Below are 115,343 nucleotides of genomic sequence, written 5' to 3'. Positions count from 1 at the left end.
AATAGGGATTGCGTGTAATTGCAAAATTAATTCGTAAACGTTTCTTTGCGTAACCGAGCTTCAGCAGGAATGATGTGGTCATCATAATGTTCCAATTTGTATTCCAATCGTTCTACCGCTTCTGTCATGGTTGCAATTCGTTCATGCAATGCTGCGATTTGCTCTGCTAGCAATTGTTTTCTTTGAGGAACTGTCTGACTCCCTTCACGAAATAACGCCAAATAGGTTGACAAAGCCTCAATCGAAAGTCCTGCTTTTCTCATCTTACTGGTAAACTCGATCCACTTGAGATCTTCTTCATCAAAGACTCGAACACCATGAGCATTGCGTTTGACTGGTGGTAGAAGGGCAATCTTTTCATAGTAGCGGATCGTATCTGCAGAAAGACCGCTAAGTTCACTTATTTTTTTGATATTCACATAGATTCCTCCTGCTATTCCTACGATATTTCTCTAGTAAAATCAATCGGCGCCTACAACCGCATGCGGAAGATAAGGTTCTTCTAAGTAAGCAACTTCTTCTGTGGATAGCTTCAACTCAATGGCTGGCAAAGCATCCAGTAAATGACTTTCTTTTGTCGCCCCAATGATTGGTGCCACGACTGATTCTTTTTGCAATAGCCATGCCAAGGCCACTTGTGCTCGTTTGACTTGACGTGTCTCAGCAATCTCTGCCACACGGCGAACGATCAATTGATCTTGTTCTTTGGTCTGATCATATTTTGATTGTGCTGTTTTATCTGTCGCAAAACGTTTCGTTTGTGCATCCCAATCACGAGTCAAACGACCGGCAGCTAATGGACTGTAGGGTGTGACCGCAATTTTTTGATCATCACAAAGGGGGAGCATTTCCCGCTCTTCTTCTCGATACAATAAATTCAAATGATTTTGCATGGAAACAAATTTGGTCCAGCCATGTTTATCCGCAACCGCCTGTGCTTTGGCAAATTGCCAAGCGTACATTGCTGAGGCACCGATATAGCGAACTTTCCCTGTTTTCACTAAATCGTGAAGTGCTTCCATCGTTTCTTCGATCGGTGTTGTATAATCCCAGCGATGAATAATGTAGAGGTCTACATAGTCCATTTGTAATCGTTCTAAACTTTGTTCAATTTCAAAAAAGATCGCTTTGCGTGAAAGCCCACCGCTATTGGGGGCTTTTTTCATTTTAGAATAGAGCTTGGTTGCGACGACGATTTCATCTCGTGGGGCAAAATCATTCAACGCTTTTCCCAATATTTCTTCGCTGGCACCATAGGAATAGATATTCGCTGTGTCAAAAAAATTGATTCCTAGATCAAGGGCTTTTTTGATGACTTCTCGACTTTCCGTTTCTTCCAATACCCATTCATGAAAGCCGCTTTTCGGATCACCAAAGCCCATTGCCCCTAAACAAAGGGGGGAGACTTCTAATCCAGTATGTCCAAATTTTACATAATCCATTGTCGTTCCTCCTTAAGATTGATACTTCTAGCATACGCCTTCGAGTGAACTCCAAGTCAACCCCTTTTTAATAATTAAAAAAATTCAGATTGATCGTCAGCTCACGATAATTCGTATCTTGATAATTTTCCCGCCAATTCTTGGCCCGCTTCTCAAAATAGTGTTCGGTTTCCTTCTGATAAAAAATTCTCGCTAAAGAAATTGCTTGGTCAAAGCATCCATTGCCCTGTTCTGGTTGTTTTTCCAGATAAAAAAGAATTCCTTGGTTAAAAATATAGGTGATTCTGGGGCGCAATAAAATTGTGCGTTCGTCCAGACTCTGCCGATACAGTTTCTGGATCTTTCTGGCTGCTGGAAGATTGCGGTGAAACACATATTTAGAAAAAAAGTTCTCCAACAGATCATAATAAAGGGCATTGGTTTGCGGAACACTTTGGTACAGCTTGGCTTTTTTCAAAATGCTTTTCAGCAATAGATCCATCTGTTCTGTGTCCAATGCAAAGGTAAAAATACTGATCAAACGCAACTCCATCTCACCCCAATTATTGACTTGCTGGAGATAGCTGAGTACTTTTTGAGAATGAATGAATGGACGATTATTTCCTGCATTGAGTACATCTTCAATGAAACAGCCTAAAAACTGCGGCCAATCATACGGACTCTGACTTTCAGCAAAGAAACGTTGTGCCAACGAACGAGCCGCCTCTTCTTGATTCGTATTAAGATACTCCTGCATCTGCTCGATAGACTTTTCAAAACGGTCTTTAAAAGTCTGTTTCCCAACAAATTGAAACTCCTCGATCGTCACATTGATATTTTGCAAGCATGTAAAAAACTGATCGACCGTCAACATTGATTTTCCATTTTCAAAACGTGAAAGTTGTGCACTTGATATCCCTTGCTGACATGCTTCCTTCAAAGTAATCCCTTTTTCTAAACGCAGTTTCTTAAATGTCGCTCCATAGTCCATTCACAGCACCTCTTTACATATATGTAATTATTCCTTCGCTTTTACTTTACCCTTTTACAATAAAGGTATCAAGAAAGGTAATAAGAAAGGAGAAAAAAATAATGAAAAAGGTGTTATTGGTACATTGGAAAAATCAGGGGGTCGTCCTGCTTTTAATGGCAGGAGTCGCACTTTCACAAACGATAGCCAGCTTGCAAAATGTGCAGGTTCTAAACAGTCTCATCCAATTCGATCAAAAAGGATTTATCCAAGGTGTTGTAGGGATGGTCTTAGCCTATAGTTGTTTTCTGATGTTTATTTATCTGCAAATCCGTTATACAGCCTATACATCTCAGAAGATGTCCCTTTATTTGCGAGATCAATTATTGACTCGGCTACGATACAGTGATTATCAGACATTCCACAAAGTTACCGTAGGCAACTATGCATCAAAATTGAGTAACGATATAACCATGATCGAAACAGATGGCTTCGCCAATATCTATCAGGTCATGCAAGGTGTATTGTCTTCACTATTTGCCGTTATCGCATTAGCCCAATTTCATTGGTCATTGATCGTGCTCACCTTAGGTCAGTCCTGTTTGTTGCTTTTGTTGCCGAAAATCTTCCAAAAAAAGATGAAACAATCTGCTGTCGCTACTGCTCAGGCAAATGAAGCTTTTTTGAGTAAAACCAACGAACTGTTAGCTGGATTTGATACTTTCCTAAATTTCCAGCGTCTTGATTTTCTTAAAAATAAACTCTTGGGTTCCGCACAAAGAATCCAGTCCGCAAAGCTAAAACAAGCACAAGTGATGGCTGCTGTCTCTGTAACTGGCGGAATTGGCAATGTGACTGGTCAATTGAGTGTCTTAGGTTTTACTGGCTACTTGGCTTTTCTGCAAATCGTTCCCATCGGAGCGATTACAGCAACAGGAAATCTTGCTTCGACAATCTTTAATACATTAGGAAATATCAGTTCCTATCTGTCAAAAATACAAGGCACATTCCCTTTATTCGATGCATTTGCTTATGAGAAGCCAGCGCATGAGATTTCGCTACCCAGCAAAAAAACAAACGATGCAAAAGATCTTGTGTTGGCACAAGCTTCTTATTGTTATCAAACGACCGATGGAAAACCGCAACGAATGTTGTTCAATCTCTCAACCACTTTTAAAGCTGGACAAAAGTATGCCATCGTGGGGGAAAGCGGCTCAGGCAAGTCAACATTATTCAGTTTGTTGACTGGACGGCGCAAAGACTATAGCGGATCGATCCGCTTGGGAGAAACGGAAATAAAAGAATTCCCTTTAGAAGAATTGCAAGACAATGTGACAGTTATTGATCAACGTCCCTTTGTCTATCAAGCATCGATTCGCGAGAATCTGACATTAGGACAATTTTTTCCCGATGAAGAAATCGAGCAAGCGCTAAAAAAAGCGGAACTCTTTGCAGTTATTGAACAACTACCTGAGCAGTTAGACACAGTTCTTACCGAAACAGGTGGTAATCTTTCAGGGGGACAATTGCAGCGTCTTGCACTAGCTAGAGGCTTCCTATGGAAAAAACCTATTTTGTTAGTTGATGAAGGAACCTCTAATCTTGATCAAGAAAATGCTAAAAAGATCGAGAAATTACTGTTGCAACAACCGCAAACCGTCCTGTTTATTACCCACCACCTTCGAGACGAAATCGTCCAAAAGTTAGATGGTGTTCTCTCACTTACCCCCTCCTAGCAAATTGATCGCGATGACTCTTTTATCAATAGGTCCTATTTGCTAAACTGAAAGTAGCTGATTCAACAAAAATCAATGCTTTGATTCTTAATAAAGCATTGACTTTTGTTGTGATGACTTTTTGTCTGCTAAACAAGAAATGAGCCAATGGAGGTTTTTGATGGTCAACCCACAGCTAATGCATTATTTAGAAACAACAATCATTCCACAATACAAGCAATTAGACACAAGTCACTCCCCTGAGCACGTCTATCAAGTGCTCGAAAACAGTATAGAAATCGCTGCCCCATTATCGGTTGACTTAGACATTGTCTCTACTGTTGCTGTCTTTCATGATCTTGGTCTATTAAAAGGACGAAAAAATCATGAACGCGCTTCAAGATCTATGGTAGAATCAGATGCTTTTTTGGCGGATTACTTTACCAAAGAACAGCGTAAAATAATCGGAGAAGCCGTCGAAGATCATCGTGCTTCCCTCTCCTATGAGCCACGATCCATCTATGGCAAAATCATTTCAGAAGCTGATCGTGATCTTGATTTTTATCGGATTCTCGAACGCACGATTTACTTTGCCATCGAAAAAAAGAGTCTTTCTGATCCTGATAATCTTTGCCAAGAGGCATTTGAATACATTCAGCAAAAATACGGTCCCCACCATCACTTGACCTTTTGGCTCGGCTATTCAAAAAATATCGCAGGCTTAGCAGAGATCCATGAAATGCTCACAGATCCGATCAAATTTAACAGCGCTTTTTCTGATTGCTATGAACAACGAATGAAAAAAGCCGACTTCTTGAGCTAAGACGTCAAGATCCGGCTTTGTTTCATTTTTCTAGTCGTTCGATCATTTCTTTCATCTTTTCAATTTCTTCTTTTTGAGTTTGGATAATATCATCCGCTAGTTCTTTGACCTCAGGATCTTTGATGGCAGCATTGGTACTGGTTAAAATGGCAATCGAATGATGAGGAATCATTGCTTTCATCCATTTCACATCATCAACAGCCGTTTGGGAGCGCACCATGAAAAGTGAACCACAGAATACGAGTACACTGACAGCTAAAATCGCTAGATTCCATTTCTTATTTTCGTACATTTTCCACATAAATAAGAGCATGATCATCGCCATCACGGCCCCCATCATCAACGCCATAAATAATCGAGTCTGACTATAAAAGATATGATCCCATTGAAAAACATTCAGGTACATCATCCCAAACATCACGACCGTCGATACTAAAATCATCACACCAAAACGCACATACTGTTTCATTTCTATCTCCTCTTTCCATAAAAATATCCACTATTAGTCTATCAGGATTGATTGTTCCTACTCAAACGAAACGCTTAATTGTGATTAGGAGACGAAGCATTGTTCACTCTTGCAAGTTTTTTCCTGTTTCCTCTATGGATTGCCAGGTATCAGGATTTTTGTTCTATCGCTTTTCCTAGGCTTTTTTTCAGCTTTTCTGTCAGATCTTTGCAGGAAGGAAGAATCCATGCCAAAGCAATAAATTTTGCAGCTGAATAAGAATGTGGTAACTTGATTTTATCACCTGATAAAATTTCTAGGAGGAAGTTGTATGTTTTTAGCAATAAATGAAATCCGCCATTCTAAATTGCGGTATGCACTGGTTACCGGTGTCATGTTTTTGATCGCTTACTTAGTTTTTTTCTTGACGGGGCTAGCCTATGGTCTTGCCCAAGAAAACCGAACTGCTGTCGATAAATGGTCGGCATCAGAGATTTTATTAGCCGAGGAAGCGAATAACAATTTGAATATGTCCATGATCCCTCGTAATCTCTATGATGAAGTCAAAGCAGATGAGAAAGCTGTATTGGCTCAAACTGCGGGTGTGATCACCAAGGATTCCGGTGGTGAAAAAGTTGATGTCAGCTTTTTTGGGATCGAACCAGATCAATTCTTGGCTCCTAAACTCACGGAAGGCGAACTTTTCGCGAACGACGATGAGGCAGTTGCTGACAGCAGTTTGAAAGAGGAATACGACATTAAGATCGGCGATACCGTCAAATTAGCCGGCAATGAAAAGAAACTGAAGATCGTCGGCTTTACAGAAAATGCTCGCTTCAATGTCGCACCTGTTCTCTACACGACGATTGGTGCCTATCAAGAAATTCGCTTTGAAACAAAAGATACCAGCGATAAAGCCCGCATCAATGCCATCGTTACGCGAGGAACAGTTGAAGAAGTACCGGATGAATTAACAGCAACCAAAATTAGTGATTTCATCAATGAATTGCCTGGTTATAGTGCTCAAGTGCTAACCTTTGGGTTTATGATCGGCTTCTTGATCGTCATTGCTGCCATCGTTATTGGGATCTTTATTTATGTCTTGACTATGCAGAAATCTGATATTTTTGGTGTCATGAAGGCACAAGGAATTTCTAGTCGTTACATCGCATTTTCTGTCATCGCACAAACTTTCCTTTTAGCAACGGTGGGCGTATTGGTAGGATTAGCGGCGACGATCGGAACGGCGTTGGTCTTGCCGCAAGCTGTGCCCTTTCAAGTAAACAGCCTCTTTTTTGCAGGTATTAGTGTGTTGATGATTTTGATTGCGATTGTCGGTGCTTTCTTCTCAGTAAGAACGATTGTTAAAATTGACCCATTGAAAGCTATTGGATAGGAGGATAAAAATGAGTGCCATTGAATTTAAAGATGTGAAGAAAACCTTCAAAGATGGAGATACGATGATTGAGGCTTTGAAAGAGACAAACTTTTCCGTTGAAAAAGGAGAATTTGTCGCCATCATTGGACCCTCTGGTTCAGGTAAAAGTACTTTTTTAACTATTGCGGGAGGATTGCAAGCACCTACAGCTGGTGAAGTTTTGATCAACGATCAGCCTTTTAGTGACCAGAAAGAAAAAAATCGGGCCAAATTACGATTCAAAGAGATCGGTTTTATTCTTCAAGCTTCCAATCTTGTCCCATTCTTGACCGTTAAAAAGCAACTGAAACTAGTCGACAAAGTCAGCAAAAAGAATAAAACCCAATCTGCCCAAGATTTATTTACCCAATTAGGAATCGATAAATTGCAAAACAAATACCCCGAAGATCTCTCCGGTGGTGAACGTCAACGGGTGGCGATCGCTAGAGCTTTGTATCATGACCCAACAATTATTTTGGCGGATGAACCAACAGCCAGTCTGGATTCCGAAAAAGCCTATGAAGTAGTCAAAATTCTTGCGCAAGAAACAAAGGAAAAAAATAAAGCGACGATTATGGTGACCCATGATACCCGACTAACTGATTATTGTGATCGGGTGCTTGTAATGGAAGACGGTGTCTTAAAGGAAAAAGAACACACAAAAACACAACACGATTAATCTGAAGCCAAGAAATATTTGATAAGGAGTTCTCATGAAAAAAATTATCGTTGTCGGCGGCGGTGTCGCAGGACTATCCGCCGCTGTCAGATTGCAACAAGCAGGTTATGCGGTCACACTATACGAAAAAGAAAGCCAGCCCGGTGGCAAAATGAACCAAATCAAGCAAGCTGGTTTTACATTTGATGTCGGCCCGACCATTGTTATGATGCCGGAGATTTATCGCGAGATTTTTGAACTATGCGGTGTCGATCCAGATGACTATATCCCGATGGAAAAGGTTGATCCTATGCTGCAGCTCTACTTTGCTGATGAAGCACCTCTCACCTTTTCCAATGATCTGATTGAATTCACTAAAACATTAGAAGGGATTTCTGAAGAAGATGCCCAAGGTTATTTCGCCTTTCTGGCAGATATTTATAAACGCTACGTGATTGCAAAAGAAGCTTTCATCACTAAATCGTTTCGAGGATTCTGGGATTTTTATAATCCTCAATCCCTTTGGGCAGGAATGAAATTGAAAACATTCAACGATGCCTACACTTCGATCTCAAAGTTTGTTAAAGATGACCGCTTGCGCAAGTCGCTAGCCTTTCAAACATTGTATATCGGGGTTTCTCCCTATCAAGGGCCCTCTCTTTATACGATCATCCCTATGATCGAGTTGTTCTATGGCGTCTATTTCATCAAAGGCGGTATGTATACATTAGCGACTTCGCTGGCTCGCTTATTTGAAGAATTAGGCGGCGTGATTCATTATGACTCACCGATCGAAGAACTGATCATTGAAAACAAGCGAGCAACAGGGATTCGTCTAAATGGGCACATCCATTCAGCAGATGCGATTGTCTGTGCGGCTGATTTTCCTTATGCGATGCAAGAATTGATTCCTAATGAAAAAAATCGGGGCAAATACACCAATAAAAAAATCAGCCGAATGGCCTATTCTTGTTCATGTTTTCTCTTGTACCTAGGGCTGGATAAAAAATATGAAGCCAATGGCTTGCATAGCATCTACTTTGCCGAAGACTTCAAAAAAAATGTCGATGACCTTTTTGAGACTGGTGTTTTGCCAGAAGATCCTTCCTTTTATCTCTATCGTCCCACATTGAAAGATGCCTCACTAGCACCCGAGGGTCACGAAGGCTTGTATGTGTTGGTGCCAGTTCCCGAGCTGTCCAAGTTTAATGATTGGCAACCTAATACAATCACGAATTACCGCAACAAAATTATCCACACGCTAAAAGAAAAAACGATTTTCAACGATATCGATGAGCATATCGTTTTTGAAACCTACTATACACCACAAGATTTCAAAGACCACTACAACGCTTATAACGGGGCGACTTTCGGATTGAAACCGACATTATCTCAAAGCAATTACTATCGTCCTCATAATAAGTTTGCTTACGCAGAAGGTTTGTATTTTTGTGGCAGCAGCACTCACCCAGGAGCCGGTGTCCCAATCGTGATGCAAAGTGCAAAGCTTGCCGTAGAGGAGTTACTAAAAGATGATCAATAAGGAAAGCACGCTTTTTGAACGATATAAGGAAGACTTTGCTTATTGCGAGCAAATCATCAAAAAACATTCGAAAAGTTTCTACAGTGCTTTTTCGCAATTACCCTCAGAAAAAGCACGTTCCGTATTTGCCGTCTATGCCTTTTGTCGGCAAGCAGACGATGCCATCGATCGTTATCAAGACATCGTTAAATTAAATGAACTAGAACACGGGTTACGACAAATGGCTTGCGGAAAGGTCCTGGATGCCCCTTTATGGCGGGCTCTTTCTGTTGTCTTTGCGAAATATGATTTACAGTTCCAGCCATTTTATGATATGCTCGCAGGACAGAGGATGGATCTAAATTTTCAGCCACCTGAAACGGAGGCTGATTTGAGTAGCTACAGCTACTTTGTTGCTGGAAGTGTCGGGTTGATGTTGCTGCCGATTTTATCTAGTCAGGCAGGCAAGATCCAAGAACCGGCCAAGAAGCTAGGGGAAGCTATGCAGCGAACGAATATTCTCCGGGATATTGGGGAAGATCTTGCGATGAATCGAATTTATTTACCAAAAGAAACGATGCAGCGGTTTGAGATTACCATTCAACACCTCAGACAAAAAAAGGTCACTGAATCCTTTATCCAGCTTTGGGAGTTTGAAGCTCTGCTAGCAGAAAAACTGTACGATGAAGCCTTGTCCATGATGCCTCAGATCGATGAAGACTGCCAGGAAGCGCTTATGGCTGCTTTATTGATCTATCGCGAACTATTGACGGTCATTCGTGAGAAAAATTACCAGGTTTTTCTCAAAAAAAATGCTGTCTCTATCCAAAGAAAAGCTTTTTTATTACGTTCTGTAAAACAGCAGATAAAAACCAACCGGAGTGAAAATAATGCAAGATGAGATTTTAGACGTGGCTGAACAGTTGTTCATGCAACAAGGGTATAAAGGAACTTCAACAAGACAAATCGCGGAGTTGTTAGGCATTACTCAGCCTAATTTGTATTATCATTTCAAAAGAAAAGAAGATATTTATTACGGTGTTCTTGCGCGGTTAGCGATAGATGTATCTGAAAACTTATATCAGATCGTTAATGATCCCAATGACTCCTTAGCAGAGAAACTGCAACGGATGGCTCGATTTCTGCAAAAACGTCACCCTTTCAATTTCTACTTAATGATGGATGATATCAAACATACCGTCTCTGAAGAAACCGCCAGAAAACTCTACTTGATTTGGAAAGAAAACTATCAGCAACCATTTATTCGCCTTTTTCAAACAAGTGAACTACGATTACGAAACGAACTTTCCTATCAGTTTATTGTCAGCCAAATGTTTATTCTCATTGCTTCATACTTAGATTCAGCAGAGAAAGAAACTGAACTCTATCAGGCCATTGATTTATTTTTATATGGTGTTTTAGATAAAGAGTCTAACTAGACAAACGCATCCACTCATTCTTGATTACTAAATAAGGAGGAAGAATATGCCAGAATATACTGACTTGACTGCGTCTGCTGCTATCGTCAACGCCTTTATCACAAAATACAATCAGCTCAAATCAATTTATCCAGAAGCGGTGATTGAACTTTGTGACGACCAAGGGCATCAAATCACTGAGGTCAAAAAAATCAACAGCGAATTGATCGAATTGATCATCGACGATAGCCAAGGACCAAAATTTCGTTACATCCACCCTTCTCAATTTGATTTGACATTCACTGTCAAACAATAATCCATTAGGACGATGAAATAAGATACTGCTAATGCTTCTCGCAATGAGAAGTTTCAGACACAAAGGCATACTCACCGTTGCCTTTTGAGTTAGCTTTGATCTTATATCACTGTCCTTTTTTTATTGCAATTCTCTTTGATAGACGAATCGTATCTATTGACGTAAACTAACACTGATTTACTATTCTGAAAGGAGCATGTTATGTCAAAGAACCGAATCGAGGCCTTTACAGATGCAGTGATTGCTATCGTGATGACTTTGCTGGTCTTAGAACTTCACCAACCAAAAAACGATACCTTTCAAGCGTTTCTAGGCATCGAACATCAGTTTATCATTTATTTGATCAGTTTTGTGATGCTGGCCATTTATTGGAACAATCATCATCATCTCTTTCAAGTTGCTGAACATATTGATGGATGGACATTATGGCCCAATCATTTGCTGATACTCTCGTTGTCGCTTTTTCCTTTTGTTACTTCGTGGGTCAGTCAATACCCGCTGTCCCTCGCTCCTCAAATGCTCTATGGTGCTGTGATTTTCTTGACTGATTTTAGCTATTATTTGTTAGGACGAGCATTAAGCCGGGAAAGCCAAAATAATCCAACCATTAGGAAACTATTTCAACGCTATCAGAAATTAACCTTTACTCTTTTTGTCAACATTGTGGCATTGCTCCTTGGCTGGTTGATTCATCCGCTTTTTGTGATCAGTCTCGATAGTCTCGTTCTACTTCTTTGGGTGATTCCCGAAAAGAAAGCCGAACGCTACCTGAATCAATAATCAATGAAAACGACTGCTTGATATCCCCCTCGACAATCCATTCACTTGTTGTTCGTCTTCTTACCTGTCGAATAAAACAAAAATCATCCAACAAAGAGCCCTTTTGACGGCAGTCACTGATTCGCCATCAAACGCTCTTTGTTGGATGATTTATTATTGTTTACGCGTGCTTTGTATATCCTAGCGAATAATACTCAACGAAATAAATCTACCCCAGGATTCTTTAGCACTTGCTCTACTTGTTCCCGTGTAATCAAGGGAACATCTCCTAACATCGTATGGGCCAATACAGCATTGGTGATAGCAAAATCCGCGGTTTTTTTTAGTGGCCATTTCTCGGCATATCCTAAAAGAATACCTGCTGCATATGCATCCCCTGCACCGATTCGATCTAGCACTTGTAACAATTGAGGTGCAGTTTCAACAGTTTCTTCTTTAGTGTAGATCATCCCGCTGATAAACTGTTTGTCTTCACTGGCTATCCGTCTGGTTCCTGTAAACCATTCAATCCCGTACTGCGCCATAAAGGCCTGAACGATTTGCTGTTCCTCTAGTCCATCAATAGGCAGCTGCTCACCAAATCCCAAAAGACCGTGCAAATCTCGTACAGACCCAAATACCAAATCACAATAAGGCAGAATCGCTTCGTAACGTTTTTTTAAGATTTCTCGCTGTCCTTCTTCCAAATTCAGACTGGGACGAAAATTAAAATCGAAGCAAACTTTGATGTTCTTCAAAGTAGCTTGTTTTGCCAATGTTATCGCGGTTTGCCACGTTTCTTCGGTCAAGCTCAACGAAATACCACAAATATGCAAAAGATCGATCGTTTCTAAATATTCAGCGATGGGATAAGTTGCAGGTCCGGAAACCCCAAATGAACTACCGCGGCGGTTCTGATACGTCACATAGGTGGGGCGAGCGCCAAAACCAACTTCAGCAAAATAACTGCCGATATGATTGTGTGCCTGACCAATAAATTCTGTCTTGATACCATAAGTTTGCAAATTCGCTTTGGCCGCATCACCCAAACGGTTTTTTGGTACTTTCGTCAATAAGGATGCTGAAAGATTGAAGTGCGCCAGATTTCCTAAAATATTTACGCCCGTTCCTGTAAAATCCATCCGCAGCGAATGGGTTTGTTCTAATGTCCGATATTCAGGCGGTGTCAAGCGCAGCATGACTTCACCGTATGCACCGATTCGCATCACAATTCCTCCTTCACTCTTACTTCAATGAATCTTTCATCATCTTCAGTAATCGTCTCACATCTTCCGGACGGGTATCGCCCGTCTCTGGATCAATGATCGAGCTATACACGTGAGGAATGATTTTCTTGACTCCTGCATCCACAGCAATCTGCAAGATTTCTGCAAAGTTATCCAAATCAATCCCACCGGTCGGTTCAAGATAAAAGTCATGAGCTGCACAAGCTTTTGCCACCGCTTGATATTCTTCTTTGTGCGCCAATCCTTTCATAGGGAAATATTTGATTGAACTAGCGCCCATATCCTTGAGTAATGCAATCGCCGTTTCAAGAGGAACCTCAGTGGGTTCTTCCTGTGAACTTAACGGGCCAGTGGCAATATTGACAAAGCCGACTTTGCCTGTCGGAGAAACTAATGCATTAACAATAGTTTCTTCTTGTCCTAACAACGCCCGAGATGTTGCAGCTCCCGTGAATACTTGATTGACATGTTGCGGCTGCAACACAGCAGAAATTCGAGAGACCATCTCGCTCTGATTCGGATCACCGGCACCGAGACCAACTGATAATGCATTTTCTATTTCTGCTTGGTATTTTTTCATGTCTTCAATCGCTGCTTCATCCGTGGAATAATTTTTGGAAAGAACGCCTAATAAGATTTTCCCTTCGGCTGCTTCAAAACATTCTTTGGCGTTTTCCACTGAGTTAGCTAAAACGTTTAAACAAATTCGATCTTCTAAATAAGTCGGGGATTTTTTCATTCTTTTGGTTCCTCCGGATTCATGATTTCTTTTAATCGATTGACAATCACATGCATTTCAGTTTCTGTGACTGCCCGAATATCAAATTCAATAATGCCGTGATTTGCTTGATATTCTCTCGTGTAGATGGCTGGTTCTTCTACTTTTAATTTCTGGATCACTTCCATCGCCGATGGCCCATTTTGGACCCGAACCCGGGCGCGATAAATGTCTCGCCCTGCACCATCTTGGACGATATCTGCAGACAAGCCAGTAATTTGATTGAGCGCTGCGATGAAGGGTTCCAAACGATGCTTCATGGAAGCGCCAGACTCACTTCCTTCAGCCAGATACTCTTCTACTGCTTGCGTAAGCCCCATCATATTTTCTTTACCGATCTTCATGGAACGCCCGATGCCTTTAAATTGCAGTCTCACCCATTCTATTAGTTCTTTACGACCGATCACTAAACCAGCACTTGGCCCAGACAAAGCCTTGGCTCCGGAGTAGATCACTAAATCGGCACCCTCCTGAATGTACCTGAAAAGATCCTCTTCCGCTGCCGCATCCACGATCAAAGGGATGCCCGACTGTTTTGCGACTTGAGCAGTTTCCTTTACTGAAAGCATACTTTTTTGTACTGTATGATGACTTTTGATATAGAGAATCGCAGCTGTCTGGGGACTGATCATCTGAGCAATATGGTCAACAGAGCACATATTGGCATAGCCTGCCTCAACAACTTGGCCTCCACCTTGTTGAACCATCACTTCAACAGGTGTGCCATAATCCACATTGTGTCCCTTCGGCAAGATGATCTCTCGACGCTGAATCTTTTCTGAATAAGGATGGTAAAGATGGAATGATGAGCCTTGTCCAATGACTGCTGCCACAGATTGAGCAATTCCAGCAGAAGCTGAAGAGACGATTTGAGCATCTTCAACTTGAAGTAGTTTGGCCAAATAGGCCCCTGTTTTGACTGCTAACTCGCTCATCTCAAAAAAATGTTCCCCACCAAAGCGTTGGGCTGTTAAGACACCTTCGCTCACTTTAGAAACACCGAGAATCGTCATTTTACCAGAAGCATTGATGACTTGCTTCAAGCCAAGTTTAGTCAGATTCAATGTCATATACTTGTCCTCCAATTATAGTCTTTAGCGGAATGATCTGTCGATCAATACTTCGCTTGTTCCCATTTGAATCAATCAGTACTTTGGCTGCTTCTTTGAATTCAAAGATCGTGAAATCAGCATCCATTTCTTCTTCGATGGCACCTTTTCCTTTTAGTTGAAACTGACGAGCTGGTGCCAATGTTACTTTCTCGATGATTTCTTGCCAACTATACCCGACAACGGCTAATTTCTCCATAGTAGTAGCCAAATCATATACCGGACCCTTCATACGGTTACGTATATAAATATCGGTGCTGATAGAAGCAGCTTTCAAATTGGCGGCATAGGCTTTTTCTGCCACCGAAAAATTGAAACTATCTGTACCATGACCAATATCAAAAGCAACACCTTTGCCATAAGCATCAAAAACAAACGATTTGATGGTATTTGACTGACGATCTAAAATACCATTTTCCTTGCCATTGAAACAGTGGGTCAGAACGTCACCTTTCTCTAAACAAGACAAAATGTCAGCCAAATCTGGTGGTGCTGAACCAATATGAACCATCAATGGTAGGCCTGGGTGTTCTTTTTGGATGTTTTTGGCTAATTTCAATGGAGTGATGCCATTTTCGCCAATCACCGTCCTGCTCATTCTCGCTTTTAACCCCACGATGAAGTCAGGAAATTCATTTAGGGCCTTTGTGATCAGATCCCCCTTGATCTTAGAAAGATCGGCTAATTCATCTTGTTCGACGATGCCCCATTTTGAAATATTGACAAGCGCAAAGACATTCGTTTTGGCTGCTTGTGCAAATTCGTAGAAACGATGAATATTTTCGGCGCCAGTAGTCCCCGCATCGATTACTGTCGTTACACCTTTTGCCACACCGATCTGATCGGGATAATCATAGTACAAGCTCATTTCTTCAAAACAATGGACATGATCATCAATCCAGCCTGCCGAAAGATACTGATTCGGAAGAAGTGTCCACTCCTTTTGTGCGGATTCTTCGATCGTTTTTGCGATCTGGCAAATTTTCCCTTGCTGGATCCCGATATCGAAAATCTCTTCATTGAGTGTACGTGCCTGGCGGATAATCATATCCAACATGTTAATCATTCCTCTCGGTAAATTTAAATTTGGTCCACGGATGAATATACGACAACAACAGCCGTTCTTCTGCGACAATTGATCCAACTTTATTTTTTCGCGGATCGCAATGAGGGGTCAACACCACCTGTAATTCGTTTTTGTACTTGCCAAAATCATCGTTGCCGATCACAATATCTCCAGGTTGGAATTCCTCCAGATTATCGTGGGCTGGGTTATCAAATTGCTTGTATTTTTTTCGGACTTCTGTTGATCGAATCATCCGATCAGTAATGTCCCCTCGACGGTAATGCTGCTCTTTCAGAACGATCTTTCGTTCGCATGAAGTGCTCTCCGGTGTAAAAGTCACCGAAAATTCTGTTTGGTAACGATTGATTGCGCCAAGTGCTGCAAGTTCTGCTTCTGAGGCATAGGCATTCCCAATGATTACATCATCGATCAATCCTGTTGCAAAGAGATGTTTTGCTGCGATCTCTACAGGTAAATGCCGATGCATCTCTAATGTCGGTAATCCGTCATTGATATCCCATGGACCGATCGTTCCAGACTGTGAAGTGATAAAAGCGGCAGTTCGAATTCCTTTGGTTTTAAAACGCTGGCTGCATTTTTCGAAGAACTCATACGGTAATGCGGTGCCTTCCTGAGGATAAAAATTGTGACAGCCATATAAGAAAGGCAAGTTTGCTTGATACGTCAAAATATTGTCTAAATAAGCGACGTCGTTGCTCATATTTAGCTCGATCGCCAATCCAAACGGATTATAAGTCAGCATTGCTTCTTTGCTGCCGTCAAAACCTAAATCCAAGCGGATGCCATCCGCACCCAATTCGTGGAAAAACGTCAAATCATCATAAGAAATTTCCAGCTCTTCAAAAATTGCCGGTGCAACATCCAAAATCGTTTCGTAGCCAAGTGATTTGGCAAATCTTAATAATTCTGAGAATTTCTTGCGAACAATTTCTTTGCCTTCTGTCACTTCTAACATGCTCATAAAAATTCGACTAAATCCATAGCGTTGAGCCAATTCTAAATAAGCTTTGTCTTCGTCATTACTGCTGTGGTCTGGATAAATAGAGATTCCTAGTTGTCTTTTCATTTTGTCCACTCCTTCTGCGCACCAATTTGAGAAAATTTTGTGATCAGCAACGTACTGCAACCAACAGTCAGTGTTGTCAAGATCACCGGGGCAATCGTTGTCCTGCCAAATAGCATAACGGCAATGACTAATACTAATAAGGATCCGGCTATCAGTGTGCGGAAGCGAATCTGCTGGATAAATGCTCCATGTCTGGTTAGCCAAATTTGTAATCCGATAAATAATAAACATGCATACATCAGCATCATTTTATGCACTTAGTCTCCTTTCGATCATCAAACGAGGATCCTCGCGCATGAACCACTGTTTAAGCAACAAATGAACCCTAATTGCTTCACTCAAAAGAACCATCTAGAAAGCACTCTGGGATTGAGGTGTTTACTGGGATGATCCCGTAGAATTGTTTCTGTTCACCTAGAAGAACTCGGTATTTCCCAGAGAGCTCATTTGGTTGTCATTTATGGATCGTTCTTTGCTCCTATCCCATCGTCTCGTTTGACTTCTTGATAAAGAGACCCTTCATTCTTGAGTCGCTTGTTCTTCTTCACGTTCTAATTGCTGTTTTTCAAAGACTTTAAAGAATGGGTAATAGATCGCCAATGTGATCAAAAAGTTCACCACAACTAAGATTCCAGCGGCAACACTCCAATTTGTACTCATCCAAGCAGCAATGGGTGCTGGAATGGCAAATCCTAGACGGGCAGCCATCATTGGAACGATCCCTGTCGTCGTAGCAAAGTACGAAATTGTCGTTGTAATCAAAGGTGCTACAAGAAACGGAATCCCAAGAATCGGATTCATCACAATCGGAGCTCCAAAGATGACCGGTTCATTGATATTGAAAATACCTGGCAAAATCGAAAGACGTCCTAATTGTTTCAAATAGTTTGATTTTGAGAATAAAAACAAGACAACCAGCGCAAGCGTCGTTCCTGCCCCACCAATCCAAACAAACCATTGCAGAAATTGTTCTGTAAAGATGTTTGGTAATTCATGCGCATTGCCGGATGATTGAAAAACTTCCATATTTTCTGCAATCGAGATATCCCAGAAAGGACGGATCACCGGACCCATGATTGCTGGTCCATGAATTCCAAGAACCCAAAAGAAACAAATCAAGAAAACTGTCAATAAGCCGCCAAACAAACTGTTTCCTGCTAAAACATCTTTCAGCGGCATCAAAAGGTTACTTAAGAAGCCATTGATATCAAAACCGATGATATGACGAATGACCCAAAACAAAACAAGAATCGCTCCCCCGGGAATCAATGCCATGAAGGAATTGGTCACTTCAGGGGGTACACCATCAGGCATTTTGATCGTGATATTTTTGACAATAAAGAAGCGATAGATTTCCACTGACAAAATAGCTGTGACAATTGCACCAAATAGTGATCCAGAACCAAGGTTAGCAACATTGATGAAACGTCCAGCATCGATCACACCTTCTACCGATTCAAGAACCCGAATTGGTGGTGCTGCCGTGATCAAAAAGGACATTGTTGCCAAAATACCTGCTGTCAATGAGTCTAGTTTGTAACTTTTTGCCAATGAAGATGCGATACCAAAGGTCGCATAAAGTGCAAGCAGACCAACAGTATAGCGAAACGGAATGTCTAGAACTTCACGATATGGTTCAATAAATGCTGCAACTGACTCAATAGGAAAATTCAATAATATCGTGAAAAAGGAACCGACGATCGTCAATGGTAATGTGGCAATGATTCCTTTACGTATGGCCACCATATGTCGCTGCATACCTACCTTATTTGCCACTGGCATTAACTTTTGTTCAATAAACCCTACAAATCCATTCATTTTAGCCCTCCTAATTATAACATTATAATCTTTACAAGGACAATATAACACAGTTAAAAAGGTGTGTAAACGTTTTTTTAATAGGAAATAAGCTTTCTTCCTACAAACTGAGCGATGGAAAAAAGCTTATGTCTTTCATTGTTTGAATGTTTTTTCGTAGATATAGTCATCCATTACAAAACCTTGACCGATATCAACCTTTCGTTCCCCGACCCGGACAAAACCCCGGTGTTCGTAGACGGCAATCGCTTGTTGATTGCCTTTATTGACGTTCAAAAAGAGTGTTTTGCCAGCGGCTAAAGATTCAACCCAATCAAATACTTTGCTGGAGACGCCTTTTCCTCGCATAGCAGGTGTTAAATAAAGTTTACTCAAATACAGACGGTCTGCCTCTTCTTCGTAAGCTGTGTAGCCAATAATCTCATCTTCTAATCGAAGAATAAAATAAGCGGCGCCTTCTTTGATTTCTTGTTGGATCGTTTCTGGAGATTGATAAGTTTCTAGCATATAGCTGACTTGAGCAGACCCGATGATAGGTGTAAAGACTTCTGACCAAATCTCCTTAACGACAAGCTCTAATTCTTGAATCTCCTCTAAAGATCGGACTGGTTGAAATGTAATTTTCATGGTGGACTCCTTTCAAAGATGTATCCCTACATATCTTTATTATATCGGAATGTTTTTTAAATAAATAGAAAAGTCTTTCTTTGTCTTAACTATTGATAATGTTGTCTATCCGCAATTGAAAGAAAGATTTAGCACCATCAGAAAGTTCTGCTGATCGCATCAAGTTTGTTAGGAAAAATTAGATGCGATGACGAGAAACAGGACCAGCTCATTTTCTGGAACAGTTTCTCTTTCTTTCAATTTTTATCCGAAAGTGCTACCCCTCATTTTTTCGATAAGTTTTTTTCATTCCCCAAAAAAATCCGAGTGTGCTATACTGGTTACAAGAAAATAGAGACTGCCACCGGGTAGTTAAAAGAGGACGATCATTCCAGTAGGTCTTAGAAGGAATGGTCTTCCTCTTTTTGTTTTCTAAATAATCAAAAAGGAGGGAAATAGAATGGCTTGGCTCGAACTATTATTAGCTGGCGTACTAGAAGTATTCTGGTCCACAACGATGAAATGGAGTGAAGGATTTACAAAAATCAATTTTACGATTTACACCATTATTGGTATGATCGCCAGTTTTTTCTTTTTGTCGCAAGCAATCAAACAACTGCCAATGAGTTTATCCTACCCTATCTGGACTGGGATCGGTGCGGTGGGTTCAGTCATCATTGGTGTGGTATTGTTCCATGACAAGATAAACCCAGCCACTTGGCTTTTTGTTGGATTATTATTGATCAGTATTGTAGGCATTAAAATGACTAGCGGTCACTAACTTCAAAAAGTTTTTTTGAAGTCTTTTAAAAGACTTTTATAAAAATCGAATCACTTCTTTCTACCGAAATCTTTCTTATTTCTACTTTTGCTTTCCTCTAGGATATCATCAGACTACTGATCTTCTCTGACAAAAGAAAAGTTGGATTACCTTCATTCTTTCTTTTCTCAAAGGCTAAAAAAGCAGCAGCTTGATCATTGATGGATCAAACTGCTGCTTTTCTTTTTGTACTTGACTAAAACGAGTTGAATCTCAAACGAGTTCAGCTTTTTTTTCTGTAATTTGTTTCTGAAGAAGAGCTAATATCTGTCTATCTTCTACTGATAAAATATAATTTTTACAAATTTCTAAAAGGACAGGTTGTCCCACTTCATTAATTTTCTTTGCTTGAAGGTCAGTGATATTTATCATCTCCATACGATCCCTACTTTCTTTTTCTGATAAGAATAGTTTGCCATTCTTTCAATAAAAAAAGAAGCAACGGGATGTTTACATGCTAGAAACGTGGTGTTTACACTGTTTTTTTTAACTTACACAACACAAAATGACCCTTAAAAATAAATCGGCAATTAATCTGGTTCAATATGAATATCTGTATCATAGACATTGAAACGATCAGACAGCAATGCTTCTATGGCATCAGCTACTGCATGACTTTTTTCAACTGTCAAATATTTGTCCATCGTAATAACAATATCAAGAAACACATTTGCGCCATACATTCTGCCGCGAATACTCTTGACAGATTTTACTTCCGGAAAATCGGCTACGACTTGTTCGTACTCGTTGACCAATGTTTGATCAAAACCATCTGACAATGAGAAGGCACTTTCTTTAAAAATATCAATGGCCGTTTTTAGGATCAGAACAGCGACAACGATCGCTGTTAGACTATCAAGCCACCCCCAGCCAAAAGAAGCGGCAAAAATGGCAATGGCGGTTCCGATGCTGGTCCAAGCATCGCTGCGATTGTCTTTGGCAGCAGCAAGCAGTGCGGAACTTTTTACTTGTGCAGCCAATCTTCGATTGAAGGTATACACACCATACATGAGAATAGCTGAGACCACACCTATAATTGCCGCAAGCATATCAGGACTTTCTGTCTCCCCTTGAATCAAGGACCAGACAGAGGAATAAAGTACTTGCAGCCCTACAGCAAGCATGATCAATGACGTAATCAAACTTGCTACATTCTCTGCTTTCCAATGTCCATACTTATGTTCTTCATCAGCCGGTTTTTGAGCTAAGCGTAGACCTATCAAAACAGCCACTGAAGCGATTATATCGGTGGCATTATTTAAACCATCTGCCCATAAAGCTTCCGATCCAGCTATTTTACCGATCAATAATTTAACGAATGAAATCAATAGATAGGCAATGATACTAAGCAGAGCGCCCTTTTCTGCTCGCTTCAATTCTTCATATCTAGTCTCTCTCATTTATTTCCCTCCAGCATCAAGATAACAACTTGAAAATAATAACTGAATTCCTGAAACTTTGCAGTAATTATTGGAGAGATATAATCTTTTAGGAATAACAAACATTTGCTTTCTGCGCCACGAATGCATCTTGCAGGTCAAACTGAATGAAAAAAATTCAGAAGGCACCTTGTTGATTTCCTTTTGACATGTTAAACAAGCTTTAAATCATTCATTGTTCCCCCGTTTAATGAAAACCATTGTCACTGAATGGGAGACACTATGGGGTATCCTTGCTGCTTTGCGTAGTTCTCTTCTATAGTTCTCTTCTATGGTTTTCTTCTATGGTTTTCTTCTATAGTTCTCTTCTATAGTTTCCTTCTAAAAAATAAGAGGGAAAAATACGGGGGAAAATGTGAAAATTTTCTATTTTGGCAAAGTTTTCTGTTCCATTTCGAAGTGATCTCCTAAGATATGGCTAGAAATGAATCTAAAGAGCAGCATCTGTCTGATTTCTTAATATAATAAGATAGCAGTTTTCTAAGACAAAAATGAATAAACGATGATTATTTCTAGTGAAAAATCACCATTTGATTTTATCAATCGCGGGCTTCAAGGTATACTCAAAGAAAGTAGGTGAAAAAATGGAATCTGAAAAGTGTTATGCCAAAATGCAAGATGGCTCGGTCCTTTACTATGAGAAAATTGGAAAAGGCAAGCCATTATTCTTATTGCATGGCAATGGCGGGAGCAGTGCTTACTTTGCTAATCAGATAGCTGAATTAAGTCAGAAACATCAGCTGTACTTGATAGACAGCCGTGGGCATGGCAAATCAACGAATACCCGCAAAAAAATTGATTTTTTCTTGATGGCTGATGACTTGTATGCCATTATTCAAAAAGAACACCTGTCAAAGGTAGCTCTTCTAGGATTTAGTGATGGCGCAAATTTAGCTATGGTGTTTTGTTTTAAATATCCGGAATTAGTGAGTTGTCTGATTTTAAATTCCGGCAATACGGATCCTAAAGGGGTTCGGCTGTTTGCACGGATCGGCAGTCTGATCCAATATGCAGTCGTTTGGCTTTGCGCGCCTTTCGATAAAGGCATGCGTGGTTTTTTACCGATTCTTGCACTACTCTTTCGTAACATCGGTTTATCAGCCACCGATTTAAAAAAAATTACTGTCCCAACACTGATTTTGGTAGGAAAAAGAGATTCAATCAAATTGTCTCATTCATTTTATCTAGCCAATCATATTCCGAATGCCAATTTCATGGTAGTAAAGGGACAAGGACATAGTTTTGCTCGCAAAAATCCAAATATATTCAATCAGAAAGTTCTTTCTTTCTTAGATAAGGTGGGACAATAAAATGAAACTTTTTACATGGATTCGTAACCATCTCTCCTTGTTCAAAGGACTCTTTTTGATCGCTGTAGCAGTGATCGTTTTAGGTGAATTGCTTTCCTTAAGCAAGACGATTTCCGTCGATCAATTGACGACACTGTTTTCCGAATTAGCGGTTTGGCGTGTTGCATTGATGCTTTTGATTAGTTTGCTTTGTATTGCGCCAATGATTGGTTATGACATTATCTTAAATCGGCTCTTAGGACAAAAGCTTTCTGCCCGTTATTTAAGTGAAACAAGCTGGATCATCAATACCATGAATAATCTTGTAGGATTCGGCGGTTTTATCAGCATTGGTCTTCGCTCCGAATTCTATGGCAAAGAAAAAAATGGCAAAGATGTTGCTCAAGCAATTTCGAAAATTTTTATTTATCTGATGTCTGGGTTATCGCTTTTATCATTACTGGCATTAGGGTTCGTCGTCTTTGGGCCAACAACTGATTATCTGCAGCAATATTGGATTTGGCTATTGGGAGGAAGTTTGTACTTTCCAGTGGTCTATGTCTTAAGTTTGTCGAAGAAGAATGGCTATTTAGGCGGTCTGACCCCTTCTGACCGCGGTCAACTGATTTTGGTTTCATTATTGGAATGGGTAGGGGTATTTACGGCCTTTATCACCACCGGTATGCTGATGGGGATCTCTGTGGATATTTTTCAAATACTGCCATTATTTATTGCTGCATCTGTGATAGGGATCGTATCAATGATTCCCGGAGAATTAGGAACCTTTGATGTCATGATGATCATGGGAATGGGTTCATTGAATATTCCCCGAGAAAGCGTCGTAGCGTGGCTTCTGCTATTCCGGCTATTCTATTACATCATTCCGTTTTTGATTGGGGTGCTTTTGTTCTCTAAAAATGTCAGTGTAACGCTCAACACACGCTTTTCTGGTATTCCTAAAGGATTGCTTTTAGAAGTATTCCATAAGATTGAAGTACTGTTGCTCTATTTGACTGGTACGATGCTGGTTTTGTCAGCAACGATTCCGGAAGCATTTGACCACATTCAATGGTTAGCCCATCTTAATCCGATACGGTTGAATTTTGTCATGCAATACCCAAGTATTTTCTTAGGCTATCTTTTCATCATTGCTGGTCGTGGGGTTTCAGCTCGTGTTTCGCGCGCTTATTTTCCAACATTGCTGTTGATTGCAGCAACGATCGGCTATGCGGTCTTAGCCGGTTTCCGCTTTTCAACCATGTGTTTCTTGCTCTTCTTATTGGCGATTATGGTCCTTTCCAAAAGTGAACTATTTCGTAAGCAACTGGTTTATTCTTGGGAATGGCTGACGATCGATGGCCTTTTGATGGGATCTTTGACTGTCCTTTATGTGATTATTGGGGTCTATAACATGCCCCATTTAAATCGTCATCCCGCCCATCGTTCCATTGATTTTCTTTTGTTTCCTTCTGAAAAGTTATGGTTGCAAGGCTTTCTGGCTATCATGATCGTCGCTATCGCGGTCTTGCTTTTCTCACGCTATTTAATGGGACCCAAACATCAAATTGGACAGAGACCTGAGAATGAAAAAATCTTGACTCTTTTAGAGACCTACGGTGGGACTAGTGATAGCCATCTTGTCTTTTTGAAAGATAAAGAAGTCTATTTCTATCCGAACGAGACCGATCCTACCGTCTTTTTCCAGTTTACGACCTATAACAATAAATGTTTGGTCATGGGGGACCCAGCTGGTAAGCAAGAGGATTTTGCTGCTGCACTAGAAGCCTTTATCACAGAAATGGATCAGTGGAATTATTTGCCTGTCTTCTATGAAAGCAGTGAAGAAATGGTCATGCTGCTTCATGAATTCGGCTATGACTTCATCAAATTTGGTGAGAAAGCCTTCGTGGACCTACAGAATTTCACCTTGTCTGGCAAAAAAATGAAGGGTCAACGGGCATTAAACAACAAAATCAATAAAGAAGGCTTTACTTTCGATGTCCTACAACCACCGTACAATGCGGAAACATTTGCCAAGCTACGAGATATTTCTGATCGCTGGCTAGATGGTCGCAAAGAGAAAGGTTTCTCATTAGGATTTTTCTCTGAAGATTACTTGAGCACCGTCCCAATCGCTGTCGTCAAGAACCAACAGCAAGAAATTGTGGCATTTGCTTCTTTTATGCCTACTTATCAGACAGGTTGTGGGTCAATCGACTTAATGCGTCATGATCCTGAAAAAGCACCTAATGGCACAATGGACTTTTTGTTCATCAATCTCTTCGATTATTTTAAAAACCAAGGATTCGAACAGTTCGACTTAGGGATGGCCCCGCTGGCGAATGTAGGGACGTTCAGAAGCAGTTTCATTCAAGAACGGATCGCCTATTTGATCTATAACTTTGGTTCTCACTTTTATTCCTTTGAGGGATTGCGGGAGTACAAGAGCAAGTATGCAGCTTATTGGTCTCCTCGTTATATTCTCTATTCCAGAGATAGTTGGATCGGTTATGTGATGATCGCATTGTTGATAGTAGACAATCGAACTATTACTACGTCTTCTCTTTAGGATAAACAAAGACTACGCCACAAGTACCAATAAGACAACAACTATCCAGTAATCAATCTATTGTTCAACAAATCAAAAACGAGCTCCAGCCATGTTTATCAAACAATGGGTGGAGCTCATTTATGTTGGTTGATTCAGTTAGTTTGTTATTCGCTGGTTTTGTCTGTTTGTTCCCAGAGTTGTTTCACAACTGGAATATTGCCTAATTCTGTCATGTTTGATGGTAGAATGACTGTATTCGTCTTACTGTTGACAATATCTTTAAAGGCTTCAATGCCCAAGTAAGAGAGTGAACGTTCGTCTAATTGACTTTCTTTGATTGCTTCATTGATGGCTAAGATCCGTTTACGTTCTGCTTCAGTAATTTTAGCAATTCGTTCTGCTTCGGCGTCTGCATCGATCCGTACACGTTTAGCACGAGCTTCCGCATCAATCTGAGTTTGTTCCGCTCTGGCTTGGGCATCGATCGTCATTTGAGAAGCTTTGGCTTCCGCACTTAAGACAGCAGAAGATTTCTCCCCTTGTGCCCGCGTGATCATGGATTCTTTATCCCGTGAAGCAGTGATCAGTTTGTTCATTGATTCAATGATTTCTTGCGAAACTTTGATCTCACCAATATTGATTCGGTCGATCGCCAACCCATACCCCGCTGTGATATCTTTAATGGAAGTAAACAACGCCACGTTGATTTCTTCTGTTCCGTTGAGAACTTCATTTAGATCCATTTTCCCAATGATTCCTCGCAAATTGGATTGCGCATCTTGGATCATAGAAACGACCGAGTTTTCATTATCATAAACAAACGCCCGGACATCTGTGACATGGTATTTGATGGCTTCATCAATTTGAACGATAACATTATCCTTCGTGATAGCACTTTGCGGTTCAATTTCTAAAGGAATCTGTTTAAGTGATACTCGTTCTCTGACTGTATATAAAATAGGGACTAAAAAGTGTAGACCTGGTTCAAGTGTCTTAACATACTTCCCAAAACTCTCAACTACTTTTACTTCACCTTGTCGAACGATAACAGCAGTGCTTGCCAACAGCCAAATCACGATCGCTATGACAAGAACGATTAAGATAATTTGTACGATAATCATTGAATATACCCTCTTCCATTTTCAAATAATGTATTGTTCACTTGTGTCAGCAAGATCCCATTTTCAACGCCGATGATCTCCAGCATCACATTCTCTGCTGGAATACCGGCAACAACCCGATATTCAGTATACGTACCAAAGATTCGAATGAATCCGGCATAATGATCTGTCGCGGAACGAAAATATTTCCCGACTGCGCGGTTTTCCATATATTCTACGATTTTAGTCACCCTCTTCACTAACCAACTATCCTTAGATTCTGTGCTATCATCATATCATGTTTTGCCTTGCTACACAGTAATTATTTAAACTTTTACTTTCAATTTAATGTAAAAACAAGTAAAAATATAAAAACCTGCTTTTGCAAGCAACTTAATTGCTTTCCACAATTAAATTGCGTGCAATCTAATTGTACAAAATCAAAAAACAGGAGTGAAGTTAGATGAAAAAAATGTATTCTACAAAGATGATCAACACAGGTGGCCGTTCAGGAGAAGTTCATAGTCCTGATCATTCCTTCGAATTATCCATCGCAGCACCTGGTAAACGGGTCGAAAATGCCACTAACCCAGAACAACTTTTTGCCGCTGGTTTTAGTGCTTGTTTCAACAGTGCTCTTGAACTTGTAAAGCAAAGTAAAGGAATTGATGGCGCATCAACCGTAAGTGCACAAGTTTCACTTTATGCCGAAAATGAAAGTAGTTTTGTTCTAGGAGTAGAGATTGAAGGATTTGTAGAAGGTCTTTCATTAGATGAAACACAAGAATTACTAGAAATTGCTCATACCGTATGTCCTTATTCAAAAGCAACAGCCGGCAATATTGAAGTAACCGTCAAAGCTGTTAGTGAGTAGACTTTCCGATACAAAAAAGCTATGATAAGAAGCGTCAGTATAAAAAGGAGTGAGGACATGAATGACTTAGCACTTGAAAACCAACTATGTTTTCCTCTATACGCCGCTTCGAAAGAAATTATCAAGCATTATAAAGGATTACTGGACCCACTGGACTTGACCTATACGCAATATCTCGTGATGCTCGTCTTATGGGAGCAAGGAACATTGACAGTAAAAGAATTGGGCGATTCTCTGTGTCTGGACTCTGGAACTTTGACTCCGGTTTTAAAGAAACTCGAAATGAAAGGCTATCTTTCAAGAACTCGCAATCAAGAGGACGAACGTTCTTTAAATGTGTCATTGACAGGAAAAGGGCAGCTGCTCCATGATTCTGCGGTGAATATTCCCAGTAAAGTCAAAGACTTCCTGCCATTGTCTCCTACAGAACTAGCTGATTTACATCGCTTGACGACAAAAATGCTGCATCAGTTTCAGAAAACTAGCTAAAAAAGATCCGACTTACCGGATTGCTCGAAACGTTAGCCGAAAAACTAACTTCTTAAGCGCAGTCCATAAGTCAGATCTTTTTTTGTTGGCTCTCTTTGGACAAGCAAGATCACTGATGGTCTTTTGGCATTGAAAGCTCTTGTTTTTTAGCAGTAATTTTGTCCATTAACATCGCTAACTGCTTTTCTTCGAGACGACCAATCGCCACCTGAAGCATAGCAAAAATCTGATCTTGGTTAAGAATCGACTGCAGTACTTCTAATTCAGTCACTTTGGGTTGAAAACGACGTGTTAAAACCGAACCGCTCATTTTGATGCTCGCAACTTCCAGTATGCCTTTATTGACTAATTTTCTGATGACTGATAACGAAGTGTTGCGATTCAAGTTAAAACGCTCACTAAAATCACTGCAACATAGTGGTTCCTGAGCATTCCAAAAACAAATCAGAATCTCCCACTCTTTTTTTGAAAAATTCAAATAATCCATATATGCCCCTTTCTCTTTGCTCATTCCATGAACAATGTTATATAGCTAATTTCCTGAATCCAGTCTAACTGTAACGCTGAATTGAAAAGACTTTTCAGTTATTCTTCATTCATATATCAATAATAATCTATATTTACCATTTTTTCAAAATATTTTTAAGATTATTGAATAAACAATGCGTAAATTTAAACAAATAAACAGCCGACCACTGATGCTGGTCGGCTGCTCCTTGCGATTTTAGGAAATCATTTATTTGATATTGAAGATAAGGCTTTCATGTTCCTGATCTTTCAAAGAATAACCGCAAGATTCTTTATTTAAATGAGTATAATCGGTTTCGATCATTTGGATGATTTCTTCTTCTGTCAAGAATTCATCTCTTACTAGAATCAATGAGTTCAATAAAACAAACCGTGAATCATACCCAAGTATTTCTGGAAAAAGTTCCCAAAAATTTGAACCATCTATTTGTTGGACAGCACATTTGAAAGAATCAATCAATTGGTGGATGTAAGTATATACCTTAGGGTACTCTACTTCCACAAGGTCAAGCACCTCTTTATCGATCACTTTCTCCAAATAGTCGGCTGTTTCTTTATAGAGCATTAAATCAATCACGCGAATTATCAATCCTTTCATGCGGACAGTTCACAGTCAATCTACTGAAACTTCCTACGTATATATATATCATAAAATCGGCTAAAATTATTCTCATTTTGAGGGAATAACGAAGAAAAAAATGAGAATAACATCACAAAGTATGAGTGAAGCTGAGTTATACTCAACAAAACAATGATTTTAGCTAAGAAAAATTTGTTATATATAACGGTAGTATTATTAAAAAAAAGGAGGATTTTTACGGACCTGCTTTAAGAATCAAAAAGGCCCGTAACTTATAAGGCAAACATAGCCAGATAATCTAAGTGTCTTGCATCTGCTATCACAAAAATCACAGTTATCAGGTTTGTTTGCTCTTAGTCACGGACCTGCACCTATTAATGTGCCTGATGATTGACTGAAAGAGATGATGCTGTGCTAGTAGAATGATCATTCTTAGCACGAAGTGCAGATAGAATGGATACTGTATCGATCACTTCTTGTAACAAAGCGCCAAACAACGCTGGGATCACACCCGTGCTGGCAATCAACATTAAAACGATACAAATGAAGATTCCTAGCAACACGGATTGGCGGGCGATTCTCATCGTGTCTTGAGAAATCTGTACGGCTTGAGAGACCTTGCTGAGATCATCTTGTAGTATTACCGCATCTGCTGCTTCCGTTGCAGCACTAGTACCATGGGCTCCCATAGCAATGCCTATATCAGCTGCTGCTAAAGCTGGGGCATCATTGACCCCATCCCCCACCATGATGATCGGGCGTTCAGCTGGTTCTGTTTCTTTTATAACGGCAATTTTTTTTGCCGGCAAGCAGTCTGCTAGAACGGTTTCGATCCCTGCTTCAGCTGCGATCTTCCGAGCAACGAATGCTTGGTCACCTGTCAACATGATCGTCTTTTTCAATCCTTGATGACGCAACTGCTCAACCGTTTGTTTGGCTTCCTTGCGTAATGTATCTTCAAAAAAGATCGTTCCTATCCATTGGTCATCTTTACCAACACAAACATTGGTTTTAGCTTCATCTACACCAACTGCTCCAACAAAATCAGGTTTACCGATTTTGATCTTGTGTCCAGCAACTGTTGCTTCGATCCCTTGCCCTACCACTTCTTTCAAGTTGGTGACTGGCAGCAAAGTCAGCTTTCGTTCCATAGCAGAAGCAACCAGAGAGCGGGCGAGAATATGAGTGGAATCCTGCTCAGCACTAGCCGCAATGCGCAAAAGCTCTTCGACCGATAGTTGATCAGCAGTCACAGTTATTTTTTCAACGTGCAACTTTCCCTCTGTCAATGTGCCTGTTTTGTCAAAAGCGATCGTTTTTGCTTTGGCTAATTTTTCGATCGTGGTGCCGTTTTTCATGACAATCCCATTGCGGCTTGAGCGACTCATGCCTGCTACTAAAGCCACTGGTGCTGCCAAGATTAATGGACAAGGTGACGCCACTACTAGGACTTCCGCAAAGCGGACAGGATCTTTTGATACAAACCAAGCAATCCCCGCAATCACATAGGCTGCCAACGTAAATGGTACAGCATACTGATCCGCTAAACGAACAAAGCGCGCAGGTTTTGCTTCAGATTCTTTGACTAAACGAACAAGAATTTGATATTGGCTATCTGCTGCTTTTTTCGTCACTTCAAAAGTAATCGCAGTTTCCCCATTGACTGAGCCAGACATCAATTCATCACCGGGATTTTTCTCTACAGGTCGTGACTCACCAGTCAAGGATGATTCATCGACAAGGGTATTTCCTTCAGTGACACAGCCGTCTACGGGAACGATTTCTCCCGGGCGGACGATGACCAGATCACCAATAGCTAGTTCTTCAACCGGAACATCTTTTTTATCATTCAGCCGATGGGCGGTCTGTGGAGAACGTTGCAACAGTTGCCGAAGTTCTCGGCTGGCTTGTTTGCTGGCGTATTCTTCCAAACTATCGCCGCCTGTCAGCATGATCAAAACCATCAAACTGGCCCAATATTCGCCAACAGCAAGTGTAGCAACAATGGCTGTGATCGCTAACAGATCCACGCCATATTTTCCTGAACGCAATGTTTGGATCATGTCGATCAACATCGTCAACGCTGTCAACCCGCCGATGATCGCGATCAAACCAAAAGCAATGGGAGGTCGATCAAAGCCAAATTCAGCGATCAACGCCGCAGCTCCTACGCCGATGGCAATCAAAAATTTACTTAAACGATTCATTTTATCCACCTCACCTTTCACCAAAAGCGTACCACTTGCAGGAATGAAATGAAACAAAAAACCGTTAAATGAGAAAGAGAATCGTTAACGTAGCAGGCTTTCAAGCCATTTTCAAAGTTCATCCGCCTCATTGTAGATAAACCTATTGCTGGTGTTTTAAGGTAGCACGTCAAATCTCCCGAATCATTCATACCCAAGAAAATAGGCTATCCGCGGTCACTGATTGCTTTGAGAGGAGAACAGCGTTATCTCGGACATAAACCCGTTGTCCATGTATAATTGATAGTAAGAGATTGATGAAACATCGATAAAATTGTAAAGGAGACGGATCAAATGAAAAAACACTGTAGGTGCGGAAAAAAACTAGATGGCGCTGAAACGAAATGTGCTGCTTGCAAACAAAGCAAAAAACAAAAAATCGAGTCACTTGAGAAATTTGTCAAGTATGGCAGTTTTGCCTTGGCTGCCCTTTCTTTAGTACTAAAAGTAGTCAAAGATCGGGAAAGCTGAGTTCTTATCCTTAGACAGACAAAAAAACGCCGAAATGGCGTTTTTTTGTCTGTCTTTCTGACCAACGTGCATTAGTCTGTGATCGTGCTGTCTAACTGCCAATTGACTTTTCCTTGATAGGTTCCTGGGGAAAGGGTCTCTATCTTAGGGGCAAACCGTAAATAACAATTATACTGACTTAAATCGAGAGAAAGATCTTTATCGCTAGGCGTCTGCTCAAAAAGTACTTTTTTATCTGAAGTAATGGTGCAAAACAATGAATTATCAGTAGAATCGTATAGAACTAGTTGGACTTCATCAGCCAATGAGGCGCCACTATTCATAAATGGGGTGGTTTGTCCCGATAATTTCCATGTACCTTCACTCGTATTGCTGATTGCGAGAGGCTTGCTGGTTGTTGCAATTGGAACTTTTATTGATACCAAGCCATTAGAATCCATTGCTCGAGCCAACTCGTTGATTGTGACTGTTGTTCCTTTGAAAGATTCTGGGACTGATTTTAATTCGACGATTCCTCGAAAATCAATGGCAAAGTAATGGATTGCTGATGAATTGCCTTCTGTGTCAACGATATATGTTGCAAAATAATAGGTAGTCCCTGGGGAAAGATCACTCGTCTCTGACTCTAAAGTGTAGTGAAAGGGATCTGACAAATCTGTTCGTTCAAGAACTGTTTTTAGAGTAAAGTCTTCTTCCTGTAATTCCTTCTCTTGTGAAAATAAATCACTTATAAATAATTGCGCCTGCGTAGAATTACTATCTTCCACAGAGATGTCAGTATAGGCATTTCGATTTTGTCGAAGGATCGGCGCAGTTTTCTGCGCTTCTGACATTGTGGCTTGTCCGCTGGTCAATGTTGGTGGGAGTTTGCCTTTTACCGTATAAAAATGGGTAGTGGCTCCTCCTGAAGTAAAACTGGATATAAAAGCATTTCCACTAAAGGTAGTCTCAACTGGTATTACTTCATCAATATTCGCATCTATAGGGGTCCCACTATACTTGACCCTAAAATGAACAATATAGGCATTCCCTTTTTCCAATTTCGGCAATACTACACTTATTTGTCCTGTCTCTCTTATATATTCGATTGGGGCCCCCCCATCAGGAAAACCGTTGATCATGGTATCTTCTGGTTTACCAAAATAGACAGTATCTTTCACAGATACATTATCTGGAAGTGTGAGTTTGAGTTTAATCCCTGGATTCAAACTTGATAGATCGCTTGTTTGTTTAAAATCAATATAGGTTGCATAAGTAATCTCTTTACTTGCATCCACTTCAATTGGTTTATCCATTACTGTTCCCGTGTCCAGCATAAACTGATCTGGCTCTCTTTGGAAGACGCCCGTCCGCATATCAATTTCGACTAGACCTTGAACATCCACGAAAGCGACTGCTTTGTTTTGGGCAAATCCGCCATTGGCACCGGTAAAACCAAAATAAACTGGCGCCGAATTTGTTAAATTAAGATTGCTTTTAAAAGTATCATCGACAGGAATCGATACATCTACATTAAAATCTGGAATAGCATAATGAAACTGTTGGGTAGATTCATTGTAATCCACGATAAAGGTATGCCAATTTCCATCGGAAATGTCCGTAACGCCAACCGTGTTATAGTGATTTAAGACTTTATCCACCATCAGCCAGCCGTCTGTCGTATAAGAAGCATCGGAACCAGGGTAAGACCAAGCAATATGGTGTCCCTTTGTTGTCACATCACGATCCATCATCCGATCAGTAGCAAGGATACCGCCATTATTGTTGTAATATGTATCAAATTCAATTGCGATACTATTTGCGATTGCACCTTGACTAAGTGGGTCTGTTCCAGAAATATTCGACCAAACTCCAATTGTTGATCCAGCTTCTGAAGCTAGTGCTTGAGGCCCGCTACTTTGCATCACAAAAGCCAGTCCATCGCTATCATTAGCCGTATTCTCAATATAGAAAGCCATTTCCAAATGGAAATCTCGTGTGAAAGAAATCGGATTGTTGAACCAAACTGCCCCGCTAGAATTTATGGTTGTGTCATTGATTTGAACGTAGTTATGCCCTTCTACACCTTGCAATGAACCTGCTTTACCTGCAGTAGAGATCATTACTTGATTAATTGGTAAAGTAGCAAAGTCCGGCGCAGTGACCGCCGCAAAGACTGTTTGCTGTCCTTGCAACAGCCAAAAAGTTCCTATAAAAAGAAGCGATAAACAAAAAGATTTTAGCATTTTTTTCATTCTTCTCACTCACTTTCATCGGAGTTTTTACGCCGCTTCACTAACAAGAAAAGGATGATTGCAATCAATAGAATGATTATAGCAATCAATAGATAGAACAGAAAATTTCTTTGAGCGATAGCCGCTGCATTTATCGTAGTTCGGTTGACAGCTTTTGCTGCTTGACGATCGATAACGACCTTATCATCAAAAACCCATGTGCCTCGCTGAGAGGATAATTCGATGCGAATCGTATAAGTGCCCGGTTTGAGTTCTTCTTGTTCAAATTCACTATAGAGATCTAAGACAGAGTTTTGTGCGAATTGAAAATTTTCTGACTTAAAGCCACCGACAATAGCTTGATTCTTATCACGTATCGTCGTATTCACAGAAATATTCCCAAATGCGACGGGACGAATATTACTGATACTGCTTTTTAAAGTTGGCTTGCCATTTTTTTCGACTGCTTTAGTTTCAACTAGTTTTAAATCTGGCTTTGGCAGCTCTTGTAGACTTTGACGCATTCGTACCCCTAACTGCAACTGATAGTTTGATTCCAAACTTGCATCAGCTTCGTGAGCAGTTTCTTGAGGTTTGACTTCTTCGAACAAAAAAGCCCCTAAGATTTCTCCGTCAAACACTGTTTCCTTTAAATCAAGTGTAAAAATCACCTTTCGTTCCTCACCAGATTTTAGGCGTACTTCTTGAATGGGGTTTGAAACAAAGCTAGTAAAAGACTTACCTCCATAGTCTTCGGCCGTTTTCTTTCGTTGATAACTGATGATTCCAGTGGAAGCAGAATAACTATTCAGTGCATCAGCGGTGATCGTTATCTCTTCGGAACTCGTATTGTGTACGGCGATAATCAATTCCTGAACAGTCTCTTTATTTACCAGCAAATCGAAATAAGTTGCTTCACTTGCTTGATTTTGGGGAAGTTCTGGTATAACAGTAAATCTGGTGGTCTCAGCATAACCACGAGTCACAGGAAAATAAACAAAGCTGATAAATAAAAAGATCCATACTGCATTCTGAAGAAGTCTTCTCATTGTCATCCATCCTATTACTGTGCTTGATAAGAATTAGATAATGTCCACGTAATCGTTCCTGTATAGTCACCACCATAAACATTTTGTTGGGGAACGGTCAACGTTGTGGTCGAAAAATCAAAGGTATTGATTGCTAACCCAGTTGCGCCATCTGCGGTTGCTACTGAAGTAGGATCGGTAGCTCCAGCAACCAATTCAGCATTTGCTGATAAAGCTGCATCTCCTGCTGTTTCGGTACCTTTTAGTGTAATCTTTGCATTTGCTAATTCTTTTTGATCGGCATTCGAGATTTTTGATAATTTTGCTGTTAATTGCCAACCAACTGTGTTTGGACCACGAAAATCAGAAACAGATGACGTTTCATTTGATACCGTGGTGATCACTTTCTCTTGTTGAGCGAAATCTGCGATATTCCCAGTACCAAAATCAAAATTTGAAACACTATCAAGGGACAAAATCCCTGGATTGATGGTTAGTGATGCTTCACTGGTCATTGAAGTAGATGGATTTGCTTCCGCAGCTAAACCAGTCACTGGGACCCCTAAACTACTTATTCCTAAAATACCTAATGCCAACACCATTTTTTTCATAAGTCATTCCTTCTTTTTTGTTTATTAAACAAGATGCCAATTTTCTGGCAATACTTTCATTTTTTCAACCACAAAAAAATGATTGTTTCTTCATCGCCTCACATTGACTTCTCATTTGTACTTAGTATAATCAAAAGTACCAAAAAAACAGATCACAAAACCTTACAAATAGGCTTCATATTTTGCGTAAAAATGGAGCAAAAAAGGAGAATACTGATGTACCGAGAGTTCATTTCTCCCGCAGAGGAAAAAAAGCTTGATATATTCAAAGCAGTATGTAACACCAATGGAATCAGCTTATTAAAATTATCAAGAGTATTGAAAATCCCCATCAAAAGCTTGCAAAAACATATCTACTTTTTGAATGAAGACTTGAAATATCTGTCCGTCAACCTTTGTCTCGCCAAAAATTCCTACAACCAATATTGTATCGAAAGAAATGGAGATAGTGCCGAACCTTCTTATTCACAGCTGGTCTATCATTACTTGCTCAGTTCTCCACAATATCAACTGGTTCAGTACCTTATTGGGCATACAGATTCTTCAATGTCCCAGTTATGTTCGGATCTTCACGTTAGCCAATCTCACATGTATCGTCTGATAAAAAAAGTCAGTCTAATATTAAAGAAATTTCACCTCTCAATCTATTCCAATGAAGAAAATATTGTCGAACTTGCTGGAAGAGAGTTGGATATCCGCATCTTTATTTATAGTTTTCTTACGCAAAGTGCACCAACCGAGTTTCAGCTTTTATCTGATCAATATATAACAGAATTCGAGCGATTCAACAGCTTTTTTGATGCTACTCTCTTAGATCAGTTGACTAAAAATAAATTGTTTGCCTTTTGGAAAACAATTACCATCCGACTTTCTCAAAAGAAATATTTGCCTGAAATCGAGAAAAAAGCTCAAGCACTCTTGAACTTTTACTCCTTTTTGCCGATGGAAGTTCTCGATTCGTTCTTTTTCTCCAAAACTAATTTAGATAAACGGATCGCTCAAGCCGAATACTTGTATTTAAATTTCTTTTTGCATATTTTCCTTCCTGCAGTTGTTGATCGCCAAAAGATTCAAGAGAGTATTGCGCTGGTTTACCAATCAAAAAAGCCTCTCGTTCATTTTTTTATTGATATGATCGAAGATTGGCGACAAAAATTTGTGCCGACTATGAAGCAAGATTCATTTGACCAACTTCTAAACAGTTGTCTCTTATTTTTTAATCTATCGATTTTTATCGATGTTGATTTGCTGAAAGTTTGGAATTTAGACTATAACTTGCCCGATGAAAGTTCGATTGACAACAATAGTCAAACTTATGCAGCAATTGCTCACTTGTTAACAGAACATGTCAATACCTTTCCAAACAATGATTTAGACAAAGAATTCTTTCACCGTAAACAATTGCGCTATCTTGCCCAACTACTCTATCTGGAAACCACCATGCATGAAAGTCCAACTATTCGGATTTACATTCGAACAACGATTCAATATCGAACCAAAATGCTGATAGAAGCCCGTATCCGATCCATCTACTCAGAGAAGTCGGTCTCATTCACTAAAGATATCGAAGGGGCGGACTTGATTATTACCGACAATTACGAAGAAGTAGCGATAACGGAAAAGCTTCTGCTACTCTCAGATATACTTAATATGTATGAATGGGAATCTTTGTTTGCAAAAATCAATCAAGTAATTACCAAAAAAATGTTTGCCCTCACCTGCAAATCCTCTTGTTGAAACAAATTTTTTATCATGATTCCATAAAAAAAGCGAAGCTGAAATATCAGATGGGTTCCTTGCTAAAGCAATGCAAGGCCTCTGTATTTCTTACTTCGCATTTTTTATTGTCGTAAGCGTTTTTTAACAACGGGTTTTAAGCAAAGAAGCTTCCGCCTGTTACACTATAGACTTGTCCTGTGACATAGCTGGCTTCATCTGACGCTAAGAAAACATAAACTGGCGCTAATTCAACGGGTTGGCCAGCCCGTTTTAATAATTCTTTTTGTCCAAACTCAGGGATCGCTGATTGTGGTTGTCCTCCTGAAATTTGTAGTGGTGTCCAGATTGGTCCTGGTGCTACAGTATTCACGCGAATACCTTTTGAACTCAATTGTGCTGCCAATCCTTTACTAAATGAAGTGATCGCTCCTTTGGTTGCTGCATAGTCTAACAGATGAGCACTAGGTTCTGCACTTTGGATGGAAGTAGTGGTAATGATACTGCCGCCAGCCGGTAAATAATCCAGGGCTTCTTGAACTGTCCAATACATGGAGATGATATTCGTTGTAAATGTGTCCGTGATTTGTTGGGTGGTCAAATCTTTAATATCTTTGACCGCTTGTTGCATACCTGCATTCAAGACCAAAATATCTAAACCATCCAACGCTTTCGCTGCATCATGAACCAACTGACGCGCAAAAGATTCGTCTTTCAAATCGCCAGGAATCAATACAGCTTTTTGACCTGCTTCTTCGATGATAGTCTTCACTTCTTGGGCATCTTCTTCTTCAAAAGGCAAGTAGTTGATAGCCACATCCGCGCCTTCTTTAGCAAAGGCAATGGCTGCTGCACGACCGATGCCTGAATCCCCGCCTGTGACTAATGCTTTGCGGCCTGCTAATCGTCCTGAACCATTGTAGCTAGTTTCACCACAATCTGGTACTGGCTGCATTTTTCCTTGGACCGCTGGTGCTTCCTGTTCCTGCTTTTCAAATGTGCCGTTATAGTACTTCGTTAATGGATCATTGATTTTTTTTGACATGTTCATTTCCTCCTTATTTTTTTCATGCTCGTCATGTAGAACCATGACCTTACTTAAAAGTGTAGAGGAATGTTCATGAAATGAAAAACGAAACGCTCACTTCATGGAAAAATGCGTTTTTCTTGCAATTTTTGAAAAAAAGGACCACGAATCCTTAAGGATTCGCGGTCCTTTGATTTATTTTGCGATTATTGTTAATAGCGCGTCACGAAGAGCCTCATAATCAGATGCTGTTTGTAGGAACAGATCTGGCTGACTTTGGTGACTATCTACCATCCATTCTTGACTATTGGGATTTGTCAAAAAAGTATCCAGTAAGTCTGCTGTCTGTTCTGGCTGCTGTCTTTCAGCTTGTTTGACTAGATAGAAATCTTCGATTCCCCGCTGTAACTGTTTGTAGCGTAGCGACAGTGCCAAATGTCCAGAGTAAGCTGGATAGATCAAGCACATATCGCCGATCGGCAGCGAACTCGTATTGTAGCGAATATCTTCCCGCGCGTTTTCCGGCCAACAATTATAAGCCCAGCGTAAAAGCCCATCGGTTTTAAAATGGTGGGCCAAGATCCCTTGAACGCGAGTTTCAAGTAATGGACTATGGAGGAATGTATTCGGCTTGTCTGGGTAATTGCAGACATAATACTGGGTTTTTCCTGAATGACTTTGACTCAACTCTTGGTAATGATTGCAGGTACAGTAATAAGAAGTCACTGGATAATCAACCAATGGCAAAAGTTCCGTCAAGACATCCTCTTTGTCAAAAGCGACTTTGACTTGCAGCGTCTCATCGATTGCTTTTAATTCAGCAAGCGACTCTTTGAACAGGTTGATCTGATGTTTTTTTGGTTCATCGGAAACGATCCGGACTTTTTTCCAGACACCCAGCTCTTTAAAGTGGGCAAAAACTTGTCTAATGTAGTTTTGCAAATCTGCTTTCTGCTGAATAAACATCATTTTGCCAGTCGCTTCATCTAAGTAACGAACCACTAATGCCTCCGGATAATCAATAGGCACTATCGGGAAGAAAGGCGGCTGCCAAACACCTAACAGACCAAAAACATCGATCTCTTGATCAATCCCTGCTTGAAAGAAACAATTCAAATACCGATCCAAGACAGAAAAATCACAGGTGATAGCCCCTGATTCTGTCTTATTGACGTTGATCATTGAATACTCATAGAGATTCGCAGGATAGTCTTTGACGATATAATTAAACCAACCTTTCCAGGGAATTTCACCGGCAATCACAGTAATCGCCTTTTGACCGATTTTGGCCAAACTTGCTGCCATTTCCTCTAACAGACAGAAGTGTTGTTCACTCCATAGCGGTACATCATAAGTTCGCGCAAGAATCGATGGCTGTTGCCAAACATCTAAGTTAAAGCCATCGCGGTAATCTGCCGGAAATTCAAATGCGGAAACTTCCACCGTGATTTTTTTGCTTAAAACAAGTGAATCAGCGCCGGCCAATTGGGCGCGGTAAATAGCGATCTCCACTGGATAGCTGCCTGCTGCAATGGACTGATCCAATGGGAATTCTAAATAAACTGTAGCCATCCGATCTCCTGGATAGGTTTTGGCTGTTTGATCCAGCAATTTATCTGCAAAATCGATTTCCTGCTGTCCAGTATAATAGCCGACAAATTGACTCGTAACCGGCAATTCGCTAGTAATTTCGATCCGGTACATAGGGATCTCGATTTCGTCAGGGATCGCAAATTCACGTCCTAAAACAAAGTGGTTTCGCTTGCCATCATGCAGTAACAGTTGACAAGCGGCAAAACTATTTTTGCACCCTTTCACCGTTGATAGTTCAGCTGGCACCTCAGCAAAAGGTGTCGTGGCTGCTTTATAACTTTCATGAACGAGCCAGGCTTTCATTCTATTTCTCCTCTCCTTGGATCCACCAGCTGTGCAACTAACTGATCACATTGTGCTTGTGGGAAGCGTTCCGGAATGATGGCAGTCAACTGTTGCAAACTGAAGTTTTTTACGATTTTGAAGGTACTCTTCTCTTGCCAACTTGGAAAAGTGTTGACTAATAAGGCGCGATTTTTCGGTTCTTTGATCAAGGCTGCAATGGGCCATTCAACAAGCGCAGCTGGCATTTCACCTGTCGATGATTCCGCCCAGTTGATCTCCATCCATTCCACGCACTCGTTAAACCAGCGTCCAAAACGGGGATCGACCATTTCTTCTCGATTACCGAAACGCTCCGTTGCCAATGAAAGACCGTGTTTGCCTTTTTGAAAAAGATGCGTTTCGAAAGGCACATCATTTTCTTCCAACGCCCGCAGATATAAAAGTGAATTCTCAATTGGTACCACATTGTCTTCAAACGTCGAAAAGACAAAAGTAGGCGGCGTTTCTGGCGTCACACAAGTTTCTAATGACGGGGCCTTGATCTGCATGACTTTTGCAAAAGATTGTAAGATAGCAGGATAACCTAAAATACAAAGACTCGGTTTTCTCTCAGAAAGCGTTGATAATGCAGCTGCCAGATGACCACCGGCAGAAAAACCAATCACGGCGATTTTCTCTGCATCGATCGAAGGCCATGCTCCAGCACTCAATTCGGTGATTTTAGCTAGTGCTTCTTGCGCATCTTGTAAGGAAGCGTCAAAACTGCGAAACTCCCCGACATGATAACGAAGCACCCCCGCATGGTATCCTTGAGCAAGAAAATTCAATGCAATGGGTTCCGCTTCCCGTTCGCTACAAAAGGAATAGCCTCCTCCGGGAATCACTAAAATGAATGGTCGTTTGCCGACGCGGGCAAACTCAGGCTTTTCTTCATGAAGGTAGACGGTTAATCCTGCCCCTGCTGCTTCATCGAAAGAGTATTCTTGCATGTACATAACTTACTCTCCTAATCCATTTTGTGCAATCACTTGTTGGTACCAGTAAAAACTATCTTTTTTCACTCGGGCTAAATCCAACAAATCATCTTCTGTGCGATTGACATAAATGAAGCCATAACGTTTCGTGATGCCTTCATGGGTACTGATCAAATCGATCGCACTCCAAGGACAATACCCAATCACTTCGACGCCATCTTTGACGGCTAATTCCATTTGAGCAATATGCTGCTGCAGATAATTAATGCGGTATTGATCGTGCACCTGTCCATCTTCTGTTAAAACGTCTTTGGCTCCGATACCGTTTTCGGTGATCAAAATCGGCAACCGATAGCGAGAATAAACTTCATTCAATGTGAAACGGAACCCTTCTGGGTCAATGGGCCAGCCAAATTCAGTCATTGGCAGATTTTTATTTTCAACTGCTTGGAAGAACCCCGGAATTCCAAAGCCTGATTGCTGATCGATTTTATTTTCTTTCTGATAATAACTGCTGACGGTCATCGTGTTGTAGTAATTCAATGCAATATAGTCACAAGTGCCGTCAAGAAGGATTTGACGATCTTCTGCCGTAACTTCTGGTGCGGCACCAATGGTTTCCAATAAGTGCCAAGCATTGTGATTGTATTTCCCAAAAACGGCCACATCAAGGAACAACCAATTTCTCAAGGCACTCATGTATAAAGCGGCCATCTGATCTTCAGGCTTATCCGAAGCTGGATATACACTGGCGATGTTTGGCGCTGGACCAATCTTTCCAATGTGATCGCCGGCATGGAAATGCTTCGTGACTAACGCTTGTGCCACCAGCATATGATGGTTTTCTTGGAATTTTTCTTTCATACTCTTTTGGCTTGTACCGATGACAGAACCAGCTAATGCCATCACATTTTGTTCATTGATGGTTTGCCATAATGGTACTTTGTCACCAAAGTGTTCAAACAGCACTTGGCAGTAGTCTGCAAAAGACTGAATCGTTTCCCGATTTTCCCAGCCACCTTGTTCTGCGATATAAACCGGTAAATCAAAATGGAAGACAGTAACGACCGGCTGAATCTCGTTTTCAAGCAATAAATCGATCAATTTCTGATAGAATGCCAAACCTTCTGGATTAACGACGCCATTTGGCATGACACGACTCCATGAAATAGAAAAACGATAGGCTTTCATGCCTAGTTCTTTGAACAATTTGACATCTTCTTCATAGCGATGGTAATGATCCGAAGCCACTTTAAAATCTGTGGTTCCAGCAGGAATCTCTTTGACATCTTGGACAGAAGGACCTTTTCCATCAGTGTCCCAAGCCCCTTCTATTTGATAGGCACTGGTTGATGCCCCCCATAAAAAATCATTTGGAAATTTACTCATACATTTACCCCTTTACTGCGCCAATCAAATTTGCATCTGCCTGAAACTTGGCCGCTTCGATGTTGATTGGTCGTAATGTTTGTTCAATGATTGGTGCTGCTTTTAGTAGCCGCTGATAGCAGCTTTGGATGGTTTCAATTAGTGTTGGCTGTTGGCTGATCCCGCCGCCAATCACGATTTTATCGATATCCAATAGGCATTGGATGTCAAAACAGAGAACGGCGACCTCATGGCAATAATCAAGAAAGAGATCCTGTGCCATTTGGTTATCAGAATCTGTCAGTGTCTGAAACACGATTGGTCCGTCGTTAGCTACTTGCAAGGTTTCAGATAATTTTTGGATCAGCGCTACCGCCGACAATCCAACGCCAACAAATGAATCTGGACCTGTAATGCGCCGGTCTCGGATCATAAAGCTGACTTCTCCTGCTTGATAGTGACTCCCTTTGTAAAGCTGACCATTGATACACAGTCCAACACCCACGCCGGTCCCTAAAATAATCGCTGCTCCATTGGATACATTTTGTAAATGCCCCCAAGTCATTTCTCCTAATGTGGCTGCCTTGGCATCATTCTCGACGGATACTTGGTAATCTTCCGTAAGATCGAAGTTTCCAATTAGCTGACCTAAGTTGACTTCATTTAGATAAGGCAATGCGCCACCAAAGAAGACAGTACCGGATTCGTTGACCGAACCTGGTACTGAAAAAGCGATTTTTTTAAAGGAGTGGCTCTCTGAATAGCTGTTGATGATCGTTTCCAGCAATTCAGAAAATTCTTCGAGAGACTGAGGTGTTGGGAAATTGTTCTTTTCTGTGACGATATTTTGCTGGACCAATCCTGATTTGATTTTTGTGCCGCCAATATCGATACTTAAATGACTCATTCTTCCCACTTCCTTATATTACGCTTGAACAAACTTGATTATGCTTGAATTTCTTCTACAGTCATTTCTGCTTCTATTTCTTGTGCTTTCATCTTTTCTGATTCAAGTTCTAATTCGTATTCTTTCTTGTCCGCAATTTTCAAGAAAGGATACCACATAATGATACCAATCAACATACAGATCACCATCAAGATCGTGTAGTTGACGCCACCTGAGAATGGCATTTTAATAAATGTTGGTGTCGTCCATGGCAATAAGCTCATTGTTGGATTCAAATTGATCGGCAAAATCGTTGTAGTTAGTCCCCATGTCACAAAACCAGCGATCAGTTGAGTAAATACTTGTGGAATAAAGAATATCGGATTCAAAATAATCGGCATTCCAAACATGATTGGTTCCGTAATATTGAAAATCGATGGGATAAAGGATAATTTACCTAATTGTTTCATTTTTGCTGATTTGCTGCGTATCATGAAGAATGTGACAAAGCCCATGAACCCAGCCGCATACATGCCCATGTAGATAACTGATGGAACGAGATAAGGAAGTTCTTGTCCTTGTTGGTATGCCGCAATATTTGAAACGACCATTGTCATACTGATTGCCCCAAGAGGTCCTTGTAACACAGCATTGTGGATACCGAAGAACCAAAGCACCGCCAAAACTTCCATAATAATGATGATGGACAGTGGACTAGCGACCAATGAATTCAACGGCGCATTCACCACATCAATAAAGAATTGGAAGATTGATCCAGACGCCGTTAAGCCAAATAATACGCGAATGATAAAGACGAGAACAAAGATGATCGTAACGACAAAGACTGGAGCCAAAGATTGTGTCACCATTGGCGGTACACTGTCTGGCAATTTGATCATGATGTTTTTCTTAGAAAGAAAGGCATAGAAACGAGTAACCAATAATGCCGTCAACATACCAATAAAGAGTCCTTGGCCTCCTAAGAAGTCCAATTTCAATGCGCCAATCGTTTGTTCTACGGCTTGACCATCTTGCATCACAGTTGTAGCGATCGTTTGAGGCATCAGCATGATAAAGCTGGCTAATGAAATAATTGCTGAGTTCCGTTCATTTGAACCTAACTGTTTGGCATATGAATACGCTAAGCTATAGACAACATACAATGCAAAGACGCCAGTAGCACCATTAGTGATGGCTTCGACATGTTGAAAAATACCGATTTTCGTTAAGTAGTCTGTCCAACCAGGAATTGGGAAGTTCCCGACGATCGTAATGAAGGCGATCCCCAACGTAATCGGACTGGTACGAATAAATCCTTCCATCAATGCAGCTAACACTTTATTTCGTTGTAGCTTTTGAGACATTGGCAATAATTTGCTACTTAAAATTGCTTCTAATTTTTCCATGTTTTTTACACTCCTTCTCTTATACTGTCACAGTTAGTGACTCTTCTTTTCCATCAATCGCTAAAACGAGCTGATAGTTTCCTTTAGTAAAATGTTTTTGTCCTTTATTATCATAAAAGACAAGATCTGTCAGCGATAGTTCGATATTTAAGGAACGTTCTTCCAGTGGTCCCAACGAAACAAATTCACTAGCCACCAATTGTTTTATGGGACGTACGATCGTTGCTGGTCGTTGATTCAAATAAACGTGAACAACTGTGTCAGCCGTGCGATCAGAATCATTCTTGATGTGACATTGTAAGTTGATCGTTTGCTCATTGACCTCACTGCCCAGCCATTTTCCTTGGAACGAGCTATAGCTAAGACCTTCACCAAACGCAAACAATGGGTCATTTGACTCATCCCGATATTTAGAGATAAAGCGATCTGTTGGATTAGCCGCTTTAAAGGGACGTCCTGTCGGAAGCTGGGCCCCATAAATAGGGATCTGGCCCTCACTTCTTGGGAAAGTCATTGTCAACCGTGCAGAGGGATTCGCTTTTCCTGTCAATAGATTTGCGATACCGATGCCCCCCATGATTCCGGGATACCAAACGAGTAACAAACTATCGAATAGTGGTTCCACATTTGTCAAGACCAGCGGGCGCCCTGTGTATAGTACACCAACGATTGGTTTGCCCGTTTCCTTCAGCGCTTTGATCAAGCGAACTTGTTTTTCCGGCAGGTGCAGATTCGCTCGAGAAGCGCCTTCCCCGCTTTCTAAAAACTGTTCGCCAAACGTCAAGACGATCACATCGGCTGCTTCTGCGGCTGTCACGGCTTCTGTCAACAATTGATCAGCTGGCTCGATCGGACCATTCAGCATCTCAATCCCAGCTTTGAGGGGACCAAACCCGTCATAAGAGTCAAACAAATTATAGCCACGAGCAAATTGAACTTGCTCGGTGGATAAGTTCTTCAATAATCCTTCTTTTAACGGAACAGCATCTTGTGGTTTTCCACTGACGGATGCCCAGAAGCCTAAAGTCAATCGGCTTTCTCCATAAGGTCCGATCACAGCGATTTTTTGGTCTTTTTGTAAAGGAAGACTACCATTGTTTTTCAGCAGTACGCTGCTTTTTTCAACGAGCTTGACTGCTAAAGTTTTGGCTTCTTCTGTTAAGATTTCACCAGTTTGCTCACTCTGCAAGCCTCGGTAAGGATCTTCAAAAAGTCCCAATTTATTTTTTAATTCCAAAATACGCCAAACTGCTTCATCCAATAATTCTGCGAAGGCAGGCTCTTTAATTAATTCCGGTAGATGTGTGGCGTAGACCGAAGTCATCATATCAAAATCGACGCCTGCTTCCAATCCTTTTTTGGCTGCTTCTCTGTCATCCGCAGCATAGCCGTGTGGAACTAGTTCTTTGATTGCCGCGTGATCTGAGACAAGAACACCATCAAACTCAAAACGTTCCCGCAAAATTTCTCGATTTAACCACTTACTGCCAGTTGACGGTTCGCCGTTCAACACATTGAAAGCCGTCATGACTAACATCGTTTGCGCTTTGATCGCCGCTTGATACGGCTGCAAGTATTCATTGAATAGACGCTGGTTGGACATATCGACAGTGTTGTATTCTCGACCACCTTCTGGAGCACCGTAAGCTGCAAAATGTTTGATACAAGCTGCGACATGATTCTCAGGGACACCCTTGCTACAATCTCCTTGGTAGCCAGTCACAACACTCTTAGCAAATTGTTTCGCGGTATACACATCTTCTCCTGGCGATTCCATCACTCGACCCCATCGTGGATCCCGAGATAAGTCCAACATTGGTGAGAAAATCACGTGCAATCCATTCAGATAACTCTCTTTCGCTGTCATTTCAGCGGCTTGTTGAATCAAATCAAAATCATATGATCCAGCTTGTGCTAAAGGAATCGGAAAGATCGTCCGAAATCCATAGATCACATCTGACATGAATAGTAAGGGGATTTTATGCTTACTGTTCTTCAGTGTTTCTTCTTGCAATCGTTTTAATTTTGCAAAATCATTTACATTATAAATCGAACCAACCTCGTAAAAGTTCAACTCTTCTGGTAAACCCAAATCTTGCATCGGACCTGTATTCATTACATCGTTTTCCACGACCAAACTTCCGTTAAGCTGGACCGTCTGGGCAACTTTTTCTTCAGGTGATAATTGCATAAATAACTTTCTTAATTCTCTTGTGTCCATTATGTTTCCTTTCTGTAAGCGTTTTAACATAATGTATTATAAAAAGAAGTCAACAGATTTTATACTAAAAAAATAGCGTTCATAGCAAAATATTCGTTGCATGCTAAAAAATTTTGATTATACTTTGAGTAGAGATAGAACTACTAGGTAGAACTATTATGCAGAACGAATAGATAAGGTGGTCAACACATGAATATAGAAAGCATTAAACTTGCGATGGATCTTTTATACCGGAAATATCTTATTCCTATGATCTTATTAGATGAAAATGGTACTTGGTTGCATCCAGAAAGTTCATGGCAGACAAAAAAGCCCATCAGCCACTATTTAGAAGCAACTGATGAACAATCCGTAACGCTTTATCATTTTGGAAAATATATGCTAGGTTGTTTTCAATTTCAATTGGAAGGCCAACGTTTTTACTTAATGGTTGGTCCTTGCGGCGTGATCGGGACACCAGAAAACTCCTGTGTTTTTCTAGGACACGAATACCATTACAATATTCACTACTCTAAAGAAGACAAATATTCATTTGAAGAATACATTCAATTAATGCATACCTTGTTTGCGAATCAGCCTTTAACTCAAGAACAATTGCGCTGGCATTACCAAACAGAGCCAGGTAATCGATCGATCCAGACAGACTTCAATTTAGAAGCCAATCTGTACGACCGGCGTGTCCATGAATCAACTTTTGACTCTTATCATTTTGAGTTGCGCTATCTTGATTATATCAAGCGGAATGAACCAGAAAAAGTTGCTTGGGTCTTCAAAAAGATGAAGGAAACTTATAGTGTCTCTTTGTCCCCTTTTGAATTGGAAGGCTTGAAATTAAAATTTTCTGCTTTTGTGGCTGTAGTCACCCGCATGAGTATCGATGAAGGCGTCCCAGTCAATCAAGCATTCGGATTATCGGATTCATTGATCCAAGGATTGATCTACATTCACACGGCGGATGAATGCCTGCGGTATATCAAAGAAGCGACCTATCGTTTTATGGAGCTGTTGCACAGCTATCCTTTCGCCCAAAAATCGTTGCTGGTCAAAACGATCGTCAACTATATCGATGGCCACCTCTATGAAAAAATCACCATCGATGACTTAGCGGATATTACTCAAAAGCATAAGACCCATCTTTGCAGTCAATTCAAAAAAGAAATGGACAAAACAATCCATAACTATATCCAAGAAAAGAAAATTGCTGAAGCCAAACACTTACTCTTATTTACGGATCATTCTTATGAAAAAATCAGCACATTATTGGCTTTCTCCAGTCAAAGCCACTTTATTCAAAGTTTCAAGAAAATCACTGGGACAACCCCAAAAGAATTTAAAAATATTCATTACGCTCATGCCCTAAGCTGACTTCGCTCAAATCACATCAGCTAGATCGATAGGATCTTTCCTGTCATTCAACCATTGAAAACCTTCTCTCAGCGTTAAACAGAATAATGAACAAACATACCCGAAAGACTTAGTAGCAGTAGCGCAAACGTACAGTCTGCGCCACGATGCTCTGGCATTGCCAGAACACGGCTACTTAGTCCTCCGGGTATTCATTTATAGCGAAATCCTTTTTACTTTTTTGCTTTTTACTTCCTTCTATTTATTCTATCTCTACTTTACCGAGAACTATCCGTCACACCAATCGCAGCCCATGGATTATGATCGACATCGTAAGCCCATGAAAAATTCGTCACGCGGTCAGAGATCGGCAGGATCTCACTTCGGAACAATGTTGGAATCGCAAATGCTTCTTCAAAGGCATATTCTTGCCATGCATCAAAAGCTTCTTTCCGTTTGTCCTCGTCAAACGAAGCATTCGAGTCGATGGCAGCTAGCAACTCGGTATTTTTATCTGACTGATAGCGCGTATAATTGAACGGCGAATTTGGTCCCCACAATCCTGTTGGCGAAGGGTCAGATCCGGTGTTCCAAGCACCCATGAAAACATCAATGTCTGGATCATCATTTTCCAATTTGTCATAAAATGCTTGGAAATCAATCAAGCGTCCAGTCGAAAACTGAACATCCAAACCGATCTCGTTCCACTGTTGTACATAGTAATCGGCTAATGGTTGAGCAGTTTCTCCGCCAGACATAGAAGCAAAATTGATCGTTAGTTTATTACCGTCTGGATCTTCACGGAACCCATCGCCATCGGTATCGATATAGCCAGCATCATCGAGTAGCTGATTGGCTTTATCTAAATCTAACGTATACCCTTTGATTTCTTCGTTATGCAAAGAACCGAAAACTGGCGGGATCAATGTGGTTGCGTTGGTGCGCAATCCATGATAGAAACGTTCACCGATTGCATCGTTGTCTACTGCATAACCCATTGCTTGACGCAATGCTTTGTTCGCCATTTTAGAATTAGGATCATAAGCAACCGTTTTGTTTTCAGCATCCCATGTTCCCAGTTTAAAGCCAAGATAAGTGTAAGACTGCTGTAAACGACCAAGCATTTGGTACCCATCAGTATTTTTGTAAGCATCAAAAGTATCAGTTGGCATCGACAGTGCTATATCATATTGCTTGGCATTCAGTGCCTCATTGATGGAAGCAGACGGTACACCTCGAAGAACGATCTTATCTAAAGTTGGTTTTTCCCCATAATAATATTCGTTGGGAACATATTCTACTGTTTCTCCGGCCACGATATTGCTCATCACATACGGCCCAAAACCAATAGGATTTTTCCTAACCGGATCGCTTGATTCCATGTCTTTGATTTCAATTCCTTCAAAGGTATGCTTTGCTAATGCAGACATCCAGACGCCTCCGCCTGATTGCATCATACCCGGGTGAACTTCTTTGTATTCGATTTGAACAACTTTATCATTGACAGCAGTAATTCCAGAAATTGTGTCTGATTCACCAGCATGATATTCTTCCATACCGATCACGTTCGTGAAATCATTGTCATAACGAATCCCTGTGTAATCTGCGTGGCCGATCACTTCGTAAGCAAAGATCACATCTTCTGCAGTTACTTCTTCTCCATCCGACCATTTCAAGTTGTCTCTTAGTGTAATGGTGGCAATTTTGTTTTCTTGATCCAATTCTAAATCCGCAGGGCCACCGTCCACAATCTTAAAGTCATCGTCATTTAAAAATAAGTATTCATGACTTGGAGACATAAAGTGACGATCATAGGTATCTTGATAGAATTCCCATTGAAATAAGCCCTGAAACTGTGTATCCATCACAACTGCCACATCCAGGGTTTCTCCTTCGATAGGATCACCATCATTTTTGACCTCTAGTGGCATATTTTCTACATTGTTTGCTGTTGTATCCTCTGTTCCCTGTGCCCCTGTCGAGTCCGTTTTGTTATTTCCTTGGCTACAGGCGCCCAGAACAAAGACTGACATAAGTGTAATTAAGCCAAACCGATATTTTTTCATAGCTTCCTCCTTAATCTTACCCGATAATCGTCCACTTATTCGTTTTTCCTTCTCTCAGACTAATCTCTATTTATTCATACACTGCTAAAACAGTTAACCTGTGAAAGAAGGCGACTTTCCCCGTCGACCAATAAGTTTGCTCTCTAGATGCGCATAAATTAAAAAATAAAGAGAGATTAGTGTTGATTATAGCAAGTTTCCTCATTTTTTATATGTCATTATTTTCATCGATCACTGAAATATTTGATTGAAAGATGCGCTTTTTTTCAGTCATAATTAGCTCTGCCAATCATTCAATAACACTATAAGCTTTCGAAATTGAGCAGCTCATCTTTATGCAAATCCGTGCCAGGTCTATCCTATCTTTTCTCAGAAATAAAAAATGTACAGCGCTTTTTAGCGTATTCACTAACCAATCTCAAAAAACAACAAAAAAACTTTTTTGAATGACTGAAAGTATCCCGAATCCAGTCGATCTATGCTAACATAAAAAAAAAAGGAGGATTTATGGCAAATAAAAAAATCTTTTATCAAACAACGAATAAGTCTTTTGCACCGATTTCGCAATTGTTGACACAACGATTATTGATTGCTTACAGCATCCTTTTGATTGCTATTGGTGTCCTGAGTACACCGATAAGTGATCTATGGTTCGGTTCACTACGGATTTTGACTTCTCCTAGTAATCTCGTTTCGGATTACTTTGCCATCGGCAACTTAGGCAGTGCCTTTTTAAATAGCGGCGTGTTGACCTTGGTAAGTATCCTAACCACCAAAACAAAAGGAAACAGTATCACCGGACCAATGATTGCTGCCTTTTTCACCATTTCCGGATTTTCTTTTTTCGGGAAAAATTTATTCAATTCGATTCCGATCCCGTTAGGCGTTTATCTTTATGCACGGATTCAAAAAAAGCCCTTTGGACAGTACTCGCTTGTTGGTCTATTCGGGAGTGCAGCTTCACCTGTCATCAGTTATTTGGCTTTTGGGATGGGTTTCCCATTAATGACCGGCGTTCTATTAGGCTATACTATTGGAATTATCTTAGGCATTTTATTGCCGCCCCTGGCCGCACAATTCTTACACTTTCATCAAGGCTTCTCTTTGTATAACATTGGCTTTGCCACCGGAATCGTGACCATGTTCTTTACAAGTTTCACGCGTCTATTTGGACGTGACATTACCGAACAAACGTATTTGACGACTGAGTACAGTTCCTTTTTACTCTTCTTTTTGTGCGGCTTATGCGGGTTGCTCTTTTTAACCGGTTATTTATTGAATCACCGTTCTTTCCAAGGATTGGCTCATCTATTCGATGTTTCCGGTAAACTGGTGACAGACTTCGTCACGATTTTTGCATTAGGGGTCACACTGATGAACATGGCGATCATGGGGATGCTGCTGCTTGTATTCATCTACTTGCTTGGGGGCCAGCTATCAGGTCCATTACTTGGTGCTGTTCTGACAGTGGTTGGCTTTAGTGCTTTCGGAAATCACTGGAAAAATAGTCTGCCGATTTTGATTGGGGTCGTTCTTGCCACACGTTTAGGTTTTACCACTGAGACTTCGACCTTTCAATTGCTGTTGACTGCGATTTTTGGAACAAGTTTAGCACCAATCAGCGGCTACTATGGACCAATTGCAGGAATCTTTGCCGGTATTGCCCATGCGGCGTTAGTAAGCAATATTACCTACTTACATGGCGGGTTGAATCTTTATAATAATGGTTTTTCCAGTGGCTTTGTGGCGGCAGCTATGGTACCTTTGTTAGATGAGATCAACCAAATCAAAAGGCGGATGAACCAATGATAGAAAAGGAACAAGCACGGCGGATCGTGGATGAAGTGGTCACCTACTTTCTTTCCCACGACTGCCCTCATATCACTACTGAGATGTCTTTCGAAAAAACAGGATTTCGAGCCATTATTGCTGGGACCTGTCCAGAAGAGCCCAGTGATTTAGCCGTATTTGCGGAAATGTTGAATACCCCACGAGACATTGCGCTAGAAAGTTATTATATTGAACTTTTAGGCGGGCACCAGTCGATTCATGAAGAAAAAGACTTTTATTTATTAGGATTGTTGATCGATGAAGCAACAATCAGTTACGAGAAGGATCGTTTGATCATTACATTGTTTCGAAAAAAATATTAAAGACCATGGGATCTCTTTGATGAAGGAGATGCCATGGTCTTTCGTTTACAACGGTCTCTTGATACACGGAATGCGTTGAAAAGGTGAATCTTTGATTAACAGTTCCCAATACAAAGAAGGACATCATGAAATTGCTTTCATGACAAAAATGAAAGTTTATTGATAGGTTTTTCACACTACAATTGTTTTTACGCCCGCTATAATTCTCTTTAGACTTTACAAATTAAAGGAAGTGAGAATAGATGAAGAAATTTTGGATCGGCCTGGGTATCCTAATAATCGTTTTGTTTGCCGGGTTACAAATTGCTGAGAAAGTCATCATGGGCGGCCAAAGTTACTATGTTCAGATCACGACCGATGGCGAAAAGATCGAAACCGAAGACGATCGAGGCAATCAAGTGATCGAATATAAATATGAACTACCTGGTTACGACAAAGACGCAAAGAAGAAAAATCTGGAATTCTTAGGGATGAAAGATCGTCCTTTGAAAAAAGACGCTTACTTAAAAATTACCTGGAATCAAAACAAGGGCGTGACTTCCTATGAAGAAGTGCAAAAGAATGCTATTCCTGAAAAAGCGTTGAAACAATTAGAAAGTGAACGGTGATAAACAAATGGCAAAAATTATTGAAGCAAACGAATTAACGAAAGTTTACGGCAAAAATAATGAGAAAAAAACCGAAGCCCTAAAAGGGATCAGCTTTGCGATTGATAAAGGCGAGTTTATTGGTATTATGGGTGCTTCCGGTTCTGGTAAATCAACGTTGTTGAATATTTTATCCACATTGGACCATCCATCTTCCGGAAACATCCGCATCAACGAAAAAGATATCACAAAATTACGCGGTGATGCATTGGCAGATTTTCGCAGTAGAGAAATCGGCTTTATCTTCCAAGATTTCAATCTACTAGAAAATCTCACGGCTTCTGAAAACATTGCTGTGCCTCTCTCTTTACAAGGCGTACGGCCGAAAAAGATCAAACAGCTCATTCAACAAGTCGCGAATCGCTTATCCATCAGCCAAATTTTGGATAAATATCCTTCCGAGATCTCTGGTGGTCAAAAGCAACGGGTAGCCGCTGCGCGAGCATTAATCACCGAACCAACGATCTTGTTTGGGGATGAGCCAACGGGTGCCTTGGATTCAAAAAGTGCCAAGGATTTATTAGACATGATGGATGATTTAAACAAAAATGACCAAGTATCGATCTTACTCGTAACACATGATCCGCTTTCGGCAAGTTATTGCAAGCGAATCTTATTTATCAAAGATGGTAAGATCCATCAAGAAATCAAACGAAATAATCAAACCCAAGAAGACTTTTATCGTCAGATCTTAGTCATCTTAGGAAATCTGGAACAGTAGGAGGATAATGGTATGCTTTGGAAATTATCACTTACTGGTATCAAAGGCCGCTTAAAAGACTACATCGTCTTGTTTTCTGGTCTGGTTATGGCTTCTGCCATCTTTTATATGTTTCAATCAATGGCTAGTAATGAAGAATTCTTGAAAAACAATTCAACGGTTGGTGTCGTTGTCATTATCTTTCACTTTGGAACGGTCTTACTAGGAATCATCACATTTGCCTACATTCTCTATGCCAATTCTTTCCTAATGTCGATGCGGCAGAAGGATTATGCCATGTTTATGATGTTAGGAGCAAAAGGACGAAAAATCGCCCAAATGATCTTCATCGAAACATTTTTTGTAGGGATTATTGCAACCATTACTGGTGCTTTAGCAGGTATCGGATTGACGAAAATTGTCAATGATCTTTTAGTACAACAGTTAAATATAAAGATTACTCATTTTTCGCCATTCAATGTAAAAGCACTTGTGATCACACTGGTCTTTTTTGCCATTCTCTTCCTGATCGCAGCAATCGTCAATGCTTCAGCCATTGCCAAAAAAGCCATCTTGGATTTGTTGAGAGAAACTAGTACACCTGCACAAATCAAGCAAAAATTCCCATTCTTATTGGTTCAAACTCTTTTGGGGATCATCTTTCTTGGAATCGGTTATTATGTTATGAGCGATCTAATGAAATTTCAAATTATGGGTATTGCGATTGCCCTAGTCACGATCGTTTTGGGAACCTATCTAGTTTTCCGCTCTGTGATCGTATTGATTTTGACATTATTAAAGAAATCAGATGCCATCGCACTGAAAAAATTGAATAATTTCACTTTGTCTCAGTTAAACTTCCGTATCCGTGACTATACGCAGATGCTTTCGTTAGTATCCATGCTGTTCGCACTAGCACTGGGCGCATTAACCGTTGGCCTTGGTTTCAGAAATGAAATCCCTAAAATGGCCAAAGCGATGACCTCTTATGACTTGGTTCTGAATAATGCCCAAACTGTCGACCAACAAAAAATTGCGGATTTACACCCAACATTGAATGTCAGCTATCGCCAAAAAGAGGATGACACAGCCATTTATTACATTCAAGAAGAATTTGACAAAGATCCTTTGATCGTTACAGAACAGGGAGATCTTAGTCAGAGAGATGGTTACCGCTCACTAAATGGCCAAGCGATCGCAACTGATCTTGCAGAACAGGACCAGCTGCGCAGCTTTGAATTGCCCGAACAGCGAGGGAAAGAAGTCAAGCTGCTTTCTGCCAATGCCTTTGAACAAGTGAACGCACCCGAAACGATCTTACAAGTCATTCAAGTCAAAGACTTTGAAGCTGTCCTGCCAAAATTAACAGCACTTGCTAAGCTGGATCAAAAAAACAATCCATCCTTAGCAGGAGAAAGTAATCTTATGCAACGAGCGGATGCTTATGACACATTCAACGGCATTTTCTCAGGATTTGAATTCATGGGCTTCTTCTTAGGAATTGCCTTTCTAACAATGTTAGCTAGTTGCTTGATGTTCAAAATCCTTTCAGGGGCTAACAGTGATATTATGCGCTACACCATGCTTAGAAAAATCGGTGCTCGCAATGGGCTTCTGAAAAAATCGATCCGCAAAGAGATCGGCGTGCTTTTCTTAGTCCCAGGATTATTAGGAATCGTTCACGTACTATTCGGACTGCAAATGTTTAAAATGCTATTGAGTGATCCCTATGATCAGATCTGGTTACCATTTGCGATCTTTGTTGCCCTTTATGCCGTTTATTATCTTTTAACGGTATGGCTCTACACCAATATCGTTTTAAAAAATACCGGAAAACAATAAGCACCCGCAAAATGAACACAGTGAAATAGACAGCAAAAAAACCAACGTCCAGTGTGAACTGACGTTGGTTTTTATTTTGATCTGAAGCACTGGTCTTTGTTTTCGAAAATGAGCTGATTTTCTCAGCAACATCCCTTTAACAGCTTCTATGTCAACACATGCTTTTTATTGGATTCAGTTGGTTGGTTTATATCCGAGATGCATGGCTACAGTACCTCCACTATAGCTTTTGACAACTATATTAGTCAGTCCTGCTGATTGAAAGTAGTGAGACAACTCTTCTTTGCCAGGAAAATCTCTAGCTGATTCTTGCAACCAAGAATATTCTTGGTAACTTTTAGCAAACAGTTTTCCTAACAGCGGCATAATGAATCGGAAATACGCATAATACAGCTGCCGCCAACCAATTAAAGTGGGCTGTGATGTTTCCAGACAAACCACTTTTCCGCCAGGTTTTACGACCCGCTGCATTTCTTTTAGAACGGTTACAAGATCAGGAACATTTCTCAGACCAAACCCGATCGTCACAACATCAAACGTATTGTCTGCAAAAGGAAGTGCCATTGCATTTCCTTGCATCCATTCGATCTTTGTCTTTTGCTCCGCTGCTTTTTTCTTTGCCACAGCCAACATATTCTCACTAAAATCAATGCCGATCACGTTCCCAGTAGATCCTGTTGCTTCTGCCAGTGCCAATGTCCAATCTCCTGTTCCGCAGCAGACATCAAGGATATCATTACCTGCTTGGACTTGCATCCGTTTCATCGTATCTTTTCGCCAGCGTTTATGTTGTTGAAAAGAAATCACGGTATTCATCTGGTCATAGTTCTCCGCAACACGCTCAAAAACGTGATGGACACGTGCTTCCTTGCCTTTGTCACCTATCAACCTCTACACCATCCTTTTGCCTTCCAATCACGCAACCTGCGTAACCAAACGATTGAAAGCTTTTTCCATTTACTACAAAATTTAGTGTAGCATGGATAGTCAAAAAAGAAAAAATTCCTGTTTAAATCTGCATATTTTCTACTAACATCTCTATTCTTTTCGCTCTCAGTCTTCGTAACTCTTCAAACCATTAGTAGAATTGGTGGTAACGCAGCAGAAAGGCTATATAGATTCAGGAACATTTCTAAAAAAGGCTCCTGCGACATGGACACATCGCAAGAGCTTTCTCTTATGGATCAGCAATTATTTGCTTTGGTCCAGTTTCAGCAGTTACTGATTTTTTTTCTTTCTTGATTTGAAGAAACCAAGACTACCGATCGCAACCAGTGCAGCACCGATCATTGATGCAAACCAAGTACTTTCACTGCCAGTTTGCGGCAAGTATTTGCCTCCACTATTATTACTATTGATGTTGTTGCCACCGCTGATGTTCCCATTGCCGATGATATTGATTCCACCGTTATTGCCATTACCGATATTATTTCCTCCGGTATTGCCGCCACCAGTGTTACCACCTCCGGTACTACCGCCACCAGTGTTACCACCACCAGTGTTACCACCGCCAGTATTGCCACCGCCAGTATTGCCACCGCCAGTGTTACCGTCGTCAACTCCAGCAACCGGGACTGTGACTGTAGCAGCTGCACTGCGGTATTCTTTGCCACCAGCAACGACACTCGCAACAACATATAAATTATCTTTTGGTTCGACGCGATTGGCTGCTACTACGATCCGGTAATTGCCTTCACTGTCTGTCGTACCAGTGCCCACCACTTCTCCTTGAGCATTAGAGATTTCAATGGTTACATTTGGATCAGCTTTCCCCGTAACCGGATACCCAGATGATTCATTGCCGCTGATTGTTGCAGTAGGTGCGGCAACCGTCACGGGACTAACGACGATACTCATCGGATCACTGACATATTTCCCATCAGTTTGTGCAGTAGCCGTCAACACATCTCCTTCCGATAGCTCGGCTACATTGATACGCCAATTGCCAGCTTCATCCGCTCTTAATTCAAGTGGTGCGGCAAAGGCACGGGTGGTGTTCAACCCACCCAGAATTCGCGCCATCACTGGTGCTGCTTCATTGATGGTCAGAATGACTGAAGAACCTGGCTCTGCGGTTCCGCTGACTGTTTCGTCCCCGGCAATCGCTGGATCAATGAGTGGCGTAGCCGTTTTTTCCATAGGTACTGTGATTGGTGTATTACCACTGCGGTAGTCTTTGCCACCAGCGGTCACAATCGCTGCGACGTTCAAGTTTTCTTCTGGGTCCACTTGATCTGGCGCAATCACGATTCGGTAATTGCCTTCTTCATCGGCTGTGCCGGTACCCACAACTTCGCCTTGAGCATTGGTGATTTCAATCACTGCATTAGCCACTGTTTCCCCAACAACGGGATAGCCATCGGTCTGATTGCCGCTGATTGATGCGGTTGGTGCATCAACTGTCAAGCCATCCACTGTTACTGTGATTGGGGCACTTGGATCCTTGCCGTCGGTTTCTGCCACGACAGTTATAGTGTCGCCTTCCGAAACTTCTGGTACTTCAGCGGTCCAGTTACCTTCCTCATCTGCTTCAACGACGACTGGATCTTTGTCGCCATTGGTGATGGTGACAGTGGAACCTGGTTCTGCTGTTCCGCTAATTGTATCGTCTCCGGCTGTGACGGGATCAATCGTTGGGGTTCCTGTTTGGTTGTCTTCTGGTACAGTGATCGGCGTGTTGGCGCTGCGGTAGTCTTTCCCACCAGCTGTTACGATCGCTGCGACGTTCAAGTTTTCTTCTGGAGCTACTTGATCTGGAGCGATCACGATTCGGTAATTGCCGTCGCCATCAGTAGTGCCAGTCCCTACCACATCCCCTTGCGCGTTAGTAATTTCAACTGTGGCATCAGGTGCTGCTTTACCAACAACTGGATAACCGTCAATCTCGTTGCCGCTGATTGATGCGGTTGGTGTGGTAACCGTCAGTCCATCCACCGTAACTGTGATTGGTGCACTTGGGTCTTTCCCATCGGTTTCTGCCACGACAGTTATGGTATCCCCTTCGGAAACTTCAGGTATATCAGCAGTCCAATTGCCTTGATCATCTGCTTCAACGACGACGGGATCTTTGTCGCCATTGGTGATGGTGACGGTTGAACCTGGTTCTGCCGTTCCGCTGATTGTCTCATCACCGGCTGTGACGGGATCAATCGTTGGCGTGGTCGTTTGGTTTGCTAAAGGCACGGTAATTGGTGTTGCTCCACTGCGATAGTCTTTCCCGCCAGCGGTTACGACTGCCGTCACATTCAAACTTTCTTCTGGAGCTACTTGATCTGGAGCGATTACGATCCGGTAATTGCCATCACCATCAGTGGTGCCAGTAGCTACCACATCTCCTTGCGCATTGGTGATTTCAATGGTTGTATTCGCTGCTGCTTTACCAGTCACTGGGTAACCATCGATCTCATTGCCGCTAATTGACGCGGTTGGTGAAGCAACAGTGATTCCTCCAACAGTGACACTGATCGGTGCGCTTGGATCTTTCCCATCCGTTTCTGCCACAACGGTTACAGTATCACCTTCGGAAACCTCTGGCACATCCGTCGTCCAATTGCCTTGATCATCTGCTTCGACAGTGATTGGGTTTTCTCCGGTGACTGTAATAGTTACTGTTGAACCCGGTTCTGCCGTTCCGCTGACTGTCGTATCACCAGCACTAACAGGATCAATCGTTGGTGTTGCTGTTTGATTTTCACGATTATCGGCTGGCACAACTACTGTGGTTGCTCCGCTACGGTAATCTTTCCCGCCAGCAGAGACGACTGCTGTGACATTCAAGTTCTCTTCTGGTGTGACTTGATCTGGCGCGATCTCAATACGGTAATTGCCATCGTCATCTGCAGTGCCGCTACCCACGACATCTCCTTGGGCGTTGGTGATTTCGATCGCTGCATTAGCTACTGCTTTACCAACTACTGGGTACCCATCGGTTTCGTTCCCACTAATTGCTGCAGTCGGTGTTGCGACCGTCAAACCACTAACACTTACTGTCACTGGTGCGCTTGGGTCTTTGTCGTCAGCTGTAGCTACGACGGTCACTGTATCTCCCTCTGACAATTCCGGTACGTTTGCTGTCCAATTGCCTTCTTCATTGGCATTGACAGTCACTGGCCCTTCGCCACTCACATTGACCGTGACTGTTGCTCCAGGTTCTGCTGTCCCGCTGACCACTGTATCTCCTGCTTTAACTGGATCGACAGTCGGTGTTTCTGTAAGAACCGTTGCTGGAACAATGATTGGTGTATTGCCGCTGCGGTAGTCTTTGCCTCCGGCAGTCACGACTGCTGCCACATTCAGATCCTCTTCTGGTGACACACGATCCGGTGCAATCACGATGCGATAGTTGCCATTCCCATCAGCAGTGCCACTACCTACGATTTCTCCTTGCGCATTGGTAATCTCGATCGCAGCGTCAGCCACAGATTTACCCGTAACCGGATAACCGTCCAACGTGTTGCCGCTAATAGAGGCTGTTGGTGCATTGACGGTCAATCCATTGACCGTGACGCTCACAGGTATACTTGGTTCTTTTCCGTCAGCAGCAGCTACTACAGTCACTGTTTCACCTTCAGAAACTTCCGGTACATTCGCAGTCCAATCACCTTGGTCATTCGCAACGACTGTTACTGGCTCTTCTCCATCCACAGCCACTGTGACGCTTGCCCCTGGTTCTGCTGTACCGTTGATTGCTGTATCTCCTGCTGCTATCGTATCAATGGTTGGGATTTCTGTTTGACTGGCTGCTGGAACCGTCACTGGTGTATTGGCACTCCGATACTCTTGACCTCCAGCAGTCACGATTGCTGCCACATTCAAGTTTTCTTCAGGTGTCACTTGATCTGGAGCAATCACGATCCGGTAATTGCCATCACCGTCGGCAGTACCACTACCTACGACTTCTCCTTGGGCATTGGTGATTTCAATGTCTGCATTCGCAGTTGTTCGACCAGCTACAGGATAACCATCTCTCTGGTTACCAGTAATTGATGCAGTTGGTGCAGAAACACTTATTCCGCTGACGATGACACTGACAGGTGTACTTGGCTCTTTGTCACCAACAGTAGCTACCACAGTCACTGTTTCGCCTTCAGAAACTTCCGGTACATTCGCAGTCCAATCACCTTGGTCATTCGCAACGACCGTCACTGGCTCTTCTCCGCTCACAGTTACCACTACATTGGCGTTCGGTTCAGCTGTACCGCTGATCGTTTGATCCCCGGCATTCACCGGATCGATCGACGGCGTTTCAGTTTGGTTTTCTTGAGTATCGGCTGGCACAACAACCGGTGTTGCTCCACTACGATAGTCTTGCCCTCCGGCAGTCACAATTGCTGTAACATTCAAGTTTTCTTCAGGGGCAACTTGATCTGGCGCAACCACAATCCGATAGTTGCCCTCCCCATCTGCGGTTCCGCTGCCGACAACAACTCCCTGAGCGTTCGTGATCTCGATGGCAGCATCAGCAACCGTTTGTCCGATTACTGGATAGCCATCTGTCTCATTACCGCTAATCGTTGCCGTCGGTGCCTCAACCGTCAAACCGCTAACGCTCACACTGACTGGCGAACTTGGTGTTTTTCCGTCAGCTGTGGCTACTACAGTGACCGTGTCACCTTCCGTCACTTCTGACACTTCAACCGTCCAATTTCCCTGGTCATCTGCCACTGCTGTCACTGGGTCTTCTTCGCCGACTGTGACTGAGACTGCTGCTCCAGGTTCCGTTGTGCCATTGATCGTAGTATCGCCAGCCGTCACTGGGTCAATCGCCGGCGCTGTTGTTTGTTCCGCTGTATCATCGATTGGAACAGTAATTGCTGTTTCTGGACTACTGTAGTCTTGACCACCAGCCGTCACGATTGCTTTGACATTCAAGTTTTCTTCTGGGGCGACTCGATCGGGGGCAATTACGATGCGATAGTTGCCATCACTGTCAGTCGTTCCACTGCCGACAACGTCTCCTTGAGCGTTCGTGATCTCAATCGCTGCATTCGGTGTTGCTTTCCCAATGACTGGATAGCCATCTGTTTCATTGCCACTAATGGAGGCTGTAGGGGCTGCAACGGTCAAACCTGCGACGTTCACTGTCACTGGCTCGCTTGGATCTTTGCCATCTGCTTCTGCCACAACGGTCACTGTTTCCCCTTGAGAGACTTCTGGTACCTCAGCTGTCCAGTTGCCTTGGGCATCCGCCACTGCTGTAACTGGCTGTTCATTTCCGATAGTCACTGTTACTGTTGAATCTGGTTCTGCTGTTCCGCTGATAGTGGTATCACCAGCCGCAACAGGATCGATGGTTGGTGTTTCCGTTTGTTCTGCTGCAGGTTCTGCTGCTAACCAGATGGAATTATTGCCATCCTCATCTGTAAATAAATCAAGTGTGAGTAGATTAGATTGAGAAAAAGTACCTGCAAATCGAGCTTCGTATGGATTCGACGGATTCGTCACACCATTTGCAATCAGCTCTGAAGTCGTTGGTGTCGTCACGGTCGTTGGCATCACAACTGTCGTTTGACCTAAAACAGATGCCGATGCGATTTGATCAGCAAGATCTGTCGTTCCATTCAACACAGCTTGTGCAGCATCGACGGTAACATTCAGAGTGGCTTTAGCTGTGTTGACTGTTTCTTGGACAAGTGTATTGACGCCATCGATCAATGAGCCAATCCCAGGAATGTTACTTGCTCCGCCCAAGATGCTTACTTGGATTTGCGCCTGTTTCAAGTTCTCCAAAATGGATTGGATGCGTTGGTTGACCACAATAAATAAGCCGTCATCCACATTGGCAATCAAGGCACGTTCATTATCTGTCAATCCAGCAGGCACTTCAAAATCGGCTTGTCCAAATTGTCCTAACTGATTCAATAAATCCAATTGTTCATAGATGTCATCTAGATTGACGGATACTACTTGACTGATATCAACGATGGAAGCTGCTTGATACAATAAATTTGGAAAGCCATTAATCGTTTCTGGAATCCCTAATGCATCCGCTAAGTTCTGATTCACAAGAGCATCCACCGTTCCTACCAATGTGTCAACAGCAGGCGTAAGCGTTCCAATCAGTGTTTGGATAGCGGCAATATTTTCAAGTTGCAGAGTGATATTTGTTGATACCCGGGCATTGCCATTTGGTTGTACAAAGCCAGTCAGCCCTTTTGGCACACCAACGATTGCTACTTTATCACCGTTTAAGACGTCAAGCGTCACCGCATTCGATCCGCTGATGGTAAAGTTGACTGGGTTGGTATCTCCAGGATTTGAATATGGCGCTGCAGCACTTGTTCCAGAATCATTTGATGCTTGGACATTACTAAAAATCTCAGCAGAAACCAATGATGCTTCTGCGGTCTTTGGTGCCCACAACAATGTAGTGGGAACAACCACAGAACTCGTCAGTAACATCCCGCTGACCGTTAAATTCGCTAGTAGCGATTTTTTGTTTATTGCGCGTCTTTTTCTCCTTGAATTCATTATTTTTTTATAGTCATTGCCCTTCATTCTTACTCCTCCTATTCAAATAAATACAACCAACAAAAGTGACCAACCAACTTTGGCATTCGTCTTTTGATGTTCGCTATGATCACATATCCGGAGAAAGAGATCACAAACAAAAAACGTTTGCAAAATAAAAAAACACCCATTCAAATACTCGAAAAAATCTCAATTACATTTTTCAACATACCAGAACGATTTCCGTGCTTTTTTGTGATTAAATAACTAAAATATTCAGTTATTTAAGCAAATTCTAGCATTTTTATTTTTATACAACAAATTATTAACACCATGAATAATTAAAAAAACATTTTATTGAAAATAAAATAACAGAAACCTTTTATTTTTATTGCCATCGTTAATTATTTATTACTTGTGCTCCTCTTTTCGCAAAAAAATCATTAAAAAGAGATTTTTTTGATTTTACTCCTTTTTATTAACAAAAATTAGAAAATTTTTAATGTTCTCAGAATACGCTTCCATCTTTTCTTCTGATATTTCTTTTGTAAAAAAGTGAAATAAGAATTATTTTCTAAACAGTATTCTGTTTTTTTTAAATCTTTAAAAAAAAAACAGAAAAAAATTCCTTAAAAAAGGCGATTTTCACCGCTTTCTCCTTTTTAAAACAATTTTCAAACAAATAAGCCACCAGAAATCGTGAATGATTTCTGGTGGCTTAGACCATTTTATGAGCTACTTCTAAAGGATCAATCTTGTAATTTCTTATGCATAAACAACGTTGTTTCTCGATAGTCATAGAAGATTTTTGAGAAGGCCATCAAATCACCTTCTCGCAAGTAACTGTCGTCTCGAACAACCAAACTAGGGCTCCCCGCGTTCATGCCAAAAAAAGCAGCTTGTTTAGCAGTCAGTAATTCAGAGCGGATAAATTTATCGATGAAACTGACAGTCACTCCCTTTTCTTGTGCAAAATATTCAAACATGGAACCGTACATAGCAGATTCTGGGATCTGACCAACGATATCTGCCAGATAATAGGATTTCTCAATCAAATACGGCTGATCATCCAGTGTGCGAAATCGTTCAACTTCAATAAAAAGCTGATTATCAGAAAATCGCTGGTGGCTTGGCGAAAAGTCGATCTCAGCGTACGAGACCAAACGCTGCGTTGCTTGAACGGTTTGAATCAGTTTTCCTTCTCTAGCAAGATCTTCGGTAAACCCAAGATCACTTTGGACTGCTTTTTGCTCTTGCGTCAATTGATCGTGGACATAGGAGCCTCTCCCTTGAACTTGATAAATATAGCCGCGTTTACTCAATCTGCTTAGTGCTTGCCTTAAGGAATACCGAGAGACCTGATAGTGTTCCATCATTTCCTTCTCACTAGGTAACTTTCCGTTGCGATCAGCTAAACTCTTTTTTTCGATTCGGGCAATTAAATCTGCCGCTAATAAATCGATCGTCCATTGTTTTGTCATTCCACTTCTCCCCCAAATGTTGTACTATTCCTATTTTACCGCAAAAGCCACTGCCTTAGTGGAAATCTTTCTTTCATCTCATGATGACAAAAGAAAACCCAGCTAAACATGCCTTAGCTGGGGTCTGTTCATTCAAACTTGCACTTTCGGTCAAGCTTTTCCTTGTTCTTGTGCAAAAAGTTTGCCATCATACATTTTGATGAATGGGAACCAAATTAGAAAGGCGACCAAAGCGCAAATTAATGCCAGTACAAAGGCACGCCAATCACCACCTGAACCAATAACCCCTGAAAGACCAATTGGGGTTGGCCAAGCGACTTGGGCAATCGGTGGATTGACAAACCCTAAATTGATTGCAAAATATGCCACCGACATAGAGGCCATTGGTGCCAAAAAGAAAGGAATTGCCGTATATGGGTTATAAACAACTGGCATCCCAAACAAAATTGGTTCATTAATGTTAAAGAATGATGGGACGATCGCGGCTTTACCTAATGCACTTAGTTGTGCCGATTTAGCAAAGAAGGCGATGAAGATCACCATGCCCAGTGTCGCTCCTGAACCGCCAATGGTCACGAAACTATTATTGAATTCACCGGCAAAAGCAATATTTGCACCGCTTTGGTTTTCAACCATGTTGGAAAGAACGATGGGCGTCAAGAATGAGGTCACGATCGTTGCTCCGTGGATTCCGACGATCCACAATGCATGCATCAAGAAATAGATGACTAACAACCCAACCCACGTACTCGTCAATTGCGAAACAAAACTAAAGGGAATCGCAATGACTTTGAAGATATCGGTCCCTAAAGCTACTAAAGCACCGTTGATCACGATCACGACTAAAGCAATCAACGCAGTCGGAATCAATGCAGTAAATGAACTTGAAACACCAGTTGGTACAGTATCAGGCATTTTGATGTAGATATTTCTCTTGACACAAAACGCGTAAATTTTCACTGCAATAATAGCCATAATAATTGCAGTAAAAATACCAGTCGTTCCTAAACGTGTCACACCACCCGCCATTTCCCAACCATCAATGATTTTTTGATCATCGGAAATAAGGGTCACAAGAGTCGCTACTCCGCCTTCAAATACTAATTGAGGTAAACACATGAAGAATGCCATCATTGACAACAAAGCCCCGTTTACAGGACTTAACGAAATTTTTTCTTCCTGCGCTTGGATCTTGGTATATTCATAACCAAAAACAATACAGAAATATAAGGCCAAGATCCCCATTGTTGCAGTATTTCCTAGCATATATAAACTTTGGATCTTATCAAAAGAAGCCGCCCAAATCGATGCTAAAGCTGGGAAACTTTGAGGTAAGACACTAATAATCAGGAACATTGAACCAACGATCGTAAACGGAATCGAAGCCATCCCGGCCGCCATCACCCCACGGACGATTCGAAATTGCGAGATTCGCCCCATTGGTCCCATTAAGTACTTATCCAGAAAGGTAAACATTTTACTATTTTCTGTGTTCATCTATTTTTCCTCCTTTATTCTCAAATGTCCGCAGATAGTTCAAGTAACTATCCCGATCTTTTTCGATCAACCATGCTTTTCGTTCCATATATAAACAACAAATCAATCCCAGAGTCAGACTAACCAGTAAAATCGGTCTGGCCGCAAGATTCAAAAATGGGAAAAATCCGTCTTGCCACCCTAACAGGATAAAAAGGATACCAGTAGCGTTGACCCCTGTTTGAATCCAATAACCAACTTTAGTCAAGTGCAATCGATTTGATGTCTGCCAATATTTTTGTGTCTGCTCAAAGATGATGGCGCCATCGACCAAAAGCAAGAACACCGGTACCAGACCCATCACTGTCCAATTTGCCAGACTAAGCAATGCCCAATAAAGATTGATAAAGAAAAAAATTGCTGTCATATAGCGAAAAATCAGATAGCGGTTAAATCGCATATTTTTTTGTGCGTACGCATTGGCACCGGACGACTGATTTTGTCCTCTCATAGTTATGATCCACTCCTCTCTCATCATTATTATCGCGAATAACAACCAAACTTGTTCGAACAAGTTAATTTTAGCATAAATCAAAAATCATGCAAGCGATTACTTTTTGATGTTTGGTTGTAAAAAATAAACTCCTGAAGAAAATCGTCTATATTCGCACAACTTTTTAAGGACTATTCAGGTATCTTCCAGCAAAGTTTTGCTCTTGTGAAAACGGGGATTTTATGTTAAAAATGAATAAAAGGAATGTTGATTCAAAAAGATGTTCGCTTTTCAAGTTATAAAAAAAGGTTTTTGGTGCAAAATACTTACTTTAAAAGGAGAAAGACGAAAATTATGGCAAAAGAAGTAACCTACGAATTTATCAAAGAAATTCCCAAAGCTGAACTCCATCTGCATTTAGAAGGAACATTGGAGCCTGATTTGAAATTACGATTGGCACAAAAAAATCAAATTGATATTGGTCAATCAACAATCGAAGAGGTGGAAGCAAGTTATCAGTTCGACTCCTTGCCTTCTTTTTTGAACATTTATTATCCAGCGATGAATGTCCTCCAAACAGAAGAAGATTTTTATGAATTGGCAATGGCTTACTTCAAGAAAGCTGCCGAACATCACGTCACTTATGCTGAAGTTTTTTTGATCCGCAAGCCCATACCTCTCGCGGTATTTCTTTTGAAACCGTCATCAACGGCTATTATCGAGCGACACAAGAAAGTGAACAAATTGGTGTACGAAGTGCCCTAATTATGTGCTTCTTACGGGATTTTTCTGCTGAATCAGCAGCAGAAACCTTAGAACAAGCACTACCTTTTAAAGATAAGATTTTGGGGATCGGGCTTGATTCGGATGAAAAAGGCAATCCACCACTGAAGTTCAAAAAAGTCTTTGAAAAAGCAAAAGCCGCTGGATTTCACTTGACGATGCACTGCGACATTGATCAGGAAGATTCGATCGAACACATTCGCCAAGTCATTGAAGAAATCCAAGTGGAACGAATCGATCATGGAACAAATATCGTAGAAGATGAACGGTTAGTCGATTATGTGCGGACGCACCAAATCGGATTGACGTGTTGCCCTGTCTCCAACAGTTTCGTCGTGGATGATATGAAGGGAAAAGAAATCATCGAGTTATTGGCAAAAGGCGTCAAAGTGACGATCAATTCAGATGACCCAGCTTATTTCCAAAGCTATATTTCTGACGACCTTTATGCATTGAGCAAAAATTATCAGCTAACAGAGGACCAAATCATTCAATTGGTCAGAAATGCCTTTGAGATTGCTTGGTTACCAGAAGAAGAGAAGAAGTTGTATCTAGCGGAAGTCGATGCTTTTGTCGCGGAGAAAAACAATTAATTTTTATTCTTATACAGGCAAAGCTGCACAAGGGTAAAACAAACAATCACTCCAAATACAGGATTGGAGTGATTTTTTTTTGCTTGTTCACTAAATATGAAGATCTTTCTTACAAAAGACCATGCCCGATGCCACGAACAGGATACACGCTCCAATCAATAGGACAAAGATTCCGATGAGACCACTACGATCTCCTGCGATCAAAGCATCTGGATCAAACAATGTAAAGAAAGTAAAATACTTTACTTTTTCTGCATTTCCGCCGGTGTTGGCAAGCATCTGTAAGACGTACATTAATGCTGGTATCCCACCGCCGACAGCAATACTGTATTTTGAATCATTAAAAACACAAGAAGCTAAGAAAGAGATTCCTGCGATAAACAACTGCAAACAAAGCAACCCACCATTCAGCAGCAACAGTTTGGGAATCTCGAGTTCTCCTTTAAATTGTAATCCGCAAAGGATCTCTAATGCAGTGCCATAGATGATCAAAAAGAAAATACCCGTTAAAAGAACCGACATCTGCGTCATGACAATCGTTCTCCGTTTGATGGGTGCTGCCAGAAGGGCCACCATCGCATTACTGTCCACATATTTGGCAATCAATGCATTCCCTCGAAGAATCGAGAATACCATTGGAAAAATGATCAAAATAAAACCATAGAGGTAAGAAGACATGAAACCCAATAATGAGTTAGCGCCGGCTTTCATGCCGACTGCCGACATCAATTCTGGCAGCATCTTGCGCATTTCTTCAAGAGACTGCATCATTTCTGGATTGTACATACTGACAATGATTGAGATGTAGAGGGTCATGACGGCACCAAAAATCACAAGCGTCAGGATGCTGCGGCGCAACTCGCGTTTGTAAAGGGTGAAATTGATCATTTCTCTTCACCTCCATAATAATCCATAAAGATCTGTTCCAATGTTTGACTCGTACTGACTTGAACTTGACTAGGTTGTGCCGGATCGATTTCTCCATTGAAATCTGCTGCAAAGGCTGCCGCCAGTTGTTCATTTGGCAAAGTGACGGTATAACGACGCAGATGTTTTTCTCTTAATGTGTCGGTGGAATCCAACGCAACTAATTTTCCGGCACGAATGATGCCAATTCGATCACAGGTCCGCTCAACTTCTTCAAACATGTGGCTAGACATGAGGATGGTTTTGCCGCGCTTTTTTTCTTCAGTGATTAAATCAATAAAACGTGACTGCATCAAAGGATCTAAGCCACTAGTAGGCTCATCCAAAATCAAGATCTCTGGGTCGTGCATGAAAGCCACAACAATGCCAATTTTTTGTTTCATCCCTTTACTCATTTTTTTGATCTTGCCGTTCGGATCTAACTCAAATCGATCAAGTAATTCTTTGGCCCGTCCATTTTCAGTATTTCCCCGATACTTTGCGATAAATTTAATAAATTCGCTTCCGGTCATATCATCAAAAAAAGTCATTTCGCCAGGAATGTAGCCTAAATTTCTTTGGATTTGTTCTCGTTGCTGCCAGCAATTCATCCCTTTGATCAAACAGTTGCCGCTTTGAGGTTTGATGAACCCCATTAGATGACGGATCGTTGTGGTCTTCCCAGCGCCATTAGGACCCAGAAAACCAAACGCTCCTGCTTCCACAGAAAATGACAGGTCAAAAATTCCTTTGCCATTGCCATAATCTCGTGTCAGATTGGAAATATCAATTTTCCCCATCATTCATTCCTCCTATTGACCAACGTCTATTCACTAGCAAAACGTTTGCTGGTTTGCCCCACTTGCTTTTTGATACTCCCGCTTTGCAAGTGATCAGTCAAGGCCATCGGTCTTTGCCATACATATCGTATGATGATAGCCAAAGTATAGCCTATGTTGCTGTTTTTGACTACCAAAATATCCACCGTATTCTAGAAATAGTCTGACCAAAAAAAGCGCCTTTTTAAGTCGCGAATTGACGAAAAAAAGCGGCCTCTTCCATTCGAAGACCGCTTTATTCGACGATTGCTGTTAATATGATTTGAAAAAAAGACGCTTCTCATTCAATTAGAACTTAAGGCACCAATCATGGTCAACATAAAAGGAGTTTATCAAGTACCAAGAAAAACTGTCATTATCTGTCGATAATGCGAAAACAGTTTAGACAAAAGGTGCCTTTTGTTCCTTGATTTCAGTTTACAAAAAGAAGCTGCACGATACAAGAGGAACGAGTAAGAAAGCTCCTGTCTGGGTCCTTCACTTTTATTCTGACTAAATAGAACACCTATTTTTTGCTGCTTGTCGTCTCCTCGTGAATAAATTGCTGCCAACGGGCTCTCAACTTCTGACGATAATAATAGCGAGACTGTTTTGATCCCTCTTGATTGACCCAATCAAGCCACATTTGTCGTTCTTTCGGTTTCAGAAATGCCCAGAATTGCATCAGCAATAGATGATTGTCAATGTCTTCTTTCAGATCAATCGCTTCTTCCTGCTCTGATGCGATTGCTTGAATCAGTTGTTTTTGACGATTACTTTTTCGTTGTAAATCAATCACTCGCCATAACAAAAAGCCAAATAGATAATTCACTTCATTTTCGTTGCGAAAGATCCCTTCATCAGGATACCTTCGTGCGCGCTCAAAGAGCATGAGTCGCAACTCTTGCAAATAATCTTCAAAATCTGGATGACTGGGGAAGATGCCCGCCCGAATCAGCACTTTGTAAAAGAGGCGCTCATAAGAAGCCATCAGTGTGTGCCATTCTTTCATTGTATTCCTCCTTTTGCTTGGTGTTCCCGCGGGTACATTAACCATAGCAAAAAGAGGAAGTGACTATTTTTATCAAAAATCAATAAATCATTTGAATTGTGCACTTTTTATTGCAAAAATAGTCAGATAATTTTATAGTTGAAGTATCTAAAATGAAGGAGTTTTTCTATGAAGAGATGCTACTCCCCTATAAGTTCGAATAAACTTGATCCTTATCGTCTGTCCTTTGATCCAAAATGTAAACGATTCCTCAATTCTAGTGATCAGGCCACTTGCCAGGAACTTGCTGCTTTGATCCGTCCAACCATGACAATTGACTTCGAGAAAGAAATTTTTGCCATTCTGCCTTTTGTTCGCGATGATCGCACGCATTCTTTGATCATTTATCAAGACTATTGTTCACTTCTTCCACAGCCGCCATTTCCTATCATCAAACAGATTCTTCTCCATTTCCATTTTTATGAGTACGCGCTTTTCAAAGATACACTGTACCATTTATTCAGCCAGTCGAATATCAAACGTCAATACAAGATTCCTTGTGCGACTAGTGAATATAGCTTGCTACCCCTAACAAACGCGACCAAAAAAGACACGATTTGGGTGAACCCTGGAAAAATCATGACTTTGTCCGCTTCTGGACCGCAGCTGTTCATTGAACTGCACAATCAGTTCTCTTTCCCCTGCTTGGTTGAGTCCCGCCGCTTAAAGCAAACCATGCTGATCAGTTTCCTTGCTCACGGCATTATCAAACGAGAACATAGCTATCAACTGCCTCGGGCGAACACTAGCCTCACTGAGTTTTTGGAACTTTCTTTTTCTCCCCTCACCAACCACTTACTAGAAGATCTTCATTTTCATGATCTGCCTGGCAAACGAGGAAGTTTTAGTCTGATTTATCAAGATCTCTATGCAGAAGAAAGCCAACAAAAAATGCGCCAAAAATGAGTGCATTTGGTCAAATTTCCCTCTTACCAACGCTTTTGCTTCTGAAAGGATCAGCTACAGAAAATTTAGAAGAAATTCAAAAGAAAAAATTTTTTTGATCTTTTAGCGTATTTTATTTTTGAGAAACAAAAAGGTACTAGTTTAAGAAAATAGTGCTCTAAGAAGATAGTGCTTTAAGAAAGTAGTGCTTTAAGAAAAAATTACTTTAAGAAAATAGTAGCGGAATGCTGCGAAGGAGGAAAACTAGTATGCGTATCGTTAAAATTTCAGAGACAGAGATCTATGTCGAAATGACAGGGAAAGAATCATTTACAGTTACTTGCAGCAGTGAGCAGCTCGCTGAGCGATGGCTAGCGTTGTTAGAAGGTTTAGTCGAGTAGAGCAACTGATCTTCGAAGCAAGATCCACAAGCGAAACCGCAAGTCAGCTGAACCCATTGGCAGTTGGCTGATGCAATGCCTGAAATGCCTTTCTTTTCTCAAAAGAGGACAGCAAGCAATGACCATAATAAAAAACAGCGGCAAAAATGAAGTGTGTCCGAAAAGTTGACTTTTGGTCCAACTTTTCGGATCACTGCAAGCAGCCGCTGCTTTTTTTATTTAGAGGCCTAATTCAGACGCAGGGTCAAAGAAGCCTGACCATAGTCCTGTCGCCATTCCCAAATGTAGATGGACACCAGTCGAATTTCCAGTTGTTCCCATTCCACCAAGGTATTGACGTGCTGTGACACTTTGACCGCTACTAACAGCAGGCAATGCATTGAAGTGCATGTAATAACTATAGATGCCATTCGGATGCTTTATGATCACATAATTTCCTGTGGACGGACCATAACCGGCTTCTACCACTTTCCCACCTTGAATCGCATAAATCGGTGTTCCACTGCTGCCGGTAAAGTCGATCCCATTGTGCTGGTTGCCGGAAGAGCCCGTTGGATCTGTACGGTATCCAAAACGACTCGAGATATGGACAGAATCGACCGGTAAAGACCAACCGCTTGTTTGATTTCCACTAGCAAGCTCCGGTGTTTCTTGATCAGTATCTTGATTGGTTTCTTTTTTACTTGTTTCTTCAATGTTGGTCTCTTCATTGATTGGTGTAGAAGCATTAGCGTATGTCGTTGCTTCTGTGCCGGTTTCTTTTGCCGACTCTTTTTCTTGAGAGACCGTTGCTTCAGCGGCTACTTGTTTTTTCGCTTGTTCCTGAGTTTTTTTTGCCTCAGCTTGTGCCTGTTTCTTAGCTTCTGCGGCTAACGCTTCTTCTGCTGCTAATTGTTTCAGTGTTTCTTCCCGTTTCTTTTCAGCAGCCGCTTTTTCTGCTTCCAAGTCAGACTTTTTGCTCTCTTCTTGATTCAGAGACAATCGTAAGTCGGCCAATGCCACATCCTGATTCAATCGTACATCCGCAAGCTCCCCTTGCTTTTGTTGCAGCTCGCTCGCATGAGTTTCAATTTCGGATAGTTTTTCTTCTAGTTCTTTTTCGAGCTTGATACTTGTCTCGATGTCTTTTTGCTGTTGCTCAACGATACTATTGCTGGCATTCATGATGGTGACAGAAGCAATGGCTCGTTGAATTGCTTCACCTAGTGAGTCAGCATCAAGTAATGTCGTCATCATGGCATTCGAAGGTTCTGAAACTTGAATATCTCTTGCTTGATTCGCCAGTGTTTCTTTCCGTTTGGCGATTTTTTCCTCCAATTCCTTGATTTCAACCGCGATTTTGTTGACCTTTTGCTCTGTGCTGGCCTTTGACGCCAAAATCGAATCCATTTCAGATTCAAGTTGTTGGATCTCCGCTTCCGTCTTTTGTTTGAACGCTTCTATTGAAGCAGATTCCCCTTTGATTTCATTGATTCGCTGGGTTTGTTGTTGAATTTGACGATCGACATCCTCTGCGTTTGCAACCAATGGAAAACCTATCCACATCAACGAGCTTGCAACTATCAATTTTTCCAGTTTTTTCATGCTATCTCCTTTTGAATCCTATTTTTCATTTCTACTAGCATACCGAATATTTTGCTGCTTTTGGGCAGAATCACAGGAAAAACATCTGGATGCAAAATTCTGACATCTCGTTGCAATCAACTTGTTAGATTCCAGCATGAATCGTAAATTGCTTTTTGTATCTTTTCATGAGGAAAAAACAGATAAGAATTTTTTGCAAAAAAAGGTAGATGAATGCTCAATCATTGAACATTCATCTACCTTCGTTGGAGTTTCATTTGACGTTCGTCAAAATCAGATGAATCGCCTAGCTGCCAAATCAGCTGCAGCTACTACCATCGCTTCTTCAGGAAAAACCATTCCGGTGGTAAAAGCATTGGGATAAGCTAATACTTTCAAGCCCGCACTTAAAGCGGCCGTCACCCCGGTTGGACTATCCTCCAGTGCAATAACTTCTTCTTCTGACAATGCCAACTGTGCAAGACATTTCTGATATCCCTCAGGAGCTGGCTTGCCTTCCTTCACATCATCCCGGGTGAGGATAAGATCAAAAACAGACATCAACTCTTGATGATGAGCAAAGAAATGCATCAATTCTGCTTTCCTTGAATTAGAGACGATCGCTAGCTTCAACTGGTTCTTTTTGCCATACTGGATAACTTCTGCAATGCCTTCCCGCAATGGCACCTCAGGATACTTCGTTGTCTGTGCATGAGTAAAACATGCTTCAATGGCTTCTACATCGACGGGCTTCCCTAGAGATTTTTCTAAGTGTTGATAAAACACCCCATCTGCTGAACCAATACTTTTTTGGTAATCTCTCCTTGTATAGGTTACCTGGTAGGTGTCACGAAGGTATTGCTTTACTGCTTGATAAGCAACTTCCTCGGTATCCACAAGCGTACCATCAAAATCAAAAATAATTCCCTTTACCATGTGCTCCCCCATTGAATCTTTTAGAATTGGATCTTAGGTTTCATTTCAATCTACTTCCCGAAACGCAGCGAAATCTTCATAGAACGTCTTGGGGGGTACATCCGACTTTTGCCGCTGCTTGTTAGGGATAAAGGTCGTTCCAGCTACTTGCGTAAAACTAAAATAGTGTTTTTGCCCGGTAGCCTCTTGATGGTATCCAGATTGTTCCCCAATGTATAAATCATCTACTGAACTGATCGTCTTTGTCGTTATTTGTGATGATACTGAAGCATACAGCTGAATCTCTGAATCGACAATGAACAAATTGGAACGCTCGTCTTGAATGAATTGATTGATCACCGTTGCCAGCGTCGCTAATTTAGAAAAATTATAACGGTGCGGCAGGCCAAATCCTAAAAGCAATACTCCGCCTACTACCAATACCATCGCACTGGACCATAACCACTGCTGCTCACCAATCATTTTTGTGACCGCAAAGATACCTAGAGCCCCGGCTAAAATCAAAGCTATTTTTATCATCCCCAAAACTTTGATATAGCGTAACCGACTTTCTCTTGTCAGATGGTCTTTCCCCCAAGGAAACCATTCTGGTGTCGAGATATCAATGATCAATGTGTAAGTAGCATTTTCTCTGAAGAAGTAGTCTCCTGATTGCTGACAATTTGTAGCTTCAGTTAAATACTTACCGAGCCATTGCCGAAAAGTTTTTTTCTGCTTCTGAGTAAAAATCCGAGGAAAATACAAGCAAAGAAATTCGAACAATTCTTGTTTCATTTTTAATACGCTACTTTCCGATAATATCTGCGTGTCTTAGCACTCTTTCCCGTTTTTTCTGTATAGACAGTCAATAATAGATCAAAGAAGTGATTCAAAAACCAAGGCATCAAAAATTTCTGTGTTTCTTTTGAAAAACGATCCAACCCAAACTCATTTAAATCAACCGTTTTAGCTTGCGCAGAGTGAGAAGCAATAAAGCGTTCCACCCGTTGATCTTGGTCACGATTAGAATCAGCGTTCATAATCAAGTTGACTTGGTAATCCTCGGCCACCATTTCGAATGGACCATGAAAAAATTCAGAAGAATGGATCGGCTGTGCTTGGATCCATTGAATTTCTTCCAAAATATAGTTACAGAAGCAACAAACTTCACCCCATAAACGTCCAGATGTCACCCACATTTGCGGTTTCGCCACATCGACAGTCGCAATCAGTTGTTGCGCGAATTCTTTGGCCCCAGCGATGGCTTCTCCGACAAATGTGCCAAGTTGGAGAATTTCTTTTCGCATCTTAACCAGTTTGTCTTGATCCATTTGAGTATAGCACTCAATGAACCAGCCGAACAGAACCAAATGAACATCTGTATCAACAGAGCTCGTCCGGTAATCAAGAATATCCGCTCCATCCAAAAGTGTGTCATCATCACCGATAAACCCATAAATCGTTGTTTCAGGATAAACTTGATGCACTTTCCCAAGTGTATCAAGAATCTCTTGCGTAGAACCCGTCTTTGTACCAGCAATAATCAATGTTTGATCATCGATTTGATCAAAATAAAGGCTTAGCAACTCTTCCGGGCTGACAATCAAAAATGGCACAGATAATTTTTCAAACAATAGTGGTCTTAATCCGACAAATTTGGTGAACGTTCCCCCACAACCCATCAAGAAGATCTTAGTAAATTTCTGCTGCTTCATTTCGTCAGCTGTTTCTTTCACCGCATCTAATTGATCGATCACTTGAGAATAGTTGCTAATAAATTGTTCTTTTACAAATGGCATGAGTTTCTCTCCTTTTTTATACCGCTAAAAATCCGAATACCGCCCCTAAAATACTTACAGCTAGAATTGCCAATAAGATATAGAAGACTTTGACATCCTTTTTCAACAAACGGCAGAATAGGAATGTGATCAGTAACGGCAATAAGGCTGGCATCATCGAGTCTAGCAATCCTTGGATCGTTTGCGCATCTTTACCGCTGGTCAATTTCACTGGGATATTGATGATCACCATTGAAGCGACCATCCCACCGATTACGGTATTTCCCAGAATATTGATTGCATAAGTGATATTATCCATCAATCCGCTTGACATCTTGTCAATAAAAGAAACCCCGGCTTTATAGCCCCACATGGTACCGAAATAACGAACGAGAACATTCGGGATGTTAAATACGAGCAGAAACAAAATCGGACCAAGAATACTTCCTTGTTTCGCTAATGAAATCCCGATACCGCTGGCAATGATCCGCAAACTTCCCCAGAAGATCGAATCACCGATACCTGAGATAGGGCCCATTAATCCAGCTTTCATGGCATTGATAGAAGATTCATCAAAAGAAGGATCATTTGCTTTCTTTTCTTCCATTGAAGCAGCAACACCTGCAATGAATGGAGAAGTCGCTGATGTACAGTTAAAGAATTCCATGTGTCTTTTCATTGCTTTTTTCTGATCATCTTTGTCTGGATAAAGTTTTTGAATCACGCCGCCCATCGTATAGGCAAACGCTAAACTCATCATCCGTTCATAGTTGAATGAAGCTTCCATCGGCATTGATCGCCAAAAGACGCCCATCAAATCTTTCTTTGCGATTTTTTTAGAAGTCATCATATTGTTCCTCCCCATCCGTCATCACTTGCCCTTTGTTTTTTTGGATCGCATCAAAAATGATGTACATGATGCCTGCAAAAATAGCGCCAATCATTGCAGTTGCGATCATATCTAATTTCAAGTACGCGGCACAAACGAAACCTAAGAAAAAGAAGGGTGCCACTTTTTTAGAGAAAGTCATATTGATCAACATAGCAAATCCGACAGCAGGCAGAATATTGGTTGCAATATTCATCCCATCAATAAAAGCTTGTGGTATTAATTTCAAAATTTTATCGACTGTACCGCTGCCGATTACATAGGCAACAGTAGTCACGACTGTCATCAATCCAATCCGAGTGAAAGATGCCCATAAATGCATATTGGCCGCTTCTTTGATCTTGCCTTCTTCAATCAAGTGATCAGCTTTATGAGTCATTGCCGGAAAGATCACAACATATAAAATGTTTTTGATGGCTAATCCTAAAGCTGCGATCGGCAAGACAAGTGTCAATGCCACATCGACACCATAACCATTTTTTAAAACAAGTGCGGTAGCCAAGATTCCGCCGATGATTTCATCCGGCGGCACAGTGGCGCCGACGCCCATCAAACCTAGAAAGGCCAATTCTAAGGTTGCGCCCATGATCAAGCCTTGGGTCACATCCCCAAATAATAACCCAACAAATAATCCTGTGACTAAGGGACGACCAATGAAGGAAGAACCTAGAAAATCCTGCATATTTGCTATTAGTGCAATAATAAAAATACCAATTGTTTGAACAATCATCATCCTTACTCCCTTCGGCTAAACTAACGATCTGAATTCTATATTGGCATCATTTGGTGCTTGTTTAACTAAGATTTCGATGCCAGAATTTTCCAGTTCCGTTAGTTCTTTGATTTCCTCATCTGTGACATAGACTGCTTTCGCAATGTTCTTGCTATCGTCACGCTTTGCGGATAACCCTAAATTGATTTTGTTGATTTCCGGAGTTCCTTTTGCCAATCGGTAGGCATCATGAACATTTTCTACAACGATGAACACATTGTATTTATCTGTGACACCGCTTTTAATCGCAGCAATTGAATCGTCAATGCTTTTAAATATCAATTTCGTATCATTAGGTTTTGCCAAATTCAATGTTTGCTTTCTAAATGAGTCGTTCACTACGTTGTCATTTGCAATCAAAATCGCATTGGCAGACAAATTTTTTGTCCACGCAAATGCTACTTGTCCATGTAATAAACGGTAATCAATTCTTGTCATTTTGATCATGTTGACTCTCTCCCTTAAAATTCGTCTTCATCTGGTTGATCAGGATTTACTTCAATCAATTTGACACCACTTGTAGCGGTTACAATCACTTGCTGGAGTTGTTCCTTAATCTTTGCTGGTTCTGCAGAAAAACTCATTGAAACAATTTCTAATACCAATGGCAAATTCATCCCTGCAATTAGAAATTGGTTCTCTTTTCCTGCAATTGTTTCAGTGATCACACGGTTGACGCTCCCTCCAAGCAGATCACTGATAAATATGATTGGTTCCTCTGCTATTTCTGAGATCAACGCTGTAAGCTGTGCCGAAAAGTCAACCTTCTCATCAACATAGGCGGTGATCGCAGATAGATTTTCTTGCTTCCCCATAATAAATTCAGCCGTATCTTTCATGCCTTGCGCTAAATTAGAATGACTCGCCAAAACAATTTTCATGTGTCTTCTCCTTTCATCTGTAATCGTTTCCCAATTACTTACAACTAGATAATAGAACCCCTTCGATAGAAAAACAACAAAAAAAAGACCAATTTCTTGAATAGGTCTTTTTTAGCAACCAATTTTAGAACCACTTAATAGTCGGTCTCTACATTGAAGGTTATTTTTTCTGGATTAAAAAAAGATTTTGTATATTCCACCAACTCATTCTGATCAGTATAGCCATAATATTCAATACATAAGACGTATTCTCCAGGCCGCATATTGATTTTGCTGAACTGTTTTTCGTCTTCCACTCGGCTAGCATAAAACTGTTTCTTGAATTTGACAGGTCGTTTATTTTTGTATTCCATATAGTCATAGAGTGAAAAACTACCAAAATCATAGCGATGAGCATCTTTAAATAAACGAAAAGGGAAATAGGCAATTTGCAAGGATACTTTGTCTTCATTAGCCTCCCGCACCCGGATCAATTCAAAAAACTCAAAGTATTCTGGAAAGACAGCCATCAACTCTGGATCATCGTAAACCAGTTTGAAGGATTCAACAAAACTGCTAGACTCCATTCCTTTGATTCGAATCCCCTGTGTCAAAGATAGCGGCGACTCGTCTCCAACCTCAAAACGATTGGAATGTCCCTCATTGGATAGAAAAGTTCCCGCGCCCCGCTTTTTATAAAGAACGCCATCTTCTACCAGGGAACCAATGGCTTTTTTAACTGTCATCCGACTATACCCTAAGATATCTGCCAATTCACGCTCACTTAGAATCTTATCATTTGAACCAAAGTCGCCGCCTTGAATCATCTCAACAATTTTTCTTTTGGCTTCTAAGTACAAAAACTTTCCCATTGTCTCACTCCTCAAACAAATACGCATCTGGATCAGAGATTTCTTCTTCGTAGCGGATGATCGTTTTATCTTGATCCAAAAAAAAGGTTTTTTCAATCAGCACTTGACTGTCTCCAATGATCTGCAGTTGCTGTGCCTCGATTTCATTCGGCCATGACAGGGCAATCTCTTTTCTAATACTAGATACCCCTTTTGACTGGTCTACTAATAATTCTACATCAGCATTTTTTCTTTCTACCAAATAATCGACTGGTATCCACGATTTCAGCAAAGCAACAGGTTTCTTGCCTTCCTGCAAAAGAAACTCCCGCTGCATAACGTCTCCGATACGGTCGTCATTAAACAACACATTATAAAAATTTTTCTTTTCTGCAATCGTCTCTGATGATAACGTTAATTCCAGTCTTTTATCGGCGACTCTTGCGAACGGTGTATGATATTCTCTGATTTTTTTCTTTATTCTCATTGACTTTCCCTTTTCCTTACGCATTAGTGCTACGTACTTCGGTTCTATTATACTGAATAATTATTTTTTTTAAAAGATAGTCTTCTACTGACGCCATTCCGACACAGAATAAATGTGTCTGGTATACCTTTACTTAGCAGAAAAGACCTGGAATCTCTTTCTGATTTCCAGGTCTTTGCTTTTTTAGTTCTTCAGGAAACTCCTGTTATGTCTCTTCTTTCACAGCAACTATCAAACGAACACGATCATACTTAGTTTCCCTGTAACACTCGCATCCACTTTAGCGATAATCGCCGTCCTTCTGCTTCGAAAAAACTATTTCAATCGTCCTACAGCCGATCCAATCGCATTCCCTGCTAACAGCCATGCTTTCGCTGCTTTTTGTAAGGTGGTGTTTTCGGGATACTTGCTGACATCGTTAGAAATAGTATTGAAGAGCCAGAGTACGCCGTCATTTTTTTCTGGTTCTGTCAACAGCAGTTCGTAGTCATTTCCAAACAAAACGAGGTTGGAAGTTGCTGGCAGCCATTCTTTCAACTTGGGCGAAAGCAGCCAAGTATCCGTCACAATTGGTGCTGAAGCGTATGCAGGAAAGTAGGTTTCAAAAAACATTCTGGCTGACTGATAATTTTCTTGGACTTGCTCATGAACCAGTTTCGCATCTGAAGGGATGTGAAGAGAAAGATAGGCTTGACCTTCAAGTTGTGGTGCTTTGCTCTTATGATCAGCGGCGATCATTTCAAATTCTAGCTGATCGATCCTAAATTCTAATCCGCACAAATACCGCCATGTCCAAAATCCACGATCAAACACATCCTGATTATCGGCTTGTTTCGTTTCTTTTAAGAATCGAGTAAATGCCCTCATCGTAGCCAAATAAATCTCATGAGGAATTTGCAGCGGTTGATAAATATGTTTCCAGCTGATGGTCGCTGCATACAAATGGATCGCCAATTCCTTCATCGACTCCTCTTTGTACAGTTGGGATAACCACTTGGCTTCTGCTGAAGCTGTTACTGGATCGAGCAATTTATGTACACTAGTAATCATCTCTTGTTCTTGCAGCTCCTCTATGGCTGCGTTCACTTTCTCTTGGACTAAAACGGGGATTTCAATTAAATCCATCAATTGCTGTAATGGCTCACTGTTAGCTAACATGCTATTCCTCCTATTATCAACTTGGAATCTTTCTTTTTGATCAATGACATCAATGCTTGTTTGTAACCGCTTCATCCAATTATAAAAAGTTTAGGGCTTAAATGATACTAAAATATACCGGTTTATACTAAAATCCTAACCCATTTATTGTTTCAAAGAAGATAGACTCATTTGGGTCGCCTCTCTAGACAATTTTTTCACGAAGAAATCCGTTCTCTATCCGAAAAGGCACTCTCACACGTTTCTTCAAGAATCTATTCGTAAGAGAGCGCCCTCTATAGGATAGCTGAAACAGCTAACTTCTGGAGGGCGCTACATCGTTTTTCGATAACAGTTCTTTCTTGATTGTACTTTCTTGATATTTCTTTTTTATTGCAGTAATGACGATTGTTAAAAGTGACAGTTTTTCAAAAGTACGATTGGCTTAATAGCAACTGCTAAATCACCTAGATAGGATGTTTAGCAGTATTTAGTTGGGGCTGTTTTATAAATCACAGCCCCAGACTTCATTGTTGCGATAAATCGCTAGCTCCTGAAAGCCTAATTTCTCCGCTGCAGTTCGTTTTCCATTTGCCACTGCGATCATCTCAGAAAGGATTCTTTCGCCACCTTCCTTGATGGACATTTCGCCGGTAATGATCGCAGATAACTCAAGATCCATATGTTCAGTCATTCGTTGATACGTCTCATGATTACCGGTAATCTTGATCATTGGTACGATGGGATTTCCAATGGGCGTGCCTCTCCCCGTTGTAAAGACACAGATCTGGGCGCCGCCAGCCACCATCCCCGTTACAGATTCAATATCGTATCCTGGAGTGTTCATGATGATCAACCCTTTTTCAGTGGCGATCTCTCCATATTTGACGACTTGATTGATCGTGGCGTGTCCTGCTTTCATGATTGCCCCTAACGATTTTTCTTCAAGTGTCGTCAAACCACCTTTTTGATTACCAGGTGAAGGATTTGCTCCTCGAATATCTACTTGGAGACGTTCAAATTGTTTTTCGAGACCGCCAATGATAGTCTGAATATCCCGTTTGACTTGTTGGTTTTTGGCACGACGGATCAAGATATGCTCTGTACCGATCAATTCTGTCGTTTCTCCTAGGATCGATCGACCGCCTGCAGCTACCAAAAGTTCTGTCGCAACTCCCAAAGCAGGATTGACGGATAACCCACTGGTTGCATCACTGCCGCCACAATTGGTCGCTAAAGTAAGAGCAGATAGTTCAACGGGTTCCCTCACAATCCGGGCAGCCGCGCCTACCAGTCTTTCTAATAAAGGAACGACTGTCGCGATTGTTTTTGTTGTCCCGCCTTCTTCCTGGATGCTAAAAGAGTAGACCGGTTTGTCTGATACCTTCTGAACCCGAGCCACCATTTCGTGAGGCTGAATCGTCTCACAGCCTAACCCGACAAAGACTGCCCCATAGACATTGGGATTTAAGACAAATCCCGTCAACGTTCGTTTGGTGATTTCTACTGCATCTCCAATTTGACCACAGCCTTTTCCAGCTGGGATAAAGACCGTGCCGGCAATTCGTTCAGCCAGACGGCGTGCAGTTTCATTGGCACAGCCCACTGTCGCAATGACTAAAATTTTGTTGCGGATTCCATATTGCCCATCGGATCGTTTATAACCCATTATTGGTTTCATTAGACTCTGATGCTCCTCACATTATGTGTATGCACATGTTCACCTTTGGTAATCGCTGCTGTAGCAATCCCTATCACTTCGCCATATTTGATAATCTCTTCGCCAGATTCAATATCTTTTACAGAAAATTTATGGTAGCTGTCAATAGACTGGACAATCAGGAATTCATTTAAGGTCGCTTGATTAACAATCTTCACGGATGATTCCGCCGGCGTTGGTTGCAAAACCATGGCAACATTGTCCTCGGGACGCATCATTAATGCCGTATACATAGACTGCCTCACTTTCTCTTCACTCATATTTGTCTTGAAAGACAATCGTGTCGATCGCTGCCTGACGCAAATGTGCGACTAATTGTGACAAAGACATCTGTTCACGTTGCATGATTGCTTCAATCACTAACGGCAGATTGAACCCGGCAACGATCTGATAATGGTTAGGGTCAAAAAATTGTGAATTATAATAAGCACAGTTGTAAGGCGTTGCTCCAAACATATCGACAAATACCAAGACCCCATGCCCCCTATCCAGCTTGCGACTTTGATCTAAAATTTTTTGACGGAAACTGTCGACCTCTTCATTTTCAGCAAGTGTGTCGAACGCCATCTGCTGTGTCTCACCAATGATCATTTGTAACGAATGAACGATCCCTTGGCTGAGTTCGCCATGAGAAATAATTTGCATACCAATCATACCGACCAACTCCTTTCATTCACCAGATCAAAGGGTTCTAGTTGCGCAAAAAAGCGCTCAATATTCGTCACTACATGATCTCCCATTCCGGCTAAGCTTTCAGAAGTATACGCACCGATATGAGGGGTCAATGTGACATTTTCAAAAGCCAGTAATGGATGCGTAGGCTCTAACGGTTCCTGACAAAAGACATCGGCAGCATAACCGGAAATTTCTTTTCTAGCCAACGCACGGATCAAAGCTGCTTCATCCACCAATTCCCCACGTGCAGTATTGATCAGCAAGACATGCTGCTTCATTTGATCAAAAGCTGCATCAGAAAGCATCCGCTGGTTTTCATCTGAAAGATTGCAGTGAAGTGTGATGACATCCGCTTCTGACAATAATTCCGGCAAAGATACTTTTTTTCCTTTTGCTTTGTGAATGTCTTCAGCAGACTTATAAGGATCATAGACTAGCACTTCAGCACCAAAGCCTTCATGCAGAATCTGGCCAACCTTGGAGCCGATATTGCCATAGCCGATCACACCGACCGTTGCGTGCTTGAGTTCAAAACTATTGCAGCTCGACCGCAAGTGCCACTCATCATTTTTGATCAGCCGCTGCCCTTTATTGATCTTACGAAGTTCGTTCATTAACAAAGCAATCGCATGTTCTGCTACCGCTTGTCGTTCGATTGGTCCTAAAACTTTGGTCACCAGTACCTGATTTTCGGTTGCAGCACTAAGGTCTACATTATCGACCCCTAGACCATGACGGCAAAGCAATCCTAGATTTGGTGTATTCTGAAAAAACGTACGATCGAAAGTTGGCGTGACACTAGCGATAATGCACTGATAGTCCCTGAGTGCCTCAGCCAGTTGTGCCCCTTTAATCGTTGGTTCAAACAGATGAAAGTCCACTTCGCCAAATGCTTGCAGTCGTTGGATATGTTCCGGAAAAAACTTGCCAAAACTTTTTGAATTGACTACTGCAATTTTTTTCATCGACATCCCCCCTAAATCGATTTCTTCGCTGCTTCAGGAACCGTTTGCGCATAAATCTTGATGTCCTTTTCAGCTGATAATTGACGCAATTGTTCCAACTCTGTCTCGGTTAGGGCAACATTTTTAATGAAGAACTCGGCCGCTTGTCTTTTTGGCGTGCCGCCTAGATTCAAACAAGGTAACGGTAACCCCAACTCCAAACACTTGATCGCTGTTGCTACCGTTTTGAACAAAGCAAATACTTTATCTGCACCGAACTGATTGGCTTCCCAAGCTGCCAGCGCTTCCGCTATGCTGTATACCTTCACTTGAAAACCGTAACGTTTTCCTGAAGCCATATAAATATCCATCGAAAAATCATCGGAACGCACCGCGTCATCGATAATATAAATCGTATTCGCACCCGAAGACTTGGCCCACTTTGTCACGATCTGGCCATGAATCAAGCGACTATCTACTCGAGCAAAAGTAATTTTCCCCATTTGTGACACCCTCTTTCTGATTTATAAAATTCCGATCGCTGCCAACAATCCAACGATAACAGTCAGCAATAACATCCCTTTTAGTACATTCAGACCCTTCTTTTCAAAGTAGAAGTACAAGCCCATGATCAGTGAAAGTGGTAAGATGCCTGGCAAGATAGAGTCCAGAATACTCTGTAAAGCAAATTCTCTTTCTGACAGGACAAAAGATAATGAAGATTGAATCGTCACAAACCGTGCCGCCGTCACTCCCATCATGAACATACCAAGAATCGTCAACGCTTTCATGATCAAATTGGCTCTTGTTCCGGCAATCAGTTCTCGAGCCGCTTGCCTCCCTAACCGATAACTAAAGTGGACAAATGCACGGCCATAGAGATACGTTACAACAGAAAAGACGATCCAAGGAATAACCGCACCGAACCATAAACCATCTGCAGCCCAAGGCAGTGCAATCGCAATCAATAGATACTGCAACGTGCCATTATTAATGGAATCCCCGATCCCTGCCATTGGTCCCATCAATCCGACTTTCGTTGCTTCGATCAATTCTGTTGAAACGGTCTGCTCAGAACCTGTTTCTGTCAACTCTTTGGCCCGCTGTTCTTCCAGAGATGCAGTAATCCCAGAAATGGTACTGCCGCCCCAGATCGCATCAGTGTTCCAAAAGGTCAAGTGCCGATTGTAGGCATCCCGCAAGTCTTCAGGATCTTTATAGATTTTTTTAAGCAGAGGCGTCAATGCATACATCAACGCTGGTGCGACTTGTCGCTCATAGGTGCGAGGGATCTCGTTCATCCAGTACCAGCGATTCCAAATCTGGTTCAGTTCCTTTTTAGTCAGTCCATTGTTTTCAGTCGAAGTATTCTCTGCATCCATCTAGGCTGCCTCCTTTGCATTGATCATAATCATGGTGTAAATGCCTGCAGTCACGATACCCAGTACAGCCCAAGTAACCATGGTGATTCCTAAATCTTTCAAAATAATCGTTAAGAAGAATGCCAAAAAGAAAAAGAACATATCGGTCTTTTGACCAATGATCCGAATCAAAATCGCGATCCCAACAGCTGCTAACGCACTGGCGACAACATCCAGTATATGAAAGACAACCGTGCCTTCCAATTGTGTCACAACATTAGCTATCGAATCTGCCCCGAAATATAAAGCGATAAACAATACCGGCACATGAGTCAGCATCGTCAATAGGGTTGGCAACAGACCGATTGCAAAAGTAAATTTCTTGTCCTCCAGATTATTGACCACCCGATCAATGTATTTGGTCACAAAAGAATTCACGATAATTTTTAATGTATATAAATAACTTCCTAGAATTCCGACGGGAATCGCGATTGCTACTGCCGCTGTCGGCTCTAGATTACCTAAGATAGCGACTGCTGTAGCCACAGTTCCCGAGACAGCCGGTTCTGTTGCCATCTGGCCGCCTGGCGCAATCTGACCCATAGAAATCAATTGGATAGCTGCACCAACCGTTACCCCTTGGGCAACATCTCCCAGAACGACACCGACAAATAAACTCGTCATAAGCGGACTAAACCGCAAATTCAAGCCTGCATACCCGAAGAAGCGGGCTTGAATCAACGCCACCCAAATTGAGATGATCAACGCCTGGATCACTGACATATTTTTTCCTCCGTTTCTAATTCTATCAATACCAACAGTGAAAAATGAAAGGCGAATAGAAACCAAATCTTGCTTTTTACCTAGGATGAAAGCATTTCTTGATCCGCCAACAAAAGCAGCTTCCAATAACGAAACAGCGTCCCATTCCCATGAAAACCACTCGATCAAGAAACAGCAAAAAAGGCATCAGACCAGCGTGTCCAATGCCTTTGACATAGCGAAATAAACCTCAGGAAAAACGTGAAAATTTCAAAAAATTGCACAAAGCGACTAGTAATCGCTATCAACTTTCGGTAAAATAAACACGTTGGTTCCTTCGGGAAACAACTATGGCAACTTGATTGGTCAGCTGTGTAAACGTTGTGACTGATCAGGGCTTTCTACAGGTGCGCCAACACCCGTAGAAAGTGCCTTTTTTTATTTGGTTTCTATTCCATTTCATCATATAGAAAGCGTTACCTTTTGGCAATAGGGAACGTATGTTTTCGTAGAGTTTTTTGAAGGGGATTTTTTGGGGAAAGAAAAAGAAGATACGGGGTATCTTCTTTGGGGATGTATTCTCTTAATAAAAAGGAGAAAATTATTTTTTAATCTAAAGTAAGTATTTTTGAAGAAAAAACTTGTTTCAATCTAATTATCACCAAAGATATCTCTCGTATAAACTTTTTCCTCTACATCTTTAAGTATCTCTTCAAAACGATTGCTGACAATGATATCAGAAACACTTTTGAACTCATCAAAATCTTTGATCACCCTAGAATGAAAGAAATGATCCGCATCAAGAGTCGGTTCATAGACAACCACTTCGATTCCTTTAGCTTTAATACGTTTCATAATTCCTTGAATCGATGAATACCTGAAATTATCAGAGTTCGCTTTCATCGTCAGTCTATATATACCAACCACATTGGGTTTTTTTGCAAGAATTTGTTCCGCAATAAAATCTTTACGAGTCGTATTGGATTCAACAATAGCCCCAATTATATTACTTGGCACATCTTCATAATTTGCACGAAGCTGCTTCGTATCTTTTGGTAGACAATAGCCTCCATAACCGAATGAAGGATTATTATAATGGGAACCAATTCTTGGATCTAATCCTACACCTTCAATAATTTGTCGGCTATCTAATCCCCTAGATTCCGCATAAGTATCTAACTCATTAAAGTAAGCCACACGTAAAGCCAAGTAAGTATTTGAAAATAATTTAATCGCTTCAGCTTCCGTTGAATGGGTTAAAAGAACCGTTACATCTTCGTCTAATGCATTTTCTTTAAACATATTAGCCACTTCTTGTCCTCGATCAGATACTTCGCCAACGACAATTCTCGAAGGATGTAAGTTGTCGTATAACGCTTTACCTTCTCTTAAAAATTCGGGCGAGAAAATAATGTTCTCCGTATTAAATTTAGCTTTAACATCTAATGTGTATCCAACTGGTACAGTTGACTTGATAATAAACGTTGCGTCTGGACGAATTGCTAACGCTTTTTCAATGACATCTTCAACAGTGGATGTATTGAAATAATTTTTCTTTTCATCATAGTCTGTTGGCGTTGCGATGATCAAATAATCTCCAAAAGTAACGGCATCTTCAAAATCTTTTGTGAATTCAACATTTAAGTCATCCCGTTTTAAGAACTCATGTACTTCTTTATCTTCTAACGGAGAAGTTCCTTGATTCAACATCTCGATTTTTTCTCCTACAATATCATAAGCTTTTACTTGTTCATGTTGAGACAATAATAAGGCATTCGCTAGGCCAACGTAGCCAAGACCAAAAACTGACACTTTCATTTTTTATTTCCTCCATATTGCATTTATAATTTTTTTTGAAGAATATTTTGGTGTAGCGGAAATAAAAGTTTGTTCTAATTCATCGACATTTGGAATACTCATCTTCGACTTCACGAAATTATTTATGTCCTCTACTAATTTTGGTGTTTCTCCAAACTGATTAATTAAAAGTGCATTTTCATATTTCTTAAGAATAACATTTATTGGATCCTTCTCATGTCTGTAAAAATGAATAATAGGCTTTCTCATTCCAATATACTCGAAAACTTTACTAGGAGTCTGAGATATATCAATATTTCCTATTGAAATTAGGATGTCTGATTCAACATACTTCATTTTTATATCCTTCAAGGGAATCGATTTATTCAAACTAATATAATTGGGAAACATTCTCTGCAGTCTCTTCAATGCAGGTTGATCTCCAGCATTTCCATAAAAATCTACTGACAAATTATCATAGTTTGAAAAATAAGCCTTTAATATTTTTGAAGTTTCATTAACAGGTCTCATCTTACTACTTAATGATCCTGCAAAAATAGCTCGTTTTTTAGCACTTTCATTTATGACATCAGACACAACATTATCAATATACAACGTTGGAACATCAATAAAATCTACGTCCATTTTCTTATCTGAAAAATATTCCTTCCAGTCATTCGATGCAATTATTGCTTTAGCTCTTTTGAAACTTTCTATTTCTAAAGATAAATTTCTCTCATACTTCATTTTTTTGTTAATAATATTTCTATGCCTAGTTTGACTATCCGAGAACTTATCAAACAGTAACTCTATAAAAGGAGTACCATTTTTTAAATTATACGACATTGCCGCCATAATTGACTCAAATGGAAAACAAACAGAAATTATAGCATCAATCTTAAAAATCGAATCTAAATATTCAATTTTTTCATATATCAATTTCACTAGATCGTTATCAATTGAATAGCGTCCCAACATATCTTTGCAATACTTTAATAATTTTATATAACTCAACCTCGCTACTGTCTTGGACTCTAGTCTTTTCTTTCGCTCATTTGTTAGAATCCTATGAACATGAACTTTATCAATTATTTCATATTTGCTTTGTTTAAGGTCATTTTGTTGACAAATTATATGAATTGAAAACTCATCAACTAACTCTTCACAAATATTTTTCACACAAATTCCATTTGCAGTTGGTTTAGGTAAATAGTCATTAACAATGAATAAAATATTTTTCATATAGTATCATACTTTCTTTCTAAAAAAGTTGTAGGACTTCAACATACCATAAGGAACAAAATAAAATAAGCCGGCTATAATTTCGTTAATTTTTCCGTTATATAAATTGTTTAACAATATGTAACTCCTCCAACTGAGCCAATAAGCCGCCTTCACCATCCCTGGTAAATTTAACTCTCTTTCAATTGATATAGTATGAATCCATGTATTAGCTTTACTATACAATTGAACACTTGCTCGAAAACCAGCATTGTTGCCTCTAATTCGAAAAAGAGTTAAATACTCATTAATACAATCAAGCTTATATCTCTCAGCTAAATCTCTGTAAAAAAATAAATCTTGTCCGTAACGTTGATCTTCTCGGTACTTTATAATTAATTTACCCTCTTTAAAGAGAGCATTTCGTCTAACCATAACACAAGAGGTTTGAACTTTAAATGACACAAAGGTATCTATAAAAACATTATCTTTATATTTACTTGTATCTATACTTTTCTCATCTCCATTTTCGTAAAAACATTTATACGAGTGTTGACTCCAGATTGATTTGTTTTTCTCCATGAATTTATACTGGAGTTCTAATTTTCTTGGTAACCATATATCATCAGAATCGAGAAAAGCTACATACTTTGATTTACAATACAATATACCGTGGTTTCTTGCTGCAGCTGGACCTTTATTCTCTTGTTCTAAAATTATCAATTCAAAGAAATAATTTCCCCTATTAATAATTGAATTCAAATTATCATTCGATCCATCATTAACGATTATTACCTCAAAGTCTTTATATGTTTGGTTATTTAAACTTTCAAGAGCTTCTTCTAACCATGTGAATTTTGAATAATATGGTATAACTACTGAGATTTCTTTCTGTACCATCACTATTTTTCCTTCCAAATTTTTAGCGGACTAGCTCCAATTATAAATGTAACACAAAAATAAATAATTATTCCCAAAATTACTTGTAGTATTGTTGTTATAGGATTAGGCGCAAGATTCAAAAATTTAGTAAAATAATTTATACTAAAAAGCATTACTACACCAGAAAAAAAAAGTTTACTAATCAACTTTATATCAAATTTAAACTTTTCTTTTCTTACAAATGAGATCCCTCTAGAGACTGTCACAAATAATTCTGATATAATTGTTGCCAAAATAGCCGCGTATATTCCTAAAAAATTTATTGTAAATAAACTTATGCAAATACTTATTACTGCACCTAGAATCACAGAGTAATTATATTTTTTTATTTCGCCTATTGGTAGTAAATATTGTCTTGAAATAGCCATTCCTAAAGGAACAATTGCCAGTAAAGGTGCAAACATTGGGATTATACTTTTTAAAATTAAAAATTCATCCCCAAAAAACCAAGGCACCATAGATTTAGAAATCGCTATTAGTCCAAAAACTGCTCCAATTGACACATATAACTGTAAGTGAATTGATTTCATCATAATTCCAAGAATACCCTTGGAATTATTTTTAGATGATAAATAACTCATTTTGGGAAGTAAAACAGTATCCAGAGTTGTAATCATCATAATAACCATTGTATTGATAGTTTGTGCATTTGAATAGTATGCCACTTCTTGGTTACCAGTATACACACCTAAAATAGTTTTATTAAGATTAGTATAAAATAATACAGAAACTTGTGGTATTAAATATGCTAAAGATTTTTTAAAATGAAAAAAAACATTCCTTGCAGAAGGAAAAACAAATTTTATTTTCTTAATTAGAAATATCCAAGTAAAAACCTGAGAGAGAAATAGACTCATACTTTGTATAAAAATATATTTTAATGTATCGTTCTCATTTTTTATCAGTATAATAATAAATACTAAACCAAGAATTTGAAATAACAAACTTGTCATCGTAACTTTTTTAAAATCTTCGATTCCCATAAAAAACCATGAAATATCAAAAATCACGGCATAAATTGTTATTCCTTGAACAATATAAATAATAGGATTCTCTAAATAAGAGATAAAAAAAAAGTAACAAAAAATTAGAATAGATGTTGTAAGAAATTTTAAAGCGACAAGGTCCCAAAATGTTTTGGACATTTTGATTTGCGAATCTCGACTACGGGAAATTTCTCTGTTTCCATATAAGCTAATTCCCAGACCTGAAAGAATAACAAAATATTGAGCAATAGAATTTGAATAATTGTACAAACCGACTCCAGTCGGCCCAAGAGCTCTAGAAACAATTGGTACTGATATCAAGGGAATCGCAATTTTAGCAATTTGAAAGATTACTTGATAGAACAAATTTTCAATTACTTTTCTCATTTTATTTTTGCTCCTTGATAATCTTATTTACTTTTTCTATATTATCTGAATGAGTAAACCACTCTAAATCTTTATCCCACCAATTCATATCAAGAAGTTTTTCTATTTGATACTCATCAAACCGTTTCTTGATAATTTTAGCAGGAACCCCTCCAACTATCGTGTAAGGTTCAACATCCTTTGTTACTACTGCACCAGCAGCTATAATTGACCCATTTCCTATTGTTATCCCTTCTAGTATAATTGCATTACTTGCAATCCACACATCATGACCAATAATAGCACTTTTATTATTTTCTAAAGTGTTATTTTCATTAAAGAGATTATTTTTGACAAAAGTCATATTACTTTGAGATTTACTTGAATAAAAAGCAGGATGAGTAGAAAAAAAACTGTTAACTGGATGAGTCCCATATATTACTTTTACATCATTTCCAATTGAACAAAAATTACCAATTTTTGTTTTATTAAGAATACAATTTTTTCCTATATAGCTCATTTTTCCAATATGACTATATGAGACTTCTGAATTTTCACCTACTGAATTATGTCCATCAAACTGAGTTTTCCAAAAATCCACCTTTTTATCTAGCTTAATACTACTTTCTAGTTTAAATTTAAGAAGCTCCAGATACAATTTTTTTCTCAGTCTCATTACTTTCCTCCGAATATCATCTGCTCATGATTTTGTTTAACTTCATAATAATTTTTTTCTTTAAAAGAGTCATAAGGTCTTTCCGATTCATTTCACCATAATAATACGAAAGCATAAAACTTCTGTCATTAGGAAGCTCTAAATTAGATAACTGAATTTCAGAAGTATCATATAATCTAAAATACTCGCCTTCAATTTTATTCAAAACGTTTAATTCATGTGGCCGTAGTTCTAAGCCAAATCGATCCACTAACTTGAAATTGAGGGCCTGGCTTGTTACAACAAATCGCTTACTATATACTCTTTTGCACCCATATAAATCGAATTCAACATCATCAAATTCTGTTTTTTCTGGAATTAACTCGAAAAAACTATCATATTTATTAAGTAGTCCAAATTCAGGCATCACGTATAATCTATTTTCATTCGAATTTTCTAAGCTAACTTGAAAATCTTTATTCATAATTTTTGCATGTGTCCCCACATCTGAAAAATTAGTAGATAATGATTGATATGGATAAATAAAATACTTACTCTGATCAATACAATAAAAGATAAAATACTTTAGCCACGAGCTTTCCGGCCATTTTGATAAATGCAAAGGAATATAATCATTATTAAAATGCTCATTTTCAAACTTTTGATACCATGAATAAAACGACTCCCATTGTTTATCTGTCCAGACTTGCCCCCACGACATTGCATACTGCATTGCATAAACATCATAATCATTTTTCATTGGACAAAACGGTAAATTGCTTTCAATACAAATTGGGTGATTATACAATGAAAAGCCTGCTATGTGTTTCTCATTTTTATATTTTTCAACAGCTTGTTCTGAAAAAGAAAAAAAGTTTTTTGAAACATATAAATCATCTTCAAAAACACAAATCGTTCCATATTTTTTTGTGAGTTCCCCACAAAATATTACATGTTTTCGTAATCCAAGATTTTTCGGATGAGCGATTACTTCTTTATTTCCATGAATCCATTCAAAGTAGTTAGCAGTTTTAAGAACCTCTTCGTTCGAACTTTTATCTATACTAATAACTAAATCTACTTTATGAGGATAATATGCATCACTTAATGATTTAAGCAATCTTAAAAGTGACTTCTCTCTGTTATAAGCAATTGCTACTATCGTTTCTATCATTAAATAGTTCTCCTTTATAAGCTTTCTGCGATAAATAAATTAGTATCCCAATAATTAAAAAACTTTTAAATTGTTGGAATTCAAAACGATATACTGTAGAGGCTAACATTAATGAAAAATAAACGATCAACGAATATGAATAGTAGTTTTTTCTTTTTATGTGAAAATTCCAAATTAAACTAGCTATAACTCCCAACAAAGCGGCAAAAAAGATTATCCCTAAAACACCACCATCTAAGTATGCATTAAAAACAGCTGTATAAAATGCATTAAATTGAACGCCGTTCCCAATAGTTATACTTGTACTTGTTAGATCGCTTATCACAGAATTTGTAGACGTCAGATAAATACCTAGGTAAGAAAAGATAAAGTAGAAAAACTCATTTATTCCTGAAAAAAAAGCTTGTCCGAGATAATGTTGTGGTAAATAGTTAGAAGATATATTAAAAAAGTAGTCTAATGACCTTAATGGTCCAATAAAGTAAAGGATTGCTTGTGAAAATGAACTTTCTAAACTAGAAAAAAAACCTTTAAAATTGTCAGAACTACTGCTAAATCGATTTATACCTATAAATACCATACCCACTAAAAGGAAAATAACTGGAACAATAATTTTCGAAAACTTTTTAAAAATAGATTTTTTATACATTATTTTCGTAGTTTCACTAGATTTTAAAAACCAAAAACCAGCAACAATGAAATAAAGAGCATTAAATAAACCAAATCTTCCTAATCCTATTAAAGAATATAAAAATAGTGAAAGCAATGACAAGAATGAAGTAAAATCAAACTTATTATTCTTAATAAATTTGGCTATCGCTAACAAACCAAACAACTCAACTACAGTAGTAATAACATAATTATAAAATAATAGTTCAACGCCTGAACTAAATAATTCACCTACTTGGTATCGTACTATTCTTAATTTATATGCTGGTAAAAAAGCTTTCAAATTATTATATTTAAATAGATAATACATCAATAAAAACACAATTAACAATTGTGTAATTACTTGAAATATTTCGATTGTTTTATTTTTTTTCCGTAAATGGTTCTCTGATTCAGCTATTTTACTATCATAATCCCATTTTATTCTATTTGAAAAAAGCAAATAGAATAAAATGACTGTTACTATAAATAAATAGACTTTATTATAAGTTAGATTAGATACGTCAAATAGATTACCTGAAAAATTTTTCGATAGAAATAATATCAGTGTCCAAAAAATAATAAACGGTGTAATCAAATTAAGATAAGTACCAGTCTTAATTTTTCCCCAAAAAATAAAAATTAACATTACACAGCAAAAAATAATAAACACTGAATCATCTCCTTAATATTTCTTCCATACTACACGATTCACATAGTCTGTATAAGATAAAATAATCCGAAGTACTTTCTCTGATACATTTGGCATTGAGTAGTCTGAAACTTTTCTTAATGTATCTTTGTCTTGTTTTTCCAGTACACTAAGTCCTTCCAGTATACGATCGCTAGCTAGTCCTACCATCATCACTGATGCTTCTTCCATAGCCTCTGGACGTTCATGAGCTTGCCGAATATTCAAGGCTTTGAAATTAAGAATAGACGACTCTTCGCTGATAGTTCCACTATCACTTAAAACTGCTTTTGCATTCATTTGTAACTTATTGTAATCATTGAATCCCATTGGCTTCATCGTTTGAATCAAAGAATGAAATTGAACTCCTTTTTGTTGAATCATTTTCATCGTACGTGGATGTGTACTGATAATTACTGGATATTGATATTTTTCAGCAATAGTATTTAACGCTTCAACTAAATTAGAAAAGTTTTCTTCTGAACTGATATTCTCTTCCCTGTGTGCTGAAACCAAAAAATATTCATCTTGTACTAGAGATAATTCATCTAAAATCATTGAGTTTTCAATATCTTCTTTTCTTGAATTCAATACTTCAAACATTGGGCTACCAGTTTTAATGATACGATCTGCTGGGAGTCCTTCTCTTAGTAAATATTCTCGAGCAATATCACTATAAGTTAAATTGATATCTGCCGTATGATCAACAATTTTACGATTTGTCTCTTCAGGGACACGCTGATCAAAGCAACGATTTCCTGCTTCCATATGAAAAATAGGAATATGTCTTCTTTTAGCTGCAATAGCACACAAACAACTATTCGTATCTCCAAGCACTAAAAAGGCATCTGGTTTTACTGTATCAAGAATTGGATCAATTTTAATTAAAATATTCCCTACGGTTTCAATAGCGGTACCCGTTGCAGCATTCAAAAAGTAATCTGGCTTTTTCAAATTAAAGTCTTCAAAAAACACTTCATTTAATTCATAATCATAGTTTTGTCCTGTATGAACCAATATATGGTCGATAGCCTCAGAATTTTCTAAACGATTGATTACAGCCGATAGCCGGATGATCTCAGGGCGAGTTCCAACAACTGTCATTACTTTCAATTTCTTCATATTCAAACCTCCAAATAATAGGTATCCGGTTTTTGAGAATCAAACGGTTCATTTACCCACATAATCGTGACCATATCTGTGGAACCTAAATTTTCAATATTATGGGTATAACCTACGGGAATATCCACTACCTCCAATTTTTCTCCGGATACAAAATACTCAATAACTTCTTCAGAATCAATTTTTCTAAACCGAATTACTCCTTCACCACTTACAACCAAGAATTTCTCATTTTTGGTATGATGCCAATGGTTTCCTTTAGTGATTCCAGGCTTAGAAATATTGACAGAAACTTGTCCGCGATCCTCTGTTCTTAAAAATTCAGTAAATGATCCTCTTTCATCTATATTCATTTTTAATGGATAAGAAAAGTCATCCTCAGGTAAAAAGCTTAAATATGTGCTGTATAAATTTTTCTCAATTCGATTACTCAAATTGGGAACAGATAAATTCTTACGGCTGTTTTTAAAAGATACAATGAGATCCCTTAATATCCCCACAGTGATTGTATCAGTTTCTGGAACAACACAGTAGCTTTCTTTTGATGTCGGAGTCCCTTCCAAACAGTGAATCAATTCCTTAACAACGTCGTCAATATAGCATAATTCAATTTTAGCAGTTTCATCGTTAACGATGATTTCTTCGCCTCGAGCAATTTTGTAACAAAATGTAGCAACAACTGTATTATAATTTGGCTTCGACCACTTCCCATATAGATTAGCAAAGCGATAAACATATACGTTAGCACCAGTTTCTTCTTGATAAGAAAAAAGTAATTCTTCTCCTGCTTTCTTACTCTTACCATAAGAGTTATCTAATGCAGCTTGGATAGATGAGGAAATCATTATTGGACAAGTATTGTTATATTCTTTTAGCTTATCTAATAGAAGAGACGTGAACCCAAAATTTCCATCCATAAACTCTGAATCATTTTTTGGACGATTGACCCCAGCCAAATGAAAAACAAAATCAGCTTTTAAGCAGTACTCATCTAGTAAATAATCTGGTGTATCAATATCGTAGACAAAAATGTCAGAATATCCGTTATTCTTCAATTCAGTCACCAAATTTTTACCAACAAAGCCATTTGCGCCTGTCACTAAAATTTTCATTGTTTTCTCCACTCTTTCAACTCTTCTTGAACGTACTCTAGCTCTAATAGCTTGTCTTTGATTTGTTCCACTGAAAGACGTTGTGTATTATCTGAATTATATTCCCCTTCCGTGGTTAACTCTGTACTTCCTTCCACGAAATACTTATCATAGTTCAAATCACGTGTATCAGCAGGAACACGGTAGAAGTTGCCCATATCTTTTGCCACAAGATATTCTTCTTTTGTAAGTAAAGTTTCATATCGCTTTTCACCATGTCTAGTACCAATGATATGAATTTCATTATCTGCATGAAATAGTTCTTTCACTGCTTGTGCTAGATCTCCAACGGTAGAAGCTGGCGATTTTTGAACCATGATATCCCCTGCTTTTGCATTTTTAAAAGCAAAGACGACAAGTTCAACTGCTTCTTCTAAGCTCATTAAAAATCTTGTCATACCAGGATCTGTCACAGTTAAAGGCTTACCAGATTTAATTTGTTCAATAAACAAAGGAATGACAGAACCTCTGGATGCCATGACATTGCCGTAACGTGTACCACAAATCATAGTATTTTCATCAGAAACCGTTTTTGCTTTAGCAACGAAAACTTTTTCCATCATCGCTTTTGAAATTCCCATGGCATTGATAGGGTATGCTGCCTTGTCTGTTGAAAGGCAAATAACTTTCTTCACGCCCATTTCAACAGCTGCAGTAACAACATTATCCGTTCCCATAACATTCGTTTTGACAGCTTCCATAGGGAAAAACTCACAGGAAGGAACTTGCTTTAAAGCAGCTGCATGGAAAATATAGTCAACACCATACATTGCATTTTTCACGCTATTTATATCCCGTACATCCCCAATATAAAACTTTAATTTATCATTATTGTATCTCTTACGCATATCATCTTGCTTTTTTTCGTCACGAGAAAATATACGGATTTCTTTTATATCAGAATCCAGAAATCTCTTCATTACAGCATTTCCAAAAGAGCCTGTTCCACCTGTTATTAATAAAACCTTATTTTTGAACATTATTATTCCTCCAGTACTTTAAAAATCATATTTTTGTACTTTTCAATCTGAATATAACTATTGTAACTTACAGTAATTCTATTTTTCATATTTTGTTCCATTTTTGAAACCAGATTTTTATCATCTAAGAGAAGCAATAGCCAGTTGACTAACTTCTCGGACTCACCATTTTTGACAGATATTCCTGCATTATTTTCACAAATTTCTTTTGAAATATCTGTATCTGCACTCATGATAGCAATAACTGGCTTTTTTGCTTGATAATAGCTATAGGTCTTACTAGGAACTGCCAAACCAGCCAAATTTTTTTCAAGCGAAACAATGAAAAAATTTGTAATATTCAACGCATCGTTAAAATCACTGCCACTTAGATAATCATATAAATAACAATTTTCCAGACTATACCTTTTAATCACATTTTTTATTTCTTCATGTTTATTTCCATGACCCGCAAAAAGAAAACCAATTTCTTTTTTTGGAATAAGTGGGTTTGAAATCACATCAATGATAGTTTGCATATCTTGTGCAGTTCCCATATTTCCAAAATAAGAAATAATAATTTGATATTTTTCTCTGAGTTCAGAGAATTCTCTTGACTTAATACTTGCAATCTCAAAGTTTTCTGTGGCCCAATTTTGGATAACTGTAACTCTATCGGATTGAATCTCTCTTTCAGAAACTATAAATTTTTTCATGTCATTTGATAAAGCAACAACTTGAGAAGCATTGGGAAACAGCTTGGAATTGATTTTTCTCATAACTTTTGAAATTAAACTATTTTCAGAAATTGCATTTGTTCGTTCCGCAATTTCAGGATAAAGATCATATGCAACAAAAATAATTTTGCACTGAAATAGTTTTTTTGCAATGATTGCAACCAAGGGTAATACTGGTGGATTTGAATAAACAATAATTACCTTGTATTTCCTACATTTCATTATATTCAGAATCATGGTAGCGGTGAATGAAAAATAGTTTATCAAGCGACTAAGAAAGTTTTTTCTTCCCAATTGGAGATACTTCTTTCTGAAAATAGTCATCCCCTCTACAACTTCTTTTTTGAGAATGATCTTTTCTTTTCCCATATATTCTTTAGGGTATCCACACATTATATCAATAGTTAATCCAGCATTTCTTAAGCCAAGTGCTGTTTGGTATGGCAATAGTGCAGATGACACATACTCTGGATAAAAAAACTGACACATAAATAGTACATCTTTTCTCACTTTTCACTCTCCTCAATGCTACAGACAAAATCCTTTTCTTGATAGGAAAAATTTATATCTCTATATGAAGAATCTGGATACCCTAACATTGTCGAATCATAATATAAAGAACCAAAAACTTTTTGTATTAGTCTTGACTTAAGAGAGAAAAACTTTATGACATTTTGGAATCCTGGAACTAACGTAATTTTTCTATTATGAACTCTAGCTATTTCGCTGACTAATTCTGAAGTATTCACAAATTGTTTATTTTGAGGGTGATAAATTCCCTCCAGTTCATTATCTATTATTATTTTTAAAAAACTATGCAGATTTTCAATGTAAAGCATGCTTCTTTTATTATCTATTTTAGGAAAAAATAATATTTTTTTTACTAAAATAGATAATTTTTGATAGTTGCCAGTACATCCGGCTCCATAAATCATTGGTGGTCTTATTATTGCTACTTTAAATTCATTGTTTTCCAATTCTTGTATAGCGACTTCTGCTTCAAGTTTGGATTTCCCATAAGCGTTTCTAGGATTTTTATTTGTATTGATTCCGATAGCTCCCTCATCTACGCCAAAAACCGACATCGTACTAAAAAAAATGAATTGTTTGACCTCTTCCTGACAAGCTTTTTTAGCTACTTCAACTGCCAAATCTCGATTTATTTTGTAGTAAAGTTCTTCATTTTTTTCTCTAACATGGACAATTGCCGCTAAATGTATTACACAATCGTAGTTCGAAAAATCTTTCTTTATCCAATTAGTATCTTTTACACTAATTGTTTCAAAGGAATACTCATATTGATGCTGTTCCATCCATTCCACGAAAGAGTTGCCGATATAACTATTTTCTCCGGTAATAAGAATTCGTTTCATTCCACATCCTCCTTCTTCATCGTTCCGGTACCACCTTCGACGACACCATCACTTTTAAATACAGAGGTAATCGTTTCAAAGAAACATTTAACATCCATTCCAAAACTAATGTGTTCTGTATAATACCCATCAAGCTTAGCTTTTTCCTGTATCTCTAGCTCATCACGTCCACTGATTTGAGCCAGTCCAGTCAATCCTGGACGAATGTCATTTGCCCCATATTTATCTCGTTCTTCAATCAAATCGTATTGATTCCATAATGCCGGACGTGGACCAATCACTGCCATATCACCTTTTAGAATATTAAAAAGCTGTGGCAGTTCATCTAAACTAGTTTTTCGCAAGAATTTCCCAACTTTTGTGATAAAAAAATCAGGATTCTCTAACAAATGAGTCGGCATTTCTTTTGGAGTATCAACTTTCATCGTGCGAAACTTGTAGATATTAAAATGACTTTTGTCTTTACCAACTCGCTTTTGTTTGAAAATAATTGGTCCTTTTGAATCTACTTTAATTGCTAGACACAAGATCAAAAAAATCGGGGAAAGAATGATTATCCCTGCTAAGGACAGCAAAAAGTCGATCCCTCGCTTTACCCTATCTTTGTACACTTGATCCACTCCTATTTATTTGAAGCATTGGCAAAAGCAACAACATCTTTTGCTAGCTGTTTGTCATCATCAGATAATTGTTCAATAAATTCCATGACTTCTGCTATTGAATAGCCAGTAATATTGCCAACAAAAATTTTCTCGAATACGGCTTCATCGTTTCGTTCTTTATCTAATAGCAGTTCTTCATAGAGTTTTTCCCCAGGACGAATCCCGGTCTCAATAATTTCTATCTCATCTTCACTATAGCCACTCAATCGAATCATATTTTTTGCCAAATCAATGATTTTGACTGGCTCACTCATATCTAGAATAAAGATTTCTCCACCTTTAGCCAAAGCTCCTGATTGAATTACCAATCGGCTGGCTTCCGGAATGGTCATAAAATAGCGCGTCATGCGAAAATCCGTGATGGTAATTGGTCCGCCATTTGCGATTTGTTCCCGAAACACGGGAATCACACTTCCTCTAGAACCTAACACATTCCCAAAGCGGACAGCCGAAAATTTCGTACATCCTGCTTCATTTAATCCGGTAACGATCATTTCGGCGATTCGTTTCGTCGCTCCCATGACATTCGGAGGATTATTTGCTTTGTCTGTAGAAACCATAACGAAGTTTTTTACTTTGGCTGCTTTAGCAGCTTCTGCCACATTTTTAGTTCCGTAGACGTTGTTTTTAACGGCTTCTCTTGGATTGTATTCCATCAATGGCACATGTTTGTGGGCCGCAGCATGATAAACAATTTCCGGTTGATAATCTTCCATGATTGCAAAGATTTTCTTACGGTCTTGGATGTCTGCAATGATAGGAACGATTTCCGTAACACACTCTGAGTAGTTGTTCCTTAATTCGCGATCAATTAAATAGATTGAGTTTTCTCCGTGACCCAGTAACAATAGTCTACGAGGGTTGAAGCGGATTACTTGACGACAAATCTCTGAACCGATTGATCCCCCGGCACCTGTTACTAGGATCGTTTTTCCTGTGATTTGATCTTTGATGGCATCAATGTCCAACTGGACTTCATCTCGTCCTAATAAGTCAACCACATCGATTTCTTTTAAGCGAGAAAGATTGATTTTTCCTGAAGCGACTTCTTCCATTGACGGCATACTATTTACTTTTACATGTAACGGCTCGATCAATTCAAAAATTTCACGAAGCTTTTTCCGGGAAAGAGATGGAATCGCTATAGTGATCATAGCAATTTCATATTTTTCAACTAGTTCAGGTAAGTCTTTGATAGAGCCAAGTACTTTCTTGCCAGAAAGATAGGTGTGTCTTTTATTGGGATCATCATCAATGAAACCAATCACATTGATATCGCCAGCTGTTTTTGAACCTAGCAAGCTATTATAAAGGATTCGGCCACCCTCGCCAGCCCCGAGAATCAAGGTGTTTTTTACTTCTTCACTCGTTATGCAGCGACTATTTTTCTTCTCGACATACAAGCGCCAAACTAGCCGGCTAGCAATAATAAAGAACATCGAAAGAAAGTACGTAGAGATCACCAGACGCATACTATAATTTTCTTTACTGAAAAAAAGAAGAAGAATTGTTGTAATTGAACTTAATGTCAACGCTAAAAAGATAGCGATCATTTCTCGCAGATTCGTGTAACGATTAATTCTGGAAAAGACACGAAAAATCCAGCCAAATAGCCAGTATAAGACAATTGAAAGGACAATTGAAATTTGCATGAAATCCATTGGAATACTAACAAATGGTTTCATAAAATAATACGAAGCAATATTGGCAAAAACCAATAAGATGCTGTCCACTAGAATCAACGTGGCTATTTTTCTTCTTCTTGTTAACTCAAACAACCCAAAAGCCCCCTAAAATAACCCAAACTTTTTCTTTTTTATCATTGTGTATTCTGGATAATCGATTTGATCCCCATTTATCAAATCTTTCGCCACTTGTTTCATTAAAGTTACTTTATTTGGATCAAAATCTTTGGCGATTTGCTCATAAGCCTCTTTCATATAAAAAGTCCGTTTCTTGACTCCGTGAGCATCTGAAGCTACCATCTGAACCAAATTGTATTCAACCATTAATTTGGCCGTTTTTTGTATGTCTTTTCCAAAGACTCCCATATAGCTTGGAGCCGTCAATTGTGCTAAGCACCCCATTTCTAGGAATGGAATCAAATTATTTGGATCTTTTCTAAAATAGGCGTTTCGCTCTGGATGCACGATAACTGGTGTCTTTCCAAGACTCTTCAACTCAAAAAAGACTTGTTCGGAATAAGTTGGTACTTCCATTGTAGGAAATTCTATCAAAATATACGTATCGTCCAGATCCGTAAATAAAATCTCATCATTACGAATATCCTCAATTAAATCTCCTGTTATCCGTACCTCTTGTCCTTCTAATACGGTCAACGGCAAATTTCGCTGGTCTAATTCTGATTGCAAAGAAGAGACCAACGAAATAACGTCAGATTTTGGATTGTGATATTTCCCGTTGTTGTGATGTGGCGTACACAGGATGTGAGTGATTCCTTGACTAATGGCTTTTTCTGCCATCGCAATACTTGCTTCCATCGTTTCGGCACCATCATCGATACCAGGTAAAATATGACAATGTAAATCAATCATTTCGTTCGTCTCCTAATTCATTAATTCCCGTAATAATAGTAATAGCCTGAATCTTTGTTATTCTCTGCCCCGTTGTAGACTACCCCTAATACGCGAGCTTGCACCATATTCAATAATTCTTTTGCTTTTGTTAATGGCTCTTTGCGGGAAACATTTTCGCGCACAACGAGAATCGTCCCATCTGCTTTGGAAGCCATGATCTGGGCGTCCGTTACTGCCACTACTGGCGGCATATCAAAAATCACAATATCATAGAGTTTCTTTGCTTCCGCCATCACTTGGTTCATTCTAGATGATCCCAATAATTCCGAAGGGTTTGGTGGTTTAGGACCACTTGGTAAAATGGAGAGATTGTCGATCACTGTTTGTTGGGCTGCCTCAGCTAGATTCGTTGAAGTGCTCAAAACTGTACTAACGCCCACATTATTCAGTAAATTAAACGTTTTGTGGACGGTGGGTTTCCGCATATCTGCATCCACTAACAATACTCGTTGACCTGATTTTGCAAAGACCACTGCTAGGTTAGCAGATGTGGTCGATTTGCCTTCGCCTGGTCCCGAAGAAGTGACGACTAATGTTTTTATTTGTTGATCCGCTGAAGACGCAAATTGAATATTGGTTCGAATCGTCCGATATTGCTCTGAAATAGGAGAAGAAGGATCCACTAAAGTGATCAGACTTACTGCATGGGTTTGGGTCCCTTTACGTTCTTGTTGTTTAGCCATGTCTCTTCCTCCTATACTCTCGAACGGCTGCGACGAGATTCCGTCGTTTTGTCATTCGTTGGTTTCTTCAAAGTTGGTCTTGTTGGTTTCTTTTGGATCGTCGCATTTAATTCTTTTTGCGACATTTGAGGTACAGTCCCTAAAATCGTATAGCCAATCGTATCGGTAACAAATTTGTCGTCTTTTACGGTACGATCTAATAATTCAAATAAGAAAGCAAGTCCGACACCGACCATCAGCCCCAGCACTAATCCAATAGCTAAATTTAATTTATTATTTGGCGATACCGGTGATGTGCTGGCAACAGCACTTGAAATGATGGAAATTTTGTCCACATTCATGACGTCTTTGGCATTTTCCTGAAAGACTAGTGCTGTGGTGTTAGCAATTTTTTGTGCGGTCACAGCATTCGGATTGGTTGCTTGAATCGAAAACATTTGGGAATTTTGAGATTGATTGACTGAAATCGCGTCTTTGATTTCTCCAGCCGTCATTTTGACATTGCTTTCTGATTCCAGACGATCTTTGACTTCGTTCAATACTAAGTCACTGACAATCATGTCTTTATACGTATTGATCATTTGCAGATTGGTATTGACATCATTGACATTTGCGGTTTCCGATTGCGGCAGTGTCACGATCAATTGGGCTTGTGAACTATACTTTGGTGTGATCACAAAGAACGTTGCAATTCCTGCAAGTGCCAAGCCGGCAAACATGGCAATAATGATTGAAGCCAAGTGTTTTCGCAAGACTTCAAATATCTCTTTTAAGCTAATTGTTTCTTCCATTTCTTCTCCACTTTCTTATTCATTCTCTAGATTTAATTGTTCTTTCAGTTCTGTTTGAACTCGATTCAGTTCTTCCTCACTAACCCGTTGGTAGGAAATGCCATCTTGCATGAAGCCTTCCCCTTTAAGTTGATCTTGTTTGATCGTTTTGAAAGCATCCCGATAATCCAATGCAATCGTCCGCATATTATCAAAACTCATATCTGTCTTCATATTGCTTTCGACAGCACTCAAGATATCTTGGTATTTGCTGACGCCATCAAAGCTCAACACTTTCTTAGCAATTCCCTCAACGATTTTGCGTTGTCGTTCTTGACGGCCATAATCGCCATTGGGATCTTCATGCCGCATACGGGAATACGCCAATGCTTGATCGCCATCTAGAGTGATTTTTCCAATCGTGAAATCATAATTGTCTTGACTAAAAGTCAGGTCATTATTGACCTCAATGCCTCCCACGGCATCTACCAATTCTTTCAGACCGGCCATATTGATTGAGATATAATGATCCACGGGAATATCTAAATATTTTTGCACGGTATCCATCGACATTGCAGGACCACCAAATGCATAGGCATGATTGATTTTGTCTTTCGTACCATGACCGACAATGTCCACATAAGTATCCCGAGCAATACTAACGATCGTTGTTTGTTGATCTTCTGGACTAACCGTCGCTACCATCATCGTATCTGAACGGCCTTGATCGACACGTCCCAAGTCCCCAGTATCGATCCCCATCAATAGAACTGAAAAGGACTCTTGTTTTTTTAAATCAACAGGATTTTCCCGTTTCTTTTCATCTTGTGAACGCTCCACTGATTCATAGGTCTTTTGGATCGAACCGGATAGATCCATGTATAACTTGGCGCCGATTCCTACCACACCGATCACGAGTACAGCAACGATTCCAAAAATAATCAAAAAAATCTTTTTTCCTTTTGACATAATTATTCCTCCAGTTGGCTCTTCCTATCAATAATAGGATTCTGAATCTGTCTCTGAACTATCCGTCATACTATCTGAATAGCCATCACCAGTCGTTGCCGTATCTGTTGTATTACCGTAATAACCAGCATAGCCCATTTGTGAAGCAACGGTTTCTGCAAGCTTGGTATATTTTTCTTTCAAGTCTTTATTGCGAATTTTGCTGATGCTGTCAACGGCTGATAAGTAGTTCTCGTAGGTCACTGCATCCGTCACTTTATCGTCTTTCAGCATACGATCAAATTCTTTTTGCAGTTTTGTCACGCGATCAAGTTGAGCATCTGCAAAACCAAGGTATTCTTTCACTAACGCTGTCCATTTGTCATCCTCAAAAAAATTCAAGTTTTCACGAATGCTGCCAACGTCAGTCTCTTTCAGATCTTTTTTGATGATGACGTCATTTTCGGCTTTCTGCCAGTTGGAGACGCCTTTCGTGAAGAGCTTATCGGTTGCTTCTTGGATTTTTTGCTTTGCTTCGATATCCTTCAATTCATCGTCAATGGCTTGTTTCTGCTTTTGGATCTCTTTTGCATCTGCCGGCAATGCATTCTCTTCGATGCCGTATTCTTCACCAGATACTTTGATCATGGACAACTTTCCGACGAGCTGGCTGATATCATCAGCGGTGATGCCCGCTTTTAAGAATGTTCGATCCTCATTGAGATAAAGGCTTGCGACCTCCTTCTTCAATGATGCAATACTGTCGGTCTCACTGGCGATCGCAGTTTGCGCATATTCTACCCGCTGCTGGTATTGTCGCTGATTGTTCTGGCGATATCCAACCAAACAGATGGCAACGGATCCAACACCGACTGCCACAACGGTCAAAGTCTTAAGTAACGGCTTTCCCATGAACACACTCCCTAAATTATTTGTGCTTTATAAATTTATCTTTTCAATCAAGAAAAGCAAATTTGCTCAATTCTAGTTAATTATAAGAGAAAATTGAAATTAAATAAAGGTAATTTACCAAGTTTTTACATCATTAAGAACAATGTTTTTGCAAAAATTGTGATTTAACTTGAATAAAACAGCGATCTCTTTTATATAAAAAAACATCCAAAAATATACATTTTGTTATTTAATTCCTGACGATCAATTTTTTCATTAAAAGAATTTCATTCTCTTTTTCATCTTTCTGCAGGCATTCGTTAAGGTATATCCCTTGTAATAAAACTAGCATCATGAACAGCGAGAAAAATCACGATTTTGTTTCTTAAAGGAATCTTGGATGTTTGCAATTATTTTTGAGTCTTTTTTCAATCTAGTAATTAAAAAATTTAAATAGTTGAAAAAACCATTTTTTACTCATTTAATTTTCTATTTTTAAGTGCTCGCTTTGATCTGTTTTTATAAACCACCTTATTTTTCAATATTCTATTCTTTGAAATGGGAAGGTGTCTGTTCTTTTTCATCTGGTTTTTTTGCCAATAAATGACTGCAAAAGAATGGTTTATTGGCAATTCATGTCAATTTTTTCACCGTTTGATGAAATACGTGATTTGTTATTGCGATTCTAACTTCATTAAGATAGCTATAGACAGATTCAATTCTTTAATTGGAAAATGAAAGGAGCAAACCAGTGAGAGAGCTTCAGATGAAATTCGTTACGAATACTGCAACGATCCGTTGGATGCGCATTCTCGACTTATTTGAGTTAGAGCCGCTTTGCTCTACTCGTGCACTGGCAAAGGCTTCCTCAAGTACGACGCGAACGATTGTGACTGATATCACAGACATGAAGTCCCATTTCAAGGACGCCCTCCATATCGATTCGTCCCACAAGGGTTATATTTTCACCGTATTGAACCCGACGAAGTACCTCGCAGCGAAACGAGCACTGATTACTGACGAGATTCTTTTCCATATTGTCGAGAGTATTTTTCAGCATGAAGAAATGCGTTCTTCAGAATGGGCAGAAAGGTATCATATCTCGGAGAGTACGGTTCTTCGTTACTTGAGAAAAGTACAACCTGTTCTTCGCGACTACCACTTGCAGCTGGATTATAACCCAATCACATTCATTGGCGATGAAATGGATATCCGTAAATTTTTTCATGATTTTTATTATGAATCAGAAATCACGGCACACACGATCTTTCCCCCTATTGCGATTCACGACATCACCGTCAAAGCTTTTTCTGACTGCCAGCGAACCAACAAGCAAGCCTGCTCATTTGGAGAGCTCAATTATTATTTGTACATAACCCTTGAGCGCTATTGCGGGGGACACACAGTGAAACTACCAAAAAAAATCAGCAAACTGTTTTCAACTAAAGAAGATTTCAAAGAATTTGCGGAAATCAATCAGCATATCTTTGAACACTACCAACAAAGACTGCCCCAAGAAGAGATTCTCTATCTCTTTCTGTTGGTTTGGAGCCGGCGTTCGATTAGTGACGTTACTGGTGAGGAAGTCTTCTGCCAAAAATACAATCAGTGGGCAGAAATCACTCAGCTGGCCAGTGATTTTGTAGCTACCTGTATTCCTGAAACCAAAAATTCCTCCCGCGATCATATCTTGATCGAATCTTTCTTTACCGTAGCCAAAATCAAGCAGTTGCTCTCCCCTTTGTTGAATCATAATATTGCCGATGTCAATCTTTACGCCCAGCGCTTGTTTCCTGAGTCTTATCAAAAATGTCGGAATTTTCTCACAGAAAATCCATTAGCTGTTGCTACTTGGAATAAAAAGAGTTTATCCCATTTAAGCGCCAGTCTGACGATCTATTTGGAATCTATCAAATCGCTTTATTGGCATACCAAAAAAAATGTTGCTTTCTTATTTGAAGGCTCATATATTCTCTGTCAGTATTTAAAAAGCAAATCGATGCATTACTTGCATAGCTCAAAAAACTTTTTCTTTCCTGATTCAAATGAATTGTCACCTGATTATTTAATGATGAATCACATTGATCTCGTGGTAACAAATTACACAGAATATGTTTCCGATTATGCTAATGACATTGATTGTTTGATTTTTAAAACTTTCCCTGACAAAAATGACTGGAATAAGCTAGCCAAATGTCTCAATCCTCATATGAATGCTTAAGAGCACTTCCGACTATGACAGGGGAAGTGCTCTTAAGCGTCTATTGCTTCCCTAATCATAAGACAGCAACGCCCCTGAGAACGTATCAATACTCTTTTTTCTGGTTCTTTGGTACAGTTTAGGTGTATTTAAGTCGAATCAAATTTGGGAGGATCTTTCATGGAGAAAATCATTCTGATCGGAAATGGGGATGTAGGTTCGAGTTACAGTTTTGCATTAGTCGCTCAAGGAATTGGCAATGAAATTGGTATTATTGATTTAGATAAGGCAAAAGCAGCGGGTGACATTCAGGATTTAAATCATGGCTTGGCATATGTTGGTCCCAAAACACTATATGTTGCTGATTATGAGGATTGTCGAGATGCAGATCTTGTAGTGATCACCGCTGGTGCAGCACAGCTGCCCCATGAAACACGACTGGATTTGACGAAAAAGAATGCTCAGATCATGAAAAAGATCGTGAAATCTGTTATTGCTAGCGGTTTTCAAGGGATCTTCTTGATTGCTAGTAATCCAGTAGATGTTTTGACTCACTATGTCAAAAAAATCACTGGCTTTCCCTCTCACAAAGTGATTGGTTCTGGAACTTCTCTCGATAGTGCGCGCTTGCGTAATGCGATTGGCGAGCAGTTGACCATTGATCCACGGGATATTCAGATTTACGTCTTAGGGGAACATGGTGATACCCAATTTCCAGTCTGGTCCCATGGCAATATTGGTGGCTTAAGTGTTCACGAGTGGCTGGAAAAACACCCAAGTTTTTCGGAGCAAGATCTCGGCCTGATTGCAGAAAAAGTGAAAAATGCCGCTTATGACATCATTGCTGCCAAAGGTTCGACACATTATGGGATAGCAATCTCGCTGGCTAGGATCACCCGCAGTATTTTAAAAGATGAACATGCAGTACTGCCGGTTTCTGTACACTTAGAGGGACAATATCAAGCAACCGATGTCTGTATTAGTTCCCCTGCAATCGTCAATAGTCAAGGCATTCGCGAAATTATTGAAATGCCTCTCAATGAGTCCGAGCAACAACAAATGTACGATTCCATCCAAACATTGAAAACGATGCAGGCACAGCTGCAGGAATGAAACGAGCTTTTCTAGATGATGCTTTTACCCACTAAATAAAAAAGCGTATCTTGTCCACCATCAATCATGAATGATGGTAGGGTTACAAGATACGCTTTTTCGTTTATTAGTCTAGAATCGTTACTTTTACTTGACGTCGGCCCCATTGCAGACATTTGGCTACATTATCAAAGTGGACATCAATGATATTTCCTTTGATCGCGCCTCCTGTATCTAGCGCTAGCGCCACGCCATATCCTTCAACATTCACCAAGGTACCTAATGGGATCACACTTGGATCGACTGCGACCGCCATTGGATTGCTGCGAAGATCTGTGCCGCTGGCAGTCAGGTGGCTAGCACCTTTCTCTGCATAAGAATATGCGGTTGATTCCATGATCATTGTCTTGCCGCTGGAAGGTGTGTTGCTACCCGAATTGTTGGAGCTGTTATTCGAGTTGTTTGAACTATTATTCGTCGAACTGCTGCTCGTATTGCTTGAAGCTGAATTGCTGCTTGAACTGCTGTTTGATTGCGCGCTCTCACTTGAAGATGACGACTCTTGACTTGAGCTTTCACTCGCTGCTTTTTCCGCTGCCTTCGCTTCTTTTTCTTTAGCTTCTTGTTCGGCCGCTTCTTTGGCTGCTCTTTCTTTGGCTGCTTTTTCAGCAGCTATCCGAGCTTCTTCTGCTTCTTTGCTGGAAGCAATCTTTGCTAAGGTCGATTCGTTTTCTTTCAACTGTGTCTGCAAGTTGGCGATCTTACTATCCAACTCTTGCGCCTGTGCTTCCAAAGAGGATTGATCCTGCTGTAAGGATTCTTTGGTAGACTCGGCTTTTTCTTGCAGAGACTCTAATTTTTCTTTTTCAGATGTCAACGAGTCGATTTTTTCTTTTTCTAGATTTTGGAGCATTGTCATGGCGTAAGCCCGGTTGATGAAATCTTGGATATTGGAAGATTCCAACAAGACTGTCCAATCTCTGGTTACTCCACCGTTGACCTGAATGTCTTTCATTCGTTCTGCAACTACAGCTTCACGTTTTTCAATCGTTTCTTGAGTTGCCTTTATTTCTTCTTTGGTTTGTGCCAACGTTTCTTCATTGTTAGCGATTTGTGCTTTTAATGCTTCAACCTCGCTGTATTTATTATTGACATCGGTCAAAGCGATTTGTACTTCTGTACTGATTTGCTGACTTTGCTGCATAACGGCACTTTCTTTCTCTTTCAATGATTCCAGAGATTCAGCCTGCGCAAAGATCGGCGAAACGATACCTGCCGCAAAGACTGCGACGACCATGGTACGTAATTTCTTTGCCTTCAAAAAAATTCCCTCACTTCTCACTATGGTTTCCAACGCTTATTATTATACAAATTCTGGGGGCAAGATATATTGCAACTCTTTTACAATTTATTACAATTTTTAGCCAAAGTGGGAGAAATAAGAGTCTATTAAAAAATAATTCACGTGAAAGTGGGAAATCAGAGCCTTGAAAAGGCTTTTTTTATTGTAACACTTTTGTAATATTACTCTCTCTTCTTACGTAATTCTTCCACAAACCGCCGTAAGTCTTGAACATTGGTAATCTCATTGATTTGCAGTTTTTGAAAGTTTTTTAAAAGTCTTCGCTGATGAAAATTCAGCTTCGGTAACGTTTCACGCAATTGCTGCCAATCGATTGGCAGTTCAGAAATACGTTCCTGCCAATTGTTTTTCTTTTGTTCCAAACTTTCTGATAAAGTGGCTTTCTGCTGTTCAATAGCACGGTCCAGTCGTTGAACCGTTCGTTGAAAAGCAGCAAGATTAGCCAATGTATAGCCCATATCCAACGACATCGCCATCAACAATCCAACAGGTAGATAAAAATTGAATCTTTCAGCCAACATTTGGACAATGATCAACATTTGCGGATGAACGATGCGGACGATCAAGACACAGCAAATGCCCCAAAAGATTGAAATTGGGACAGCCACGCGACCATTGATATTCAAAAAAACATTGTGGTAATCCCACCATGAAGCATGAAACAGTTTTTCTAATAAAAAGCTCGTCACGTACTCTAATAAGGTCACTAAAACAGCTGCTGCAAAAAAGAGCAGCAGCAATTGGTTATGTAACGGTCGCAGTAAATACAAGACACCTAAAATTCCAAAGCCATAAATAGGAGTGATCGGTCCTACCAAAAATCCTCGATAAACAAAATGTCTGGCTTTTATCGAGCAGTAAACCGTTTCCCACAGCCACCCCACAAAAGAATACAAGAAAAACAGCAAAACGATCTGAGTAAATTCAGTCATGGAAATCTCTCCTAACGAATGGTAAATATCTTTTTTGGAAAAGCATTATAAAAGAGCAATATAATAGTAGAAAACTTTTCTTTCTTATTCCAGTATACGCTTCGTTTGTCGTTAAAGAAAAGATTTGCGTTAATCTGATCGAGTCATCTGCCCTTTCCAAAAAGGATCGAGGGATGTCCTGTATCTGTTAAATTGTAACCGCACAATTCTTTTGTATAGGTGCTATGATCTAGTTCGATATTCTCGATGATTTCTTCCTCTGAAAAACCTTGGAAATCAAATTCGCTGATATAGCTTCGCAAAAGGACCAATTTGGCATCGAGTAAGATGATTTGTTGTACACTTGTCCAGAAATCTTCCTCAGATTCTTCACGAACAATTCTTTCTACTTCTGCTTCCGTCACTTGCCAGTATCTATGAACCAATGGCAGACGTTCCTTCATCACCGCAAAATCAATATTCCCACGCATCTTTCGCAAATACTCTTTGACATCTGGATAAAACATCCACTCACCTCTGTTTTCTAGCATTTCCCTGCTTAGGAGACTATCAATGGATAATCGACAGCTAACTAAAAGTTCTGATTGCCAATGACAGCACAAGTGTACCTTTCCGACAATAATCATCCTGAGCAGCGAGGGATGCATTCACTTTTTATATAGCATAGCAAATGATTTGTGGGTTTTATAATCAATTTTTGCATCATGTAAGGAAAAATGTGTACAATCTCCTATACTATCCAGACTTAGCCAGCAGATAAACGAAACTTGAATTTTTAAAATTCGATAAACTACTTTCAATAGTGCTTATTTAGAAAGATTCTTCTATTGCCTTATTTACGAGCTTATTATAGGATAAATAAAATAAGTTTTTTAAAAAAACTAGAAGGAGTAAAAAAATGAAAAAGCACATGGTTTTAGGTTTAGTTGGGTTTGGGTTATTTTTAGCAGGATGTACAGAAAAACCATCGGGATCGGTTGATTCTTCCACAAAAGAAAAAGAGCGTACACAATTTTCTTCCACTGTAGGATCTTCTGAAACAGCCAGCACTGGCACTTCAGAAAATGTGATTCCTGTTGAGAAGCAGACGATCACTGGTGTAAGCGGTTATTCCTATTCGCTGGAACTGCCGACAAATTGGCAAACTGTAGCCGATTTTGAGTCACTAAATCCAGATAATGATTTTATGCTTTCTGATTCGTTACAAACTAAATTTCTGGCGGCTGTTGTGGAGTCTAAACAAGACTTTGCAGATTTCGACAGTTATCTTGCATTGGTTCAAGACAGTTTAGCATCGAATTTTGGTACCAACGCGACATTTTTACCGGTTCCTGGTACTCAAACCCAAATGGTTGATTTTGCTGCAACTGTAGAAGGGTTGAACATACATTACTTATATTATGTAACAGAAACCGATAATAATTATGTTCAATTGTATGGTTGGACCTTAGCAAGTCTTTTTGATTCCTCAAAAGATGAACTAACAAAGATCATGGATAGTTTCCAGGAGCTCCCTCAATAAAGGCATGAATGCAGAACAGCCGTTGCTTTAAACTCAAACGAAAGAAGGAGATCAACACAAAAATTGTGCGGTCTCCTTCCTTCGTTTGGAAATTTTTTACATCTGATTTTTTTCTCATATTTCTTTTATCTGGCAGCTATTCGATTATTGCCCTCTTGTGCCTTCATCATTGTACTTTCATCTTAATGTTTCTATCTATTGCCTATTATTAGGGTCATTTGCTGACGATCAATCGTTGTCCCACAAAAATCAATGAGCCGCTGATATTGTTCCATTGCATCAGCTGATTGATTGAGACCCCATAGCTCTGTGCAATTCCCCATAAGGTATCTCCTGATTTTACGGTATATGTCTTAGAACTAGAGGTACTGCTGACTTCTTTCACATAGGCACCACTGACCCAGCCTTTGCCTTCCACCCGGTACCAGGTACTATTGCCATTAACACTGGTTCCTTGTTTTTGGGCCACTGCCTTGAAGGTCGTATTGTTGGCTAATGACCCCACTACACTGGCACTGGTTGAAGCATCTGAACGAATATTCAGCGCTGCCGTGGTTTTGAATTGCTTGTTGATGGTTTGTTCTGAATTATTGCTGTTATTGTTGGATCCTACTTCCGTCACATACGCAGCGCTGACCCAGCCTTTGCCTTCCACCCGGTACCAGGTACTATTGCCATTAACACTGGTTCCTTGTTTTTGGGCTACTGCCTTGAAGGTCGTATTGTTGGCTAATGACCCTACGACACTGGCACTGGTTGAAGCATCTGAACGAATATTCAGCGCTGCCGTGGTTTTGAATTGCTTGTTGATGGTTTGCTCTGAATTATTGCTGTTATTGTTGGATCCTACTTCCGTCACATACGCGGCGCTGACCCAGCCTTTGCCTTCCACCCGATACCAAGTACTGTTGCCATTAACACTGGTTCCTTGTTTTTGGGCCACTGCCTTGAAGGTCGTATTATTGGCTAATGACCCCACTACACTGGCACTGGTTGAAGCATCTGAACGAATATTCAGCGCTGCCGTGGTTTTGAATTGCTTGTTGATCGTTTGTTCTGAATTATTGCTGTTATTGTTGGATCCTACTTCCGTCACATACGCGGCGCTGACCCAGCCTTTGCCTTCCACCCGATACCAAGTACTGTTGCCATTAACACTGGTTCCT

At 39.9% G+C, this 115,343-nt stretch carries 106 protein-coding genes and 1 pseudogene; 28 read left to right on the top strand and 79 right to left on the bottom strand.

Annotated features, from left to right (window positions below; translation table 11 throughout):
* Positions 1-26 precede the first annotated feature (26 nt).
* The 3 genes from ACTFWY_RS07415 to ACTFWY_RS07405 all read right to left on the bottom strand — a co-directional run bounded on the left by ACTFWY_RS07415 (position 27) and on the right by ACTFWY_RS07405 (position 2,412).
* On the bottom strand, positions 27-419 hold the full coding sequence (locus ACTFWY_RS07415; RefSeq protein WP_003126151.1) for a MerR family transcriptional regulator: 393 nt from the start codon (positions 417-419) through the stop codon (positions 27-29).
* A gap of 42 nt (positions 420-461) precedes the next feature.
* Complete coding sequence (locus ACTFWY_RS07410) at positions 462-1,442, bottom strand: aldo/keto reductase (protein WP_311828248.1); 981 nt, start codon at positions 1,440-1,442, stop codon at positions 462-464.
* 67 nt (positions 1,443-1,509) lie between these two features.
* Positions 1,510-2,412: an Rgg/GadR/MutR family transcriptional regulator gene (locus ACTFWY_RS07405; RefSeq protein ID WP_103299642.1), complete on the bottom strand. Its 903-nt coding sequence runs from the start codon at positions 2,410-2,412 to the stop codon at positions 1,510-1,512.
* A 101-nt stretch (positions 2,413-2,513) separates the two neighbouring features.
* Between ACTFWY_RS07405 and ACTFWY_RS07400 the strand changes: the two genes are divergently transcribed.
* Positions 2,514-4,127, top strand: a complete 1,614-nt coding sequence (locus ACTFWY_RS07400) for an ABC transporter ATP-binding protein (protein WP_003126148.1) — start codon at positions 2,514-2,516, stop codon at positions 4,125-4,127.
* 160 nt (positions 4,128-4,287) lie between these two features.
* Positions 4,288-4,929, top strand: coding sequence for an HD domain-containing protein (locus ACTFWY_RS07395; RefSeq protein WP_113849554.1), 642 nt, complete (start codon positions 4,288-4,290; stop codon positions 4,927-4,929).
* Positions 4,930-4,951: 22 nt separating this feature from the next.
* Here ACTFWY_RS07395 and ACTFWY_RS07390 read toward each other — a convergent pair whose 3' ends face one another.
* Entirely contained in the window at positions 4,952-5,398 is a 447-nt protein-coding gene (locus tag ACTFWY_RS07390) for a DUF305 domain-containing protein (RefSeq protein ID WP_003126146.1), read from the bottom strand.
* Between the two features lie 310 nt (positions 5,399-5,708).
* Here ACTFWY_RS07390 and ACTFWY_RS07385 point away from each other — a divergent pair, with 310 nt between their 5' ends.
* The 7 genes from ACTFWY_RS07385 (at position 5,709) to ACTFWY_RS07355 (ending at position 11,488) form a co-directional block, all read left to right on the top strand.
* Positions 5,709-6,773, top strand: coding sequence for an ABC transporter permease (locus ACTFWY_RS07385; RefSeq protein ID WP_103299638.1), 1,065 nt, complete (start codon positions 5,709-5,711; stop codon positions 6,771-6,773).
* 10 nt (positions 6,774-6,783) lie between these two features.
* Positions 6,784-7,473, top strand: coding sequence for an ABC transporter ATP-binding protein (locus ACTFWY_RS07380; RefSeq protein WP_219644984.1), 690 nt, complete (start codon positions 6,784-6,786; stop codon positions 7,471-7,473).
* Between the two features lie 34 nt (positions 7,474-7,507).
* Complete coding sequence (locus ACTFWY_RS07375) at positions 7,508-8,995, top strand: phytoene desaturase family protein (protein WP_311828247.1); 1,488 nt, start codon at positions 7,508-7,510, stop codon at positions 8,993-8,995.
* Positions 8,985-9,875 (top strand): phytoene/squalene synthase family protein, encoded by an 891-nt coding sequence (locus tag ACTFWY_RS07370; RefSeq protein WP_138372079.1) that lies wholly within the window; start codon positions 8,985-8,987, stop codon positions 9,873-9,875. The genes ACTFWY_RS07375 and ACTFWY_RS07370 overlap by 11 nt, the downstream gene beginning before the upstream one ends.
* A complete protein-coding gene (locus tag ACTFWY_RS07365) occupies positions 9,865-10,413 on the top strand; it encodes a TetR/AcrR family transcriptional regulator (protein ID WP_005471088.1) in 549 nt (182 codons plus the stop codon). Before ACTFWY_RS07370 ends, ACTFWY_RS07365 begins: the two co-directional genes overlap by 11 nt.
* A 46-nt stretch (positions 10,414-10,459) precedes the next feature.
* A complete protein-coding gene (locus tag ACTFWY_RS07360) occupies positions 10,460-10,708 on the top strand; it encodes a hypothetical protein (protein ID WP_005471087.1) in 249 nt (82 codons plus the stop codon).
* A 201-nt stretch (positions 10,709-10,909) separates the two neighbouring features.
* Positions 10,910-11,488, top strand: a complete 579-nt coding sequence (locus ACTFWY_RS07355; protein ID WP_311828246.1) for a TMEM175 family protein — start codon at positions 10,910-10,912, stop codon at positions 11,486-11,488.
* 194 nt (positions 11,489-11,682) lie between these two features.
* Here ACTFWY_RS07355 and ACTFWY_RS07350 read toward each other — a convergent pair whose 3' ends face one another.
* The 8 genes from ACTFWY_RS07350 to ACTFWY_RS07315 all read right to left on the bottom strand — a co-directional run bounded on the left by ACTFWY_RS07350 (position 11,683) and on the right by ACTFWY_RS07315 (position 19,199).
* The gene (locus ACTFWY_RS07350) at positions 11,683-12,696 is read right to left on the bottom strand and encodes a sugar kinase (protein WP_208774089.1); all 1,014 of its coding nucleotides are present in this window, start codon (positions 12,694-12,696) and stop codon (positions 11,683-11,685) included.
* Between the two features lie 16 nt (positions 12,697-12,712).
* Positions 12,713-13,453: a 2-dehydro-3-deoxy-phosphogluconate aldolase gene (gene dagF / locus ACTFWY_RS07345; protein WP_081131652.1), complete on the bottom strand. Its 741-nt coding sequence runs from the start codon at positions 13,451-13,453 to the stop codon at positions 12,713-12,715.
* Positions 13,450-14,562 carry a DgaE family pyridoxal phosphate-dependent ammonia lyase gene (locus tag ACTFWY_RS07340; protein ID WP_311828245.1) on the bottom strand — a complete coding sequence of 371 codons (1,113 nt, stop codon included), beginning with the start codon at positions 14,560-14,562 and terminating at the stop codon, positions 13,450-13,452. The genes dagF and ACTFWY_RS07340 overlap by 4 nt, the downstream gene beginning before the upstream one ends.
* Positions 14,543-15,658, bottom strand: coding sequence for an amidohydrolase/deacetylase family metallohydrolase (locus ACTFWY_RS07335; protein ID WP_103299626.1), 1,116 nt, complete (start codon positions 15,656-15,658; stop codon positions 14,543-14,545). The genes ACTFWY_RS07340 and ACTFWY_RS07335 overlap by 20 nt, the downstream gene beginning before the upstream one ends.
* 1 nt (position 15,659) lies before the next feature.
* Positions 15,660-16,754 (bottom strand): DUF871 domain-containing protein, encoded by a 1,095-nt coding sequence (locus tag ACTFWY_RS07330; protein WP_138372082.1) that lies wholly within the window; start codon positions 16,752-16,754, stop codon positions 15,660-15,662.
* Positions 16,751-17,002, bottom strand: coding sequence for a hypothetical protein (locus tag ACTFWY_RS07325; protein ID WP_216661509.1), 252 nt, complete (start codon positions 17,000-17,002; stop codon positions 16,751-16,753). The genes ACTFWY_RS07330 and ACTFWY_RS07325 overlap by 4 nt, the downstream gene beginning before the upstream one ends.
* A 271-nt stretch (positions 17,003-17,273) precedes the next feature.
* Positions 17,274-18,572: a PTS sugar transporter subunit IIC gene (locus tag ACTFWY_RS07320; RefSeq protein WP_081131657.1), complete on the bottom strand. Its 1,299-nt coding sequence runs from the start codon at positions 18,570-18,572 to the stop codon at positions 17,274-17,276.
* A gap of 135 nt (positions 18,573-18,707) precedes the next feature.
* Positions 18,708-19,199 carry a GNAT family N-acetyltransferase gene (locus ACTFWY_RS07315; RefSeq protein WP_081131658.1) on the bottom strand — a complete coding sequence of 164 codons (492 nt, stop codon included), beginning with the start codon at positions 19,197-19,199 and terminating at the stop codon, positions 18,708-18,710.
* A gap of 439 nt (positions 19,200-19,638) precedes the next feature.
* Here ACTFWY_RS07315 and ACTFWY_RS07310 point away from each other — a divergent pair, with 439 nt between their 5' ends.
* On the top strand, positions 19,639-19,959 hold the full coding sequence (locus ACTFWY_RS07310; protein WP_081131659.1) for a DMT family transporter: 321 nt from the start codon (positions 19,639-19,641) through the stop codon (positions 19,957-19,959).
* Between the two features lie 252 nt (positions 19,960-20,211).
* Here the strand turns inward: ACTFWY_RS07310 and ACTFWY_RS07305 are convergent, their stop codons facing one another.
* On the bottom strand, positions 20,212-20,376 hold the full coding sequence (locus ACTFWY_RS07305) for a hypothetical protein (protein ID WP_311828244.1): 165 nt from the start codon (positions 20,374-20,376) through the stop codon (positions 20,212-20,214).
* 152 nt (positions 20,377-20,528) lie between these two features.
* Positions 20,529-21,398 (bottom strand): cation diffusion facilitator family transporter, encoded by an 870-nt coding sequence (locus tag ACTFWY_RS07300; RefSeq protein ID WP_021149989.1) that lies wholly within the window; start codon positions 21,396-21,398, stop codon positions 20,529-20,531.
* Positions 21,399-22,021: 623 nt separating this feature from the next.
* Between ACTFWY_RS07300 and ACTFWY_RS07295 the strand changes: the two genes are divergently transcribed.
* Together ACTFWY_RS07295 and mprF are read left to right on the top strand one after the other, a co-directional pair.
* A complete protein-coding gene (locus ACTFWY_RS07295) occupies positions 22,022-22,747 on the top strand; it encodes an alpha/beta fold hydrolase (RefSeq protein ID WP_003126124.1) in 726 nt (241 codons plus the stop codon).
* A gap of 1 nt (position 22,748) precedes the next feature.
* Entirely contained in the window at positions 22,749-25,295 is a 2,547-nt protein-coding gene (gene mprF / locus ACTFWY_RS07290; RefSeq protein WP_003126123.1) for a bifunctional lysylphosphatidylglycerol flippase/synthetase MprF, read from the top strand.
* Between the two features lie 146 nt (positions 25,296-25,441).
* Here mprF and ACTFWY_RS07285 read toward each other — a convergent pair whose 3' ends face one another.
* The gene (locus tag ACTFWY_RS07285) at positions 25,442-26,398 is read right to left on the bottom strand and encodes an SPFH domain-containing protein (RefSeq protein WP_060814082.1); all 957 of its coding nucleotides are present in this window, start codon (positions 26,396-26,398) and stop codon (positions 25,442-25,444) included.
* Positions 26,395-26,607, bottom strand: coding sequence for a hypothetical protein (locus ACTFWY_RS07280; protein WP_060814083.1), 213 nt, complete (start codon positions 26,605-26,607; stop codon positions 26,395-26,397). Before ACTFWY_RS07280 ends, ACTFWY_RS07285 begins: the two co-directional genes overlap by 4 nt.
* A gap of 233 nt (positions 26,608-26,840) precedes the next feature.
* Between ACTFWY_RS07280 and ACTFWY_RS07275 the strand changes: the two genes are divergently transcribed.
* Together ACTFWY_RS07275 and ACTFWY_RS07270 are read left to right on the top strand one after the other, a co-directional pair.
* Positions 26,841-27,251 carry an Ohr family peroxiredoxin gene (locus tag ACTFWY_RS07275; RefSeq protein ID WP_060814084.1) on the top strand — a complete coding sequence of 137 codons (411 nt, stop codon included), beginning with the start codon at positions 26,841-26,843 and terminating at the stop codon, positions 27,249-27,251.
* A 57-nt stretch (positions 27,252-27,308) separates the two neighbouring features.
* Positions 27,309-27,740, top strand: coding sequence for a MarR family winged helix-turn-helix transcriptional regulator (locus ACTFWY_RS07270; protein WP_003126119.1), 432 nt, complete (start codon positions 27,309-27,311; stop codon positions 27,738-27,740).
* A 109-nt stretch (positions 27,741-27,849) separates the two neighbouring features.
* Here the strand turns inward: ACTFWY_RS07270 and ACTFWY_RS07265 are convergent, their stop codons facing one another.
* The 3 genes from ACTFWY_RS07265 to ACTFWY_RS07255 form a co-directional block, all read right to left on the bottom strand.
* On the bottom strand, positions 27,850-28,227 hold the full coding sequence (locus ACTFWY_RS07265) for a hypothetical protein (protein WP_311828243.1): 378 nt from the start codon (positions 28,225-28,227) through the stop codon (positions 27,850-27,852).
* 249 nt (positions 28,228-28,476) lie between these two features.
* Complete coding sequence (locus ACTFWY_RS07260) at positions 28,477-28,866, bottom strand: DUF7006 family protein (protein WP_003126117.1); 390 nt, start codon at positions 28,864-28,866, stop codon at positions 28,477-28,479.
* A gap of 356 nt (positions 28,867-29,222) precedes the next feature.
* Complete coding sequence (locus tag ACTFWY_RS07255; RefSeq protein ID WP_081131663.1) at positions 29,223-31,055, bottom strand: heavy metal translocating P-type ATPase; 1,833 nt, start codon at positions 31,053-31,055, stop codon at positions 29,223-29,225.
* 333 nt (positions 31,056-31,388) lie between these two features.
* On the opposite strand from ACTFWY_RS07255, the gene ACTFWY_RS07250 reads away from it, so the two are divergent.
* Complete coding sequence (locus ACTFWY_RS07250; protein ID WP_005471055.1) at positions 31,389-31,565, top strand: hypothetical protein; 177 nt, start codon at positions 31,389-31,391, stop codon at positions 31,563-31,565.
* Positions 31,566-31,636: 71 nt separating this feature from the next.
* Here ACTFWY_RS07250 and ACTFWY_RS07245 read toward each other — a convergent pair whose 3' ends face one another.
* From ACTFWY_RS07245 to ACTFWY_RS07235, 3 genes are read right to left on the bottom strand one after another with little or no spacing between them, the layout of a single operon-like run.
* Positions 31,637-33,799, bottom strand: a complete 2,163-nt coding sequence (locus ACTFWY_RS07245) for an L-type lectin-domain containing protein (protein ID WP_439926719.1) — start codon at positions 33,797-33,799, stop codon at positions 31,637-31,639.
* A 5-nt stretch (positions 33,800-33,804) separates the two neighbouring features.
* Positions 33,805-34,827, bottom strand: a complete 1,023-nt coding sequence (locus ACTFWY_RS07240; RefSeq protein ID WP_103299609.1) for a DUF916 and DUF3324 domain-containing protein — start codon at positions 34,825-34,827, stop codon at positions 33,805-33,807.
* A 14-nt stretch (positions 34,828-34,841) separates the two neighbouring features.
* Complete coding sequence (locus ACTFWY_RS07235) at positions 34,842-35,417, bottom strand: WxL domain-containing protein (RefSeq protein ID WP_081131666.1); 576 nt, start codon at positions 35,415-35,417, stop codon at positions 34,842-34,844.
* Positions 35,418-35,633: 216 nt separating this feature from the next.
* Here ACTFWY_RS07235 and ACTFWY_RS07230 point away from each other — a divergent pair, with 216 nt between their 5' ends.
* On the top strand, positions 35,634-37,154 hold the full coding sequence (locus ACTFWY_RS07230; protein WP_311828241.1) for a helix-turn-helix domain-containing protein: 1,521 nt from the start codon (positions 35,634-35,636) through the stop codon (positions 37,152-37,154).
* Between the two features lie 136 nt (positions 37,155-37,290).
* Here ACTFWY_RS07230 and ACTFWY_RS07225 read toward each other — a convergent pair whose 3' ends face one another.
* From ACTFWY_RS07225 to ACTFWY_RS07195, 7 genes are all read right to left on the bottom strand, one after another.
* On the bottom strand, positions 37,291-38,178 hold the full coding sequence (locus ACTFWY_RS07225; RefSeq protein ID WP_003126107.1) for an SDR family oxidoreductase: 888 nt from the start codon (positions 38,176-38,178) through the stop codon (positions 37,291-37,293).
* Between the two features lie 177 nt (positions 38,179-38,355).
* Entirely contained in the window at positions 38,356-40,056 is a 1,701-nt protein-coding gene (locus ACTFWY_RS07220) for a DUF4091 domain-containing protein (RefSeq protein WP_195957076.1), read from the bottom strand.
* Complete coding sequence (locus ACTFWY_RS07215) at positions 40,053-41,033, bottom strand: alpha/beta hydrolase (RefSeq protein WP_311828239.1); 981 nt, start codon at positions 41,031-41,033, stop codon at positions 40,053-40,055. The genes ACTFWY_RS07220 and ACTFWY_RS07215 overlap by 4 nt, the downstream gene beginning before the upstream one ends.
* 3 nt (positions 41,034-41,036) lie before the next feature.
* The gene (locus tag ACTFWY_RS07210; RefSeq protein WP_311828238.1) at positions 41,037-42,401 is read right to left on the bottom strand and encodes a glycoside hydrolase family 1 protein; all 1,365 of its coding nucleotides are present in this window, start codon (positions 42,399-42,401) and stop codon (positions 41,037-41,039) included.
* A 4-nt stretch (positions 42,402-42,405) separates the two neighbouring features.
* Positions 42,406-43,287: an ROK family protein gene (locus tag ACTFWY_RS07205; protein WP_311828237.1), complete on the bottom strand. Its 882-nt coding sequence runs from the start codon at positions 43,285-43,287 to the stop codon at positions 42,406-42,408.
* 38 nt (positions 43,288-43,325) lie between these two features.
* On the bottom strand, positions 43,326-44,672 hold the full coding sequence (locus tag ACTFWY_RS07200) for a PTS sugar transporter subunit IIC (RefSeq protein WP_311828236.1): 1,347 nt from the start codon (positions 44,670-44,672) through the stop codon (positions 43,326-43,328).
* 19 nt (positions 44,673-44,691) lie between these two features.
* Positions 44,692-46,893 (bottom strand): glycoside hydrolase family 3 N-terminal domain-containing protein, encoded by a 2,202-nt coding sequence (locus tag ACTFWY_RS07195; RefSeq protein ID WP_311828255.1) that lies wholly within the window; start codon positions 46,891-46,893, stop codon positions 44,692-44,694.
* Positions 46,894-47,082: 189 nt separating this feature from the next.
* Between ACTFWY_RS07195 and ACTFWY_RS07190 the strand changes: the two genes are divergently transcribed.
* Positions 47,083-48,258 carry an AraC family transcriptional regulator gene (locus ACTFWY_RS07190; RefSeq protein WP_081131675.1) on the top strand — a complete coding sequence of 392 codons (1,176 nt, stop codon included), beginning with the start codon at positions 47,083-47,085 and terminating at the stop codon, positions 48,256-48,258.
* A gap of 257 nt (positions 48,259-48,515) precedes the next feature.
* On the opposite strand, the gene ACTFWY_RS07185 is transcribed toward ACTFWY_RS07190, so the two are convergent.
* Complete coding sequence (locus ACTFWY_RS07185) at positions 48,516-50,303, bottom strand: oligopeptide ABC transporter substrate-binding protein (RefSeq protein ID WP_081131676.1); 1,788 nt, start codon at positions 50,301-50,303, stop codon at positions 48,516-48,518.
* Positions 50,304-50,810: 507 nt separating this feature from the next.
* Here ACTFWY_RS07185 and ACTFWY_RS07180 point away from each other — a divergent pair.
* The 5 genes from ACTFWY_RS07180 to ACTFWY_RS07160 all read left to right on the top strand — a co-directional run bounded on the left by ACTFWY_RS07180 (position 50,811) and on the right by ACTFWY_RS07160 (position 55,645).
* Positions 50,811-52,112 carry a DUF1576 domain-containing protein gene (locus tag ACTFWY_RS07180; protein WP_156247897.1) on the top strand — a complete coding sequence of 434 codons (1,302 nt, stop codon included), beginning with the start codon at positions 50,811-50,813 and terminating at the stop codon, positions 52,110-52,112.
* On the top strand, positions 52,109-52,456 hold the full coding sequence (locus tag ACTFWY_RS07175) for a hypothetical protein (protein WP_005471043.1): 348 nt from the start codon (positions 52,109-52,111) through the stop codon (positions 52,454-52,456). The genes ACTFWY_RS07180 and ACTFWY_RS07175 overlap by 4 nt, the downstream gene beginning before the upstream one ends.
* Positions 52,457-52,698: 242 nt before the next feature.
* Complete coding sequence (locus ACTFWY_RS07170; protein ID WP_003126104.1) at positions 52,699-53,064, top strand: YxeA family protein; 366 nt, start codon at positions 52,699-52,701, stop codon at positions 53,062-53,064.
* Between the two features lie 7 nt (positions 53,065-53,071).
* Positions 53,072-53,824: an ABC transporter ATP-binding protein gene (locus ACTFWY_RS07165; protein WP_003126103.1), complete on the top strand. Its 753-nt coding sequence runs from the start codon at positions 53,072-53,074 to the stop codon at positions 53,822-53,824.
* Between the two features lie 12 nt (positions 53,825-53,836).
* Positions 53,837-55,645 carry an ABC transporter permease gene (locus ACTFWY_RS07160; RefSeq protein ID WP_308052723.1) on the top strand — a complete coding sequence of 603 codons (1,809 nt, stop codon included), beginning with the start codon at positions 53,837-53,839 and terminating at the stop codon, positions 55,643-55,645.
* Positions 55,646-55,819: 174 nt separating this feature from the next.
* On the opposite strand, the gene ACTFWY_RS07155 is transcribed toward ACTFWY_RS07160, so the two are convergent.
* The 5 genes from ACTFWY_RS07155 to ACTFWY_RS07135 form a co-directional block, all read right to left on the bottom strand.
* Complete coding sequence (locus ACTFWY_RS07155; RefSeq protein ID WP_081131681.1) at positions 55,820-56,533, bottom strand: demethylmenaquinone methyltransferase; 714 nt, start codon at positions 56,531-56,533, stop codon at positions 55,820-55,822.
* 330 nt (positions 56,534-56,863) lie between these two features.
* Positions 56,864-63,142, bottom strand: coding sequence for an Ig-like domain-containing protein (locus ACTFWY_RS07150; RefSeq protein WP_439926715.1), 6,279 nt, complete (start codon positions 63,140-63,142; stop codon positions 56,864-56,866).
* A gap of 701 nt (positions 63,143-63,843) precedes the next feature.
* Complete coding sequence (locus ACTFWY_RS07145) at positions 63,844-64,575, bottom strand: GntR family transcriptional regulator (protein WP_439926714.1); 732 nt, start codon at positions 64,573-64,575, stop codon at positions 63,844-63,846.
* A gap of 150 nt (positions 64,576-64,725) precedes the next feature.
* Positions 64,726-66,072 (bottom strand): PTS cellobiose transporter subunit IIC, encoded by a 1,347-nt coding sequence (gene celB, locus ACTFWY_RS07140; RefSeq protein ID WP_439926712.1) that lies wholly within the window; start codon positions 66,070-66,072, stop codon positions 64,726-64,728.
* On the bottom strand, positions 66,056-66,562 hold the full coding sequence (locus ACTFWY_RS07135) for a hypothetical protein (RefSeq protein ID WP_156247902.1): 507 nt from the start codon (positions 66,560-66,562) through the stop codon (positions 66,056-66,058). Before ACTFWY_RS07135 ends, celB begins: the two co-directional genes overlap by 17 nt.
* Positions 66,563-66,898: 336 nt before the next feature.
* Between ACTFWY_RS07135 and add the strand changes: the two are divergent.
* Positions 66,899-67,920, top strand: a pseudogene (gene add, locus ACTFWY_RS07130) (adenosine deaminase).
* 90 nt (positions 67,921-68,010) lie between these two features.
* Here add and ACTFWY_RS07125 read toward each other — a convergent pair.
* The 3 genes from ACTFWY_RS07125 to ACTFWY_RS07115 form a co-directional block, all read right to left on the bottom strand.
* Positions 68,011-68,808 carry an ABC transporter permease subunit gene (locus tag ACTFWY_RS07125; RefSeq protein ID WP_003126093.1) on the bottom strand — a complete coding sequence of 266 codons (798 nt, stop codon included), beginning with the start codon at positions 68,806-68,808 and terminating at the stop codon, positions 68,011-68,013.
* On the bottom strand, positions 68,805-69,629 hold the full coding sequence (locus ACTFWY_RS07120) for an ABC transporter ATP-binding protein (RefSeq protein ID WP_439948479.1): 825 nt from the start codon (positions 69,627-69,629) through the stop codon (positions 68,805-68,807). Before ACTFWY_RS07120 ends, ACTFWY_RS07125 begins: the two co-directional genes overlap by 4 nt.
* A gap of 541 nt (positions 69,630-70,170) precedes the next feature.
* Entirely contained in the window at positions 70,171-70,656 is a 486-nt protein-coding gene (locus ACTFWY_RS07115; RefSeq protein WP_231437814.1) for a sigma-70 family RNA polymerase sigma factor, read from the bottom strand.
* 168 nt (positions 70,657-70,824) lie between these two features.
* Here ACTFWY_RS07115 and ACTFWY_RS07110 point away from each other — a divergent pair, with 168 nt between their 5' ends.
* Entirely contained in the window at positions 70,825-71,601 is a 777-nt protein-coding gene (locus ACTFWY_RS07110; protein WP_081132229.1) for a hypothetical protein, read from the top strand.
* Positions 71,602-71,849: 248 nt separating this feature from the next.
* Positions 71,850-71,981, top strand: coding sequence for a hypothetical protein (locus ACTFWY_RS07105; RefSeq protein ID WP_268866271.1), 132 nt, complete (start codon positions 71,850-71,852; stop codon positions 71,979-71,981).
* Between the two features lie 219 nt (positions 71,982-72,200).
* Here the strand turns inward: ACTFWY_RS07105 and ACTFWY_RS07100 are convergent, their stop codons facing one another.
* The 37 genes from ACTFWY_RS07100 to ACTFWY_RS06920 all read right to left on the bottom strand — a co-directional run bounded on the left by ACTFWY_RS07100 (position 72,201) and on the right by ACTFWY_RS06920 (position 107,089).
* Positions 72,201-73,565, bottom strand: a complete 1,365-nt coding sequence (locus tag ACTFWY_RS07100; protein WP_439926708.1) for a peptidoglycan DD-metalloendopeptidase family protein — start codon at positions 73,563-73,565, stop codon at positions 72,201-72,203.
* 273 nt (positions 73,566-73,838) lie between these two features.
* Entirely contained in the window at positions 73,839-74,480 is a 642-nt protein-coding gene (locus tag ACTFWY_RS07095) for an HAD family hydrolase (protein WP_439926706.1), read from the bottom strand.
* Between the two features lie 45 nt (positions 74,481-74,525).
* A complete protein-coding gene (locus tag ACTFWY_RS07090; RefSeq protein WP_439926705.1) occupies positions 74,526-75,254 on the bottom strand; it encodes a hypothetical protein in 729 nt (242 codons plus the stop codon).
* 2 nt (positions 75,255-75,256) lie between these two features.
* On the bottom strand, positions 75,257-76,258 hold the full coding sequence (locus tag ACTFWY_RS07085; protein WP_002343743.1) for a hypothetical protein: 1,002 nt from the start codon (positions 76,256-76,258) through the stop codon (positions 75,257-75,259).
* A gap of 16 nt (positions 76,259-76,274) precedes the next feature.
* Positions 76,275-77,084: a PTS system mannose/fructose/sorbose family transporter subunit IID gene (locus ACTFWY_RS07080; protein ID WP_003126076.1), complete on the bottom strand. Its 810-nt coding sequence runs from the start codon at positions 77,082-77,084 to the stop codon at positions 76,275-76,277.
* On the bottom strand, positions 77,074-77,856 hold the full coding sequence (locus ACTFWY_RS07075; protein ID WP_034704263.1) for a PTS mannose/fructose/sorbose/N-acetylgalactosamine transporter subunit IIC: 783 nt from the start codon (positions 77,854-77,856) through the stop codon (positions 77,074-77,076). Before ACTFWY_RS07075 ends, ACTFWY_RS07080 begins: the two co-directional genes overlap by 11 nt.
* Positions 77,857-77,874: 18 nt before the next feature.
* On the bottom strand, positions 77,875-78,345 hold the full coding sequence (locus ACTFWY_RS07070; RefSeq protein ID WP_002343746.1) for a PTS sugar transporter subunit IIB: 471 nt from the start codon (positions 78,343-78,345) through the stop codon (positions 77,875-77,877).
* Between the two features lie 14 nt (positions 78,346-78,359).
* Positions 78,360-78,779: a PTS sugar transporter subunit IIA gene (locus ACTFWY_RS07065; RefSeq protein WP_439926704.1), complete on the bottom strand. Its 420-nt coding sequence runs from the start codon at positions 78,777-78,779 to the stop codon at positions 78,360-78,362.
* Positions 78,780-78,913: 134 nt separating this feature from the next.
* Positions 78,914-79,630 (bottom strand): GntR family transcriptional regulator, encoded by a 717-nt coding sequence (locus ACTFWY_RS07060; protein ID WP_034704258.1) that lies wholly within the window; start codon positions 79,628-79,630, stop codon positions 78,914-78,916.
* A 4-nt stretch (positions 79,631-79,634) separates the two neighbouring features.
* Entirely contained in the window at positions 79,635-80,096 is a 462-nt protein-coding gene (locus tag ACTFWY_RS07055) for a hypothetical protein (RefSeq protein ID WP_034704255.1), read from the bottom strand.
* A 315-nt stretch (positions 80,097-80,411) separates the two neighbouring features.
* Positions 80,412-81,254, bottom strand: a complete 843-nt coding sequence (locus tag ACTFWY_RS07050) for an acyltransferase domain-containing protein (RefSeq protein ID WP_219644966.1) — start codon at positions 81,252-81,254, stop codon at positions 80,412-80,414.
* 484 nt (positions 81,255-81,738) lie between these two features.
* A complete protein-coding gene (locus ACTFWY_RS07045) occupies positions 81,739-82,914 on the bottom strand; it encodes a UxaA family hydrolase (RefSeq protein ID WP_439926702.1) in 1,176 nt (391 codons plus the stop codon).
* A complete protein-coding gene (locus ACTFWY_RS07040; protein WP_034706817.1) occupies positions 82,914-83,186 on the bottom strand; it encodes a UxaA family hydrolase in 273 nt (90 codons plus the stop codon). Before ACTFWY_RS07040 ends, ACTFWY_RS07045 begins: the two co-directional genes overlap by 1 nt.
* Positions 83,187-83,205: 19 nt before the next feature.
* Entirely contained in the window at positions 83,206-83,607 is a 402-nt protein-coding gene (locus ACTFWY_RS07035; protein WP_003126065.1) for a PTS sugar transporter subunit IIA, read from the bottom strand.
* Positions 83,604-84,593, bottom strand: a complete 990-nt coding sequence (locus ACTFWY_RS07030; protein ID WP_240078010.1) for a D-isomer specific 2-hydroxyacid dehydrogenase family protein — start codon at positions 84,591-84,593, stop codon at positions 83,604-83,606. The genes ACTFWY_RS07035 and ACTFWY_RS07030 overlap by 4 nt, the downstream gene beginning before the upstream one ends.
* Positions 84,594-84,604: 11 nt before the next feature.
* The gene (locus ACTFWY_RS07025; protein ID WP_005470998.1) at positions 84,605-85,075 is read right to left on the bottom strand and encodes a PTS sugar transporter subunit IIB; all 471 of its coding nucleotides are present in this window, start codon (positions 85,073-85,075) and stop codon (positions 84,605-84,607) included.
* A gap of 21 nt (positions 85,076-85,096) precedes the next feature.
* Positions 85,097-85,954: a PTS system mannose/fructose/sorbose family transporter subunit IID gene (locus tag ACTFWY_RS07020; protein WP_439926701.1), complete on the bottom strand. Its 858-nt coding sequence runs from the start codon at positions 85,952-85,954 to the stop codon at positions 85,097-85,099.
* A complete protein-coding gene (locus ACTFWY_RS07015; protein ID WP_034707002.1) occupies positions 85,955-86,716 on the bottom strand; it encodes a PTS sugar transporter subunit IIC in 762 nt (253 codons plus the stop codon).
* A gap of 630 nt (positions 86,717-87,346) precedes the next feature.
* Positions 87,347-88,513 carry a nucleotide sugar dehydrogenase gene (locus ACTFWY_RS07010; protein WP_439926699.1) on the bottom strand — a complete coding sequence of 389 codons (1,167 nt, stop codon included), beginning with the start codon at positions 88,511-88,513 and terminating at the stop codon, positions 87,347-87,349.
* Positions 88,514-88,516: 3 nt separating this feature from the next.
* A complete protein-coding gene (locus tag ACTFWY_RS07005; protein WP_439926698.1) occupies positions 88,517-89,734 on the bottom strand; it encodes a hypothetical protein in 1,218 nt (405 codons plus the stop codon).
* Positions 89,735-89,740: 6 nt separating this feature from the next.
* A complete protein-coding gene (locus ACTFWY_RS07000) occupies positions 89,741-90,613 on the bottom strand; it encodes a glycosyltransferase family 2 protein (RefSeq protein WP_439926697.1) in 873 nt (290 codons plus the stop codon).
* A 2-nt stretch (positions 90,614-90,615) separates the two neighbouring features.
* Positions 90,616-92,028 carry an oligosaccharide flippase family protein gene (locus tag ACTFWY_RS06995; protein WP_439926696.1) on the bottom strand — a complete coding sequence of 471 codons (1,413 nt, stop codon included), beginning with the start codon at positions 92,026-92,028 and terminating at the stop codon, positions 90,616-90,618.
* A 1-nt stretch (position 92,029) separates the two neighbouring features.
* A complete protein-coding gene (locus ACTFWY_RS06990) occupies positions 92,030-92,683 on the bottom strand; it encodes a CatB-related O-acetyltransferase (protein WP_439926695.1) in 654 nt (217 codons plus the stop codon).
* A gap of 16 nt (positions 92,684-92,699) precedes the next feature.
* Positions 92,700-93,836 (bottom strand): glycosyltransferase, encoded by a 1,137-nt coding sequence (locus tag ACTFWY_RS06985; RefSeq protein WP_439926693.1) that lies wholly within the window; start codon positions 93,834-93,836, stop codon positions 92,700-92,702.
* Positions 93,805-95,157, bottom strand: coding sequence for an O-antigen polymerase (locus ACTFWY_RS06980; protein WP_439926691.1), 1,353 nt, complete (start codon positions 95,155-95,157; stop codon positions 93,805-93,807). The genes ACTFWY_RS06985 and ACTFWY_RS06980 overlap by 32 nt, the downstream gene beginning before the upstream one ends.
* Positions 95,158-95,169: 12 nt before the next feature.
* Positions 95,170-96,297, bottom strand: coding sequence for a non-hydrolyzing UDP-N-acetylglucosamine 2-epimerase (gene wecB / locus ACTFWY_RS06975; RefSeq protein WP_439926688.1), 1,128 nt, complete (start codon positions 96,295-96,297; stop codon positions 95,170-95,172).
* Positions 96,298-96,299: 2 nt separating this feature from the next.
* Entirely contained in the window at positions 96,300-97,409 is a 1,110-nt protein-coding gene (locus tag ACTFWY_RS06970) for a capsular polysaccharide biosynthesis protein CapF (RefSeq protein WP_439926686.1), read from the bottom strand.
* A complete protein-coding gene (locus ACTFWY_RS06965; RefSeq protein ID WP_439926684.1) occupies positions 97,406-98,428 on the bottom strand; it encodes a polysaccharide biosynthesis protein in 1,023 nt (340 codons plus the stop codon). Before ACTFWY_RS06965 ends, ACTFWY_RS06970 begins: the two co-directional genes overlap by 4 nt.
* 2 nt (positions 98,429-98,430) lie before the next feature.
* Entirely contained in the window at positions 98,431-99,654 is a 1,224-nt protein-coding gene (locus ACTFWY_RS06960) for a glycosyltransferase family 4 protein (RefSeq protein WP_439926683.1), read from the bottom strand.
* Positions 99,651-100,517, bottom strand: a complete 867-nt coding sequence (locus tag ACTFWY_RS06955) for an NAD-dependent epimerase/dehydratase family protein (protein WP_439926681.1) — start codon at positions 100,515-100,517, stop codon at positions 99,651-99,653. The genes ACTFWY_RS06960 and ACTFWY_RS06955 overlap by 4 nt, the downstream gene beginning before the upstream one ends.
* Complete coding sequence (locus tag ACTFWY_RS06950; RefSeq protein WP_439926680.1) at positions 100,514-101,128, bottom strand: sugar transferase; 615 nt, start codon at positions 101,126-101,128, stop codon at positions 100,514-100,516. Before ACTFWY_RS06950 ends, ACTFWY_RS06955 begins: the two co-directional genes overlap by 4 nt.
* 11 nt (positions 101,129-101,139) lie before the next feature.
* Positions 101,140-102,957 (bottom strand): polysaccharide biosynthesis protein, encoded by a 1,818-nt coding sequence (locus ACTFWY_RS06945; RefSeq protein ID WP_439926678.1) that lies wholly within the window; start codon positions 102,955-102,957, stop codon positions 101,140-101,142.
* Between the two features lie 12 nt (positions 102,958-102,969).
* Positions 102,970-103,734: a tyrosine-protein phosphatase gene (locus ACTFWY_RS06940; RefSeq protein WP_171917389.1), complete on the bottom strand. Its 765-nt coding sequence runs from the start codon at positions 103,732-103,734 to the stop codon at positions 102,970-102,972.
* A 20-nt stretch (positions 103,735-103,754) separates the two neighbouring features.
* Positions 103,755-104,459, bottom strand: a complete 705-nt coding sequence (locus ACTFWY_RS06935; RefSeq protein WP_003126043.1) for a CpsD/CapB family tyrosine-protein kinase — start codon at positions 104,457-104,459, stop codon at positions 103,755-103,757.
* Between the two features lie 11 nt (positions 104,460-104,470).
* On the bottom strand, positions 104,471-105,250 hold the full coding sequence (locus ACTFWY_RS06930) for a YveK family protein (protein WP_113849503.1): 780 nt from the start codon (positions 105,248-105,250) through the stop codon (positions 104,471-104,473).
* A 15-nt stretch (positions 105,251-105,265) separates the two neighbouring features.
* Positions 105,266-106,198: an LCP family glycopolymer transferase gene (locus ACTFWY_RS06925; RefSeq protein WP_029486612.1), complete on the bottom strand. Its 933-nt coding sequence runs from the start codon at positions 106,196-106,198 to the stop codon at positions 105,266-105,268.
* A 27-nt stretch (positions 106,199-106,225) separates the two neighbouring features.
* The gene (locus ACTFWY_RS06920; protein WP_103299526.1) at positions 106,226-107,089 is read right to left on the bottom strand and encodes a hypothetical protein; all 864 of its coding nucleotides are present in this window, start codon (positions 107,087-107,089) and stop codon (positions 106,226-106,228) included.
* 730 nt (positions 107,090-107,819) lie between these two features.
* Between ACTFWY_RS06920 and ACTFWY_RS06915 the strand changes: the two genes are divergently transcribed.
* Together ACTFWY_RS06915 and ACTFWY_RS06910 are read left to right on the top strand one after the other, a co-directional pair.
* On the top strand, positions 107,820-109,289 hold the full coding sequence (locus ACTFWY_RS06915) for a helix-turn-helix domain-containing protein (RefSeq protein ID WP_185079675.1): 1,470 nt from the start codon (positions 107,820-107,822) through the stop codon (positions 109,287-109,289).
* 159 nt (positions 109,290-109,448) lie between these two features.
* A complete protein-coding gene (locus ACTFWY_RS06910; protein ID WP_219644949.1) occupies positions 109,449-110,381 on the top strand; it encodes an L-lactate dehydrogenase in 933 nt (310 codons plus the stop codon).
* 106 nt (positions 110,382-110,487) lie between these two features.
* Here ACTFWY_RS06910 and ACTFWY_RS06905 read toward each other — a convergent pair whose 3' ends face one another.
* The 3 genes from ACTFWY_RS06905 to ACTFWY_RS06895 form a co-directional block, all read right to left on the bottom strand.
* Positions 110,488-111,681, bottom strand: coding sequence for a 3D domain-containing protein (locus tag ACTFWY_RS06905; RefSeq protein WP_208774932.1), 1,194 nt, complete (start codon positions 111,679-111,681; stop codon positions 110,488-110,490).
* A gap of 203 nt (positions 111,682-111,884) precedes the next feature.
* Positions 111,885-112,655, bottom strand: coding sequence for a putative ABC transporter permease (locus tag ACTFWY_RS06900; protein ID WP_439926676.1), 771 nt, complete (start codon positions 112,653-112,655; stop codon positions 111,885-111,887).
* Between the two features lie 143 nt (positions 112,656-112,798).
* On the bottom strand, positions 112,799-113,161 hold the full coding sequence (locus ACTFWY_RS06895; protein ID WP_005470943.1) for a DUF7006 family protein: 363 nt from the start codon (positions 113,159-113,161) through the stop codon (positions 112,799-112,801).
* A 392-nt stretch (positions 113,162-113,553) separates the two neighbouring features.
* On the opposite strand from ACTFWY_RS06895, the gene ACTFWY_RS06890 reads away from it, so the two are divergent.
* Positions 113,554-114,177 carry a hypothetical protein gene (locus ACTFWY_RS06890; protein ID WP_103299520.1) on the top strand — a complete coding sequence of 208 codons (624 nt, stop codon included), beginning with the start codon at positions 113,554-113,556 and terminating at the stop codon, positions 114,175-114,177.
* A 214-nt stretch (positions 114,178-114,391) separates the two neighbouring features.
* On the opposite strand, the gene ACTFWY_RS06885 is transcribed toward ACTFWY_RS06890, so the two are convergent.
* Positions 114,392-115,343: SH3 domain-containing protein (locus tag ACTFWY_RS06885; protein ID WP_439948477.1), on the bottom strand; the 952-nt coding region annotated here is incomplete at its 5' end.

The sequence above is a fragment of the Enterococcus sp. 125944 genome (assembly GCF_051909435.1).
Lineage (GTDB): Bacteria > Bacillota > Bacilli > Lactobacillales > Enterococcaceae > Enterococcus_D > Enterococcus_D gallinarum.
This window is presented reverse-complemented; position numbering and strand designations above follow the sequence as displayed.

Coding starts and splice junctions, on each gene's coding strand:
- ACTFWY_RS06930 (WP_113849503.1), bottom strand. CDS start 105,250: ATGGAAGAAACAATTAGCTTAAAAGAGATATTTGAAGTCTTGCGAAAA.
- ACTFWY_RS07035 (WP_003126065.1), bottom strand. CDS start 83,607: ATGATTGGTATGCAAATTATTTCTCATGGCGAACTCAGCCAAGGGATC.
- ACTFWY_RS07185 (WP_081131676.1), bottom strand. CDS start 50,303: ATGAAAAAATATCGGTTTGGCTTAATTACACTTATGTCAGTCTTTGTT.
- ACTFWY_RS07210 (WP_311828238.1), bottom strand. CDS start 42,401: ATGAGTAAATTTCCAAATGATTTTTTATGGGGGGCATCAACCAGTGCC.
- ACTFWY_RS06920 (WP_103299526.1), bottom strand. CDS start 107,089: ATGGGAAAGCCGTTACTTAAGACTTTGACCGTTGTGGCAGTCGGTGTT.
- ACTFWY_RS07300 (WP_021149989.1), bottom strand. CDS start 21,398: ATGAGAGAGACTAGATATGAAGAATTGAAGCGAGCAGAAAAGGGCGCT.
- ACTFWY_RS07370 (WP_138372079.1), top strand. CDS start 8,985: ATGATCAATAAGGAAAGCACGCTTTTTGAACGATATAAGGAAGACTTT.
- ACTFWY_RS07150 (WP_439926715.1), bottom strand. CDS start 63,142: ATGAAGGGCAATGACTATAAAAAAATAATGAATTCAAGGAGAAAAAGA.
- ACTFWY_RS07090 (WP_439926705.1), bottom strand. CDS start 75,254: ATGAAACAAGAATTGTTCGAATTTCTTTGCTTGTATTTTCCTCGGATT.
- celB (WP_439926712.1), bottom strand. CDS start 66,072: ATGAACACAGAAAATAGTAAAATGTTTACCTTTCTGGATAAGTACTTA.
- ACTFWY_RS07285 (WP_060814082.1), bottom strand. CDS start 26,398: ATGATTATCGTACAAATTATCTTAATCGTTCTTGTCATAGCGATCGTG.
- ACTFWY_RS07215 (WP_311828239.1), bottom strand. CDS start 41,033: ATGTACATGCAAGAATACTCTTTCGATGAAGCAGCAGGGGCAGGATTA.
- ACTFWY_RS07195 (WP_311828255.1), bottom strand. CDS start 46,893: ATGGACACAAGAGAATTAAGAAAGTTATTTATGCAATTATCACCTGAA.
- ACTFWY_RS07360 (WP_005471087.1), top strand. CDS start 10,460: ATGCCAGAATATACTGACTTGACTGCGTCTGCTGCTATCGTCAACGCC.
- ACTFWY_RS07405 (WP_103299642.1), bottom strand. CDS start 2,412: ATGGACTATGGAGCGACATTTAAGAAACTGCGTTTAGAAAAAGGGATT.
- ACTFWY_RS07410 (WP_311828248.1), bottom strand. CDS start 1,442: ATGGATTATGTAAAATTTGGACATACTGGATTAGAAGTCTCCCCCCTT.
- ACTFWY_RS06940 (WP_171917389.1), bottom strand. CDS start 103,734: ATGATTGATTTACATTGTCATATTTTACCTGGTATCGATGATGGTGCC.
- ACTFWY_RS07175 (WP_005471043.1), top strand. CDS start 52,109: ATGATAGAAAAGGAACAAGCACGGCGGATCGTGGATGAAGTGGTCACC.
- ACTFWY_RS07105 (WP_268866271.1), top strand. CDS start 71,850: ATGCGTATCGTTAAAATTTCAGAGACAGAGATCTATGTCGAAATGACA.
- mprF (WP_003126123.1), top strand. CDS start 22,749: ATGAAACTTTTTACATGGATTCGTAACCATCTCTCCTTGTTCAAAGGA.
- ACTFWY_RS06935 (WP_003126043.1), bottom strand. CDS start 104,459: ATGGCTAAACAACAAGAACGTAAAGGGACCCAAACCCATGCAGTAAGT.
- ACTFWY_RS07355 (WP_311828246.1), top strand. CDS start 10,910: ATGTCAAAGAACCGAATCGAGGCCTTTACAGATGCAGTGATTGCTATC.
- ACTFWY_RS07095 (WP_439926706.1), bottom strand. CDS start 74,480: ATGGTAAAGGGAATTATTTTTGATTTTGATGGTACGCTTGTGGATACC.
- ACTFWY_RS07135 (WP_156247902.1), bottom strand. CDS start 66,562: ATGAGAGGACAAAATCAGTCGTCCGGTGCCAATGCGTACGCACAAAAA.
- ACTFWY_RS07015 (WP_034707002.1), bottom strand. CDS start 86,716: ATGTCAGTGATCCAGGCGTTGATCATCTCAATTTGGGTGGCGTTGATT.
- ACTFWY_RS07125 (WP_003126093.1), bottom strand. CDS start 68,808: ATGATCAATTTCACCCTTTACAAACGCGAGTTGCGCCGCAGCATCCTG.
- ACTFWY_RS07110 (WP_081132229.1), top strand. CDS start 70,825: ATGAAGAGATGCTACTCCCCTATAAGTTCGAATAAACTTGATCCTTAT.
- ACTFWY_RS07260 (WP_003126117.1), bottom strand. CDS start 28,866: ATGAAAGGATTGATAATTCGCGTGATTGATTTAATGCTCTATAAAGAA.
- ACTFWY_RS07115 (WP_231437814.1), bottom strand. CDS start 70,656: ATGAAAGAATGGCACACACTGATGGCTTCTTATGAGCGCCTCTTTTAC.
- ACTFWY_RS07165 (WP_003126103.1), top strand. CDS start 53,072: ATGGCAAAAATTATTGAAGCAAACGAATTAACGAAAGTTTACGGCAAA.
- ACTFWY_RS07315 (WP_081131658.1), bottom strand. CDS start 19,199: ATGAAAATTACATTTCAACCAGTCCGATCTTTAGAGGAGATTCAAGAA.
- ACTFWY_RS06910 (WP_219644949.1), top strand. CDS start 109,449: ATGGAGAAAATCATTCTGATCGGAAATGGGGATGTAGGTTCGAGTTAC.
- ACTFWY_RS07170 (WP_003126104.1), top strand. CDS start 52,699: ATGAAGAAATTTTGGATCGGCCTGGGTATCCTAATAATCGTTTTGTTT.
- ACTFWY_RS07250 (WP_005471055.1), top strand. CDS start 31,389: ATGAAAAAACACTGTAGGTGCGGAAAAAAACTAGATGGCGCTGAAACG.
- ACTFWY_RS07030 (WP_240078010.1), bottom strand. CDS start 84,593: ATGAAAAAAATTGCAGTAGTCAATTCAAAAAGTTTTGGCAAGTTTTTT.
- ACTFWY_RS07100 (WP_439926708.1), bottom strand. CDS start 73,565: ATGAAAAAACTGGAAAAATTGATAGTTGCAAGCTCGTTGATGTGGATA.
- ACTFWY_RS07045 (WP_439926702.1), bottom strand. CDS start 82,914: ATGAAACCAATAATGGGTTATAAACGATCCGATGGGCAATATGGAATC.
- ACTFWY_RS07220 (WP_195957076.1), bottom strand. CDS start 40,056: ATGAAAGCCTGGCTCGTTCATGAAAGTTATAAAGCAGCCACGACACCT.
- ACTFWY_RS07075 (WP_034704263.1), bottom strand. CDS start 77,856: ATGATTGTTCAAACAATTGGTATTTTTATTATTGCACTAATAGCAAAT.
- ACTFWY_RS07390 (WP_003126146.1), bottom strand. CDS start 5,398: ATGAAACAGTATGTGCGTTTTGGTGTGATGATTTTAGTATCGACGGTC.
- ACTFWY_RS07245 (WP_439926719.1), bottom strand. CDS start 33,799: ATGAAAAAAATGCTAAAATCTTTTTGTTTATCGCTTCTTTTTATAGGA.
- ACTFWY_RS06985 (WP_439926693.1), bottom strand. CDS start 93,836: ATGATAGAAACGATAGTAGCAATTGCTTATAACAGAGAGAAGTCACTT.
- ACTFWY_RS07145 (WP_439926714.1), bottom strand. CDS start 64,575: ATGACAAAACAATGGACGATCGATTTATTAGCGGCAGATTTAATTGCC.
- ACTFWY_RS07325 (WP_216661509.1), bottom strand. CDS start 17,002: ATGATGCTGATGTATGCATGTTTATTATTTATCGGATTACAAATTTGG.
- ACTFWY_RS07180 (WP_156247897.1), top strand. CDS start 50,811: ATGGCAAATAAAAAAATCTTTTATCAAACAACGAATAAGTCTTTTGCA.
- ACTFWY_RS07235 (WP_081131666.1), bottom strand. CDS start 35,417: ATGAAAAAAATGGTGTTGGCATTAGGTATTTTAGGAATAAGTAGTTTA.
- ACTFWY_RS07340 (WP_311828245.1), bottom strand. CDS start 14,562: ATGACATTGAATCTGACTAAACTTGGCTTGAAGCAAGTCATCAATGCT.
- ACTFWY_RS07280 (WP_060814083.1), bottom strand. CDS start 26,607: ATGGAAAACCGCGCAGTCGGGAAATATTTTCGTTCCGCGACAGATCAT.
- ACTFWY_RS07010 (WP_439926699.1), bottom strand. CDS start 88,513: ATGAAAGTGTCAGTTTTTGGTCTTGGCTACGTTGGCCTAGCGAATGCC.
- ACTFWY_RS07070 (WP_002343746.1), bottom strand. CDS start 78,345: ATGATCAAAATGACAAGAATTGATTACCGTTTATTACATGGACAAGTA.
- ACTFWY_RS07240 (WP_103299609.1), bottom strand. CDS start 34,827: ATGAGAAGACTTCTTCAGAATGCAGTATGGATCTTTTTATTTATCAGC.
- ACTFWY_RS06890 (WP_103299520.1), top strand. CDS start 113,554: ATGAAAAAGCACATGGTTTTAGGTTTAGTTGGGTTTGGGTTATTTTTA.
- ACTFWY_RS07055 (WP_034704255.1), bottom strand. CDS start 80,096: ATGAGAATAAAGAAAAAAATCAGAGAATATCATACACCGTTCGCAAGA.
- ACTFWY_RS07335 (WP_103299626.1), bottom strand. CDS start 15,658: ATGTTGGATATGATTATCCGCCAGGCACGTACACTCAATGAAGAGATT.
- ACTFWY_RS07060 (WP_034704258.1), bottom strand. CDS start 79,630: ATGGGAAAGTTTTTGTACTTAGAAGCCAAAAGAAAAATTGTTGAGATG.
- ACTFWY_RS06970 (WP_439926686.1), bottom strand. CDS start 97,409: ATGAAAATTTTAGTGACAGGCGCAAATGGCTTTGTTGGTAAAAATTTG.
- ACTFWY_RS07230 (WP_311828241.1), top strand. CDS start 35,634: ATGTACCGAGAGTTCATTTCTCCCGCAGAGGAAAAAAAGCTTGATATA.
- ACTFWY_RS07385 (WP_103299638.1), top strand. CDS start 5,709: ATGTTTTTAGCAATAAATGAAATCCGCCATTCTAAATTGCGGTATGCA.
- ACTFWY_RS07225 (WP_003126107.1), bottom strand. CDS start 38,178: ATGTCAAAAAAAATCAATGATCCATTAACGAAGTACTATAACGGCACA.
- ACTFWY_RS07295 (WP_003126124.1), top strand. CDS start 22,022: ATGGAATCTGAAAAGTGTTATGCCAAAATGCAAGATGGCTCGGTCCTT.
- ACTFWY_RS07120 (WP_439948479.1), bottom strand. CDS start 69,629: ATGATGGGGAAAATTGATATTTCCAATCTGACACGAGATTATGGCAAT.
- ACTFWY_RS07080 (WP_003126076.1), bottom strand. CDS start 77,084: ATGACTTCTAAAAAAATCGCAAAGAAAGATTTGATGGGCGTCTTTTGG.
- ACTFWY_RS07365 (WP_005471088.1), top strand. CDS start 9,865: ATGCAAGATGAGATTTTAGACGTGGCTGAACAGTTGTTCATGCAACAA.
- dagF (WP_081131652.1), bottom strand. CDS start 13,453: ATGAAAAAATCCCCGACTTATTTAGAAGATCGAATTTGTTTAAACGTT.
- ACTFWY_RS07320 (WP_081131657.1), bottom strand. CDS start 18,572: ATGAATGGATTTGTAGGGTTTATTGAACAAAAGTTAATGCCAGTGGCA.
- ACTFWY_RS07400 (WP_003126148.1), top strand. CDS start 2,514: ATGAAAAAGGTGTTATTGGTACATTGGAAAAATCAGGGGGTCGTCCTG.
- ACTFWY_RS07375 (WP_311828247.1), top strand. CDS start 7,508: ATGAAAAAAATTATCGTTGTCGGCGGCGGTGTCGCAGGACTATCCGCC.
- ACTFWY_RS07265 (WP_311828243.1), bottom strand. CDS start 28,227: ATGGATTATTTGAATTTTTCAAAAAAAGAGTGGGAGATTCTGATTTGT.
- ACTFWY_RS07200 (WP_311828236.1), bottom strand. CDS start 44,672: ATGGAAAAATTAGAAGCAATTTTAAGTAGCAAATTATTGCCAATGTCT.
- ACTFWY_RS07205 (WP_311828237.1), bottom strand. CDS start 43,287: ATGAGTCATTTAAGTATCGATATTGGCGGCACAAAAATCAAATCAGGA.
- ACTFWY_RS07160 (WP_308052723.1), top strand. CDS start 53,837: ATGCTTTGGAAATTATCACTTACTGGTATCAAAGGCCGCTTAAAAGAC.
- ACTFWY_RS07050 (WP_219644966.1), bottom strand. CDS start 81,254: ATGTTAGCTAACAGTGAGCCATTACAGCAATTGATGGATTTAATTGAA.
- ACTFWY_RS06990 (WP_439926695.1), bottom strand. CDS start 92,683: ATGAGACTGAGAAAAAAATTGTATCTGGAGCTTCTTAAATTTAAACTA.
- ACTFWY_RS06925 (WP_029486612.1), bottom strand. CDS start 106,198: ATGTCAAAAGGAAAAAAGATTTTTTTGATTATTTTTGGAATCGTTGCT.
- ACTFWY_RS07085 (WP_002343743.1), bottom strand. CDS start 76,258: ATGCCATTTGTAAAAGAACAATTTATTAGCAACTATTCTCAAGTGATC.
- ACTFWY_RS07005 (WP_439926698.1), bottom strand. CDS start 89,734: ATGAAAAATATTTTATTCATTGTTAATGACTATTTACCTAAACCAACT.
- ACTFWY_RS07305 (WP_311828244.1), bottom strand. CDS start 20,376: ATGGAGATGATAAATATCACTGACCTTCAAGCAAAGAAAATTAATGAA.
- wecB (WP_439926688.1), bottom strand. CDS start 96,297: ATGAAGAAATTGAAAGTAATGACAGTTGTTGGAACTCGCCCTGAGATC.
- ACTFWY_RS07000 (WP_439926697.1), bottom strand. CDS start 90,613: ATGGTACAGAAAGAAATCTCAGTAGTTATACCATATTATTCAAAATTC.
- ACTFWY_RS06955 (WP_439926681.1), bottom strand. CDS start 100,517: ATGAAACGAATTCTTATTACCGGAGAAAATAGTTATATCGGCAACTCT.
- ACTFWY_RS07025 (WP_005470998.1), bottom strand. CDS start 85,075: ATGGGGAAAATTACTTTTGCTCGAGTAGATAGTCGCTTGATTCATGGC.
- ACTFWY_RS06895 (WP_005470943.1), bottom strand. CDS start 113,161: ATGTTTTATCCAGATGTCAAAGAGTATTTGCGAAAGATGCGTGGGAAT.
- ACTFWY_RS07065 (WP_439926704.1), bottom strand. CDS start 78,779: ATGAAAATTGTTTTGGCGAGTCATTCTAATTTAGCGCAAGGCATGAAA.
- ACTFWY_RS06995 (WP_439926696.1), bottom strand. CDS start 92,028: ATGAGAAAAGTAATTGAAAATTTGTTCTATCAAGTAATCTTTCAAATT.
- ACTFWY_RS07275 (WP_060814084.1), top strand. CDS start 26,841: ATGAAAAAAATGTATTCTACAAAGATGATCAACACAGGTGGCCGTTCA.
- ACTFWY_RS07040 (WP_034706817.1), bottom strand. CDS start 83,186: ATGTATACGGCATTAATGATGCGTCCCGAGGACAATGTTGCCATGGTT.
- ACTFWY_RS07310 (WP_081131659.1), top strand. CDS start 19,639: ATGGCTTGGCTCGAACTATTATTAGCTGGCGTACTAGAAGTATTCTGG.
- ACTFWY_RS07020 (WP_439926701.1), bottom strand. CDS start 85,954: ATGGATGCAGAGAATACTTCGACTGAAAACAATGGACTGACTAAAAAG.
- ACTFWY_RS06965 (WP_439926684.1), bottom strand. CDS start 98,428: ATGTTCAAAAATAAGGTTTTATTAATAACAGGTGGAACAGGCTCTTTT.
- ACTFWY_RS07190 (WP_081131675.1), top strand. CDS start 47,083: ATGAATATAGAAAGCATTAAACTTGCGATGGATCTTTTATACCGGAAA.
- ACTFWY_RS06900 (WP_439926676.1), bottom strand. CDS start 112,655: ATGACTGAATTTACTCAGATCGTTTTGCTGTTTTTCTTGTATTCTTTT.
- ACTFWY_RS07255 (WP_081131663.1), bottom strand. CDS start 31,055: ATGAATCGTTTAAGTAAATTTTTGATTGCCATCGGCGTAGGAGCTGCG.
- ACTFWY_RS07330 (WP_138372082.1), bottom strand. CDS start 16,754: ATGAAAAGACAACTAGGAATCTCTATTTATCCAGACCACAGCAGTAAT.
- ACTFWY_RS07395 (WP_113849554.1), top strand. CDS start 4,288: ATGGTCAACCCACAGCTAATGCATTATTTAGAAACAACAATCATTCCA.
- ACTFWY_RS07270 (WP_003126119.1), top strand. CDS start 27,309: ATGAATGACTTAGCACTTGAAAACCAACTATGTTTTCCTCTATACGCC.
- ACTFWY_RS07380 (WP_219644984.1), top strand. CDS start 6,784: ATGAGTGCCATTGAATTTAAAGATGTGAAGAAAACCTTCAAAGATGGA.